Source organism: Pseudomonas sp. MF7453, assembly GCF_016405455.1.
In the GTDB taxonomy this organism is placed as follows: domain Bacteria; phylum Pseudomonadota; class Gammaproteobacteria; order Pseudomonadales; family Pseudomonadaceae; genus Aquipseudomonas; species Aquipseudomonas paralactis.
The window spans coordinates 113806-229148 of the sequence record NZ_JAEKCN010000011.1 but is presented as its reverse complement, the minus strand read 5'-3'; the positions used below and the strand labels follow the sequence as shown (position 1 = coordinate 229148).

The following is a 115343-nucleotide window of genomic DNA, read 5'->3' as shown; positions in this document are numbered from 1 at the left end:
ACCGCACCCCCGAGCGTGTTGTGCGGGCTACCCACCAGGTCAGTTTCGAGATCGACCCGGCCGACCGCTACGTATTGCTCGGCCCGTCGGGCTGCGGCAAATCCACCTTGCTCAAGTCCATCGCCGGCTTTATCAAACCCTGCGAAGGCGAGATTCGCCTTTTGGGGCAGAAGGTCGAACAGCCTGGCCCGGATCGCATCGTGGTGTTCCAGGAGTTCGACCAGTTACCGCCATGGAAAACCGTCAAACAGAACGTGATGTTCCCGCTGCTGGCCTCCAGGACCCTGAAGCGCCGCGAGGCCGAAGAACGTGCACTGCATTACCTCGATAAAGTCGGGCTGAGTGCCTTTGCCGACGCCTACCCCCACACCCTTTCCGGCGGCATGAAAGCTCGCGTGGCGATTGCCCGGGCCCTGGCCATGCAGCCGAAAATCCTGCTGATGGACGAACCCTTCGCTGCCCTCGATGCGCTTACGCGGCGCAAGATGCAAGAGGAACTGCTGCTGTTGTGGGAGGAAGTGCGTTTTACCCTGTTGTTCGTCACGCACTCCATTGAGGAGGCGTTGGTGGTGGGCAATCGCATCCTGTTGCTGTCACCCCACCCTGGGCGGGTGCGCGCCGAAATCCATAGTCATCAATACGACCTGCACAGCCTCGGCGGTGTGGAATTCCAGGCGTCGGCGCGGCGCATTCATCGCCTGCTGTTCGATGAAGCGCCCGCGGCCGAACGCGAGTTGGGCTTCGCTGATATTCGCATCGCTTATTGAAGGGGCCGACGTATGCGCCAGGAATTTGAAGTAACTCTCGAGCCATTGCTCAGCGTCCCGGTAGAGCGCGAGCTGCCGTTTCGCCAACGTCTGTGGCAACACGGCTGGCTGCGCAAGGGCCTGATCCTGATCGTGCTCGCCATCATTTGGGAAGCGGTCGCCCGCTACCAGAACAATGACCTGCTGTTGCCGAGCTTCTTGCAGACTTTCCAGGCGCTGTTCGATGGCCTGCGCAGCGGTGAATTGCTCAGCAAAGTCAGTATCTCGCTGGCGGTGCTGCTCAAGGGTTATCTGATCGGCATCGTACTGGCGTTTGCCTTGACCACGCTGGCGGTGTCGACCCAATTGGGCCGCGACCTGCTCAGTACGTTGACCTCGATGTTCAACCCGCTGCCGGCCATCGCATTGCTGCCGTTGGCGCTGCTGTGGTTCGGCCTGGGGCAGAACAGCCTGATCTTCGTGCTGGTGCATTCGGTGTTATGGGCTCTGGCGCTCAACACCTATTCGGGCTTTCTCGGCGTGTCCGAAACCCTGCGCATGGCCGGGCGCAACTACGGCCTCAAAGGTATGCGGTTTGTGCTGTTCATCCTGATCCCGGCGGCGCTGCCGTCGATCCTGGCCGGGCTCAAGATCGGTTGGGCCTTTGCCTGGCGTACGCTGATCGCCGCCGAGTTGGTGTTCGGCGCCACCAGCGGCAAGGGCGGCTTGGGTTGGTACATCTTCCAGAACCGTAATGAGCTGTACACCGACAAGGTATTTGCTGGCCTGGCTGTGGTGATCCTGATTGGCTTGCTGGTAGAAAACCTGGTGTTCAACACCTTCGAGCGGCTGACGGTGAAACGCTGGGGCATGCAACGCTGAACCGTTGATCCCTGCTACGATTGCGCCCAGTTCACTCCCCACAGATCACGAGTGCCTGGCATGCAATTACCCGACATGAACCTGTTGGTCGCCCTCGACGCGTTGCTCGACGAGGGCAGTGTGGTGGGCGCTGCCCGGCGCATGAACCTCAGCCCGGCGGCCATGAGCCGTACCCTCACGCGTATCCGTGAAGCGGTCGGTGACCCGATCCTGGTACGTGCCGGCCGCGGCCTGGTGCCGACGCCCAAAGCGCTTGAGCTGCAAGGCCAGGTGCGTAATGTGGTGGAGCAGGCGGCGTTGCTGTTCCGCTCGGCCGATCAAGTGGACTTGAGTACCTTGCGCCGCCGCTTCAGCGTGCGCGCCAATGACTTTTTTATCGGGGTGTATGGTGGGCGGCTGTTCGACACCATGGAGCGCGTAGCGCCGCTGTGCGAGCTGCGCTTTGTGCCCGAAGGCGACACCGACGACGAAGCGCTGCGCGAAGGGCGGCTGGACCTGCGCGTGAGCAACACCATGCCGGTCAGCCCCGAAGTGAAGGTGCAGAACCTGTTCTCCACCACCTTCGTCGGCCTGGCGCGACAGGATCACCCGCTGTTCGACGAAGAAATCACCGCCGCACGCTTTGCCGGCTACTCCCACATCAGCATCTCGCGCCGCGGCATCGCCCGCGGGCCGATCGATACGGCGCTAAACGAGCAGGGCCTGGAGCGTCGCGTGGCGATGATCGCGCCAGGTTTTCACGGCGCCATGTTCATGTTGCCCGAATCCGACCTGATCATGCCGGTGCCCAAGGAAGCGCTTTTGAGCGCCAAGCGCCTGAAGCTGCCACTGCGTGCATTCCCGCTGCCGATCTCGTTGCCAACACTGGTGCTGGCCCAATCCTGGCATCCACGCTTCGACAAAGACCCGGCACACAAGTGGCTGCGCGAAACCATGCGCGAGAGCTGCCACGCCACCTGGCTAGAAGCCCAACCCACCTGAACACCTCAAACCATGCACAATAAAATGTGGAGGGGGCTTGCCCCCGATTGCAGTGTGACAGTCACTTGATGTGAACCTGATATATCGCCATCGGGGGCAAGCCCCCTCCCACATTTTTGATTTTGTAGCGTTTACTGGATTGCGCCTGGCGCACTTATAACCTTCCAGCAAGTAACTTTTTGTCATGCTATAGCCTGATTAAACTGCTCAGGTATTTCTCATTCCGAGTTACCTGTTCATGACATCCCTCGCTGCCCCCTCTTTTCAGGCCGCAGCCAAACCCGTTGCCCCGGCCCCGCCGGTGTTCGGCCCGCGCATTATCATCGGCCTGGTCGGCGTACTGTTGGCAGTGCTGGTGTCCGGTCTCAACGAGATGGTCACCAAGGTCGCCCTCGCCGATATCCGCGGTGCGCTGTACATCGGTTTTGATGAAGGCACCTGGCTGGTCGCCGCCTACACCGCCACTTCCGTGGCAGCTATGGCGTTTGCGCCGTGGTGTTCGGTGACGTTTTCTCTGCGCCGTTTCACGCTGTGCGCCATCGGCTTGTTCACCGTGCTGGGCATTCTCTGCCCGTTCGCACCCAACTACGAAAGCCTGTTGCTGCTGCGTACCGTGCAAGGCTTGGCCGGTGGCGCGCTGCCGCCGATGCTGATGACCGTGGCGCTGCGTTTCTTGCCGGCCAACGTCAAGTTGTACGGGTTGGCCGGTTACGCACTGACCGCCACCTTCGGCCCGAGCCTGGGCACCCCGCTGGCGGCGTTGTGGACCGAATACGTTGGTTGGCAGTGGGCGTTCTGGCAAATCGTCGCACCGTGCCTGCTGGCGATGGTCGCCGTGGCCTATGGCATACCGCAGGACCCGCTACGCCTGGAGCGCTTCAAACAGTTCAACTGGCGCGGCCTGCTGCTGGGCTTTCCGGCGATCTGCATGTTGGTGATCGGGCTGTTGCAGGGCAATCGCCTGGACTGGTTCGAGTCAGGGCTGATCACCTTCCTGCTGTGTGGCGGCACATTGTTGCTGGTGTTGTTCATGCTCAACGAATGGTCACAACCGCTGCCATTTTTCAACTTGCAGATGCTCGGCCTGCGCAACCTGGCGTTCGCCCTGATCGTGCTGGCAGGCGTGCTGATGGTACTGACCTCGGTGATCATCATCCCGTCCAGTTTCCTGGCCCAGGTTCAGGGTTACCGGCCGCTGCAAACTGCGCCAGTGATGCTGCTGATGGCGTTGCCACAATTGATCGCCTTGCCGCTGGTGGCGGCGCTGTGCAACCTGCGCTGGGTCGATTGCCGCTGGGTGCTGGGGATTGGCCTTGGCATGTTGGTGCTGTGCTGCATCGGCAGCTCGCACCTGACCTCGGCGTGGATCCGCGATGATTTTTATGGCTGGTACCTGCTGCAGACTTTCGGCCAGCCGATGGCCGTGTTGCCGCTGCTGATGTTGTCTACCGGCAGTATTCAACCCATTGAAGGGCCTTTCGCTTCGGCCTGGTTCAATACGGTCAAGGGCCTGGCTGCGGTAATCGCCACGGCGGTGCTGGATACATTGACCACCCAGCGTGGGCACTTCCATTCAACCATGTTGGTGGACCGCCTCGGCAATTCGCCCCTGGCCGACTCTGACGCGCCGGGCCTCGCCCACCGCTTGCACGAGCAGACCGTGGTGCTGACTTCTTCGGATCTTTACGTCGTCATGGCCGGTGTCGCGGTGGCGTTGATCCTGCTGATTTTCTGGATGCCCACGCGGATCTATCCGCCTCGCGCTCCGGCCTGACCTCAAGGACTTTCCATGAAACGCAAAGACAAAATTGCCGTCTCCGTTATTGCTGTATTTGCCGTCGGCGTGCTGGTTTACCTGGTTGCGCCGGGCGTACTGGGCAGCAAGCACCAGACCACCAACGACGCCTTCGTCGCCGCCGACTTCACCCTGGTTGCGCCGCGGGTGGCGGGTTTCATCAAGGAAGTACTGGTAGAGGACAACCAGCGTGTCAAAGCCGGACAACTGCTGGCGTTGATCGACGACCGCGATTTTCGCGCCGCCGCCCAGGCCGCCGATGCCGACACCCTGGTCGCCCAGGCCCAGCTGAAAAACGCCAGCGCGACCCTGGAGCGTCAAAGCTCGGTGATCGCCCAGGCCCAGGCTACGGTGGCAGCGGATCGTGCCGAAGTGGCCTTTGCCGAACACGAACTGAACCGCTACAACCACCTCGCCGGCGTCGGTGCGGGCACCGTGCAGAACGCCCAGCAAGCCAAGACACGCATCGACCAGGCCACCGCGCGCCTGGCCAAATCCACCGCAGTGCTGGCCGCCGAACGCAAGCAGGTCGAGATCCTCACCGCACAGCGTGACGCTGCCGAAGGCGGGCTCAAGCGCGCCCAGGCAGCGCTTGAAATGGCCAGTTATCAGCTGTCCTACACACGTATTGTCGCGCCGGTCGATGGCATGGTCGGTGAGCGTGCGGTGCGGGTCGGCGCCTATGTGACGCCGGGCAGCAAGATCCTCGCGGTCGTGCCGCTGGCCGAGGCCTATGTAGTGGCCAACTTCCAGGAGACCCAACTGTCGCATATGCACGCGGGGCAAGCGGTGCAGGTGCGCGTCGACAGCCTTGACGGCGAACTGCTCAAGGGCCATCTGGAAAGCCTGGCGCCGGCCACGGGCGTGACCTTTGCCTCGGTCAAGCCGGACAACGCCACCGGCAACTTCACCAAGGTGGTGCAGCGTATTCCAGTGAAGATAGTGCTTGAGCCGAACCAGCCACTGACCGAGCGCCTGCGCGTCGGCATGTCGGTGGAAGCCAGCGTCGACACCCGCCCGGTTGCGCAACAGCGTGAGGTGGCCCAGCAATGAAACACCTCGCCTGGCTCACCTTGAGCCTGATCAGCCTGAGTGCCTGCACGGTCGGCCCGGACTTCCAGCGGCCCCAGGGCTCGCAGATCAATCAGTGGAGCGAACCCCAGGGCCGCAAGGCCGCCAGCCGCGCCGTCAGCGACCCCTTGCAGGAACGCTGGTGGGACGTGTTCCACGATGAGCAGCTCTCGGCCCTTACGCGCCGCGCCCTCAACGATAACCTCGACCTGAAGCTGGCCAGCAGCCGCCTGCAACAAAGCCGCGCCATCCGCCAGGTGACTACGGCCGAGCGCTACCCCAACGTCGATGCCGGCGGCGCCTACCAGCGCAAGCGCAACAGCGGCAAAGGCTTGAACGATCCCTCCGGCGAGAATGGTCGCTCGGCCTTCAACCAATGGGACATGGGCTTCTCGGCCTCTTGGGAGCTGGATTTTTGGGGCCGGGTCAAGCGTGAAACCGAGGCCGCCGACGCCACCCTGGAAGTCGCCGAAAACGACCGCCGCGCCGTGCTGTTGTCGGTACTGGCCGAGACCGCCCAGGACTACATCCAACTGCGCGGCGTACAAAATACCCGCGCCGTGACCGAGCAAAACCTCGACGTCGCGCGCCACAGCCTCAAGCTCTCGCAACTGCGTCTGGCCGACGGCGTCGCGACCGACCTGGACGTGGCCGAAGCCGCCGCTCAAGTCGCGGCTATCGAGGCGCGCCTGCCGGATTTACAACAGCGCCAGGACCAATTGATCAACGCCCTTAGCCTGCTGATGGGCGAGCCACCCCAGGCCCTGCACGCGCAGCTGTCCAAGGATGCACCTGTGCCGCAAACCCAGCGCCAGGTCGCGATCGGCTTGCCATCGGAGCTGGCTGAACGGCGCCCAGACATCCGTCAGGCAGAAGCTCGCTTGCACGCCGCCACTGCCAGCATCGGCGTGGCCAAGGGCGATTTCTACCCGCGCATTACCCTGTCCGGCAGCCTCGGCTCCCAAGCCCTGCAACTGTCGGACCTCGGTTCCTGGGGTTCCCGTGCCTTTGCCTTCGGCCCGCAATTGAGCCTGCCGCTGTTCAACGGCGGGCGCCTGCAAGGCATGGTGGATTTACGTGAAGCCCAGCAACAGGAAGCGGCGCTGGCCTACCAGCAAACCGTGCTACGCGCCTGGCATGAAATCGATGATCAACTGTCCCGCTACAACGCCAGCCAACTGCGTCGCGACAGCCTGGCCGAAGCAGTGCGCCAGAACCAGATCGCACTGACCACTGCGCAACATCAGTACGTCGAAGGCGTGGCGGATTTCGTCAACGTACTCACCGTGCAAAGCGCATTGCTGGCGACGCAGGAGCAGTGGGTGGAAAGCTCCACCGGCGTGTCGTTGGCCATGGTCGGCTTGTACAAGGCGCTGGGAGGCGGGTGGGAGTCGGTGTACCCGTTGCAGACCGCTGGGCGCTGAGCGAGAAAGAGTTTTTGTCAGTCGCCAAATAAGATGTAATGATAATTGCTCTCAATAACACTTCTGAGCTTTTCATGGGCATCGCGACTGACGGCCAGCAACAGCTTCACATCCTGTACCGCGACCATCATGGCTGGCTGCAAGGCTGGTTGCGCAAGCGCCTGGGCGACCGGGAACAGGCCGCCGATGTGGCGCAGGACACCTTCCTGCGCCTGCTGGTGGCCGGGCGCTTCCCGGGTGACAAAGAAAGCCGCAGCTACTTGGCGCAGATCGCCCGCAACCTGGTGATCGACCAATGGCGCCGCCTGCGCATCGAGCGTGCGTACCTGGAAAGCATCGCGCACCTGCCCGAGCCCGAGTCGCCTTCCCTGGAAACCCGCGCACTGATCCTCGAAACCCTGATGCAGATCGACGCCATGCTCGACCGCATGCCCGACAATGTACGCCGTGCGTTTTTACTTTCGCAGTTCGAAGGCTTGAGCTATGCGCAAATCGCCGAACGCCTGGGCGTCACCGTCAGCTCGGTGCAGAAGTACATGACCCGCGCCATTGTCGCCTGCTACCAGGTGGTGTACGAAGAATGAAACACGACGCGCCTATCGCCCACGCGATTGTCGAGCAAGCCAGCGAGTGGTTGATGCTGCAATGGGGCGACGAGCTCAAGGGCGAGCAGCGCCAGGCGTTTGCCCGCTGGCAGGCCGCTGACCCGGAACACCGCCGCGCCTGGCAGCGCTTGCAGCAGCTGCAACACACCCTGGGCGGCGTACCTGCCGACAGCGCTCGCGCAGTATTGCGCGACACCCCGGATACCCAACGCCGGGCCGCGCTCAAACTGCTCGGCCTGCTGTTGGTGGCCGGTGGCAGCGGCTACCTGGTGCAACGCAGTGAAACCTGGCAAGCGGCCTTTGCAGAGCTGCGTACCGCCACGGGCGAAATTCGCCATATGACCTTGAGCGACGGCACGCAACTGGACCTTAACAGTGACAGCGCCGTAGACCTGCGTTTCAGTGCTACCGAGCGGCGTATTCGGCTGATCCGAGGCGAGGTCCTGCTGACCAGCGGCCACGACGCCTCGCGCCCGTTGATCGTCGAAACGCCTGCCGGTGATGTGCAGGCGTTGGGCACGCGCTTTGCGGTGCGTGAACTGCCCGACGGCAGCCGCGTGGATTTGTACGAAGGTCGCCTGCGGGTCACGCCGTTGCAGGGTGCGCCGGTGCATATGCAGGCAGGGGACAGCCTGTGGTTCAACGCGCGTCAAAGCACCGCGTTGCCGGCAGTGAGCGCCAATGCCGGCAGTTGGACCGAGCACCGTCTGGTTGCCGAGCGCCAGCCGTTGGGTGAGTTCGTGGCGCAACTGAGCCGCTACCGCCCGGGCCTGTTGCGCTGTGATCAGGCGGTGTCAAAGCTGCTGTTGACCGGCGTGTTCCCGCTGAACGACACCGACGCGATCCTGGCGGCCTTGGAGCGTTCATTGCCCGTGCACGTGCAGGCGGTGACCCGTTACTGGGTAACGATCAAGGCGCGGGTCTGAAAATACTTTGTACAGGGCTTGTCGGTTTCTGCGGCCCGTTCGGGATACCTCTTGAAAGCCAATCAAGAAGCGTTCTCACGGGGAGTCCTGCCATGTCGCACCACCCAATCCAACCTTTGGCCCGCGCGCTGCGTCGTGGCCTGTTTGCCGGCCTGCTGGCAACGGCGCCTGTACTGCCGAGCATGGTTCAAGCCGAAGAAAGCACCGAAGCGCTGCGCAGCTATGACATTCCCGCGGGCAGCCTCGACCAGGCGTTGAACCGTTTCGCCAGTGCCTCAGGCATCTTGCTGTCGGTTGACGCATCGCTCACCGACGGCAAGCGCAGCGCCGGCTTGAAAGGGCGTTACGGCGTAGGTTCGGGGTTGCAGCGCTTGCTGGCGGGCAGCGGTTTGGCGGCGGTGCAATCCCAGGGCGGTTGGTCGTTGCAGGCCCTTTCCGGCGACGGAGCCTTGCAGTTGGGCGCGACCCAGATAAGTGGCCGGCAGGAGCAGGAAAGCGCCTGGGGCCCGGTGGACGGTATTGTCGCCAAGCGCAGCGCCTCGGGCAGCAAGACCGACTCGGCGCTGGTAGAAATTCCCCAGACGATCAACGTGATCACCGCCGCCGAGATCAAGGCACGTGGCGCCCAGAGTGTCACCCAGGCGTTGCTCTACACCCCAGGTATGAGCGCGGGTGGTTTTGCCGACCGAGTCAAATTGTTCGATGAGCCGACGTCACGCGGCTTCTCGCCCACGCCGCTGTACCTGGACGGTCTGCACCTGCCTTATGGCGGAGGCAGCACCGGGGGCGCGTTGCAGATCGAACCGTATTCCCTGGAACGCATCGAAGTGCTCAAAGGCCCGGCGTCCGTGCTTTACGGCCAGAACCAGCCGGGCGGTATCGTCAATATGGTCAGCAAGCGCCCCAGCGAAACGCCGATACACCAAGTGGTACTGGAAGCCGGCACCTACGAACACAAAAGCGCGGCCATCGACCTGAGCGGCCCGTTGGACGAGGAGGGGCAGTTTCTCTACCGCCTGACTGGCCTGGCGAATGACGCGCAAGACGAAATCAACTACGTCGAAAACAAGCGCCAGTTCATCGCCCCCAGCCTCACCTGGCGCCCCAACGACGACACCAGCCTGACCCTGTTCGCCCAGTACCAGAAAGATAAAGGCGTGCCCGAAGCCCAAGGCCTGCCGGCGTCCGGCACGCTGTGGGACAACCCCAACGGCAAGATCAAGCGCGATGTGTTTATCGGCGAGCCGGGCGTCAACCAGTACAACCGCGAGCAATACGTGCTGGGTTACGAAGTTTCCCATCGCCTCAACGACATCTGGACCCTTAAGCAAAACGCCCGTTACGCCGAGGTCGACGACCGCTACACCGCGCCCTTGCACGGCTACCGCTTTGTCGCCAACCCCAATACCGGCGTGCAGGACCAACGCTACCTGCAACGCTTCGGCGTGGACTGGTCGCAGACCAACAAAGTGTTCGGCGTGGACAGCATCGCCCAGGCTGAATTCGACACGGGCGCACTGTCCCACACCTTCATCGTTGGCCTGGACTACTACCATTCCAACTCGCAGTTCCATGGCCTGTATGACCGCAACCCGCCGATCATCGACCTGTTCAAACCGGTGTACGGCCAGCCCTTGAACTTCGGCCAACCGTACCGCTGGGACCGCACCATTACCCAGACCGGCCTGTATCTGCAGGACCAGATCAAGCTGGATAAATGGGTGCTGGTACTCGGTGGCCGCTATGACTGGGCGAATGTGGTGAACAAGGAGCCGATACAGGACACCCGCTTTGCCAGCAAAGACCAGGCATTCACCGGCCGTGCGGGCCTGGTGTACCTGTTCGATAACGGCGTATCGCCCTTCGTCAGTTATTCGGAATCCTTCCTGCCGCTGGCCGGCACTGATGCGAACCGAAAACCCTTCGAACCCTCCACCGGCAAACAGTACGAAGTCGGCGTGAAGTTCCAGCCGCCGGGCCAGAAGAGCTTCATCCAGGCCTCTGTTTATCAACTGGATCAGGAAAACGTGCTGACCACCAACCCGGTGGACACCACCTTCAGCACCCAAAGCGGCGCCCTGCGCTCGCGAGGTGTTGAACTGGAAGCCAAGGCCGTCTTGAGTGATGCCTGGGACGTGGTCGCCTCGGCTGCGCGCAATGACGTCAAATACACCAAGGACAACGATGGCCGCCAAGGTCGCCACCCGGCCGGCATCTCCCCACTCACCGCCTCGATGTGGGTCAACTACACCGTGCTCGGCGACACGCCCTTGGCGGGGCTGGGTGCAGGGCTTGGCGTGCGTTACGCCCGTCAAAGCCTGGGCGACTACTACGAAGGCGCCTTCAACGTGCCGTCCTACAGTGTCTACGATGCAAGCCTAAGCTACGACCTGGGCGCCTCGCCGCTCAAGCTCAAGGGCGTGAAGCTGGCGATGAACGTGCAGAACCTCAGCAACAAGACCTACGTCTCGCAGTGCACCAGTGATCTGGATTGCTACTACGGGGAAGGACGCACGGTGGTGTCGAGCCTGACCTACGATTGGTAACTTAGCGTTTAGGTGATATTTGCTGCGGCGCGCACCCTTCAAGGGTGCGCTCTGTTGCCGCCCTACACCAGGTCCGCTGCAAATCGTGTACACACATTGGAAAGCATGCGTACCTCGGCACCGCTGTTGCAGCTGACATAGTGCTCGCGACCAGCGGCTTCATGTCGGTCAAAACGCTCGACCATCAACACCGGTTTGCCGGCGACCTCTACCAACTTGTGCCCGGCTGCGGGTAGACCTGCTGCATCCGCCATTTGAAGGCTGGCGAATTCCGCCCGTGGCTGGTCGAACACATCGTCGCTACGGCCGAGTTTAGCAATCCATTCCTTGCCTTCATGGGTCACGGTGACCTTCGGCCTGGCGCCGCCCATGGAACTCCCAAACTCGAATAACCGTGCGATTTCCGCAGGCAGGTCGACGTCACCCTTCTCGACTCGATCAAGGCCCACCATGATTTTCTCAAGGTCTTCAAATTGCGGGGGTTGGTGCAGGGTTGGCAGCTGACTTCGTGACGCACTGAACAGCAGGCAACCCACTCCTGCTCCCCGCGAGGCAAGCAGCCATTCAACTTCGTTCTGTGGATGCTGTTTGTGGGTCGCCAGCAGAACACGCCGGCCCCAGTTGTCGGGCGTTGCATCGTCGAGCACACCAAACATGCGCGTCGAGGAATATTGGTTAGGGGTCAGTGGCAAACTCAGCGGGTCAATCGCAAATGCGTCGGGCCGTGCGAGCCAACTGTTGGCGTAGCGAAAAACGAATCCATTCCCATGCATGGCCACTTCGCCAACAGGGACCGGGTCACCGACTAAGTGAGCTGAAAAAACAAAGGCATTACCAATCGGCTTCCAGGACATCGTGTTCTCCTTCAGTGCGAATTCGCTCAGGCTCACGGGCGAGGCTCATGGTAATCCCAACCTGGTCAAGCTCTGGTGACGCGATGCTCGCCATGCTTTCTTCCAAGTCCATCGCGCTCAGCACGTTCATCAGCACACCGAGGGATACGCCGGCCTCGCCCTGTCTCAGCCGCTGATACGTCTGCCGTGTAATGCCCGCCCGGCTGCATATGGTGGAGATTTTCAACCGCCGACGAATGCGGGCTATTTCGATACCGTTGCCGATACCTCTCATCAGTTCAGCGCTTCTCTCTGAGATATACCCTTTGTGGGGGTAGGGCTTCGCTGTTTCTTGCATGATATATCACTCTTTAAAGCAGTAGAGGTAACTTATATCATCCAAGTCCCTAGGGCTACCTGCAAAAAATCGGCTCGATGCTACGGCTTTTTGTAGGAGCGAGCTTGCTCGCGAAAAACTCACAGGCGCCGCGTTCAATCAGGAAACACGCGTTGTCGTTGACGTTTTTCGCGAGCAAGCTCGCTCCTACAGGTGTTACCAAACTTCAAAGATTCTGCAAAAACACCACATACCCCCGAAACCACTCATTGCCCCGCAGATACCCCGGCTCTTGCCACTCTCCGCCCTGAATCAAGCCAATCTTGAACGGCACCCCCAGCCGATTCATCCGCGGCAAATACGCCGCGTAATCCGGGATGCTGTGACGCCCTTGATAGGTCTGCACCACCACTTCATCCACCACGCCCTTGAGCTGGGCGATGGCGGCCGGGTCGGCGTTGCTGCTCCAGTCCATCAGGCCGGTGATGCTCAACCGCAGGTCGGCAGGCAGGCGCTGGCGCAGGTCGCGCAGAAAGTCGGCGTATTCGTGCAGGTATTGGGTGCGGGCGTCGAAGTCGATCTGGATGCCGATCACCGGGTTACCCGCGTCGCGCCAGCGTTGCACCTGGCCGAGCACTTGGGTGTAGACCTGTTCCGGCCAGTGCAAGGTGTGGGCGCGATAGACCACCCAGATTTCGCCTTGGGTAATGCGGGGCACACTGATGCCCTGGGCGATCAATTGCACGCCGCGCTGGGGCGCGCGGCGGGAGGAGTTGATCTGGCCTTGCAGGATGTACAGGGTTTTTGCCTGCTTGATCACCGGCTGAGGCTCGACGCCACTCCACAGCCAGAAGGCGTCATAGTCGCGGGCGTCGACGGCACCAAAAGCCGGGCTTGCCAGCAACAGCAAGCCCAGCCACAGCGACTTCACCAGTAGTACTGCAGCGATTTGCCCCACTGGGTGTCGGCAAAACCGGTCTTGAGTTGGCGGAACCAGGCTTTGCGCACCGCTGGCGCAACGTCTTCACCACCGCAACTGTTATAGCCGGCTGGCGCGTAGCAGTTGATGGCGCGAAACAGCGCATACGCCTTGTCGGTTTTCGGCGCCTTGGTGTTGGCGATGACCTGCTTGTAGCCGTCCAGACGCGAGAAGGTTTCCCCCTTGAACTGCGAGGCGGTGCTGCCCAGGCTGCCGGCGGCGCGGGGTTGCTCCAACGGCATACCGTCCAGGCCGTTGCGCAGGATGAACTCACCGAAGCAGTTCAAGGCGTGCGGGTTTTTTGCATCTTCCTGCAAGGTTGCGGCAGTTTGCGCGATGCCTGGGCAGGCGTAGCCGGATTCGGCCTTGTCACCGTTCCACTGGAACAGTTTCAAGGTCTGGCCGCTGGTGTAGGTGTAGCCCAGGCTGGTGCCGAGTTTGTCTTCGGAGAACGAGGCTTGTTTGAGATCGTCAGCAAAAGTGGCGAACTGGCGGTGCAGCAGGTCTTTGTAGAGCAGCACAAATTGTGCGCTCTGGCGTTCGGTCGGGTCGCTGGCGTTAGCGATCTGCTGGCGCAGTAGCTCTGGGCCGGCGACATTGCGCAGCAGGATGTAGCGCACTTGCTTGGCGCTGATTGGCGAGTCGGTTGCGAACACTTTGGCCAGTTGGCCGCTGCGCTCGTAGTTCATCGCCAGGGCCAGTTCCAGTTGGTCGCGTTGCAGCGGTTGCTTGGCCAGCGGCAGCAGTTGCAGCCACAGGGTTTCGGCGCCCTTCCAGTCTTGCCTGGCCTCCAGTGCCAAGGCGCGCAGGGTCTGCTGGCTGAAGGCAAAGTAATCAAGATTCGACGGCACGTCCGCAGGCAGATGCTTGAGGGCGGCGTCGGGTTGATGCTCGACGTACAGGGCATACGCCGCTTGCAGGTAGTCGAACAACGCTGGCTCGTTGGCGAACGTGCTCTTTTGCTTGTCCAGGTCTTCGCGGCTCAACAGCGGCGGGGTGTGGGCGCGCATCGCCATCAGGTCGCTGACCACTTGCAGCATCGGGCTGTTCTGCGCCTTGTTGCCGACCATCAGCAACTTGAGGTCGGCTTCCTCCACCAACTCGTCGACGCTGACATTGCGCTGGGCGTCGGTAGCCTCGGTGAATTGCCAGGTGAAGTCTTCGGCGAGCTTGGCATCGTCGTTCGCCAGCCAATGCACGCGGCGCAGCAGGCCACGGGCGGACGCAACGTAATCGCCTTGTGGATAGTGTTTCAGATAACTGAGAAAACCTTCTTCGGCATCGCTCAAGGCAGACTTATCAACATGCTCGCGTTGCGGCATACCGTACTCATCGAAGGCTTCGGCCTGGGCCCGGTTCAACGAGGTGCGTGCGGTCATGTACAGCGCCGTCTCTTTCAGCCAAGGCACCTCGCTGGTCGCGGCGGCGGCGAAACCGCGCTCGGCGTAAACGAAGCGCCCGCCGTAGAAATCGGCGGCGGCCTGCAGGTAGGTGCGAAACAGCTGGGCGTTGGCCGAGGGTGTCAATTGCGCGTCCGCCACCTGGCCTGTGAAGTCACAGGTGGTCAGCAACTGCAAGCGCGCTTTCACCAGCACGTCGCGTTCGGCGGGCGGCATATCGGCTTTGATCACCTGGCTGATAAACGCCGTGGCGCTGTCATCGCTGTTGCTGCGGCAGCGGCTGCCTTCGCCATTCAGGAAGGCCTGGCCTGCGGTCTTGTACTCCTCCCGCTTGATACCCAGGGGCTGGAGCAAAGTGTCGAGTTCGGCTGTGCGTGAATCGTCAGCCTTGTTATCCGGCTCCTCAGTCGTAGCCGGAACCGGTACCAGACGATACACCGGAAACGGCACCGGGCCGAAACCTTGGGCCAAATCGTCTTCGCCCAAGGCATTGGGCGTCAGCGGCGTGGCTTTTTTGTCGGCCAGCAACAGGCGCAGGTTCACCCGGCTGTCGTTGCCAGGGCTGAGAAACGGCTGGTTGCTGCACGGCTCGTAGCCGTCACGCGATACCCGCCAGTCGGGGTAGCACGAGTCGTCAGAACTGGCCTGGGCCGGTAGGGAAAACCCGGCCAGCAGGGCCAGGGCCAGAGGTGACAGCAAACCGATGCGCATAACGTTTCCTTGATCCTGAGTCCTTGGAGAAGGGCCAATAATAGCCTGATCCGACGCGTGCTTCGGTGAAGGCCTACACAAATTGCTGATTTGTCCGATTCCAGCGGCGAGGCCAGGGCTTTTGGCCTAGAGTGGCGGTGTTTGCGCATGCGCAGTGTTTGTCCTGTAAGAGGGCAGTAGTAGCGGAGTCGATATGCGTCGATCTGTAGTAGAGCAACACGAAAAAGTCGGGGCATTGCCTGCCTTTCATCGTTTGAGCTGGGAAGGTGCCGGCTGGCTCAGCCGCCTGTGGTGGGTGCCGATCCTGGCGCTGGCCATGGCCCTGCGGTTTTACCACCTCACCTCGGCGGCGATCTGGGGCGACGAAGGCTCAAGCCTGTTACTGAGCGAATACGCCCTGGCCGACCTGTGGTTTCACGCAGCCCATGATGTGCACCCACCCCTGTATTTCTTGCTGCTGCGCGGTTGGATTGAGGTGTTCGGCGACAGCATCGGCTCGATTCGCAGCCTGAGTGCGATCCCCGGCGTGGCCGTCGTGGGCCTGGGTATCTGGCTGACACGGCAACTGTCCACCCGCCGCGCGGCCGTGCTGGCGGGCATCCTGCTGGCGCTGTTGCCGACGGCGGTGCGCTACAGCCAGGAAGTGCGCATGTATTCGCTGCTGGGCGTATGGCTGCTGGGCGCCACGCTGGCGCTGGTGTACTGGGTGAGGCAGCCCGAGCGCGCACGTTATTTGGCTGTGTATGTGCTGTTAATGAGCGCCGGGTTCTATACCCACTACTTCACCGCGCTGTGCGTGCTGGTGCATTGGGCGTACCTGGGGTTGCAGGCGCCAGCTCAACGCCTGATCACGCGACCTGCGTGGTGGGTCGCCAACGTAGCGATAGTGTTGTTGTATCTGCCCTGGCTGCCCAACCTGCTGGATTTGGTGCAGCACGTCGAACAGCTCAAAGTCGGCGGCGACATTGGTTGGGAAGAGCCAGTCAATCTACTGTCGCTGCCATCGATGGTCTGGCAGTTCCTGTTGCAGGATGACGGTCTCGGCCTGTGGCCGCCGCTGTTCTGGCTGTTACCCCTGCTGCTGGCCGGGGTGGTTGTATCGACGGCCTGGCGCAACCCCGCGGCGCGCCTGCCGGCACTGTTTTGCCTGCTGCCGCTGCTGCTGGTCTATGGCGTGTCCTTTATCTCGCCGGTGTTTATCGAGCGCTACCTCACGGTGTATGCGTTGGGCCTGCCGATAGTCCTGGCGCTTGCCATCGACCGTCTGCCGTCCCGTTTGTCCTGGCTGGGCGTGGCGCTGTTCGCGCTGTTTGTAGGCGTAGAAGTGCTGGGGTTGAAGAACAATTTTGAGGTGGATGAACACGACGAGTTCAACGTGCCGGTGGAGTTCGTCAATCGCAACTACCAGGAAGGCGACCGCATCGTCCTCAGCGACATGATGTGGTACCTCAGCTACGTGTATTACGACCAGACCGACGCCCAACTGCAGCTCTTCACACCGCCCAAACCCGACGGCACCGCGACCCGCCCGAATGCTTATGGCTTCGGCACGCTGGTGGACCAGGACGGTGGCCGCATCTATCTGGACCGCCTCTCAGCACTGCCTGCTCAAACGCGACGGGTATGGTTGATCAGCAGCAACGAAGCCCCGGATGAATTCGCGCCACTGCCCAACGGCTGGCGCGAACTCAGTCGCCAGGACGGCGGCGGCGCCAGGGCGCGGCTGTTCGTGCTATGCAACGCACCGGCGCCGCAACCCGAAGGCTGCCGCTAGACTCACTTCAACCTACTGATGAGGAGCCTTTCATGGAATCGCCACTGCACAGCTTGCCGGCTTTGTTCAAACAGCTTGGCCTGCCGGATGACCCGGTCAGTATCGAGCAATTTGTCGCCTCTCATTCGCCGCTCAAGCCGGATTTGAAACTGGCGGACGCGTTTTTTTGGACGGATAGCCAGAGGGCGTTTTTGCGTGAGGAAATTTTGGACGATGCGGATTGGGCGGTGGTGGTGGATGAGTTGAACTTGATGTTGCGGGGTGGGCGAGGGGTGTAAAAAAATATCCAAATAAGCGCGAGTATGTAAAAAAAAATGGTGAGCGGTAAAAAAAACTGGGCTTTAATCGCCTAAGTGAATTTTTTCTGGAAGCTCGCCATGCCAACAGTCGGATACGCTCATCTGTGTGAGGCGCTGGATCTAAAGGTTATCGCACCCTTGAGGACTGCGATGATCAAGCCGGTGACCAGGATTACCTTGATCGGCGACTGCCTGGCAGTTCCCCATTCGGTGGCGCCCGCCCAACATGCGCTGTTTGAGCATGTGTTATTTGCGCTTAAGCATGAAGGCGTGAACCTGGCGATACTTGCCCAGGTGTTTGAACAGCTCGGCCCAGAACCGTTTTTGGACGCGCTGGCCGACTCGCCTAACGGTGCGTTTATCCGAAAAGCCTGTTTTCTGTGGGAAGGCTTTACCGGGAAAATGCTGGATCACACCCTTCCTGTTCGTGGTCGCGTTGTTCCCTTGTTCGATCCCCAGCGCTATGTAACCGGCCCGAACATTCGCAACAGTCGTTGGCGAGTGGATTTCAACGGTTTGGGCTCTTTGCATTATTGCGCCACCGTAGAGCGAACGCCTGAGCTGGAAGCGTTGTTGGCGCTTGATGTATTGGCTCGCGCCAAATCCTTCATGGCCACCCTCCCTCCCGAAATGATGGACCGCGCCATCCAGTGGGCATACCTGCACGAAACCCGCGATTCATTTGCCATCGAAAAAGAACAACCCAGCGAAGAAAAATCCCGCCGCTTCGTCCAACTCCTGCGCCAGGCCCACGAAGGCCGGTTGCTCACCGAGGACTACTTGGTCGAGCTGCAAAACAGCACCATCTCCAATCCGTTTGACAAAGCCGTCGCGTTTCGCCACGAACAGAACCATCTGCACAACGGGCTACGCGGCGCAGCCGGTGTGAGCTACGTGCCGCCAGCTCCCGCGCTTTGCCAGGAATTAATGAAAGAGCTGATGGCCTTCGCCAACCAGCCCGTGCGAGACGTCGATCCTTTGGTTGCGGCCGCGGTCACCGCTTTTGGTTTCGTCTTCCTGCACCCGTTCATGGACGGTAATGGGCGCCTGTCTCGCTTCCTGATTCACCAGACGCTTTGCCACTACGGCGCACTGGAAAATGGTTTGCTGCTACCGGTCTCTGTCGCCATGAAGCACGAGGAACAAGCCTATCTGGAGGCACTCAAGACCTTCTCCCAGCCGACTCGGGAATTCTGGAACGTCACCTGGCTGGACGCCGACCACATGGCGTTCGACTTCATCGGCCACCCTTCGATCTATCGCTACTGGGATGCGACCCGCTGCGTCGAATTCACCCTGCAAATGGCCCGCCGCGCACTGGAAGTGGAACTGCGCGAAGAAACCGAATTCCTCGACCGCTACGACCGTGTGATCAAAGCGGTGAACCAACGCTACGACGTGCGCGGCAGTGATTTGTCGAAGCTGGTGATGATGTGCCTGGATAACGGTGGGAAGCTTTCCAAGCATCGGCGTAAGCAGTTTCAGTACAGCGTGGCGGAGGAGGTGTTTGGGTTTATTGAGGAGGAGAGCTTGAGGTTGATGGGCGAGTAAGAGGTCATCCAGTCACGCCAGATGAGGCGTATGAAAAAAAGGAATTCCGTATCTGAGTGATGTGATAAGCGCCTCAGATGTTTTGCGAGAGCACAGTGATGTGCAAATTGTCATGTTTATGGGGGCGTTGGTTGGTTTTACAGGCCTCAATTTTTGCATCCTGCGCCATGTTTTTTCTTCAGAAAAAATCAGTCGTGTGGCTTGTATTTTTTCAAACCCCCTTACGACTTGTGCTCGTTATCCCCTCCGTTTCGCTCCTGTTGATTGGCGCTCGAGTTTTGCCGCAGTACAACGTCCTGGCAATAGCTGGATTGATCGGTGCGTCGGAGATTTTAAAAGTCTGGAGCGTTTGGCGATGGAGCAAAAAATGCTGACGCTGGCCTAATGTGGGAACGGGCTTGCCCGCGAAAGCGGCGTGTCAGTCACTGAATATTCAACTGAACCACCGCTTTCGCAGGCAAGCCAGCTCCCACATTTTGTTTGTCGTATGGCAAATATCGCGATTTGCTGATGCCCACCCTCAAACCCGCTTTACTCAAGCCACATCCCACCACTCATCTGCGAAATTGTTTCAAAACTTGACGGCAAACCCTTCCTCCACCATATTGATAGTTAGCAAACTAACTGTATGCGAACTATCCAGTGCCTCAATCCCTCGAACAACTCCAGATGAGCCTCAGCAGCAGCATGGTGGTGGGCGCCCGAAATTGGCGCAAAATCTGCCAGACCACGCTGGTCAGTTATGGCATCTCCGAAGCCTGCGCCGTACCGTTGTTGATGATCGGTCGCTTGGGCGACGGTGTGCACCAGGTCAAAGTAGCCCAGGCCTCCGGTATGGAAAGCCCATCACTGGTGCGCCTGCTCGATCGGCTGTGCGGTGACGGCTACGTCTGCCGCACCGAAGACATCCACGACCGCCGCGCCAAGGCCCTGAGCCTTACCGAGCGTGGCCGTGAGTTGGTGCAGGCGGTGGAGGCGCAACTGGTGCGTCTGCGCAAGGATGTGTTGGCCGATATCGCCCCCGACGATCTGCAAGCGGCACTGCGTGTATTGCGCGCCTTCGAAGCGGCCGAGGCTGTGACGCCTTGAACGGATTTTTTACTGGCTTCCCGCCCGCCCGCGACTGGTTCTACGGGGTGCGTACTTTCGCCGCGTCGATGATCGCGCTGTATATCGCCATGCTCATGCAGATGCCGCGTCCGTACTGGGCGATGGCCACGGTGTATATCGTCTCCAGCCCGTTTGTCGGCCCTACCAGTTCCAAAGCCCTGTACCGCGCCATCGGCACCTTGATGGGCGCGGCGGCGGCGGTGCTGTTTGTGCCGATGTTCGTGCAGTCACCCTACATTCTGGTGGTGGTGATTGCGTTGTGGACCGGCACTTTGCTGTTCTTATCCATGCACCTGCGCACCGCGAATAACTACGCCCTGATGCTGGCCGGCTACACCTTGCCGCTGATTGCCCTGCCGGTGGTGGATAACCCTTTGGCGGTCTGGGATGTGGCGGAGGCGCGTACCGAAGAAATCTTCCTCGGCATTGCGGTCGCGGCGGTGGTGGGCGCGATGTTCTGGCCCCGGCGCCTGATGCCGGTGTTCGATGGCTCGGTGGCCAAGTGGTTCAGCGACGCCCAGGTCTATAGCCAGCGCTTCCTCACCCGTCAGGTAGACCCAGAAGAAGTCAGTAACCTGCGCGGCGGCATGGTCGCCACCTTCAACACCCTTGAGTTGATGATCGGCCAGTTGCCTCACGAAGGCGCGCGGCCACAAACGGTGCGCAACACCAAGGAACTGCGCGGGCGCATGATCCATCTGCTGCCGGTAATCGATGCGCTGGATGATGCGGTGTACGCCATCGAGCATCGCGCACCGGAGTTTCTCGACCGGCTCAAGCCGTTGCTGGAAGAGGCCAACGCCTGGCTGCAAAGCACCACCGAACAAGCGCCCCTGGAACGCTGGCGCGTGCTGCGTGACCAGATCGACGCCGCCCAACCCCAGGGCGAAGCGCTGGATGACCGCCACACGTTGCTGTTCTCCAACGCCCTGTACCGCCTTGGCGAATGGGTCGACCTGTGGCAAGACTGCCGCAGCCTGCAAGCCGCCATCCAGTGTGAAAGCCAGGACACCTGGCGCGCCGTCTACCGCCACTGGCGCCTGGGCCGGCTCACGCCGTTTCTCGACCGTGGGCTGATGTTCTACTCGGCGTTCTCCACCGTGACCGCGATCATCGTCGCCTCGGTGCTGTGGATTCTGCTGGGCTGGACCGACGGCGGCAGCGCCGTGATCCTTGCCGCCGTCGCCTGCAGCTTCTTCGCCTCGATGGACGATCCGGCACCGCAGATCTACCGGTTCTTTTTCTGGACCGCCATGTCGGTGCTGTTCGCCAGCCTGTACCTGTTTCTGGTGCTGCCCAACCTGCACGATTTCCCCATGCTGGTGCTGGCCTTCGCCGTGCCGTTTATCTGCATCGGCACCCTTACGGTTCAGCCACGCTTCTACCTGGGTATGTTGCTGACGCTGGTGAACACATCATCCTTCATCAGCATCCAGGGCGCCTATGACGCGGACTTTCTCAACTTCGCCAACGTCAACCTGGCCGGGCCCGTGGGCCTGCTGTTCGCGTTCGTGTGGACGTTGATCGCGCGACCCTTCGGCGCTGAATTGGCGGCCAAGCGCCTCACCCGTTTCAGCTGGCGCGACATCGTCAGCCTCACCGAGCCCGCGACCCTGGCCGAACACCGGCACATGGCCGCGCAAATGCTCGACCGTCTGATGCAGCACTTGCCGCGCCTGGCCCTCACCGGCCAGGACACCGGCATCGCCCTGCGCGACCTGCGCGTGGCGCTGAACCTGCTCGACCTGCTGGCCTACTCGCCACGCATCCTCGGCGTACCCCGGGTGTTGCTCAACCAGGTGGTGGAAGGCGTGGGCGGTTACTTCAAGGCGTGCTTGAAAGCGGGTGAACGCTTGCCCGCGCCCAGCGGTCTGCTGATGACCCTGGACCGCACCCGTCGTGCCCTTAACGGCCAGGGCCTGCAAGACGAAGAGGACACGCGCCTGCATCTGCTGCACGCCTTGGCCGGCCTGCGTCTGGCGCTGTTGCCTGGCGTGGAGTTCATTGGCGGTACAGAGATGCAAGCGCCGTTACCTGATGGAGCGCCTTTATGATCGGTGACCTGGATATCAGCGGGGTGTTCCTGCCCACGCTGCTGGTGCTGATGGGCATTACTTATGTGTTGTTTCTGGTGGTGCACGGGCTGTTGACGCGCATGCACTTCTATCGCCTGGTCTGGCACCGGGCATTGTTCAATGTGGGGCTCTACGCGCTGTTGCTGGGCGCGGTGGACTCACTCAGTCGATATCTGATGACATGAAAAAACCTTTTTTGACTATCGGCCGTGTTGTCCTGACGTTGTTGGTCGTGAGTTTCGCGGTCGTCGTTGTGTGGCGCATGGTCATGTACTACATGTTTGCGCCCTGGACCCGTGACGGCCACATCCGTGCCGACATCGTGCAGATTGCTCCGGACGTGTCCGGGCTGATCCAGCGCGTGGACGTGCGCGACAACCAGTTGGTGACCAAGGGCCAGGTGCTCTTCGCCGTCGACCAGGACCGCTTCAAGCTGGCCCTGCGCCAAGCCCAGGCCGCCGTGGCCGACCGCCAGGAAACCCTGGCCCAGGCCCAGCGCGAGTACAAGCGTAACCGTGGCCTTGGCAACCTGGTGCCCAGCGAGCAACTGGAAGAGAGCCAGTCCCGCGTCGCCCGCGCCCAATCGGCCCTGGCCGAAGCCCAGGTGACGGTGGACTCCGCCCAACTCAACCTCGACCGCTCGGTGATCCGCAGCCCTGTGGACGGCTACGTCAACGACCGCGCACCGCGTACCCAGGAATTCGTCACCGCCGGGCGCCCGGTGCTATCGGTGGTGGACAGCAATTCCTTCCACATCGACGGCTATTTCGAAGAGACCAAGCTCGACGGCATCCACGTCGGCATGGGCGTGGACATCCGTGTGATCGGCGACAACGCGCGCCTGCATGGCCACGTGCAGAGCATCGTCGCCGGTATCGAAGACCGCGACCGCAGCAGCGGCTCCAACCTGTTGCCCAACGTCAACCCGGCGTTCAGCTGGGTGCGCCTGGCCCAGCGGATTCCGGTACGTATCGCCTTTGACGACGTGCCGGCGGACTTTCGCATGATCGCCGGGCGCACTGCGACGGTCTCGATTATCGACGACAAGGTTAAAGACGGGGACAAACCATGAAGCGGCTTCTGGCAACCGCTTCCCTGGGGTTGTTACTGTCGGCCTGCCAAGTCGTAGGCCCGGATTACAAACTGCCGGAACAGGCCGCAGTCAACCGTGGTGACCTGCAAGGGCCGATCATGGGCGAAGGCAAGAACGTCGTGTCGGCGCCAGTGCCGGCCGATTGGTGGAAGCTGTATAACGACCCGCGCCTGGACCAACTGGTGCAGCAGGCCATGGCCTCCAACACCGACCTGCGCGTGGCCGCTGCCAACTTGCAGCGCTCGCGTTACCAGGTGCAGCAGGCCGAATCCGCCGGCGGCTGGAGTGCCGGGGCCAAGGCCGAGGCCCAGCGCTTGCAGGAATCCGGTGAAGCATTTTTGCTGCCGGACAAAGTCCCGGTGGGCAACATCGGCAGCGTCGGGATTACCACGTCCTATCAGTTCGACCTGTTCGGCACCTTGCAGCGCGGTATTGAAAGCGCCAAGGCCAGCGCCGATGCAACCCAGGCGGCCGCCGATATCGCCCGCATCACCCTGGTGGCCGATGTGGTGCGCTCCTATACCCAGGTGTGCGCGGCCAACGAAGAGCTGGCGATTGCCAACGAGTCCCTCGACCTGCAAGCCCAGAGCACCAAACTGACCCAGCGCCTGCGAGATGCCGGGCGTGGCGATGAGACTCAGGTCACTCGTTCGCAAACCCAATACAAATCCCTGCGCGCTGACATACCGCGCTATGAAGCTTCGCGTCAGGCGGCGCTGTTCCGGCTGTCGATGTTGCTGGCCAAACCGGTCGACCAACTGCCAGCCGGCACGGGCACCTGCGCCGAGCTGCCGCATATCGCTCAACTGCTGCCGGTAGGCGATGGCGCCACGCTGCTCAAGCGCCGTCCGGACGTGCGCCAGGCCGAACGCCAGTTGGCTGCCGCCACGGCGCGTATCGGCGTAGCGACCGGCGCGCTGTATCCGGATATCAGCATCGGCGCCACGGTCGGCACCGTCGGCTTGCTGGAAAACCTCGGCACACCGGCCACTAACCGCTGGGGCTTTGGCCCGATGATCAGCTGGACCGTACCGACCAACGGCGCCCGCGCCCGCGTGCATGAAGCCGAAGCCGCGACCCAGGGCGCCCTGGCCCACTTCGACGGCGTGGTGCTCAACGCCATCCGCGAAACCCAGACCGGCCTGGCCCAATACACCGCCGTGTTGCAACGCCGCGACGCCCTGGCCGACGCCGAACAGTCGGCGCGAGAAGCCGCCGGCCAGACCCATCGCTTCTTCCAGGCCGGCCGCGAATCCTTCCTGGCCGACCTGCAAGCCACGCGCACCTACACCGATATGCGTGCGCAACTGGCGGCGGCTAACACCCAGGTTGCCATGAGCCAGATCGATCTGTTCCTGGCCCTGGGCGGCGGTTGGGAAAGCGGACGAACGCAAGGGGTAAAACCCGGCAAACCGTGAGGTGATTGCTATGCTTTGTCAGGTGAGGCGCCGTGACGCTTCACCCGACAAAGCTCGCGTTTGCTCATGGGGATTCCAAGAATGAAAAACCCTTATGCTCCCGCTTTCTGGTGCGTGCTCTTCGCACTGGTTTTGTTATCGGCCGCGTATTTTTACGGCGTCATGCTCGCCCATCAACTCGACAAGGCCATGGTGTTCCTCGACAGCGCCTGCCTGGTGATCGGCACCTTGTCCATCGGCGTGGTGGCCTGGGCGTCGTATCAAAACCAGCGGGTGAAGAAAAAACTCCTCGAGCAGGGCAAGACCCGCGTGGCGATCTGGGACACCAAGGTCGCCCTGCGCCGCGTCGAAACCGTGTTCGACCGCTATTTCTGGGGCAGTTACTGGCAGCCGGGGCGCACGTTCCAGGAAGTCATGGGCGACCTCACCGGCACGCCGCTGGAAAAAAGCCTCGAAGTCCTGAAAAAACAATGCGTGCTGCTGGACCGACAGGTTGCCGACGGTAGGCATTGGCTGGATAACGCGCGGGAATTGTCCGACGTGGCCACGCAAATGGCCCGCGAGCGCTACCAACTGGATTTTTGCGACCCCAAGGCCGACACCCCCGGCAACGCCGTGATACACCGCGAGTTCGAGGTGTTGGTGTACACCTGGACCGCACGTTTGAAGAGTTTTGATCACCAATTGGATGAAGTCGAACAAGAGTACTCCTGAACTCCTGCTGAACTGATCCCTCTGAAAGGCTGGGCCGTTTACGCCCGCCAGTGCTAATCTTCCCCAGCCTTTGGCCACACGGGCCACGACTGTAGGAGCGAGCTTGCTCGCGAAAGACGCCAACGATAACCCGTGCATTCTGAAATGAACGCGGTGCCCAAGTGTTCTTCGCGAGCAAGCTCGCTCCTACAGGAACCCCTACAGGGTTCAAGGAAGACAGCCCACTTCTCACAGGATTTGATCAGGTCACTTCATGAATAAGCCAGCAGTTGTTTTCTTGGGTTTTGTTGTCGCCATCGGCGCCGTCAGTGCGGGCGGCGCCTGGTACACCGGTAAACAACTGGAGCCGGTCCTGCAAACCGCGATCCAGAATGCCAACAAAGAGTTGCAGACCTCCATGGCCGGTGTCGACGGCACTGTGGCTCTGGAGCTGGTGTCTCTGGATCGTGGCGTGTTCAGCAGCACGGCGCACTATCGCCTCAAGGGCCAGGGCAGCGTGTTCGGTGAAGACAACCCGAATCCTGAGTTGCTGTTCGTCGACCATATCGAGCACGGCCCGCTGCCGTTCTCGCGCCTGGTCACGCTCAAGTGGCTGCCGGTCATGGCCACCAGTCACTACGAACTGGAAAAGAACCCCACCACCGAAAAATGGTTCGCCGCCAGCAAAGACGTGTCGCCGCTCAAGGGCGTGGCGAATATCGGCTACAGCCGTTCGGTCAGCGGCAACATCGAATTGCTGCCGCTGGAATTCAAGGATGACACCTCCTCGGTGAGCTTCTCCGGCGCCAACCTGGAATTCGACAGCAGCGCCGAAGGCCAGAAGGTCAAGGCTGATGGCTTCATGAACAGCCTCAAGGTCGCGGCGATCGATGCCAATGGCGCACCGTTCGAAGCGGAACTGGCTGGCCTGACCGTCGCCAGTAACCTTGAAAAGTCCACCTTTGGCTTCTACACCGGCCAGAACACCGTGGAACTGACCGACACCAAGGTCACCTTTGGCCCGCAGAAAGCCGTGTTGACCCTCAAGGGCTTCGAGCAGAAAGATTCTACCCAGGCCAAGGACAACAACCTGGCCGGTCGCGTCGACTACAAAATCGACGAGATCGGTTACCAGGGCAAGGCGGTCGGCTCGGCGGCCATGGCCGTGAGCATGAAGAACGTCGACATCCCGGCGATGCTGGTGCTGACCAAGCTCTACCAGGACAAAATGCAACCGGTGCAAGCCGCTGCCGCTGCCGGCCAACCGGTACCGGAACTGCAATTGACCGAAGCCGAGCAGGCCCTGGCCGAAGCCAACGTCAACCAGGTATTGGCTGCCAAGCCGCAACTGGCGGTGGAAAACCTGTCGCTGAAAACCACCCACGGCGAAAGCAAGTTCAACCTGGTGGTCGACCTGGCCAAGCCAGCGTCCATGGAGCTGCCGCCGGTTGAGCTGGGCAAGCAGATGATTGCGCTGCTCGATGCCAACCTGACCCTGTCCAAGCCGATGATCAGCGACGTGGCCGCCCTGCAAGCCCAGGTCGGCGGCGTGACTGACCCCAAAGCCATCGAGCAGCAATCGCAGATGGCGGCCGAGATGGTCAGCGGCATGGCCGTCGGCACCCAAATGGCAACCCTGGTGGGCACCGATGTGGTTTCCAAGTTGCACTACGCCAATAACGAAGTGACTTTCAACGGCCAGAAAATGACCGTTGAGCAGTTCCTCAGCTTTGTGATGTCCAAGGCCGGTGCGGTCAGCGGCGCCCAGTAAACGCTGAAAATGCAGTAAAAAATGTGGGAGCAGGCTTGTGTGGGAGCTGGCTTGCCTGCGATAGCATCGCCCCGGTCCGGCTGAACGACCGCGGTGCCTGCATCGCGGGCAAGCCCGGCTCCCACACAAACCCGGCTCCCACATTCGTTTTGTGTGAGGGCAAAAAATCGCGCTCGCACAATTCTGAACAATTGTTCTGAATTGCACTTCCCCCTACTTCGCTAAGAGATAGTTCCTACAGGAAAGCTAGGTCGGGTCCCGAGACGCCGACACCCTGATGCGTTTTGCTCAGGACCATCTATCGTTAGGGCTTTCCGTGTGTAAGGAAGCTCACGATATGCTGCGAAACCTCCCCTACAGTGCCTCAGGCCGGTTGCGTCTGCTTATCGGGGCCGCCCTGTGCAGCCAATTGCTGGTTCCTGGCCTCGCGTTTGCCGATCCGGCCTACGACGCCCTGATCATCCAGGCTCGCAACGGTAACTTCACACCGGCACTGACCCAACTGCGCCAACTGTCCGCCGAACGCCAAACGCCAGGCCAGGTCAGCGACCACCTGGTGATTGCCGGTTGGGCGGGGCAAGACGCCGAAGTGTTGAAGGTCTACGAAGCACAAGGCAAACACCGCAACCTCACCACCCAGGCACTCGCCACGGTGGCACGCACCTATCGCAATCAAAAGCAGTGGCCCCAGGCCGAAGCGATCTATCGCCAGGCGCTGTTGCGCGAGCCGAATAATATCAACCTGCAACTAGGCCAGGCCCTGACCCAGGCCGATGGCGGCAAGGCCAACGAAGCGGTGCAGCGCTTGCGCGCGATGGTGGCGGCGCAACCCAATGATCCGGACCGCCGCATGGCCCTGGGTTATGCGCTGACACGCGCCGGCTTGAATTACGACGCCTTGTTCGAGTTCGACCAAGCCTTCATCCGCGCTGGTGACAAACCGGAAGTGGCCCGTGAATACATCGTCGCCCTGCAAAAGGCTCGCTTGCCCGAAGCCGCCCTGCGCCTGTCGGCCAAGCGCCCGGGGTTGGTGGACGCAGTCACCCAGCGCCGCCTGGAAGGCGACCTTGCCGCAGAGCGCGTTCGCATGGCCGAGTTCGCCACGCGCACCGAAAAAGAACGCTACGTCATCGCCGATCGCGCCCTGCAGGATTACGACAAGCTGATCAGCCGTTGGGCCCCGGACGCCACAGCTCACGACGACGTCGTGCGCTGGCGTATCGACCGGCTTGGGGCACTCAAGGCCCGTGCACGCACCGCAGAGGTGATTCGCGAATACGAAGTGCTCACCGCCCAAGGCGTGCAGTTGCCGACCTACGCCGTGCGCTGGGTCGCCGCATCCTACCTCGACCAGCGCCTGCCGGAAAAAGCCGCGCCGCTGTATCGCCAGGCGCTGACTGCAGCGGATGCCGACGTCGGTGATCATGTCAAAGACAGCACCGCCCTGTTCTACGCCTTGTTGGAAAACGACCAGGTGGATGAGGCGCGTGCGGTCGCCACGCAGTTGGCCAGCACCGAAAAACCTCGGGTTGAACTCAAGGGTTTGCCTATCGGCAACCCTAACGACGAATGGATGGACGCCCAACAATTGGCGGCCCAGGCCGGTACCTATGGCGCGGACCTGAATGCCAGCGAACAAGCCCTGGAAAACCTGGGGAGCAAAGCCCCCGGCAGCATCGGTGTACGTTTGGCACAGGCAGAAATGTACCGTGCCCGTGAATGGCCCAGACGCGCTGAAGACTCGCTCAAGGAGACCGAAAACCAGAGCCCCCGTGACATTGGGGTGGAAATGTCCCAAGGCTTCACCGCGTTGGACCTGCAGGAATGGCGGCAACTGGACCTGCTCACCGATGACGTCGTTGCCCGCGCCCCGGACAACCGCCAGGTACAGCGCCTCAAACGCTTGCGCGACGTTCACGACATGGCCGAAGTGCGGGTGGAAGCCTACACCGGTAAAAGCTTCGGTGGCGGTAACAACCAAGAGGCCGGTGCGGTGTCGGGTAGCCGTGACTGGGGCATAGAAAGCGTGATCTACACCCCGCCCATCGACGAGGACTGGCGCCTGTTCTCCGGTGTCGGTTATGGCACTGCCGATTTTGCCGAAGGCACCGGCCATCACCGCTGGCAGCGTGTGGGCGTGGAGCGGCGCACCCGCGACATGACCATCGAAGCCGAAGTGTCCAACCACTCCTATGGCGATGGCGCCAAACAAGGCGCGAGCGTGTCGATTGCCCGCGACATCAACGACCACTGGCAGTACGGCGCCAGCCTTGGCTACCTGCTCAACACCACACCGTTGCGGGCGTTGAATGAGGGTGTCACGGCCAACGGCGGCAGCGGTTTTATCCGCTGGCGCGCCAACGAAAGCCGCGAGTGGAAACTGGCCGTCAGCCCGTCGCATTTCAGCGATGGCAACGACCGCGTCGAAGCCTTGCTCACCGGCCGCGAAGGCATCTACAGTTCGCCCAAAGTGCAAGTAGAGCTGGGCCTGGAAGTCGGTGCCAGCCGCAACAGCAAGGAAGACACGATCTACTTCAACCCCAAGTCCGACTTCAGTGTGTTGCCCACCGTCAACGTCAACCATGTGCTTTATCACCGCTACGAAACCCAGTGGAGTCAGCAGTTCCAGCTCGGTGCGGGTACCTATAGCCAAAAGGATTACTCCACCGGCGGCGTCGGCTTGATCGGGTACGGCCAACGCTTTCGCTGGAATGACGTACTGGAAGCTGGCGCCAACCTGAGCCTGGTCAGCCGACCTTACGACGGCGAGCGCGAACGCGATTTGCGCCTGCTCCTGGACCTCACTTACCGTTTCTAGAAGAGCCTGACCATGACCCTCCTCAGTCGTTTTTTTCTGGTCCTGGGTGTAATGCTGGCCGCCGCATGCGCCCAGCAACCCGCGCCATTCGTTCCACCTGCCGAGCGGCCGACACTGGCCAGCGAAGCGCCGTGGCCGAAGAACCATTTCCTGGGCATTGCCTACCACGATGTTTCGGACAACGACCCTGACCAGGCCGTGGTGGCGGTGCGTACCGAGCGCTTGATCGAGCAATTGGCCTGGCTGCGCGAGAACGGTTACCAGGCGGTCAGCGTGGATCAAGTCCTTGCTGCGCGCCGGGGCGGGCCGACACTGCCGCCCAAGGCCGTGATGCTCAGCTTCGATGACGGCTATTCCAGCTTCTACACCCGCGTGATGCCGATCCTGCGGGCCTACAATTGGCCGGCCGTGCTGGCGCCGGTGGGCAGTTGGATCGACACGCCGCTGAACCAGCCGGTGGACTTCGCCGGTACCCCGCGCCCACGGGGCGACTTCCTGACCTGGCAGCAGATTCGTGAAGTGTCTCGATCGGGCCTGGTGGAAATCGCCGCCCATACCGATGCCAATCACAAAGGCATACTCGCCAATCCCCAGGGCAACCTCGAACCGGCGGCCACCACGCGCCGCTATGATCCGGCGACCGGTCGCTATGAAACCGAAGCGCAGTTCCAGGCGCGAATGCGTACTGACGTAGCAGCCATCTCCAATAAAATCCGTACTGTCACTGGCAAGGCTCCACGGGTATGGGTGTGGCCGTATGGCGCGGCCGATGGCACCACCCTGGCCGTGGTCGGTGAACACGGCTATGAGATGGCGCTTACGCTGGATGACGGTTTGGATGACTCCAACAAGTTGATGAACAGCCCGCGCTTTTTGGTCGCCTCCGACCCGGATGGTGAGCACTTCGCCAGCAGCATGGTTTCGGTTCAGGCCAAGGCACCGTTGCGCGTCTTGCATGTGGACCTGGATCACGTCTATGACCCCGACCCGGTTCAACAGGCGCACAACCTCGATGTGTTGGTGCAGCGCGTGGTGGACATGGGCGCCGTCACGGTGTTCCTGCAAGCCTACGCCGACCCCAAGGGTGATGGCCTGGTGCATTCGGTGTACTTCCCCAACCGCCACCTGCCGATGCGCGCCGACCTGTTCAACCGCGTTTCCTGGCAGTTGCATACCCGTGCCCACGCCAGCGTGTTTGCGTGGATGCCGGTGCTCAGTTTTGCCCTCGACGCCAAGCTGCCACGCGTGACCCGCTGGGACCCGCAGACCGGCAAGGTTGCTACCGATCCGGATCAATACAAGCGCCTGTCGCCCTTTGATCCGAAAGTGCGGCAGCTCATCGGCGAGATCTACGAAGACCTGGCGCGTACCAGCAACAGTGCTATCGACGGCGTGCTGTATCACGACGATGCGCTGCTGAGCGACTTTGAAGACGCCAGCCCCGCCGCACTCAAGGCCTATGCTGCCCAGGGCTTGCCGGACAATATCGCTGCGCTGCGTGCCGACCCTGTAGTGATGCAGCGTTGGACTCGCTTCAAGAGCCGCTACCTGACCGATTTCACCAACGAGCTGACCGTGAAGGTGCGCGCCATTCGCGGCCCGCAGATCCTCACCGCTCGCAATATCTTCGCCGAGCCGATGCTCAACCCCGACAGCGAAGCCTGGTTCGCGCAGAACCTCGATGACTTCCTCAAGACCTACGACTGGACGGCGCCCATGGCCATGCCGCTGATGGAAGGTGAGTCGTTGAAAAACTCCAATGCCTGGCTGGAAAAACTGGTGGCCACGGTCAAGGCGCGCCCCGGTGCGCTGGAAAAAACCATCTTCGAACTGCAAGCCAAAGACTGGCGCACCCAGGCCGCACCGGATATCAGCGCCGAGCAATTGGCAGAGTGGATGGGTGTGCTCAAGCGTCAGGGCGTCACCAGTTTCGGCTACTACCCGGACAACTTCCTGGAAAACTCCCCGGACTTGAAGACGATACGTCCGGCCCTTTCCAACCAGTGGAACCCTTGATCATGGTTGACAGAATCCTGGCAATATTCGTGCTGGCACTGGTACTGGGCTTGCCCCTGGGCCTGATCTTCCTGGTGACCGGGCAGTTCCTGATGGACTTCGTGTTCTTCTACCCGTTGTTCATGTCGGCGTTGTGGATCGCCGGTGGCCTGTATTTCTGGCTGCACTGGGAACGCCACTGGCCGTGGAAAGAAGACACGCCGGCGCCGACCCTGGCCGGCGAGCCGCTGATCTCGATCATCATCCCTTGCTACAACGAGGGCGATAACGTCGCTGACACCATTGGCGCGGCCCTCGGCCAGTTGTACCCGAACATCGAAGTGATTGCGGTCAACGACGGCTCCAGCGACAACACCGCCGCAGTACTCGATGCCTTGGCGTTGCAACACCCGCGCTTGCGCGTGCTGCATCTGGCACAAAATCAGGGCAAGGCTGTGGCCCTGCGCATGGGCGCGGTGGCCGCCCGCAGCGAATACCTGGTGTGCATCGACGGTGATGCCTTGCTCGACAAAAACGCGGCCGCCTACATGGTCGCGCCGATGCTCGACAACCCGCGCCTGGGTGCCGTCACCGGCAACCCACGCATTCGTACCCGCTCGACCCTGATCGGCCGGGTGCAGGTGGGCGAGTTCTCCTCGATCATCGGTTTGATCAAGCGTACCCAGCGGGTATTCGGTCGGATCTTCACGGTCTCCGGTGTGGTGGTGGCGTTTCGCAAGAAGGCCCTGGACCGCATCGACTACTGGAGCACCGACATGATCACCGAGGACATCGATGTCAGTTGGAAGCTGCAACTCGATCACTGGGCGATCTTCTACGAGCCGCGCGCGCTGTGCTGGATCCTCATGCCCGAAACCGTCGGCGGCCTGTGGAAACAGCGTCTGCGCTGGGCCCAGGGCGGCGCCGAAGTGCTGTTCAAGAATATCCGTGGCATCTGGCAATGGCGCCACCGCTACCTGTGGCCGCTGCTGTTCGAATACTGCCTGTCCACCGGTTGGGCCTTTACCTTCCTGCTGTCGGTGATCTTCTGGGCCGTGGGTAAATTCGTCACGTTGCCGGCGGCGATTACCGTGGACTCGTTGGTGCCACCTGCGTTCACCGGCCTGGTGCTGGCGATGGTGTGCCTGTTGCAGTTTGCGGTGAGCATCCTGATCGACCGGCGCTACGAAAAAGACCTGTGGAAAACCCTGTTCTGGACCGTGTGGTACCCGATGGTGTTCTGGCTGGTCAGCCTGCTCACCACGCTGGTCAGCTTTCCCAAGGTGTTGTTTAACCAGCATCAAAAACGCGCACGCTGGGTCAGCCCGGACCGCGGTATCAAACCTGCACAAGAGGAGGCGTGATCATGAAACTGGTCAGAACTCGCCAAAACACACTGATGTGGATCGTCGATGTGCTGCTGACCCTGCTGGCCTGGGGTGGGTTGATCTGGCTGCTGGCGCGAGGCATCAGCGCCATGCTTGAAACCCACGGCGGCCCACGCATCGAGGCGCCTATCTTTGCTGCGCTCAACACCTTGCAGGTTTACCTGTGGATCGCGCTGTTCAATGCGGTGATCCTGATCAGTTGGGCGCGCTATCAGCAGCATCGCGGGCGCAAATTCGCCCAGCGCCGCGCCGAGGCGAATGCACTGAGCGACCAGCACCTGAGTGAAAGTTTCAACCTGGGCGATGGCGACCTCGAACAACTGCGCCGCCCTGGCGTGCTGGTGATCCACAACGACGAAGAAGGCGGCGTCGAAGAAGTGAAATCCCACGTCTCCCGCGACGTCGAACGCCCCGGCCTGACCCTGGTGCCCGACAAAGACAAGGGCATTATGTAGGAGCGAGCTTGCTCGCGAAAAACGCCAACGATAACGCGGGCATCCTGATTAAACAGGGCGCCTGTGAGTTTTTCGCGAGCGAGCTCGCTCCTACAGAATGGCGCGAGTGCTCCCCCCTGGGTTCAACGCACGCGTCGCAATTCCGATAAATGGGATCCAATTCACAAAACCCCCGCGAACTTTTCCCCCTTCTCCGGTACTAACCTAACTCGACGAACACCTGATGGCTAAATAATGGCAGTCGGAAAGTCATTCGTCGAATCGCCATCAAAACAGTTGCCGCTTGTCGGAATAATCACCGTAAGTGCGCGACTTAAACTCTTTTGATGAAAAATTATTATTAATAATCAAGAGGTTAGAAAACTAATCAGTCGAACGGCTCCACGTCGCCCGTTTCTAGGCGGGCTGGAAGTTCGATGTTAGTTTCGCGGCCCTTGATTTTCGATGGATCGAACATGTCTTCGTTATTGCCATGGACCCGGTTATTGCTCTGCACCCTCCTGCTCACCTGCATGGGCCTGAACAGTGCATCCGCCGCCCCTACGCCTGGCGATCAGGACTTGATCCGCGACCGGCAGAACCGCCTGCTTGAAGAGCAACAGCGGCGCCTGCAGGAACTCCAGGACCTGCCCGGCAAAGCGGACAAGCCTCAAGCCCCGGCAACCCCGGCTGACACCCGTTGCTTCCCGATCAAAACCATCGAACTCAAAGGCGCCGACAGCCTGCCGGCGCCCGACCGCGAGCGTTTGCTCAAGCCCTACATCGGCCAATGCCTGGGCGTGTCCCAGCTCAACGAGCTGCTCAAGGTCATCACCGACTACTACTTGGGCAAAGGCCGCGTTACCAGCCGTGCCTACCTGCCACAGCAAGACCTCTCCACCGGCCATCTGCAAGTGCTGGTGGTGGAAGGCAAACTCGAAGCGTTGCGCAGCGCCGAAGGCAGCACGGTGACCGACCGCGAACTGGCCATGGCCTTTCCCGGCAAAGTCGGCGAAGCGCTGAACCTGCGTGAAATCGAGCAACTGGTAGACCAGCTCAACCGCCTGCCGTCCAAACAAGCGCAGATGGAACTCACCCCCGGCAAGCAAATCGGCGGCAGCGACGTGGTGGTCAAGAACACCGCACAAAAGCCCTGGCGCGCCAGCCTGTCGCGCAACAACGACGGGCAGAAAAGCACCGGCGAACAGCAATGGGGCGCTGGCCTTGAGTGGGACAGCCCGCTGGGCCTGGGTGACCAACTGATGCTGCGCGGCGGCCACGACGCCATCAGCGACCACCAGAAAACTTCGAAAAACACCATGCTCTACTACAACCTGCCATGGGGCTGGTGGAACTTCAGCTACACCTACAGCGAAAGCGACTACCGCACCTACGGCGTCACCGACGGCTTCAAATACAAGCAAGACGGCGACAACCAGAACCACCAACTGCGCGCCGAGCGGGTGATCCATCGCGACGACGTCAGCAAGACCTCGGTCAACGTCGGCCTGGCACACCTGCGTACCAACAACTACATCCTCGACGTGCGCACCGCGCCCAGCAGCAACCGCCTCAGCGAGCTGCAGATGGGCGTCAACCACGGCCGGCGCATGGGCAGTGCCTTCGTCAACCTGGACCTGGGCATGCAAAGCGGCATCGGCCTGCTCGACGCCCAGGCCCAGGACGAGCGTGACCCAGCAGGCCGTCGCCAGCCGAACGCGCGCTACCGCAAATACACCGCCACCGTCAGCTACCTGCAACCGTTCAGCCTGTGGGGCGAGTCGTTCAGCTTCAGCAGTTTGGCCACCGGCCAGCGGAGTGAAGACCCACTGTTTTCGCCGCAGCGCATGAGCCTCGGCGGCTCGGCCTCGGTGCGTGGCTTCAAGGATCAGTTGCTGACCGGCGACAGCGGCGGCTACTGGCGCAACGAAGTGCGCTGGGCGCGCCCGGTGACCCTCGACTGGATGCGCCCGGCCTTCGCCGAGTACGGCGCCAGCGTTGGCTACGACCAGGGCGTGATCCGCAACGACCGCTACAACGGCAACGTGCATGGCCGGGTGTCCAGCAACTCCCTGGAGCTGTTCGCCCGTGGCAAACACCTCAGCACCAGCGTGACCTTTGCCCATTCCTTAGAAAGACCCGGTGTGGTGACCGAGCGCGAAGCGCCGATCTACTTCCGCATGGATTTTTTCCTGTAATTCAACGCCCCGCTGCATGAGAGCCTGACAATGGATGTTCGCCAATTCGCCTTCCTGGCCCGCCAACCTTCTGCCGCCCTGAAGCGCCGGGACGCGTTCTTCGGCCTGCCCAAGCGCGGGCTGGCGTTGATCCTTGCCAACGCATTGTTCTGGCAGCCGCTGCTGGCCCAGGCCGAGGGCATTGTGGTCAGTGCGCCGGGCACCACCGTGGGCGCGGCGGGCAATGGCGTGCCGGTGGTGAACATCGCCACCCCCAATGGCGCGGGCTTGTCCCATAACCAGTTCAAGGACTACAACGTCGGCCCCAACGGCGTGATCCTCAACAACGGCAACGGCGCCATGGTCAACACCCAACTGGGCGGGATCATTGTCGGCAACCCCAACCTCAAGGGCGGCGCGGCGAACGTCATCCTCAACGAAGTCAACGGCGGCAGCCCCAGCCAGTTGCGCGGCTATACCGAAGTGGCGGGGCAGTCGGCCAAGGTCATCGTCGCCAACCCGTACGGCGTGACGTGCAGCGGTTGCGGCTTTATCAACACCCCCAACGTCACCCTCACCACCGGCAAACCGGTGCTCGACGCCAGCGGTCAATTGCAGCGCTATGAAGTGGATGGCGGCGCCGTGACCATCGACGGCCAGGGCTTGAACGCCAGCAACGTCGAACGCTTCGACATCATCACCCGCTCGGCCAAGATCAACGCACAAATCAACGCCCGCGAACTCAACGTGATCGCCGGGCGCAACGACGTCGATGCGCAAAGCCTGAAAACCACCGCCCGCGCCGATGACGGCAGCGCCAAACCCGAGCTGGCGATCGACTCGTCGGCCCTGGGCGGCATGTATGCCGGCGCGATCAAACTGGTGGGCACCGAGGCCGGTGTGGGCGTGAAGCTCGACGGCACCCTGGCCGCCAGTGGCGGCGATATTCAGCTCGACGCCAACGGGCGCCTGAGCATGGCGCAAACGGTGGCCACCGGTAACGTCAAAGTCACCGCGCAAAACGTCGACCTCACCGACAAAGTCTACGCCAACGGCAACGTGCAGGTCGCCAGCGCCCAGGCTTTGGTCAACCGCAAGAGCATCGCCGCCGGCCAGCGCATCGAGATCAACGCGGCCAGCGTGAACAACCCCGGCATCATCGAAGCCGGCGTCGCCGCCGATAACAGCCGCAACACCACCGGTGATCTGGTGGTGAACGCGCAAACCGTCACCACCAGCGGCAACCTGTTGGCCAGCCGCGCCCTGGCGATTACCGCCGCACAAGCGCTGACCAACCAGGGCGCGATCATCCAGGCCAAGAGCGTCGAGGTCAGCAGCGCCAAGCTCACCAACCAGGGCGCCACTGCGCGCCTGTTCGGTGAGCAGAGCCTGGCGATCAACTCGCCGGCCATCGTCAACCTCGGCGGCTTGATCCGCTTCGGCGAAGGCCAGGCCGCCACGCTCAACAGCGCCTCTCTGGACAACCGCCAAGGCCGTATCGAAATGGCCGGTGGCAGCCTGGTGCTCACCAGTGCCGACCTGAACAACAGCGGCGGCCAAGTCATCGCCAACGACCTGACCGTCAACGCCGGCACCCTGAACAACCAGAACGGCGTGCTGGTGGCCAAGACCGCGACCGTCACTGCCAGCAACCTCGACAACAGCCTCAAGGGTTTGATCCAGGCTGACGGCGGCGCGCTCAACCTCGCCGTGTCCAACACCTTCAATAACAATCAGGGTTTCGCCCAGGCCAGCACCGATCTGAACGTCACGGCCGGCACCCTCAGCAGCAACGCAGGCGGCGTACTGAGCGCCGACACCGGCAAGCTCACCCTCACCGCCGCACAACAACTCAACAACGCCCAGGGCCGCTTGCAGGCCGGGCAGGGCGATATCGAATTGCACGCCGCGAACCTGGATAACCAGAGCGGCACGATCGTCGGCAAGCAACTGCTGCTCGACGTGGCTGGCGGCGACATCGACAACCGCGCCGGGCGCGTGTTGGGCGACCACCTCGACGTACGCGCCTCGGGCCTCGACAACCGCAACGCCGGCCTGCTGGCCGGTGGTGCCCAGGGCGTAAGCCTGCTGCTCAAAGGCCCGGGCCAGTTGCTCAACGCCCAAGGCCGCATCCAGAGCGAGGGCCTGCTGCAACTGCAAGGCGAGCGCTTGGACAACAGCGCTGGCATCCTGCTGGGCCAGACCGTCGACGTCACCGCGCAGACCTTCAACAACAGCAACAAAGGCGCGCTGGTCAGCAATGGCGGCGACGTGGTGCTCAAGGTCAGCGACCTGCTCACCAACGTCGGCGGCCAGATCGATGCGGGCGAACGCAGCGTGCTGGTCAAGCAGCTCACCACCCTCAACAACGACGGCGGCACCCTGCGCGGCAAGCGCCTGGACATCGCCGCCCAGCACCTGAACAACGACAACGGCCAACTGCTGGCTGGCGCCGAAGGCCTGAGCTACAGCGGCCAGGATGTGAGCAACCGCAAGGGCCTGATCCTCAGCGGCGGCGCGCTCACCGAACTGAACACCACCCGCCTGGATAACCAGGGCGGTACCGTGCAGGGCGACAGCCTGACCGTCACCGCCAACAGCGTCGACAACGCCAGCGGCGGCCTGATGGCCAGCCTGGTCGGCAACCTGCAACTCACCGTAGAAGCCCTGGCCAACCGTGGCGGCAAGCTGTTCGGCAAAGAACAAGTGACCGTCAGCGGCGCCAGCCTCGACAACAGCGCGGGCGGCCAGATCAGCGGCAATCAGATCAACCTGACCTCACGCGGTACCCTCAGCAACCAGGGCGGCCTGATCGAAGCCAACCAGGGCCTGACCCTCACCGGTGGCAACCTGGATAACAGCGCCAGCGGGCAACTGCGTGCCCTGGGCGGCGCCAGCAGCAAACTCAACCTCAGCGGCGCGCTGAACAACCAGAACGGCACCCTCGAATTCGGCAGCCAGGCCTTCAGCCTTGACGTCGCCAGCCTCAACAACCAGAGCGGCATGCTGCAACACGCCGGCACCGGCCTGTTCCACCTCAACACCGCCAGCCTCGAAGGCAGCCAGGGCAATATCCAGGGCATGGGCAGCGCCGACTGGGCATTCGGTAAAGTCGATGGCCTGGGCCGCGTGCAACTCAACGACGTGCTCACCTACAAGAGCGACCAAGGGCTGGCCCTCAAGGCCGGCGACCGCATGGCCAGCGCCAAGGGCTTGATCCTCAACGTGGCCAGCCTGGACAACGGCGGCGAACTGCTCAGCGACGGTGACATCAGCATCACCACCGGCGATATCACCAACAGCGGCCGCGTCTCGGCCCTGCAAACACTCAGCGTCGTCGCCAACAACCTCAGCCAGAACGGCGGCCGCCTGGCCGCAACCAATGCGCGCCTGACCCTGGGCGGCACCCTGGACAACCTCGGCTTCCTCACCGCCCGCCAGCAACTGGACATCGCCGCCGCGCAAATCAACAACCGTGGCACCCTCGGTGCCCAGGGTGCAGTGAACCTCACCGCAGTCAACGGCATCACCAATGCCGCCAACACGCTGCTGTTCAGCGGCGGCGACATGACCTTGCGCAGCAATGGCTTCAGCAACAGCTATGGCGATGTCTACAGCAAAGGCAACCTGAGCTTCTCCGCCCGCGATGGCGGGCGTGCCGTGTTGTTCAGCAACCGCTCCGGCACCGTGGAAAGTGAAGGCTCGATCGGCATCAATGCGGGCTTTATCGAAAACGCCAAAGACGAATTCGAACTCGGGCAGACGCTGACCACCGGCAGCCTGAGTTGGATCTGTCAACAGCACTGCGACGAGAGCGACAACTGGGAACGTGGCGAGATCACCATCTACGAGACGTACCTTGAGGCGGCGACCAAGGACTCGGTCGCGGCGCGCCTGGTGGCGGGCAAAAACATGCTGCTGCAAGGCGACACGGTGCAGAACCGCTACAGCCTGATGGCCGCCAATGGCGACCTGAGCATCACCGCCGGTGACCTGCTCAACCAGGGCGCCGCCACGCGCACGGGGCAGCGCAAGATTGTCGTCAACACCCCAGGGCACGTGCCCGACGATTTGTTTGAACGCATGCGCTATGTCGACGTGCCCGCGTTCAATGCGGCCACGGCGGCTGGGCATTTCGACAAGGCGCGCTTCGAAGAACTGAAAAACCGCTCGCCCAATAGCCTGCCTTTCGTCCACTCAAGCGACGTCACTACCTGGACCAACAACGGTGGCCCCGGCTACGACGCCACCCTGCAAGCGGGCGGCACGGTCAACCTCAACGTCGCCCGCACCCTGCAAAACGGCACGCTGCACAACAACACCCTGGCGCAGTTAACCGGCACCCTCGGCGACGACCAGACCGGCATCCCCGTCGGCGGCATCAACATCAACCTGAGCAAACACGCCAACGACCCGAGCGCCCAGGCGCCCGGCAGCGTATTGCCCGTGGTAGGCGTTGCCCCTGGTGGCGGCTTCGTGCCTGTGGACTACACCGGCACCGCGTTTGCCCCGGTCGACCCCACCACCTCGCCCACCTTCCAACTGCCCAAGGGCGAATACGGCCTGTTCGTCAAAAACGCTGACCCCACCAGCCACTACCTGATCGAGACCAACCCCGAATTCACCTCGGCGTCGGGCTTCTTCAGCTCCGACTACATGCTCGGCAAACTCGGTTTCACTGCCGACAATGCCTGGCGCCGCCTCGGAGACGGCCAGTACGAAACCCGCCTGATCCGCGACGCCGTCCTCGCGCAAACCGGCCAACGCTTCCTCGCCGGCGGCCTGTACAGCGACGCCGACCAGTTCCGCTACCTGATGGACAACGGCCTCGCCAGCAAAGACGCCCTGCGCCTGAGCCTGGGCGTGGCCCTCACCGACCAGCAAGTCGGCGCCCTGACCCACGACATCGTGTGGATGGAAAACCGCGTCATCGACGGCCAGACCGTGCTCGTACCGGTGCTGTACCTGGCCCAGGCCGACTCGCGCAACGTGCGCGGCAACAGCCTGATCCAGGGCCGCGACCTCAACCTGGTCACCGGCGGCGACCTGATCAACGTCGGCACCCTGCGCGCCAGCAACAACCTCTCCGCCATCAGCAGCGGCAGCATCTACACCGGCGGCCTGGTCGAAGCCGGCAACAACCTCAACCTGCTGGCCCAAGACAGCATCCGCAACGCCATGGCCGGCGAAATCCGCGGCAAGCAAGTCAGCCTCACGGCGCTCAAAGGCGACATCACCAACGAAACCACCACCATCCAGGTGCGTGACGGCGCCGGCATGCGCACCCTCACCGACACCAGCGCCGGCACCATCGTCGCCCGCGAAAACCTCGCCATCGACGCCGGCCGCGACCTCACCAACCGAGGTGCCCTGGTAGCGGGCAACGACGCTAACTTAACCGCCGGCCGCGACCTCAACCTCATCGCCGCCAGCGACACCAGCGTCAAACACGAGAGCCGCGACGGCGGCGAGAAATCCAGCATCACCACCGACGTCAAAAACCTCGCCGCCAGCGTCACGGCAGGCGGCAACCTCAACCTGCAGGCCGGGCAAGACGTCAACATCATCGGCAGCAATGCCACCGCCGGCAAAGACCTCAACATCGCCGCCGGCCGCGACCTCAACGTCGCCTCGGTCAGCGACATGCACAACGTTGAGGGCAAGGAAAAGAACGGCAAAAAACGCATCAAGACTTCGGACGACCAGACTACTCAAGTGGCGAGCGTACTGACGGCGGGTGGGGATTTTGTCAGCCAGGCGGGGCGTGATACCACGATTGTGGCGAGCAGGATCAGTGCGGGGAATGAGGCTTATCTGTATAGCGGGGATAAGTTGAACCTGCTGGCGGCGCAGAACAGCACTTACAGCCTTTACGACATGAAGGAGAAGGGTGGCTGGGGCGCGAAGAAGACCAAGCGTGATGAGGTGACACGCGTTACGAATGTGGGGACTGAGATCAAGACTGGTGGTGATCTGGTACTCAAAAGTGGAGGCGACCAGACCTATCAACTTGCCAAGCTTCAGAGCGGCCGGGACATCACTTTGGATAGCGGTGGCGCGATTACCTTTGAGGCGGTCAAGGATCTACATCAAGAAAGCCATGAAAAAAGCAAGAACAGCCTGGTTTGGACCAGCGCCAAAGGCAAAGGAAATACTGACGAAACGTTGCGCCAGAGCCAGCTGATTGCGCAGGGACAAGTGGTTATTAAAGCCGTAGATGGCTTGAAGATTGACGTCACGCATGTTGATCAGCAAACGGTTAGTCAGGCCATTGATGCAATGGTGAAGGCAGATCCGCAGTTGGCTTGGCTGAAAGAGGCTGAGAAACGTGGGGACGTGGACTGGCGCAGGGTTCAGGAGGTTCACGATAGCTTTAAATACGATAACTCTGGCTTAGGTGGCGGCGCATCTTTAGTCATTGCAATTATTGTCACCTACTTTACGTGGGGCGCCGGTGCGGGTCTTGTCGGCGCAGCCTCCACTAGCGCAACGGGCATTGCCGCAAGCTCAGTAGTGTCCGCAGCTGCCGTAAATGCCACGACAAGCACCATCAATAATCGTGGCAATCTTGGCGCAGTGGCTAAAGATGTCACCTCCAGCGATAGCCTGAAAGGCTATGCGGTTGCCGGCATTAGCGGCGGCTTTATGCCTAGCAGCCTCGGTGCTCAGCTTGCCGTTCGATCAGCCCTGAACACGCTCACTAACGGTGGGAAGTTCAAGGATAACGTTGTGCAAGCCGCGATCAGCATGGCTGCAGACGGCCTAAGTGGCGCGATTTTCGACCGAGTGGGTGATTCACTATTGGGCAGTGGCCTTCCTAAGAAAATCGCTGTACATGCGATTGTGGGCGGGTTGATTGGCGAGGCCGCGGGGGGCGACTTCCGAACTGCGGCCTTGGCCGCCGGAGCTAACGAAGCGTTGATCAGCCTGGTCGGTGAAAAAATCTTTCCGGGTGAGGCGCACGAACGAGTTCTGGCAATGACCTCCCAGTTAGTCGGTATGACGGTTGCCGCAGCAGCAGGTGGAGATGCAAAGGCTCAGGAAAAAGCCGCATGGGTGGCTCAGCAAGCTACGGTCTATAACAATCTGAATCACGTTGAGGCTGAGAATCTACTTAAAGAAATTAAGGACTGCCGCGCAACCAAGACCTGCGGTGAAGCCAAAATAAAAGAAATATTGAATAAATATGAAAATATTTCTGCGGACAACTCCAGCCCCATCAAGGACTGCCCGACGCGAAAATGTGTCGACGATATCCTGAATAGTTCGGTTCGAATGGACAGTCCTGTTGCACAGGAACTGCTTAGCCTGCTGCGACAGACGACGTATGACACGCCTGGATTGCTTCAAGGGAACCCTAGTGATGTGGTTTCACAGTCGCCTAACCCAAGTGGATGGGGCGATATGTTTGCTGCGGATAAGCAGGTAGCTTTTGCTAAGAATCTCAAAGAAGGATGGCTGACTCCGGAAGAAACAGCGGACATTGATCGCTGGAATGAATCCACGAGGTGGGTAGATCGCGCTTACGGCTATAGATTAGAGCCCAAGGAAAAGGCCTATATACTTACAGAATTGGGTACCGCCGCTGCGATGATTTTGATTGCCGGTCGGGCAGGCAGTAGCGTCGCGAGCAAAAATACTTCAGGGAAACCGTTGGTCTCGTCGGGGGCTGAAGTAACTCCAGAAATAATTGAAAAAGCGCTGAAGGGGGACTCTGCTGCCAGCGCCCAGCGAGCGGTTTCATTACCTGCTATTCAAAGATATGTTGATCGTCTTCTAAAGGGCGATGTTGCTCCACCGATTTCAATGGATGGGAAGGTCATCGTTGAGGGTAATCATCGCTACATTGCTGCTAAAATCTTAGGCCGGACTCCGGATGTGAATCCTGGAACATTACCGCCGAATAAAGCTGGCTTAACTAAGCCAATGTCTGAAGTGAAGGTGGATCCGGTGGATTGGGGAAATAAATGATTAATATTAATTTTGAGACGGGCGAGATATTAACTTTACCTTTGGATAGTTTTGTCGGTGCAAGTTTGAAAGGGTTGCAGTTGCATCGCGCTATATTTGATGAGCTTAATATTGGAAGTGCCGACTTTTCTGGTTCGAATCTGAGAAATGCCTCATTTATTAACGCGTTTATAGATCGAGCTATATTTGATCGAGCAGCTCTGATGAATTCAAATTTTATGAATTCAGTTATGAGTAATACTTCTTTCGCAGGCGCAATGGCAGCATTTGCTGATTTTGCCGGTGCAAATCTTTCATGTGCAAGTTTTGATGGTGCTGATATTGGTGGTGCTAGCTTTATTAGATCAAATTTATGTGGCGCTGATCTTTGTGCAAATAGAATCGAAGAGGCGTTTTTTTTGGGCGCTACGTATAATGACGCTACTGTCTGGCCAAGTGGGTTTCGACCAGAAAGTTATGGTGCGATTAAAGTGCTTAAACGAGAGTAGAAAAGGGGGGGCGTTATTTATGTTAGAGTTGAAAAGCATATTAAATAAATCTGTCCCATTTTTCTGGCAGGGCCACTGTGGTGCCATCTACGAGGCGCACCGGACGCCCCATCCAGCGCCAGGATGGTGACGCGTTTTTACTCATCGTTGATCCCGTGGAGCGCAACAATGTTGAAACCATCTCTACCGGTAACCGCGCCCGTGCTTTGCAATAAGCGCCGGTGTACACGCTGCTGGGGCTTAGCCCATCGCAGCAACGTTTGATCGAAAAATCATTCACGGCCTTCTGACAAGAACGGTCGGCATTCATGGCTTGAGCCAGAAACATCGACAGTGTTTCAGTCGGCGGGAACAAGCGTTGACGATGCTTGGGCATCACTGACTCGGCACGATGCAGCAGCGCCGGATCGGCTAGCAGCTTAAAGAACGCATGGGCATTGCTGTTTCTGGCGTGCTGCTGAATGCGCTGCTGTTGATGCCTGACGATTTGACGTCTACGATTCACGCGGGCTGTCCTTGTTCCAGTGGTGTGTGTTCGCAACTATCACCGTAGACCAAGGGCGGCCTTTTTCCATTTTTTTGTAATCAGATCAGCCGGTTAGCTGTTAAGTAAGTGCCATTCAAATCTGTCCCCTTTTTTCTACTTTTTCTAATATCGGCGAACTGCAGCAAACAGTGAATTTGATAGGCGATAAATTGGGAGCGCCTAAGTCTATGCTGTTGGTCAGAGTGAGCTCACCCGAGGATGGAACTCCTCACGTGGAGTTCAAAGGTGGTGGTTTTGAATATGTTTTTTCAGAAAGGAGTTATGAGATTTTCAGAAAATACACGCGTTCGCTGGATAAACTTCTCTTTTGGATAATCCAGAAAAGGGGACAGATTTATTTGAATTAGCGAGAAAAAGGGACAGATTTATTTAAATTGGCGTTGAAGAGCGTATTAAATAAATCTGTCCCTTTTTATTTTAATCTGTCCCTTTTTATTTTTTCCATTTGCGGAAAGCTGGAGGGACTTTATTATCTTTCGGATGATCAGGTTTGCTGCGTGAAATGACGAAAAAAGTGGACCGGTTTTTTGGTTGGATTGCTCACGCACAAAGCGGGCGACACAAAGGTCGCCCGATTTTTCACTCAGGACGGATCGGCATTCAGCCTGCGACTGATGACATCCAGCAAATCACACCCATCGCGCAGCGGAATGGCCAGCAAGTGGGCGAAGTCTGAAAGCACGACGGCATCGCTGCTGAGTTGTTCGCGGAAGGCCAGGTTTTCCAGCAGTTGGGTGACGGCCCGAATGCGGTGCACGGCGGCGTCGTGAAGGACGTCGAGAGGTGCCTGGGTGTCGATGATCAGGGCTGGGACGGTGCAGTCGTGGCCGGTTAGGGGCATGTATCTATTCATGGGTACAACCTCGGTCAGTAAGTGAGGCTGTCACTTGTCGTCGCCAAACGAATGGGTGACAGCTGTACGCAGGTTGGCGAACCGGGACCGAGTTCCGGCAGACCCGAAGGTCTCCCGCGCACAGCTGCCATAAAGCAGCAATGCGGGTACGGAAGCCCCTGCAAGCAAGCAGAAAGCTTTCGCATACGGTCAACGGATCGCCAAATCCGATCGCCCTGTTGGGCGACGGCCGGACTATAAGCCCCTCACCCAAAACCGCGCAAGGCATCACAGCAATGGCACAATGCTTCGGGCCATGCCATAAAAATGAGATCTCGCCATCATCGGCACTCTCAAAACCGCTCCACCGTTACCCACAAGGAAGAAATACATGATCAAGCTGTTTTGCAAAGCCGCTGTCGTTCTGTCCCTGGCCACGCTGTTTGGCTGTTCCTCGACGCCGTCGGTGGAGAAGATGCAGGCTGACGTGGCGAACTATTCGCTGCCCAAGGCTGCCGTGGCCGATAAAGGTTTGGTGTACGTCGTGCGCCCTAGCAATGTCGGGATGATGGTGCGGTTCAATGTGTTCCTGGATGACAAGGAAGCCGACTCGGAGATGGGTTACAACCGTGGTAACCAGTACATCTATTTTTTCGTGACGCCGGGCAAACACGTGATCAGCTCCAAGGCTGAAAACTGGGCGGACATGCCGATTGATGTCAAAGCGGGTGAGGTGGTTTACCTCAAGCAGGAAGTCGAAATGGGCTTCGCCGTGGCGCGTAACAGCCTCAAAGCGCTGAGCGAAGTTGAAGGCCGTTATCTGGTCAAGGATGCGTCCTTGGGCACCATTGCCAAAGAAAGCAAATGAGTTGAGCCAGTGTGTCGGCAGGGTCCAGGCCTTGCCGACTTCTCGTATTCACTGCAAGCATTAAAGGATTGATGTGAAAAACCTCCTCCTCATTCTCCTCACCACCCTCATCCTCGGCGGCTGCGTCAGCCACCCCCTCACTCCCGAAAACCGCGCGCAGATCAAGACCGTCAAAGTCCTGCCCGTGAAGTGGGAAAAGAACATGGTGTACTTCGGCCGCGAACAGGCCTGGGGCGCGGCCCTGGGTGCCGGGGTTGGCGCGGGTGTTGGCATGGCCAGCGGGGCGTCCAAGCTGGGTACTGCGGCGTTGAGTGGCGCCGGGTTTGCCGGCGGCATGAAGCTTGGGCAGTTGGCCGAGATGCCGACGCCGGTGGCTATTCTGACGGTGATGGAGGCGGAAAAACTCGATGTAGGCGTGTTGCTCAAGCAGGGCTTTGTCGATGAGTTGGGTAAGACGTCGACGCTCAAGGTGGTCGGCGACGATGAGCCGGCTGATGCGCAGATTCAGCTGACCGTGTCCGAGTGGGGCTTTCGCCTGACCCAGGGTTTCAGCAGTGTGATTTATCCGACCCTTAACGTGTTAGCGCAGATGGATCGCGGCGATGAGATGATCTGGCGCACCTTTGAAGCGGTCACGCCGTTTAATGGTCAGAACGTTTATGGCTATACACCGTTAACCTACCGCACGGACCCTGAAGCCTTGCGCCGGGCGTTGACCGGGATTACGCAGATTTCTGCGCAGTACCTGGTGAAGGAGCTCAAGTAGGGCTGTGCGAAGGCTGGCTGTTGTTGGTGGGTAGGCTTGGCCTAATACCAGTCAGGGTTAAGCGCAGTTCCCCTGTGGGAGCGGGCTTGCCCGCGAAGGCGGTGTGTCAGTCGCTGCACCTGTTGCTGCACTACCGCTTTCGCAGGCAAGCCAGCTCCCACATTGGATCTTCGTTGCTTTGGGCATTGCGTTCGTTTAATTGATCGGCATTGGGCTTGCCCGCGAAGGCGGTGTGTCAATCGCTGCATCTGTTGCTGCACTATCGCTTTCGCAGGCAAGCCAGCTCCCACATTTGATCTTTGTTGCTTTGAGTATTGCGGTCGGCAGTAGGGTAAGCCCCCCATCTCTGGCCGAAACAACTTGAGAACCGCTCTCAACCCCGTAAAATGCCGCAGCCGTTGCATCACCGTCTTTCAGGGAAGAATTCAGGCCAGTGCGTTTTCAGGCTGCCTTTCTCCTTGGAAAACCCGGCAACGCTGATTTCCTCACCCAAGGAGCACCCTGTGAAGACACTGTCCAAAATCCTGCTGTCGGGCCTCACCGCCGTGGCGCTGTTGACCGTGGCCGGTTGCGCCACCGAGAGCAACCGCGCGATGCCGGTGGAGCAAGTCGCCAGCGCCCACGTGGCCTATTCCGGCGTGCGTGTGCCGATTGCCGTGGGCAAGTTCGATAACCGCTCCAGCTACATGCGCGGCATCTTCTCCGATGGCGTTGACCGTCTCGGCGGCCAGGCCAAGACCATCCTGATCACCCACTTGCAGCAGACCAACCGCTTCAGCGTGCTGGACCGCGACAACATGGGCGAAATCTCCCAGGAAGCCAAAATCAAAGGCACCGTGCAGAAGCTCAAGGGCGCTGACTATGTGGTGACTGGCGATGTGACCGAATTCGGCCGCAAAGAAACCGGCGACCGCCAGTTGTTCGGCATTCTCGGCCGTGGCAAGACCCAAGTGGCCTACGCCAAAGTCGCGTTGAATATCGTCAACATCAATACCTCCGAAGTAGTGTATTCCACCCAGGGTGCCGGTGAGTACGCGCTGTCCAACCGTGAAGTGATCGGCTTCGGCGGCACCGCCAGCTATGACTCCACCCTCAATGGCAAGGTGCTGGACCTGGCCATGCGCGAAGCGATCAACCGCCTGGTCGACGGCATCAACGCCGGCGCCTGGAACCCGCGTAACTGATCAGCCACACCACAAGGAGCAGTACACGGATGAGCAAGGCAGTGAAATTGGCGCTGACGCTGGCAGCAGTCGCAACGGTAACCGGGTGCCAGACGGCGCCCCAGCCCCTGTATCAATGGGAGAGCTACCAGCCGCAGGTTTACGAGTACTTCAAAGGCGAGCCCAAGGAAGCGCAGGTGGAAGCACTGGAGCGCGATCTGCAGAAGATCAACGCCAGTGGCCGCAAGGCGCCGCCGGGTTACCACGCGCACCTGGGCATGCTGTACATGAACATGGGCAAGGATGACCAGATGGTGCAGGAGTTTCGCACCGAGAAGGCCCTGTTCCCTGAGTCTGCTGCGTACATGGACTTTCTGTTGAAAAACGCCAAAGCCGGAGTCGCCACTAAATGAGCCTGTTAAAACTCACCGGCGCCTTGCTGGCCCTGGCGTTGCTCGGCGGTTGCGCCGCGCCCAAGACGGTTGATTATTCGGCGTACAAACAGGCGCGGCCCAAGTCGATCCTGGTACTGCCGCCGATCAACGAATCGCCGGAAGTGCAGGCGTCCTACAGCCTGGTGTCGCAAGTCACCTACCCGCTGGCCGAAGCTGGCTACTACGTGTTGCCGATTGCCCTGGTGGACGAAACCTTCCGCCAGAACGGCCTCACCACCGCCAATGATATCCAGGCCGTACAACCGGCCAAGCTGCATGACATCTTTGGTGCGGACGCGGCGCTGTACATCACCATCAGCGAGTACGGCACCCAGTACATGCTGATCTCCAGCGACACCTCGGTGACGGCCTCGGCCAAACTGGTAGACCTGCGCACCGGCACCACCCTGTGGACCGGTTCGGCGCGGGCGTCGAGCGAGGAGGGCAACAACAACGGTGGCGGCCTGGTGGGCATGTTGATCACGGCGGCGGTCAAGCAGGTGATCAACAGCTCTACCGATGCGGCGCACCCGATTGCCGGTATCACCAGTGCGCGGTTGCTGTCGGCAGGGCAGCGCACCGGTATCCTGTATGGCCCGCGTAATCCGAAGTACGGCACGGACTGAGCCGCGTCACCTCTGACGACGGTGCTGTTGGATCAAGTCGATGCGGGTGGCCGTGCCCATGGAGGCGCGGTGCCCGTACACGTTGGCGCCGATGGAACCGTTGTGCAAGGCAACGATTTCGCCGGTGTCGATACTGATCAGCGGTGAGCCGGAAGTGCCGGGTTTCTTGAAGGCATCATGGTAGACCGTGGCCTGATAAGGGCTGCCCTGGTCGTATCCCTTGAGCGTGGTGGGCTGGCCCCTGGCATTTAAAAACGAAATGCCGAGGGCCTCTTGCCCGTGGTTGGGCATGAACACCTTTTGGCCAAGCGATGCCTGGGGGCCGGCGGCCAGCTTCAAGGGCGGGAACTGCTCGGCCAAGGCTTTTTTCTGTTCACCAGGCAAATCAACGCGCAGCTCGGCATAGTCCAGCCGTGCGTCGCCACTGAGCGGCGTGGGGTCCAGCGGCACCTTGCGCTCTACCTTCATCCGCCCGGTACTGTCTTGTTCATACCCCAGCCATAGTTCGAGCTTGCTGCCTTTGGCCAGTGCGTCGCGCACATGCTGGTTGGTCAGCACGCTGTTGCCATCGTTGATCAGCGAGCCGGTCCCCAGCGAACGTGTATGCACGCGTTCGTAGCCCCATGAGTCGCGTGTAACGCTCACTTCGCGAATACTGCCCACGGCCCTGGCGGCTGTATGCATCGGTGTGCCTTTGAGGGTTGCGTTGGCGTGGTTCTGCAAGGAGAACGGCGCTTGTTGCGGTACGGCCATTGGCTCGTGGCGGGGCTCGTACGGTGCTGTCTTCGCTGGCGTCGGCGGTTGCGGCGTAACCTGGAAGGGCGGGGTTGGCGCTGTGCTTGCGTGTGACGCCTGGCTGATTACATCGCCCGGCTTGATGGGCCCCTGGCTGTTGATAAACAGGTCGGCCTGGCCGGCGCCGTTCAGGTCAATGGCCAGGCTGTGGTGGCCTGAGCGCGGATCATAGCCAAGCAACGCCTCACCCGGGCGGCCGCTGAAACTGCGGACAAAGTGCAAGTCCTTGAGACCGGCTGCCCGCAGCGCGGCGGACACGTCGATCCTGTCCTCGCCGCTGGTGAAGTCGGTGATCAGGTCCGGGCGTTGTTCGGTCGACTCGCTGGCGTTGTTATACACAAACGTATCCTTGCCCGGCCCACCGGTAAGGATGTCCTGGCCCAGGCCGCCGGTCAGGCGATTATCGGCATGGTTGCCGATGAGTTGATCAGCACCCGTGCCGCCTATGGCATTTTCCAGTGTCACCCCTTTGGCAATGGAGACGTTGCCTTTCATGCCGCCGACATCGGAGAAGTGTTCAGCCTTCAGGTTGATGGTCTGGGCCTGATGAAACCCTGAAAAATCCAGGGTGTCGTTGCCGCCCCCGTCCCACACGCTGAACACGGGCGCGTCGTCTGGTGAGTTGAGGCTGAGAAAGTCACGCCCGGTATTGGAGTTGAAGCCGTAGACCGTGTCGGTGTCGCGGGTTTTGTAATTGGCACCGTACAGCTTCTGAATGGGGGTGATGTCGTCCATCAGTGGTGCGCTGGCGTAGTGGGTTTGGCCGTTCTTGTTGTGGTCGTGGCCCAGGTGGCAAGCCCACCAGTAACTCATCAGGCTGTAGGCGCGATTGTCCTCGGCGTAGCGGGCGTTTTCAGCGTAGCTGCCGCCATTGTTGTACTTGCCGGGGTGCATGAGCCCCAGGGTATGGCCGATCTCATGGGCCAGCAGATACCGGCTGAAACTACCCTGAGCGAAGGGGCGATTCACGCCATCGGATGCGAACCAGGCTTGTGTGCCATCGCTGTAGATGCCTGGATAAGACGCATGGCCCGATTGGCCTGTCTGGTTCGGGTCATTACCCAGCAACAATTGCCCTTTGGCGTTGGGTGCATTCTCGGTGAAGGTGATATTGGCGACATCCGCCCAAGACTGCAGGGTGCGCCTGGCCTGTTCTTTTTGATGCTGAGAAAACTCGTTGGCGCCGGCGGGGGTGTTGTAGGTGGCTTGCGAGGGTGTGAAAAACCGATAGGAGATGGGTGTGCTGCCGTCCGCGTTTCGCTCTTTCCAACGATAGCCCGTTCGGGTGATTTGCTCTGCCGCTTGCTCGGTGGTGTAGGACGGCTTGTCTGAAGCGGCCCCGGCATAGCGGGGTCGTTCAGCGTATGAGGAAGGCCCATAGCGGTGTGTGAGGTTATTTTTTACGGAGCTCATCGTGATTTCTCTGGTGTAAAAAACCTCCAAGACGTCAAGAAACAGGCTGGTCTGACAGGGAGGCGAACTCACGATATGTGGTTTGTGGGGATGGCACGTTCAGTCGCTTGTGTTTCGAAGTGTGCCGCAACCATTGGGGGCAGGTTTAACCCGTATCGGTGCTGCGTTACGTCTGAGCTATTGAACGGATCATTCACTCACGAGGTTCAGCCCATGTCCCGCTCCGTGCTCTTGCTGCGTCCTGCCGCCCAAGGCTTTGCCGTTACCCTGCTGGTGGCGCTGGCTGGGTGTGGGCTGTCATCGTCCCCCGAAGTTTCCAAACCGGTTGAACCGGCGCCTCTCGCCGAGCTGCACAGCGCGCCGATCCAGAATGCAGTGGTCAAGCGGATGGCCATGCCGACACCGATGGCGGTGCGAGAAATGGCGAAGATGGACTACCGCAGCGAACCCCGCGAGCAATACGCCAACCTGCCGGATAACCCGGTGCATCGCGTCGCCGAAGCTCCGGTCTCCACCTTCAGCATCGACGTCGATACCGGCAGCTACGCGAATGTAAGACGCTTGCTCAACCAAGGTCGTCTGCCACCCGAAGGCGCGGTGCGATTGGAGGAAATGGTCAACTACTTCCCCTACCACTACGCACTGCCCACCGATGGCTCCCCCTTTGGCGTGACCACCGAGCTGGCCGCTACGCCGTGGAACCCGCGCACAAAACTGCTGCGCATCGGCATCAAGGCCTCCGATAAAGCCGTGGCAGAACTGGCGCCCGCCAACCTGGTTTTCCTGGTGGACGTGTCAGGCTCCATGGACCGCCGCGAAGGCTTGCCGCTGGTCAAAAGCACGCTGAAGTTACTGGTGGATCAACTGCGTGATCAGGACCGCGTGTCACTGGTGGTCTACGCCGGTGAATCCCGGGTGGTGCTCAAGCCCACCTCGGGCAGTGAAAAAGCCAAGATCCGCAACGCCATCGAGCAACTCACCGCCGGTGGCTCTACCGCAGGCGCGTCCGGCATCGAACTGGCCTACCAGATGGCCCGCGAAGGCTTTATCGACCAGGGCATCAACCGCATCCTGCTGACCACCGACGGCGACTTCAACGTGGGCGTCAGCGATTTCGACAGCCTCAAGCAAATGGCGGTGGCCCAGCGCAAAAGCGGCGTATCCCTGACTACCCTCGGTTTTGGTGTGGATAACTATAACGAGCATCTGATGGAACAACTGGCCGACGCGGGCGACGGTAACTACGCCTACATCGACAACCTGCGCGAAGCGCGCAAAGTGCTGGTGGAGCAACTCAGTTCGACCCTGGCCGTGGTGGCGCGGGATGTGAAACTGCAGGTGGAATTCAACCCGGCGCAGGTCAGCGAGTACCGCCTGCTGGGCTATGAAAACCGCGCCCTGAAGCGTGAGGATTTCAACAACGACAAAGTCGATGCCGGTGAGATTGGCGCAGGGCACACAGTGACGGCGTTGTATGAAATCGTGCCCAAGGGCGAGAAGGGCTGGTTGGAGCCTTTGCGCTATGCCGCTGCGCCTGCGACCGCGGGCCAATCCGCAGAGCTTGCGATGCTACGGGTGCGCTACAAGCCCGCTGCGGGCGGCAATAGCCAATTGATCGAACGCCCCATCGCCAACCAAACCACCCCGGCCAGCGATGATCTGCGCTTCGCGTCTGCCGTGGCCGCCTTCGCCCAACAGCTCAAGGGCGATGGCCGCTACACTGGCACCATGAGTGTGCAAGACACCGCCAAACTGGCACGCTCGGCCCGCGGCGATGACCCGTTCGGGCTGCGCAACGAATTCGTGCAACTGGTGGAATTGGCCCAAAGCCTCAAACCCGAATCTCGAACACAACAATGAACCAATGTGGGAGCTGGCTTGCCTGCGATGCAGACAACTCGGTCCATCAGGCACACCGAGTGGATGCCATCGCAGCGGTGCGACGATTCGACAAGCCAGCTCCCACACTAATCCTGCTTCGGCTGACCAAAAGGAGTTCGCCCATTACATGGCCGTTCCAGATGACTCACCCAGCGACGAATCGCTGCTGGCCCGCTACCGAACCGGTGACGCTGGCGCCTTCGAAGCCTTGTACAGCCGCCACCGCCAGGGCCTGTACCGCTTCCTCGTGTCCCTGTGCAACAAAGCCGAACTGGCCGAAGAAATCTACCAGGACACCTGGCTCAGCCTGATCCGCAGCACCACCCAGCCACAAGGCCGGGCGAGTTTTCGCACCTGGTTGTTCCAGATCGCCCGCAACCGCCTGATCGACCACTGGCGCAAGCACGGCATCCACAACCCCCTGCATGACAGCTACGATGAACAGCTGCACGCCCAGGCCGACGACAGCGACGGCCCCGAGCAGCAACTGACCCTCAGCCGCGACCAGGCGCGCCTCGATGCTGCCCTGCAAGCGTTGCCCGAAGACCAGCGCGAAGTGTTTCTGCTGCGCCTGCACGGCGAGCTCGAAGTACCGCAAATCGCCACCCTCACCGGCGCCCCGCTGGAAACCGTAAAAAGCCGCCTGCGCTACGCCCTGCAAAAATTGCGGCGCCTGCTGGCCGAGGAGGTACCTGTATGACTGACCCCCGACACACCCCGGACGACGCGCTGCTCCAGCACTACCGTCAACACAGCATGGGCGAACCGCCCGCGTCCCTCGACGCCTTCATCCTCAGCGCCGCCCGTCGCGAAGCCCCGCAGCCGCAACCCAGCCTGTGGCAACGCTGGCTGCAAGCCTGCCAACGCCCGCGCTGGCAAATGGCATTCGCCACCGTCGCCGGGTTGGCACTGATGATCGGCGTGGTCATGCGCTCCCCCGTGCCGCAACCTGAAATCTCCACCGCGACATTCTCTGCGCTGCACCACGAAGAAGCCGCTCAGCCAGCGCCACAGGCATTTTCCGCACCTGCACCCATGGCCCGGATGGCGATAGCGCCCCGAGTTGAAAGTGCGCCAGCTCAAGCCGAAAGCGCAGTGGCGGATCAGCCAGCGCTGAAACTCAGCAAACGGGCGCTGCCGACGTTGGAAGAGGGTCTGCAGGAAATTGTGAACTTGCGTCGAGCGGGTGAAACCAGGGCCGCGGATGAAAAACTGCTGGCGCTGTACCAACGCTTTCCCGAGGAGGACTTGCCGGCGCGGTTGGAGACTCTACAGAGGCATTGAGTTGCCTTTACTCCCTTAACAGCCCTATACCTGAATCGGGTATGGGGCTTGTACTAATATTTACAAGTAACTATCTTTTTTTGCGCTTGGATCGTTAGGTTTAATTAGTTGGGAGTAGGCGAAGAAGCTGTCAAGTAGCTAGAAGTAGGGTTGATAGCCCCAAGTGAGGGCTGTGGTTTGAGATAAGGGGATTTCGTTATAAGTTAAAAAGCGTAAATTCTTTTTAAGATATAGCAGTTAATAGTTTTAGCTTTAGCTCTTCTGAAAATTCGACTTCATATATCATGGAGACTATTAATTCGTGAAGAAGATCTCTATTGACAATGTTGTCGGCAACCCAAACTGCAATGTTTTCCATTTCTGAGACAAAATCAGAAACTGCATAGTGGTAGCCGTTTAGCTTTAGAAAATAAGCTCCTAGTGCGATGGAAGATCGCTTGTTACCATCGTTAAAAGCGTGGTTCTTGTTTATCGAATAAACCAAAAAAGTAAGCTTGTCTTCTATTTTAGGGTAGTAGTCATCATTTTTGACGTGCTCTAACGGGCTGTCAATATTTCCAATGTTAAAAATGCCTGCTCTGCCTCCTGAATTGTTAATGATCCAATCATGAATGCTGACAGCGTGGGAGGTGTCGAAATAAAAAAACATGATGCCGCTACCGGTCTTTTAGTCTTTTGAATACAGCAAGCAATTCCGGGTCGGCCAGACGTTCTTCCAGTGATTTGCTAGTCTCCCCTAAGAAACGCTCGAAATCTGCTTCCGGCACGGTTTGAATATAACCTTCTAGTTTTTCATGCAGGGCTTCTCTGAAGCAGAGGTCTCTACTCGCCATTTTTACTCGGGCTTCATTTAAAACAGGCCTTAAATATGGATTGTTTTCTGCTCTTTTGATTAGTTGGTCGAGTTCAACAGGTTTTAATTTTCTGTTATGGGTTTCGTGGAAAAGTTTCATTTCGCTAGCTAAGCCGCTTTCAAAACTCGCTATAGCACGAATCACTTCCGCGTACAGAGTCTCTCGCATACTTTCTTTTTCTGCGAGGTTCAATATTTTCTTATATTCTGTTGCGTTTTCATGAAAGATTGCTTGGTATATTTTATTGGTGTACATGCCAAACTTCATAGGGCCCATTTCCAAGTAAGCGCTAAGTGCATTTGTGAACTCTGCACGATGGCTATGCTCTTGAAAAGCAGCAGGTAGGTAGTCTTGGTCTCGTTGATTAATAAACTTGGTATGTCCGCCAGATCGCTCAGCCATAACGTCTATGACAATATCAAGTAAGCGTGAGCGAATGATTTTTGCTTGCTCGCTCTCGGTGAGCAGCATTGCTAAATTAAGTAGGGAGCGAAACGAAAACAATCCTAGAATGCTGGTTTTGGTACCCTCGCTGACGAGGGTACCATGAGCTAACTCCTTGAAATCTCTGAGGTTTTTACCTTTTATCAGGCGATAGCCATTTGCCTTTAGCTCGTCAGCGTGGCCCGTTATGTAACGCTCAATAGTCGCTTCACTAATATCAAAAAGCTCGATTAACTGCTGTTTAGTGAATACCGTTTCACCATCGTAAGTGATCCCTCCTAGGGCGAGATGCTGCTCAGCATGAGCGAGTGCAAATTTATTGTTCAGCACGTTCTGCCTTTCTTTTGCTGAGGTAGTAAAGTCAGTAGCCATAAAAACCCTTAAAAATCATTAAATTAGGAGTTTCTTTAGATGCCTTTCAGCGGATTGTACGTATTGAATGAGTTTATTGGATATTTGCCTGCGTTGGGGAGTATTCGCACTGCGAATTCTACCTGATAAGGCCGATTATTCTGCGGAGGGCTGCATGTGCTTAGAAACAAAAAAGCCCCAGATCTCTCAACCTGAGGCTTTTCCATTCCACATCTGGTGCACCCGGCGGGATTCGAACCCACGACCCCTGCCTTCGGAGGGCAGTACTCTATCCAGCTGAGCTACGGATGCTTGTGCGGGCGACATCATACCCATGTCGACCTGATGCGTCCATTCCGGCATTTCCCCCGCCCCCTGTCGTCCATTTCCGACAAAAAATGGCTAATTGCCACCCTCATTCACAACTCCCCGCGCCGCACGTCCCTTTGTTTGCTTTGCTCTTGTGGCTTTAACCCGCTTCCACGCCGCAATTCCTCAGGTGAACGCATGCATTCCAAAGGAACCGTGATGCTCGATCTCCCGCTCAGACAAACCCTGCTGGCTCGCTCCGATTTGTTTCGAGGTATGCCGGAGCATCTCTTGCGCTACGTCGCCACCCATATGGTGGAGCGCACGCTGGATGATCGTGAGCTGTTGTATTTCAAGGATGACACCCTCGAATTCATTGCGCTGGTGGTGGAGGGCCGGATTTATTCGGTGGTGCATGGGCCGGATGGGCGCGAGCAGATTATCGGCAGTACCGGGGCTGGGCAGGTGGTGGGGGAGACGGCGTTGATCAAGGATCATGGGCGCGAGTCTTCTACCTTTGCCAGCGGGCCCACGCGGTTGTTGCAGTTGGGGAGCCGGCATTTTGCTGTGTTGTTTGAGGAGCCGGTGTTTCTGCGGCGCCTGTTGATGCTGATGATGCTGCGTTTGTTGCAGGCCATCGAGTTGCTGGAGTTGGTGTGTCTGCATCGGCTGGAGTCGCGGTTGGCGCGGTTTTTGTTGGCCAACCTGGGTGAGATCGACCTGGCGTTGGCTTTGCCCAGTGTGTCGTTGCCCGCGAGCCAAGGGGTGTTGGCGTCGATGCTGAATACCAGTCGCCCCAAGTTGAATGTGCAGCTGCAAGTGTGGCGGCGCAGTGGGGTGATCAGCGGCGATCTGGAGCGCATGGTGATCAATGATGTTGAGCATTTGAGGCGCAAGGCTTTTGCGCTGAATTAGTTGTGGTGGTGTTCCCCAGGTAACAGCGTACCCCCGTCGAGCCCTCGCAGACTGGCCCTTCATCAAGGATGCACAGGAGTGCTGGCGATGGGGATGACAGTTCAGTTCAAGGATCAATGGGCCGCCGATGACCGTTTGTTCGAAGCGAGTTGGCGTGCTGTGCACGGCGAGCTCAGGCGCCGGGCGTTGCGGCGGGCCAAGGGCAATCTGGATCAGGGCCAGGAGTGGTTGTCGGCGACGGCGATCAAGGCCCTGCTTTTTTTTCGGCGTTCGCCGGAGCGCATTCGTGACCCCGAGGGGTTTCTGTTTCTGGTCCTCGACCATGTGTTTCTCGACAGCTTGCGGCGCAGCAAGCGCGAGGGGCGGTTGTTCGATGATTCGGTGGATCTTGAACACGATCACCTGGCCGCGCTCGCCGCGCCCTGCGCCTCGGTGCTGGAGCGGGTGGAATGTTATGAGCGCCTGGAGCAGATCGAGGCGCACGTCGCACGGTTACCGCTGTTGCAGCAGCGCTTGTTCGAGATGCGTTTCGTCGACGACCTGCCTTACCCGCAAATTGCCGCCGAGCTGCACGTGAAGCTGCCGCTGGTGCGCAAGCGTGTGCAACTGCTGCGCAGTGCTTTGCGCTGAAGGTGATTCACACATGTTGGCGTGGGGCGTTCTAGTGGTATGAGCGCAGCACGCCGCCGCTATCCACACCCAAACCTGGGTGAATGCCATCAAGGAGAGATGTATGACAGAGGTCAACAGCCAGATCACCGACGCGGTCACGCAAACCAACGTCAAGGTGGTGGCCGAGGCGCCGGCCCAGGCCATCGCGTCGCTGTACCAGGTGGCCAGCAGCGCGGCGGGCCTGTCGTTGCAGAACGCGGTCAACAGCCAGCAGGCGATGAACCAGATTTCCAACGCGGTGATCTCCAAGGCCGTGGCGCTGATCATGCAGATTGGCGAGAAGGGCTGAGCCCTCGGGAGATTGATTATGTCGTGGTTCAGCAGAAAGAAACCCGCCGCCTCCCAAGCAACGCCCGCCGCCGATCCACCTGCGCCGGCGCCTACCGCACCGGCCTCGCGCTCGATCATGGCGCGCATGAACGAGCACTTGCTCAATCAGGTGAGCGCGCCGTCATCCGACAGCACGGCGGCGCTCAATAGCCAGATTGTGCAGGCGGTGCAGTTCACCAATTCGCAGAACTTTGCCTATGCGCCGGCGCAGATCGCGGTGCCGGCCGACATGATGATCAGCCAGGCGGCCGGGCTGGTGGCGCAAGCGGCGGCGGGGTACTTCGACGGGGTCAGCAAGATCGCTCTGGCGGCCCAGGCCGTGCTGCTCCAGCAAATGACCGAGAACATCGTCAAGGACAACCTGCCGGCCGCTGCCGAAGACGCCCTGGGCGCCTTGGCCACCGACCTGCTGGTAGGCGCCGCTGCCGCCGTGGCTGCCGCTGCCGGTGCGATGGAGGCCGAAGCCGCCAGCGTGGCGATCGACAAGATCGACCAGAGCATCGCCAAGTACGCCGACACCCTGGCCAACCGGGCCGCGCCAGCGGCCTGAACCGAGCACAGCGCTCCAGCGTTCTGCTGGGGCGGTGCAACAGCAACTTGAAAGCAACTTTTCTTGAGTGAGGAGCGACATCATGCAGCCTGGAGATATTATTTTTTCCGTCAAACAAGATGACGACAGCGCAACGCGGGCGTTTATCAAAGCCGGTCAACTGGTCAAGGCCAAGGTGTTCTCGCAGGACACGACCTACCTGAATGTGGTTCACCCGGCGATCGCAGTGAGCGACACGATGGTGATCGAAAGTGTCGGCAGTGGCCTGGCCCTGACCGACCTGAGCCTGGAAAAACCGCCGCGCTCGGCAATGGTGTTTTCCTGCGTGGATACCGAGTTGGGCGAGGCGGCGACGGTGGCTGCCAAGCAGTTCTACTTCGACAAGATCGGCGGTGATATTCGGGGCCGCTACAGTGTGTGGAACGCGATGATTTCGGCTTTCCGGCGCTGGACTTCCGATACCAGCCTGGTGACGCGGATCAACGAGTCCATCGACATTGGCAGCGGGTCCTTTTGTTCGCAGTTTGCGGCCAACTGCTATGAAGTCGGCAACCTCTACAACGAGGCCAATCTGCTGCCGCCTCCGCCGGCCATTTTCCCCAACCAGCCCAGCGCCATAACGCCTGCGGAGTTGGCGACCTTCTGTGATTCGTCGCCGCATTTTTATTTTGCCGGTTTCTGGCAGGACAACGTTGAGGTGCGGCTTTAGCGGGCGGGTCGTGGCCAAGGCATCTCCCAAGGAGGTCGATGTGCAACCCTCGGTTCTGTCCACCGATGACCGCCAGCGGCTCGAAGCGATGCTGCGCAACCCGCAGATTTTCGCCGGAACGCCCCAGGCCATCGTCGACGAAACCCTCAAACGCGCTACCGAAGTGCTTGCGCAATCGAAGGCCAACGAACAAGCGCTTAAGACGGCTGCCCAGCAGCGCGAGGCGGCGCTACGCCAAATGCTGAACGGCGCGGCCTCGGACCAGGACGCGCAACGCAAGGAAGTGCAGGCATTGATCCAAGGGTTGATCGCCCAGATTGAAGCGGCGCTGGGCCCCACTGCAAAACCTTGACCCTGCGTTTCACAGCGCCTGTTTCGCAACGTTCATTGATGAACACGGAATGCACCGTGTACTAAATAAGGAAATTGATCATGCCATTAGTCAACGAGCAAATTACCGACGCGGTCACCCAGACCAACGTCAAAGTGGTGGCCGAATCGCCAGCGATGGCGATGAGCACTATTTATCAATCCATGGCGCAGGCCACGGCGATTCTGTTCCAGAACGCGGTGTCGGCCCAGCAGCAGCAAAACACCCTGGCCCAGGCGGCCACCAACCAGGGCGTGATGCAGATCTACAGCGTCGATACCACCGCAGGTGCGGCGGCCACCGAGAAAGTCGCCCAGGGCGGCGTGTCGGATAACCTCACCAGTCTGTTGACCGTGCTCAAGTCGTTCCAGCCTTAAGCACTGAGCAATAACGGATGTTGTTCTTTCTCAACCCAGGAGTTTCAACCATGAGTACAGTCAGCCCGCAAATCACCGATGCCGTCACCCAGACCAACGTCAAGGTGGTTGCCGAATCACCCGCGATGGCCATGAGCACCATCTATCAATCCATGGGCCAGGCCACGGCGATCCTGTTCCAGAACTCGGTCTCGGCCCAACAGCAACAAAACACCCTGGCTCAGGCGGCCACCAACCAGGGCGTGATGCAGATCTACAGTGTCGACACCACCGCTGGCGCCGCCGCCACCGAAAAAGTCGCCCAGGGCGGCGTGGCCGACAACTTGACTAGCCTGCTGGCCGTGCTCAAGTCGTTCCAACCTTAAGCTGCAAGGTCCCCAACAGCCCCGGCGCCCACCTGGCTCCGGGGCTGTTGTCGTGTGGGCACTTGATCCGAAAGATGAGCCGGATGCGCCATATTCGTTCTTTTTTTCGAACATCCTATTGCCCTGTACCCCCATTGATCCTAGGATTCGTTTGAGATTTCAAACGCTCTGTCTCCCGTGCGCTTTTCACCTATCCTGGCGTGCTGGACTGATTTCCCTGACGGCAGCCCCTGGCCGATGCCGTGTAGGAGCGAGCTTGCTCGCGAAAATCGTTAATGATGACGTCGCGTTTCTGGTTTTACGCGGCGCCTTTGAATTTTTCGCGAGCAAGCTCGCTCCTACAAAGACATCGCCCACAAGGCGCCTTTCAACAACTCTAATTCGCTCCGCGTGCGCGCGGTGCTGTTAAGGAAAGCCGACATGCAGCTCAAAGATACCCAGTTGTTCCGCCAGCAAGCCTTTATCGATGGCGCTTGGGTCGATGCGGACAATGGTCAAACCATCAAGGTCAACAACCCGGCCACGGGCGAGATTCTCGGCACCGTGCCGAAGATGGGCGCCGCGGAAACCCGCCGCGCCATCGAAGCCGCCGACAAGGCCCTGCCAGCCTGGCGTGCACTCACCGCCAAGGAGCGCGCCAACAAGCTGCGCCGCTGGTTCGAGCTGCTGATCGAAAACCAGGACGACCTCGGCCGCCTGATGACCCTTGAACAAGGCAAGCCGCTGGCCGAAGCCAAGGGCGAAATCGTCTACGCCGCCTCCTTTATCGAGTGGTTCGCTGAAGAAGCCAAGCGCATTTACGGTGACGTGATCCCCGGCCACCAGCCCGACAAGCGCCTGATCGTGATCAAGCAGCCTATCGGCGTGACCGCCGCCATCACCCCGTGGAACTTCCCTGCGGCGATGATCACCCGCAAAGCCGGCCCGGCCCTGGCCGCCGGTTGCACCATGGTGATCAAGCCTGCCTCGCAAACCCCGTTCTCGGCCCTGGCCCTGGTTGAGCTGGCGCACCGCGCCGGTATCCCCAAAGGCGTGCTCAGCGTAGTCACCGGCAGCGCCGGCGACATCGGCGGCGAGCTGACCAGCAACCCGATCGTGCGTAAATTGTCCTTCACCGGCTCGACCGAAATTGGTCGCCAGCTGATGGCCGAATGCGCCAAGGACATCAAGAAAGTCTCCCTGGAGCTGGGCGGTAACGCACCGTTCATCGTGTTCGACGACGCCGACCTGGATAAGGCCGTCGAAGGCGCGATCATCTCCAAGTACCGCAACAACGGCCAGACCTGCGTCTGCGCCAACCGCCTGTACATCCAGGATTCGGTGTACGACGCCTTCGCTGAAAAGCTCAAGGTGGCGGTGACCAAATTGAAGATCGGTAACGGTCTGGAAGACGGCACCACCACCGGCCCGCTGATCGACGAAAAAGCCGTGGCCAAGGTGCAGGAACATATCGCTGATGCCCTGAGCAAAGGCGCCAAGCTGTTGGCCGGTGGCAAGGTGATGGAAGGCAACTTCTTCGAACCGACCATCCTGGTCGACGTGCCGAAAAACGCCGCCGTGGCCAAGGAAGAAACCTTCGGCCCGCTGGCGCCACTGTTCCGCTTCAAAGACGAAGCCGAAGTGATCGCCATGTCCAACGACACCGAGTTCGGCCTGGCCTCCTACTTCTACGCCCGCGACCTGGGCCGGGTGTTCCGTGTGGCCGAGGCCCTGGAATACGGTATGGTCGGCGTCAACACCGGGTTGATCTCCAACGAAGTGGCGCCGTTCGGCGGCATCAAGGCCTCGGGCCTGGGCCGTGAAGGCTCCAAGTACGGGATCGAGGACTACCTGGAAATCAAATACCTCTGCCTGGGTATCTAAGGCACGGGATTGCAGTAAACGCAGAGGGCACGAGAGCGCTGCCCCTTTGCGTGTTTCACATGGTTATTCGCAGTGGCCGGGAAAGCTGTGGCAGTCGATCATCGCATGCTGCCGTAGTTGCCTCCCCGCCACCTATCCTTGAGCCACGCCGCCCGATGAGCGGCGAATGAGGACTTTATGAGCAAGACCAACGCATCCCTGATGAAACGCCGCGAAGCCGCTGTACCGCGCGGTGTTGGCCAGATTCACCCGATCTTCGCCGACTCTGCGAAGAACGCCACCGTGACCGACGTTGAAGGTCGCGAGTTCATCGACTTCGCCGGCGGTATCGCCGTGCTGAACACCGGCCACGTGCACCCGAAAATCATCGCGGCCGTGACCGAGCAACTCAACAAGCTGACCCACACCTGCTTCCAGGTATTGGCCTACGAGCCCTACGTGGAAGTGTGCGAAAAAGTCGCCGCCAAGGTGCCGGGTGATTTCGCCAAGAAAACCCTGCTGGTCACCACCGGTTCCGAAGCGGTGGAAAACGCCGTGAAGATCGCCCGCGCCGCTACAGGCCGTGCCGGTGTGATCGCCTTCACCGGCGCTTACCACGGCCGCACCATGATGACCCTGGGCCTCACCGGTAAGGTCGTGCCTTACTCGGCCGGCATGGGCTTGATGCCGGGCGGCGTGTTCCGTGCGCTGTACCCGAACGAACTGCACGGTGTGAGCGTCGACGACTCCATCGCCAGCATCGAGCGCATCTTCAAGAACGATGCCGAGCCGCGTGATATCGCTGCAATCATCATCGAGCCGGTGCAGGGCGAAGGCGGCTTCTACGTCGCGCCAAAAGCCTTCATGAAGCGCCTGCGCGAACTGTGCGACAAGCACGGCATCCTGCTGATCGCCGACGAAGTGCAAACCGGTGCCGGCCGTACCGGTACCTTCTTCGCCATGGAACAGATGGGCGTTGCCGCCGACCTGACCACCTTCGCCAAATCCATCGCAGGCGGCTTCCCGCTGGCCGGTGTGTGCGGCAAGGCCGAGTACATGGACGCCATCGCCCCAGGCGGCCTGGGCGGCACCTATGCCGGTAGCCCGATTGCCTGCGCCGCGGCCCTGGCGGTGATGGAAGTGTTCGAAGAAGAGCACCTGCTGGACCGCTGCAAGGCTGTGGGCGAGCGCCTGGTGACCGGCCTCAAGGCTATCCAGGCCAAGTACCCGGTGATCGGCGAAGTGCGTGCCTTGGGCGCGATGATCGCGGTCGAGCTGTTCGAAGACGGCGACACTCACAAGCCAAACGCTGCTGCCGTTGCCTCCGTGGTAGCCAAGGCACGTGACAAGGGCCTGATCCTGCTGTCCTGCGGTACCTACGGCAACGTATTGCGCGTACTGGTGCCGCTGACCTCGCCGGACGAGCAGTTGGACAAGGGCCTGGCGATCATCGAAGAGTGCTTCTCCGAACTCTGACACGCCCCCCTGTAGGAGCGAGCTTGCTCGCGAAAAACCCCCAGGCACCGCGTTTCAAAGGCCGCCCAGGTTTTCGTTGACGACCTTCGCGAGCAAGCTCGCTCCTACAAAAAGAAAAAGCAAAAAACCGCTTCGGCGGTTTTTTTGTGTCTGCTTCATTGTACGCAGGCGCCTGCATTGTCTAAGGTGCAAGCATTGCCGATGGAGCGTGCTGGATGACTGCTGTTGATTTACCCGCTGTACCCCGAGTGTTAATCGCTGAAGCAGACCCTTGGTCGCGGGATCTGCTCAAGCAAGTGCTGTTGAATGTGCGCTGTGACGCACGGCTGGATGTGTGCGCCGATGGGCAGCACGCCGCCACGCTGTTGGGCGAAAAAACCTATGATCTGATCCTGGCAGATTGGGAGCTGCCGGGCGTCGATGGCCTGAGCCTGCTGCGCAGCGTGCGCCAGAAGCGCCGTTCGCTGCCGTTTATCTTGCTGAGCAGTCGCAGCGACAGCGCCAGCGTACGCGAAGCCTTGCCCCTGGCGCCCACGGCGTACCTGACCCGCCCGTTGAACATGGAGAGCCTGACCCAGCGCCTGCAAGATCTGCTGCTTAACGAAGGCGAAAGTGTGTATTGCCAGATCCCGGCGCTGGCACCGGGAATGACCTTGCCGGCATTTCTGGAGCGGCGCCGCGAGGTTTGCGATGGCGCGCCGTTGCGGGTGGACGTGAAAGCCGCCGTGCAAAGCAGCCTGGGCCCCGAAGGCGTGGACCTGCAGCAGCTCGAAGACCTGGTGCGCATGGACCCGCAAATCACCGCCGTGCTGATCGCCGCCGCCAACAGCGCCGGGTATCACGGCACGCCGGTGCAGACCCTGCACGCAGCCCTGAACAAGCTGGTTCCCGGGCAAAGCATGAACCTCATCCTGGGCCTTGCCCTCAAGCACAACGTGGTGCTGGGTGACCCAGGGCTGGTGGCCTACGCCGAGCGGCACTGGCAGTTGTCCGAGGACAGCGCCGAGTACGCCCGGCGTCTGGCGCGGATGTTGGAACTGGATCATCAGCGCTGCTACAGCGCCTGCATCCTGCATCGGTTGGGCGATCTGGCCTTGTTGCGCAGCCTGGAAGACTGGCGCCAGGGCGGCGGCGCCCTGGATGACGAAGCCATCGGCGAATCCCTCGACGCGTTTGGCGCCGCCTATGGTTCGGCGTTACGCATCCGTTGGCGCTTGCCGTTGGAGTTGCGGCAGTTGATCGCCGGGATCTATTCGCTTGAAGGCGGGGTGTATTCCCGCGAAGCCCTGGTGGTGAACCTGGCGGTGCAAATGGCGCGGCTGACCGAGCACGAAGGGCTCGAAGAACTAGCCGCCAGCAAGACCGCGCGGCTGCTCAAGGTCGGCTTGTCGGAACTGACCCGAGTGCGCAAAACCTGAAACCCACACCGATCAATTGTGGGAGCTGGCTTGCCTGCGATAGCGGTGGGGCAGCCAAGACGCCATCGCAGGCAAGCCAGCTCCCACAGTTGATCAGTATTAACCGGCTATAACGCGGTTCTTGCCCTGGCGTTTTGCTTCGTACATTGCCGCATCCGCCCGGGCGAACAGGCTGTCGAGGGTGGAATCATCTTCACGCAGGCTGGCCAGGCCCTGGCTGACGGTCACATTGAATTCATGCCCCTCATAGCTGAACACCAGCGCCTGGATTTCCTTGCCCAACCGCTCGGCGACCTGCAAGGCCATCTCCGGTGGGCAACCCGGCAACACGGCGGCGAATTCTTCGCCGCCAATGCGCCCGAACAGGTCGCCACGACGCAATACCCCGCGACCACTCTCGGCGATGCGCCGCAGCACCTGATCGCCCTCCAGATGGCCGTAGGTGTCGTTGACGTCCTTGAAGTCATCGATGTCCAGCAGCAGAAACGCCAGCGGCGTACCCTGAACGCAGGCGTTGTCGAACGCCTGGTTGGCGCATTCGAAAAAGTACCGGCGGTTGCTGCTTTGGGTCAGCACGTCGGTGGTGGCCAGACGGTGCAGTTCCAGCTCCAGCAGCTTCTTTTCGGTGATGTCCTCGGCCATGCCCACCACGATCAGCGGTTCGCCCGGCACCACCTGCTGGTTGATATAGCACTTGTCACTTAGCCAGCGGATTTGCCCGTCGGCGGTGATGATGCGGTACTCGCGATCTTCCACGGCGCCTTGTTCCAGCACGCGGGCCAGGCTGTGTTCGGCGTAATCGAGGTCTTCGGGGTGCACGCTGTTGCGCCATTCGCGGTGGTCAGCCAACAGCAAACCGGCCGAACGGCCAAAAATGCGCTCGTAGGCCGGGCTCACATACAGCACGCGCCGGCTTTCCCAATCGATGGCCCAGAGCACGGCGTTCACGCTGACCAACAGCGAGCTGAGCAATTGCTCGCGCTCACTCAGCCGCTCTACTTCGCCCTGGGCATGCATCAGCGCCAACAGGGTGGCCGCCGCGGCTGGACGCGGCGGCTCGGCAGTGGGCACATCGGGCAGGCAGGGCTTTTCGTGAACCATCGGTACAACTCTCTCTGGGCGCGCCGCAGGATGGAGCAGCGGTCACTACAAGGGGTCACCATGATGGCGAAGTGTTCTTTTAGAGAGGGGATTTGCGGTGAAGTTCCGTGATCGGCGTGGATTGACGGTGCCCGGAAAATGGCGCCAAAAAGCCAGTGTCCGGGAGGGCGAGCCCTCCCAAACTACCGTCAGGCCGCTGCAGGGCGCAGCGAGTAGGTCTTCAACTGGTGGGCGAAGTCGCGCAGGGATTGAATGCCACTGGCCTCGGCTTCGTGCACCCATTCCTTGATCGCGGCCAGCATGTCGTGACCATTGGTGCTGGTCTTGAGCCAGATCTGCTGCAGCGCCAGGCGCTTTTCATAGATCACGGTCAGCGCATGGCTGTGTTCCAGCATACTTTGGATGCGCAGGTGGTGACGGTCATCCAGCAGGCTGGTTTCCCGTGACAACAGGCGCTTGGCACGGTGGAACTGGTGGCGCACCGAATGATCGACCTTCTCCAGCTCCTGCTTGACCAGTGGGCCAATCACCAACTTGCGGTATTGGGCCATGATCTGGAAGCGGTTGTTGAGGATCGCCATGGCGGTGTCCATGTCCAGGCTGCCCTTGCCTTCGACGCGGTGGGCGATGGGGGCCACACGTTGCACCTTGGCCAGGCGCAGGAAACTGAACACCTTGATCCAGGCCCAGCCCAGGTCGAACTCCCACTTCTTCACCGACAGCTTGGCCGAGTTGGGGTAGGTGTGGTGGTTGTTGTGCAGCTCTTCGCCGCCGACGATGATGCCCCACGGCACCAGGTTGGTGGCGGCGTCACGGCATTCGAAGTTGCGATAGCCCACGGCGTGGCCCAGGCCGTTGATGACGCCGGCGGCCCAGAATGGAATCCACATCATCTGGATCGCCCAGATGGTGATACCGATGGTGCCGAACAGCAGCAGGTCGATCACACCCATGAGCGCCACGCCCAACAGCGGGTAGCGCGTGTAGAGCTTGCGTTCGATCCAGTCGTCCGGGCAGTTCTTGCCGTAGATGCGCAGGGTCTCGGGGTTTTCCGCCTCGGCACGGTACAGCTCGGCGCCTTTGCGCAGCACCGTGGACAGGCCTTTGATCACCGGGCTGTGCGGGTCATCGACGGTTTCGCATTTGGCGTGGTGCTTGCGGTGGATGGCAGTCCACTCGCGAGTGTTCTGCGCTGTGGTCAACCACAGCCAGAAGCGGAAGAAGTGTTTCAGGCCGGCATTGAGCTCAAGCGAGCGATGGGCCGAATAACGGTGCAGATAGACAGTGACCCCAATAATGGTCACGTGGGTCATCAACAGCGTGACTGCCACCAGTTGCCAGGCTGACAGGTCAAGAAAACCGTTGTACCACATAGGCTGTATGGCCCTCAGATAAAGAAAAGAACAGCTCACGCATTATCACTAAGCCTACAGAGAAAACCAGCCGCTCTTTCAGATAGGAGTGACTGGATGTTTCTTATTCTATAATCCCCAGCCTTCGTAGGGCGATTCTGTTTTTTTGGTAAGGATTACTGACCATATGCTGTTTTCATACCGAGGAGCCCTACGTGCGGGGCTGGTATACCTGCTGATTTCCGTTGTATGGCTCAGGCTCAGCCACCAATTATTGATCAACTTTATCGATGAACCGCAGGCGCTGGCGCACTGGCTGCAACTTCGCGGCTACGTTTGGGTGGCCCTGAGTGCACTGGCTATCTACTTCATGGGCAGACGTTTTGCCCGTGCCCATCAACTGCAGCTGCCCCTGAAAGAAAACCGCGAACGCCTGCAACAGGCCGCCGCCGTGTTCGATTGCACCCGCGAGGGCGTGTTGGTCACCGATGCCCAGGGCCTGATCGTTCACGTCAACCGGGCATTCATGGAGATCACGGGTTACAGCCGTGACGACGTCATGGGCCAGCCGCCCAGCCTGTTCAAGTCCGGGCGCCATTCGTCGGCTTTCTACCAGCAGATGTTCCAGACCCTGGATCGCGAGGGCGAATGGAGCGGCGAGATCTGGAACCGCCGCAAAAGCGGCGAGGTGTACCCACAATGGCAAACCATCCGCGTCATTCGCGATGACCAGAGCCACATCAGCCATTACGTCGCGGTATTCTCGGACATCAGCGCCATCAAGGACTCCGAACACGAACTGGCGCACCTGGCCCATCACGACCCGCTCACCGACCTGCCCAACCGTCTGCTGTTTACCGACCGTGCCGAGCAGGCCCTGGCCTCGGCGCAAGTGCACAAGCGTGGCTGTGCCTTGTTGTTGATGGACCTGGACCACTTCAAGATCATCAATGACAGCCTTGGCCACAATGTTGGCGACCAGTTGCTCAAGTTGGTGGCTGACCGTCTCAAGGGCCTGTTCGGGCCCGGGGTGACACTCGCGCGCCTGGGCGGCGACGAATTCGCCGTGCTGGCGGAAAGTTGCCCACAGGTGATCCAGGCCGCTGCCTTGGCGCAGCGTATGCTCAATGCCATGAAGGACCCGTTTGTTTTTGACGGTAATCAGCTGTTTATCAGCGCCAGTATTGGTATCAGCCTCTTTCCCAGCGATGCCTTGAGCGCCGAACAACTGCTGCGCAACGCCGACTCTGCGTTGTTCAAGGCCAAGAGTGCCGGTCGCGAAGGTTATGCCCTGTACACCGAAGAGCTGACCGCTCACGCGCAGAATCGCGTGGAAATCGCCAGCGAACTGCGCCGCGCCCTCGATCAGCAGGAGCTGCGTGTCCACTACCAGCCGGTGCATAACCTGCGCGAAAGCCGTTTGGTGGGCGTTGAAGCGCTGGTGCGCTGGCAGCATCCGGAGCGCGGCCTGGTGCCTCCTGGCGAATTTATCCCGATCGCCGAGCGTACCGGGTTGATCGCCGATATCGACGCGTGGGTGATGGATCAGGCGTGCCGGCAGATGTGCCAATGGCTGGCGGACGGCGCGCCGTTGGGCTTTATCGCGGTCAACGTCTCCAGCCGCCTGTTTGCCCGGCGTGAACTCTACGAACAAGTGGCGCAAGTACTGCACGACACGGGCCTGGACCCGGCGTTTCTTGAGCTGGAAGTCACCGAAAGCGCCGTGATGGACGACCCCGAAGTGGCCCTGGAGCAACTGCACCGCCTGCGTGAACTGGGTTTGCGCCTGGCCATCGACGACTTCGGCACCGGCTACTCCTCGCTGCTGCGCCTCAAACGCCTGCCGGTGCAGAAGCTGAAGATTGACCAAGGCTTCGTCGCCGGTCTGCCCTGGGATGAAGACGACGCTGCGATCGTGCGCGTGGTCATCGCCCTGGCCAAAAGCATGGGTATGCAGGTGCACGCCGAAGGGATCGAACAGGTCGAACAGGCGCGGTTCCTGCTGGATCAGGAGTGCGACATGGGCCAGGGGTACTGGTTTGGACGACCGATGCCGGCCGACGCTATCGACTGGACCCGAGCACCTCTGATCCGCCAGGACTGACGCGGTCAATGTGGGAGCCGGGCTTGCCCGCGAAGGCGGTGTGTCAGTCGCTGCATGTGTTACTGCACCGCCGCTTTCGCAGGCAAGCCAGCTCCCACAGGGTTCTGCGGCGCCTGTGCATGAGCGTTTTTTTTGTGGAAACCCTTGCAACCCCATGCCCTATCAGAAAATTCTTTCTGGTTATATAAACATTCTTAAATAGTATTTTTAAGAATATCCACGCTTATCTACTATCGCCCTCACGCCGCAAGCAGTGCCGCCACTGCCAGGCACTATTCATTTCAGGAGCGAGACCATGAGCGCATCTCTACGTAGCGTCGACGGCCAGGACGAAGCAGCCATTTTGCGTGAGATCCAGAGCGCCTTGCGCGATCTGCGTTTTGGCGCGGTGGAAATTACTGTGCATAACGCCCAAGTGGTACAGATCGAACGCAAGGAAAAATTCCGTCTGCAGAACCCCGGTAACAAACCCGCCTAAGAATAAGTCACCAGTAGGAGCGAGCTTGCTCGCGAAAAACGCCAACGATAACGCAGCGCATCAGGTTTAACGCGGTGCTTCTGGGTTTTTCGCGAGCAAGCTCGCTCCTACAGGGTTGCGCCAACATACAAGAATTTCAGGAGCTTCTATGTCGTCGATTCGCCGTTATGCCTTGGCCGCGCTGGCCAGTGCCGTGTTTGCCGGTTCCGCTGTTGCCAAAGACTATGAGCTGCTCAACGTCTCGTACGACCCGACCCGTGAGCTGTATCAGGACTACAACGCAGAGTTCACCCACTTCTGGAAGCAGTCCCATCCCGGCGACAACGTCAAGATCCAACAGTCCCACGGTGGCTCCGGCAAGCAAGCACGCGCAGTGATTGACGGCCTGCGCGCCGACGTAGTGACCCTGGCCCTGGCCGGTGACATCGATGAAGTCGCCAAGCTGGGCAAGACCCTGCCGGAAAACTGGCAAACCCGCCTGCCGGACGCCAGCACCCCATACACCTCGACCATCGTGTTCCTGGTGCGCAAGGGCAACCCCAAGGGCATCAAGGATTGGGGCGACCTGATCAAGAAAGACGTGTCGGTGATCACGCCCAACCCGAAAACCTCCGGTGGTGCGCGCTGGAACTTCCTCGCCGCCTGGGCCTATGGCCTCAAGGCCGGTGGCAGCGAAGCCAAGGCTCAGGAATACGTAAAGGAGCTGTTCAAGCACGTTCCGGTACTGGACACCGGCGCCCGGGGTTCTACCATTACTTTCGTCAACAACGGTCAAGGTGACGTGTTGCTGGCCTGGGAAAACGAGGCGTTCCTGGCCCTGAAAGAAGACGGCGGCGCCGACAAGTTCGACATCGTCGTGCCGTCCCTGTCGATCCTGGCGGAACCGCCGGTGGCTGTGGTCGACAAGAACGCCGAAAAAAAGGGCAATACCGAGATCGCCACCGAATACCTCAAACACCTGTACAGCCCGGCTGGCCAGGAGATTGCGGCGAAAAACTTCTACCGCCCACGCGATGCAAAAGTAGCCGCCAAATACGTGCAGCAGTTCCCGAAACTGGACCTGGTGACTATCGACAAAGACTTCGGCGGCTGGAAAACTGCCCAACCGAAATTCTTTAACGACGGTGGCGTGTTCGACCAGATCTATACGGCGCAGTAAGCCAAAGTAACTGTAGGGGCCTGACTTTCTGTAGGAACTGGGCTTGTGTGGGAGCTGGCTTGCCTGCGATAGCATCACCGTGGTGTGGCTGATACACCGAGGTGCCTGCATCGCGGGCAAGCCCGGCTCCCACAGAAAAGCCAGCTGCCACAGAAAGCGCGCTCCTACAGTGGTTTCTACCCTTTAACCAAGGACTCTTATGTCGCGTCGTATCTCCCCCGTCATACCCGGCTTCGGGCTGACGCTGGGCTACACCGTCGTGTACCTCAGCCTGATCGTGCTCATCCCGCTGGCGGCGATGTTTGTACACGCCGCTCAACTCACCTGGGACCAGTTCTGGAACATCATCTCCGCGCCTCGCGTGCTGGCGGCGTTGAAGCTGAGCTTCAGCACCGCGTTGTACGCCGCGCTGATCAATGGCGTGATCGGTACGCTGCTGGCCTGGGTACTGGTGCGCTACACCTTCCCCGGCCGCAAGATCATCGATGCGATGATCGACCTGCCGTTCGCCTTGCCTACAGCCGTCGCCGGTATTGCCTTGACCGCGCTGTATGCGCCTAACGGCCTGGTTGGCCAGTTCGCCACAGACCTGGGCTTCAAGATCGCCTATACCCCCCTGGGCATCACCCTGGCGCTGACCTTCGTGACCTTGCCCTTCGTGGTGCGCACCGTGCAGCCGGTACTTGCCGATATCCCCCGGGAAGTCGAAGAGGCCGCTGCCTGTCTGGGCGCCAAGCCGCTGCAGGTGTTCCGCCATATCCTCGTGCCGGCGTTATTGCCTGCCTGGCTGACCGGGTTCGCGCTGGCCTTCGCCCGTGGTGTGGGTGAGTACGGTTCGGTGATCTTCATCGCCGGCAACATGCCGATGAAAACCGAAATCCTGCCGTTGCTGATCATGGTCAAGCTGGACCAATACGACTACCGCGGCGCCACCTCCATTGGTGTGTTGATGCTGGTGGTTTCCTTTGTCTTGCTGCTGCTGATCAACTTGTTGCAGCGGCGCATCGAACGTCCATAAGGAGGCGCGGAACATGTCCCAATCGTCTATTTCCGCCGCGTCCTCGGCCAACGCAGCCCGCCGTGGCAGCGCGACGTCGCGACGTATCCTGATCGGCCTTGGCTGGCTGGTGTTTGCCCTGTTCCTGCTGTTGCCGCTGGTGATCGTGGTGTCCCAGGGCCTGAAGAATGGCCTCGGCTCGTTCTTCACCGCGATTCTTGAGCCGGACGCGCTGTCGGCGCTGAAACTCACGGTGATCGCCGTGGCGATTTCGGTGCCGCTCAACCTGGTGTTTGGCGTCAGCGCGGCCTGGTGTGTGAGCAAGTATTCGTTCCGTGGCAAAAGCATCCTGGTCACGTTGATCGACCTGCCGTTCTCGGTTTCACCGGTGATTGCGGGCCTGGTCTACGTGTTGATGTTCGGCGCCCAGGGCTTCTTCGGGCCGTGGTTGCAAGACCATGACATCCAGATCGTGTTCGCCCTGCCGGGCATCGTGCTGGCGACCATCTTCGTCACCGTGCCATTCGTGGCCCGGGAGCTGATCCCGCTGATGCAGGAGCAGGGCACCCAGGAAGAAGAGGCCGCGCGCCTGCTGGGCGCCAATGGCTGGCAGATGTTCTGGCATGTCACCGTGCCGAACATCAAATGGGGCCTGATCTACGGCGTGGTGCTGTGTACGGCGCGGGCCATGGGTGAGTTCGGCGCAGTGTCGGTGGTGTCCGGCCACATTCGCGGCGTGACCAACACGCTGCCACTGCATGTCGAGATTCTTTACAACGAATACAACCACGTTGCCGCGTTTGCGGTGGCCAGCCTGTTGCTGATCCTGGCGCTCTTCATCCTGCTGCTCAAGCAGTGGAGCGAGAACCGAATCAACCGCCTGCGCAACAGCGCCGGTGAGGAATAAGTCATGTCGATCGAAGTCCGTAATGTCAGCAAGAACTTCAACGCCTTCAAGGCCCTGGACAGCATCAACCTGGATATCCAGAGTGGCGAGCTGGTGGCGTTGCTCGGCCCGTCCGGCTGTGGCAAGACCACCTTGCTGCGCATCATCGCCGGCCTGGAAACCCCGGACGCCGGCAGCATCGTGTTCCACGGCGAAGACGTCTCCGGCCACGATGTACGTGATCGCAACGTCGGCTTTGTGTTCCAGCACTACGCGCTGTTCCGCCACATGACCGTGTTCGACAACGTCGCTTTCGGCCTGCGCATGAAGCCGAAAAACCAACGCCCCACCGAAAGCCAGATCGCCTCCAAGGTTCATGAACTGCTGAACATGGTGCAGCTTGATTGGCTGTCAGATCGTTACCCGGAACAACTCTCCGGTGGTCAGCGCCAACGTATCGCCCTGGCCCGCGCCCTGGCGGTTGAGCCCAAGGTGCTGTTGCTGGACGAACCCTTCGGCGCCCTCGATGCCAAGGTACGTAAGGAGCTGCGCCGTTGGCTGGCGCGCCTGCACGAAGATATCAACCTGACCTCGGTCTTCGTGACCCACGACCAGGAAGAGGCCATGGAAGTCGCCGACCGTATCGTGGTGATGAACAAGGGCGTGATCGAGCAGATCGGTTCACCGGGAGACGTTTACGAAAACCCGGCCAGCGATTTTGTTTATCACTTCCTGGGTGACTCCAACCGCCTGCATTTGGGCGAAGACAAGCACCTGCTGTTCCGCCCCCACGAAGTGTCGTTGTCACGCCATGAACTGGAAGACCACCATGCGGCGCAAGTGCGGGATATTCGTCCGTTGGGCGCGACTACTCGCGTGACCCTGCAGGTTGAAGGCCAAAGCGAGCTGATTGAGGCCGAAGTGGTGAAAGACCATGACAGCCTTACCGGGTTGGCCCGTGGCGAGACCCTGTTCTTCAAACCCAAGGTCTGGCAAAAAGCCTAATAACACTGCAAAACCCTTGTGGGAGCCGGGCAAGCCCGGCTCCCACATTGGATCTTCATTACCTGTTAGACCGTGGCGTTTTTCCCGCGTACCGCCACCGGCCCCGAACGCTCTTCAATCTGGCGCTTGAGGTCCTGGCGCAAGCCCAGCAGAAACGCTAACTCCGCCACCACAAACAACGGCCCCACAATCAGCCCCGACACATCATCGACAAACGCCGGTTTCCTGCCTTCGTAATAGTGCCCGACAAACTGAATCACCCACCCCACTACAAACATACCCACGCCACTGCTCAGCCACACCATCGTGCTCTGCGCCGCCAAGACATGCCCGGCCCACACCGACAACCCCATCAGCACTGTCATCAGCACGCCCAGGGCCAGTTCCAGGCGCAGGTAGAACCACGTCGAAAACAACGCCAGCACGACCGCAGGTGAAACCCACAGGCCGCCCAGCGCCCACTGCGGACGCGACAGCAGCACCGCCACCGCGACCACGATCAGCGGGATCCCGATAAAGTGGCTGAAGATATTGCGCGGGTCGCGGTGGTAAGCGGCGTATTGACTGAGGTGGTCGACGAGGCTTTTCATTGTTGTTCCTCCTGTAGGATGTTTGATCATGCCCTGTCAGTCGGTGCCTAACTGTCAACTGGGCGACAATCTTCGGAGTTCCCATGGACACAGGCAAATGGCAGGCGCGATTGGCGCGCGGTCAGTGGTTCAGGCACTTGCCGCCAGACTTGCAGCGTAGCCTGCTGGGGGCGGCGCGGTTGCGCGTACTGACAGCGGGGCAGTTTCTGTTCAAGCGCGGCGACCCGCCGTGTGGCCTGTATGCGGTGCTGGAAGGGGCGGTGCGCATCAGTGCCGTCAATGCTCAGGGCAAGGAAGCGGTGTTGAGCCTGGTGGAAACCCCACACTGGTTCGGCGAGATCTGCCTGTTCGATAACCTGCCACGCACCCACGATGCCCTCGCCACGGGAGCCTGCACGCTGGTGCAGGTACCACAAGCGGCGATCCTCGCCATTCTCGAACAGCATCCGGTGTTCTGGCGGGACATGGCGCTGCTGATGAGCCAGAAACTGCGTCTGTCATTGATCAACATCGAACAGACAAGCCTGATGCCCGCCTCCAGGCGGCTGGCCCATCGGTTGCTGATGATCGCGCAAGGCTACGGCGAAGTAGAGCAGGCGCGCCGCGTGCTGCAGCTGCCTCAGGAGGATCTGGCGGCGATGCTGGGCCTGTCGCGCCAGACCATCAACAGTCTGCTCAAGGCGCTGGAGCAACAGGGCATTATTGGTTTGAGCTACGGCGCCATCGAGATACTGGACCTCAATGGGCTGCGCCTGGCCGCGGGCCTATGAACCGCGATAGGTAGAGAAACCGTAAGGGCTGAGCAACAGCGGGATGTGGTAATGCTGGTCGGCCTGCTTGACCTGAAAGATCACCGGCACCTCGGGGAAGAACGTCTCGCGGTTGGCCTTCTTGTAATAATCGCCGGTCTTGAACACCACACGGTACTCGCCCGGCTTCATGCTCTGGTCGGCAGGGAACAGTTCGGCGATGCGTCCCTGTTGATTGGTCACGCCCTGGGACAGTGATTGCCACTGATAGCCCACATGTTGTTCCAGGGTGACGCTGACGCCGGCCGACGGCAGGCCGTTTTCCAGGTTGAGCACATGCACGCTCAGCGGGTTGCCGGCGGCCAGGGCCAGGTTGCACAGGCCGCTCAGGCTGAGGGCGGCGAGGGTCATGCTAAGGGTTTTCATTGAGAAGTCCTTTTGACTTAGGTGGAATCAAGGGGTGATTTTCAAGCCCAGTTGCTCGGCGGCCTGCACCGCACAGGCTTCATCCTGCGCGGCGCCACCGGCACCGGCGATGCCCAGCGCGCCGACCAGTTCGGCCTCGGCAAACAGCGGCACGCCGTCGCCGAGCAACAGTAATTCGGGCAAGCTGTTAAGGTTGGCGGCCTCGGGATTATTACGCGCCCGTTCGGCAAACAGCCGGGTGGGGGTTTTGGTCGACAGCGCGGTGTACGCCTTGCGTTGGCTGGCGAGGCTGTTGTGCGGGCCTACGCCATCCGCCCGCAGGGCCACCAGCAAGTTACCGCCACGGTCCAGTACCGTCAGCGCGGCCGTGCAGTGGGCCAGGCTGGCGTCGGCCAGTTGGCGCGCAGTGTGCAAATCCAGCTCGGCATGGTGTGGCAGTTGTGGGGCGGCCTGGGCAGCGGTGGTCACAGCGAGGCTCAAGAACAAAGCGGTGCGATACATGGTTGTGGCTCCAGAAGGCAGGTGCTCACGGTAGCCAGTGGACGCGGACAAAAGCCGCACAATTGGATGACAGGTTTGTAATCAAACCCAGAGGTAAGGCATGCAAGTGTTGTTAGTGGAAGACCAGCCGCAACTGGCGCAGCTTATGGCCCAGGGCCTGAGCGAGGCCGGCTTTTCGGTGGAAGTCGCGGCCAACGGCATGGCGGCGCAGCGCTTTGTGGAAAGCACTGTGTACGACCTGGTGATTTTGGATGTGATGCTGCCGGGCCTGAATGCCTGGAAGCTGCAGCAGGCGCTTCGGCAAAGGGGAGAGACGCCAGTGCTGTTCTTGACCACGCCCAATGGCATTGAAGATCGCCTGCGTGGGCTGGAATTGCATGAGGATGATTACTTGCTAAAGCCGTTTGACGCCAAGGCGTTGGTGACGCGGGTAAAGAAGGTGTTACGGCGTCGTGGCGCTAACCTCTAAACAGGCTCGTACCTGTCAAGTTTGACAGTAGATTGGGTGTTTAAAGGGAGGCAGACTTTGATTGTCAATTGGCATTCAAGGAGTGAACACGCATGTCTACCAAATCCCAACCACCCACTTACAAAGATTTAGAACAGATTTCAGAAAAAACTGGAATAGAGGCGCCTGTTGTCAATACTCCGAAGAGCGCTGAAACGTACTCATCACCTGTGAAGTTTTCAGGTCAGGGCATTCCCGGTTGGTGGGTCTATTTCGTTCATAAGCCGATCGACGGCACTTCTTTTGGCTTTGCTTTAGTGGATGAGAACGGGGAGTGGGAGTTTGACTGTGTTTTCGACCCCCGTGTTTATAAAGTATTCGGCATTCAAACATATAACGGAGTTCGCTCGCCCTGGACGGACGATATTGAGTTTAAAGTGACAGCTTGACCCCGTGCTCCCGCTTATTGAAAAGTTTCGGGAGGTCAATGCGGCTATTGCCCCCCCTCCCGAAACTGCCCCGGCGTCATCCCCGTCCAACGCTTGAACGCACGGTTGAAACTGCTGGTATCGGCAAACCCCAACAAATGGCTGATTTCGGCCAATGAACACTGCGGGTCACGCAGGTGCAACAACGCCAGGTTCTGCCGGCATTCATTGAGCAGCGCGTCGAACCGACAACCCTCATCGGCCAGATGCCGCTGCAAGCTGCGTAAACTCAAATGCAAGGCCTGGGCGATCCGCTCCGCGCCGGGTTCGCCGTCCGGCAATTGCGCCTCGATGGCGGCGCGCACCTTGCGCTCCCAGGTCAGCGGTTGCAATTGGGCCAGGGTGCGTTTGAGCACGGTTTCATTGTGTTCGGCCAGTTCCGGGTTGGCATCGTCCAGGTGGCTGTCGAAGTCATGAGCGGCGAACTCCAGGCGGTCTTCCTCGGCGCCAAAGAACACTTGGGAACGGAACACCGTTTGCCATGGCGAACGGTCGTCCGGCTCCGGGCGCCGCAGGTACACCGCTAACGGTGCATAGTCGCGCCCCAGTCGATTACGGCAGGTACGCACATAGATCGCGGCAAACGCATCGATGGCTTCCACTGCCGGTGCCGGGCTGCCCTCGAGTTGAAGCAGGCGGAAGTAGTAGCGATCACCGTGACGGCTGAGCTCCAGGTTCAGCGCATCGCTGACCACTTGGTGATAACGCACGATGCGCTCGAACACCTCGCGCAAACTGCCGCTGGCCACCAACGCGTAGCCCAGCGCATGGAAGGTGGTGGGGCTGACAAACCGCGACACCCGCAGCCCGATCGCTGGGTCACCGCTGGCCTGCACCGCCAGTGCCCATAAACGCGTGGTGGCCGACAGTGGGTAGCGCGCATTGGGATCGTCCATCAACAACGGGTCGAGCCCGGCCTCCAGGCACAGCGCGGCACTGTCCAGGCCCAGGGCGTCGAGTTGCTTGCGCAGGGCGCGGGTCCAGCTGGCGAGGGAGGTGGGTTCGGTCATGTCGATTGGCGCTTGCGGTCAACAGGTTGGCGTCCGGGGCTAGCGCCCTGCACGCTGGTTGGGTGCAGGATGCAGGCATCACTCCACAAGAGAATGGAAGCATGGACGGTACTTCTGCAAGCCCCCAGCAGATGAACGCACAACAGCGCTCGGCGCATATCCGTGAGGTGGTGCTGGCCGAGGGTGTGCGCCTGCGCCGGCGGCATCCCTGGCTGTTGCATCAGGACGCACTGGGTGCGGGCATCCTGGCCTTTGCGTTGGCCGGTATGCTGGGCTCGGCAGCGCTCTACATAACGGGCCATATGGCGTGGTGGGTATGCCTGTTGCTCAATGCCTTCTTCGCCTCGCTCACCCACGAGTTGGAACACGACCTGATCCACAGCATGTACTTTCGCAAGCAACGCGTGCCCCACAACCTGATGATGGGGCTGGTGTGGCTGGCGCGGCCGAGCACCATCAACCCATGGATACGCCGGCACCTGCACCTTAACCATCACAAGGTTTCCGGCACCGAGGCCGATATGGAAGAGCGCGCGATCACCAACGGTGAGCCTTGGGGCATCGCACGGTTGCTGATGGTGGGCGACAACATGATGTCGGCCTTGATCCGCCTGTTGCGCGCCAAGACCTGGCCGCACAGGTTCAGCATCTTCAAGCGCGTGCTGCTGGTGTACGCTCCGCTGGCGCTGTTGCATTGGGGCGCGTGGTACATCTTCCTGGGCTTTCATACCGCCAATGGCGTCGCCAGCCTGGTGGGCACGCCTATCGAGTGGTCGGCCGGCACCTTGCAGATGATGCGGTTAATCGACATAGCCGCCGTGGTGATCATTGGTCCGAATGTACTGCGCACGTTTTGCCTGCATTTTGTCAGCTCCAACATGCACTACTACGGCGATGTTGAACCGGGCAACGTGATCCAGCAGACCCAGGTGCTCAACCCGTGGTGGATGTGGCCGTTGCAGGCCTTCTGCTTCAATTTCGGCAGCACCCACGGCATCCATCATTTTGTGGTGAAGGAGCCGTTCTACATCCGCCAGATGACCGCCAAGGTGGCGCACAAGGTCATGGCCGAGATGGGGGTGCGCTTCAATGATTTGGGCACGTTTGCGCGAGCCAATCGCCTGGAACCCCAGGAACACTCGCGCACTGAGCTCTCTTTCAGCAAGCAATGAACGCCAATGGCAGGTCACGGATCTGTTCGCGCACCGGCGGTTGGTAATGGTCGTCGCTGGTTAATTCGTGCAACAGCTCTTCGCGCAACTGGTGGAATTCAAAACTGCTGCGCTGGCGCGGATGGGGCAGAGCGATGTCCACCACTTGCTTGATGCGCCCGGGTCGAGGCTCCATCACCACCACGCGGTCGGCGAGGAAAATCGCCTCTTCCACATCGTGGGTCACCAGTACCGTGGTGATCCTGGCACGGGCGCGAATCGCCAGCAGTTCGTCCTGCATCTGCTGGCGAGTCAGTGCATCCAGGGCGCCGAAGGGTTCGTCCAGCAACAGGATGCGCGGGCTTGCCACCAGGCCGCGAGCAATCGCCACCCGTTGCGCCATGCCGCCGGAGAGTTGATGGGGATAGGCGCGAGTGAAGTCGGTGAGGCCCACCAGCTCGATAAAGTCGCTGATGCGCCGGTTGCGCTCGGCCTCGCTCAGGGGTTCGTTGACCAGGCCCAGGCCGATGTTTTGCGCCACGGTCAGCCAGGGAAACAGGCGATGCTCCTGGAACACGATGCCGCGCTCGCCACCGATACCGCTGACGGCTTTGCCATCGACCTGGATCTCGCCGCGAAACTGCGTATCCAAGCCCACCAGCAAGCGCAGCAGTGTGGATTTCCCGCAACCGCTGGAACCCACAATCGCAACAAATTCCCCCTCGGCAATCTGCAGGTTGAATTCGCGGATGGCTTCCAGTTCGAAGCCGTCGACGTCGAAGCTTTTGCCCACATGGTTGAAGCTGACAATCGGTGCGTTCATGCGTGTCTCCAGCGGGTGGCACGGGTTTCGATGCGTTGGCCGATCAGGTTGAGAGCGGCGCCGGTGAGGCCGACCAGCAGCATGCCGCTCATGATCAAATCCATGCGCAGCAACTGTTGGGCGCCGATCATCAGGCTGCCGATGCCGCCATCTGAGGGCATGAAATATTCGGCGCCGATGGTGCCCATCCAGGCGTAGATCAGGCTCAGGCGCAGGCCGGCGAAAATCCCCGACGCGGCGCCCGGCAGCACCAGGCGGCGCAAGCGTTGCCAGAGGTTCAGGCGCAGCACCTGCGCGGCTTCGCGCAGCTGGGGCGACAGGTTGAGCACGCTGCGCTGGGTGGCGATGAATAACGGGAAGAACGCGGCGAGGGCGATAAACACCCACTTGGCCAGTTCACCCAGGCCGAACCAGGCGGTGAGCAGCGGCACCCAGGCGAAAATCGCGATCTGGCGCAGCGCGGACAAAGTGGGGCCAAGTAGCCGCTCACTGCGCCGCGACAGCCCCAGCCACAGGCCCATGGCAAAGCCCAGGCTACCGCCCAGCAGCAACCCGCCCAGGGCCCGGCCAAGGCTTTTGCCCAGCGCCGTGGTCAGGCTGCCATCCAGCACGCCCGCCACGCTGGTTTGCAGCACCGCCCAGGGGCTGACCAGAATGTTTGGGTCGACCCAATCCTGCTGCGTCGCTACTTGCCATAACGCCACTAGCAGCAGCGGCAACAGCCAGGGTTGCAAGCGCTGCCAGCCTTCGTAGCGTGGTCCGCGTCGAATCTGCGCAGTGGCCGGATGGGGCCAGTGCACCCACTTGCGGTCCAGCCAGCCGATGCCGCGGTCCATCACCACGCCCAGCACGCCGATGACCACGATGCACACAAAGACAATATCGAGCATGAATAACTGCCGCGCCCACACCATCAGGTAGCCGATGCCTTCGCTGGAGGCCAGCAACTCCACGGCCAGCAATGACGTCCAGCCCGCCGCCAGGGCCAGGCGTACCCCGGCCATGAACGCCGGTAGCGCGGCGGGCAGAATCAGTCGGCGAATCAGCACATGGCTGGGCAAGCGCAACACGCGGGCGGCTTCGCGCAGGTTGGGTTGGGCATCGCGCACACCCACCAGGGTATGCAGGGTGACGGGCACCACGATGGCCTTGACCAGCACCACCAGTTTCAAGGTTTCGCCAATGCCGAAAAACACCATGAACAGCGGGATCCATGCCAGGGTCGGCACCTGCGACAGCGCGCTGAACGTCGGGAATACCAAACGCTCGGCGCGGGCGCTGAAACCCAGGCTCGCGCCGAGTATCGCGCCTGCCGCGATACCCGCCAGCAGGCCGCAGAACAAGCGCTGCAAGCTGATCACCAGATGGCTCCACAACTCGCCACCGGCCAACTCCACTGCGCTGCTCCACACCAGGGCCGGGGCGGGCAGAATCTGCTCGCTCATCCAGTGATTGCGGCTGGCCAACCACCACAGGGCAAACAACGTGAGCGGCAGCAGCCAGGGCAACAAGCGCTGGCCCAGCTGCGGCCAACGAGGCACGGCATCCTTGGACGGGGCCGCCAGCGGCAGGCTCAAAAATGAAATTCGGGCCATGTAAGACCTCCGTTGTCGCCAAATTCGTTATGTGATTTTGATCTTACAAAAACGTAATCAAGATGATTGCGAGCTAAGAGAAATCATTTAAAGCCTCAGTGCCGCGCGCATCCAATGCATTCGGAGAATATTTTCAATGCTGTTCATGCATAACGCTCTGGAGCCTGTGTATTCGCTTGCATAGTCCAAAAAGCTATTAAATTGTGAATTTATAGTATTTAAAGTTTTGTAAGAGCTGTGCCTATTTTTTGTTCCCCAGGCGACCGTCGCCCAACAGGAGCTGCGCTTATGAAACTGCCCTTCAAACGTTTGATCAGCCTGTTTGCCAGTACCGCCCTGGCCGGGTTGGTGCACGCTGCGGACCTCAAGGAAATTCGCATCGCCGTGCCCGACCTCAGTGCCGGCAGCCAGCACAGCGGCGGCGGCATCACCGACGTGCTGCGTGAGCAGCAAATCTATGAAAAAGCCTTTGCCGACCAAGGCATCAAGATCCAGTGGAATTACTTCAAGGGCGCGGGTCCGGTGATCAATGAAGCCTTTGCCAATGGCCAGGTGGACCTTGCCTATCTGGGTGACCTGGCGGCAATCATCGGCCGCTCCAATGGCCTGGATACTCGCCTGCTCAGCGCCACCGCGCGTGGCGTGAAGCATTACCTCGGCGTGGTGCCGGGCTCTGGCATCAAGACCCTTCAAGACCTCAAGGGCAAACGTGTCGCAGTGTTCCGTGGCACGGCCAGCCAGTTGTCGTTCGACAGTGCACTGGCCAGCCAGGGCTTGAGCGAGAAGGACCTTAAGGTGATCAATCTGGACTTCAACGCGGCCGCTGCCGCCCTGGCCGCCAAGCAGATTGACGCGACCTGGGGCGGCTCCACCCTCACGGCGTTGCAGGCCAAGGGCTTGGCAGAAATACCGCTGACCACCAAAGACCTGGGCGATGCCGGCAGCATCCAGGCCGTGCTGGTGGGCAGCGCCAAGTTTGTCGATGAACACCCCGATGCGGTGGCCAAGCTGCTCAAGGCTCAGCAGCAAGCGGTGCAGTGGTTGACCGATGACAACAACAAACAGGCGTATATCGAGCTGGTATCAGGGCTGGCCAGTTACCCGCCGGTGATCCTGACCAATGATTTGAAAGACCAGAAACTCAGCGAGATTTTCCCCTCGACCCTGGACCCGGTGTTCCTGGGCAAATTGCAGGATGCAGTGGATTTGGCTTCGAAGGAGAAGTTGATTCGTCGGCCGTTTCAGGTAAGTGACTGGGTGGCGCCTGGGTTGGTGGCGGCAGGGCTCTGAGCTTGTCGGTGCCTGGGCTATCGCTATCGCAGGCAAGCCAGCTCCCACACTTGAACGTGTTCACCGCTCAAAGTGGGAGCTGGCTTGCCTGCGATGACGCCCTTCAAACCGCCACACTTACCTGCTGACTATCCACCTCCACCAACGTCTCGATCATCGCCTTCGCCGCCGGCGACAACCGCGACCCCGTGCGGCTGACGATCCCGCAGCGTGCGCTCAGGGTATCCATGTGCTGCGGCAAGTTGCGCCAGTGCAGCAGCACCAGCGCCCCCCTGGCAATGTCCTCGGCAAAGGCTTCTTCAGTGCCGACGCCGATGGCATTGGTTTGCAGCACGATGCTCACCAGTGCCGGGAAGTGCTCGGTCTGGATACTCGGGGAAAAATCCATGCGCCCACTCAGGTTCGCCAGCAGTTTGCGAATGCCTTGGGAGATCAACGGCGCCGCCAGCGGGTAGTCGAACATATCGTTGGTCGACAGGCTGTCCTTGGCCAGCAAGGGGTGGCCGGGGCGGCAGAAAAACACCCCGCGTTTGGGGGTGAGCGCACGGGTCTGGAAATTCGGGTCGGCCTCGAACTGGCGGATGTCGGCGATAAAGAATTCAATCTCTTCACGGCTGAGGCTGCGGCTGAGGGTCTCCCAGTTATCCACCTGGAAGCTTGTGCGGATTTTCGGGTGGGCATTGATAAACCGCGCCACTGCATCCGGCACCAGTTTCACGGCGGGCGCCGGGCCGCAGCCGAAGCGCAGGTCGCCGGCGTCGAGCTTGGTCATGCGCGTCACTTCACTGCTCAGCAGCGCTGCACCATGCACCAGGCTCAGGGCATGTTGCAGCACCACCTGGCCTTCGGGTGTGGGGCGCAGGTCCTTGTGGCCACGGTCTACCAGCACGCAACCAAACTCCTGTTCCAGCCCCTGAATGCTGCGGCTGAACGCCGGTTGAGTAATGCCCATGGCGTCGGCGGCACGCACGAAACTGCGGTGTTCGTTGAGGGCGATGAAGTAACGCAGTTGGCGAAGATCCATATGCTTTCCCGGCATTTTAAAAATAGGTCGAAGGCATTTGCGACCAAGCAAGCTGAGGTTTTAAATGCAAGCTATTATTCCGTCAACGAAGCACTAGTTAATCTGCTAGATCTAAAAGGCATATGAATAGAGCGTTGCCGGAACGCATCTCCACCATCTGCAGGCACATGAGGGTCATCACAATGAGCAACGCCGCATTAGCCGTTCAACCCATCGCCCAATCACTCGATATTCACCCGGTAGCCGGCCGTATCGGCGCCGAGATCCGAGGTATCAAACTGTCCGGCGAGCTGGATGCCGCCACCGTCGAAGCCATCCAGCAGGCGCTGGTGCAGTACAAGGTGATCTTCTTCCGCGAACAGACCCACCTCGATGACCAGAGCCAGGAAGCGTTCGCCCACCTGCTTGGCGAGCCGATTGCCCACCCCACGGTGCCGGTGCGCGATGGCACGCGGTTCCTGATGGAATTGGATGGCACTCGCGGCCAACGCGCCAATTCCTGGCACACCGACGTGACGTTCGTTGATGCCTATCCTAAGGCTTCGATCCTGCGTTCGGTGCTGGCGCCTGCTTCCGGCGGCGACACCGTATGGGCCAACACAGCCGCTGCCTACAACGACCTCAGCGTGGAGCTGCGCGCACTGGCTGATCACCTGTGGGCGGTGCACAGCAACGAATACGACTACGCCGCCCGCAAGCCGGATGTGGCGGTGGAGAAGCTGGAGGAATACCGCAAAGTGTTCACTTCCACGGTGTATGAAACCGAACACCCGGTGGTGCGCGTGCATCCGGTCAGCGGCGAGAAAACCCTGTTGCTGGGGCATTTCGTCAAACGCCTGAAAGGCTACTCACAGGCAGAGTCGGCGCAGTTGTTCAACCTGCTGCAAGGCCACGTCACCCGCCTGGAAAACACCGTGCGCTGGCGCTGGAATACCGGCGACGTGGCGATCTGGGACAACCGCGCTACCCAGCATTACGCGGTGGACGACTACGGCACCCAGGAGCGCATCGTGCGCCGGGTTACGCTCAAGGGCGATGTGCCGGTGGGTGTGCAAGGGCAGCGCAGCCAGACCACCAAAGGTCTCTAAGCCAGGTTGGAGATCAAAATGTGGGAGGGGGCTTGCTCCCGATAACAGAGTGTCAGTCACAGCATCTTTGACTGACCCAATGCTATCGGGAGCAAGCCCCCTCCCACATTTAGACCGGTGCCGTTCTACCAAACGCCAATCTGCACCACTTTCTCTGCCTCTGGTTCCCCATAGCGAAACCATTGCCCGCGCACCTCAACCTCCGTGTGGCTGATGGTGGTACGCCGCTTCAACCCGCGCAGCCAGTCGAACAGATAACCCAGGTGCGTCTCGCGAACCTCGGCATAGGCGGGATCGCTGCCCAGGTCGTGCAGTTCTTGCGGGTCATTTTCCAGGTCGAACAGTTGCGGGCGAAAGCCGTCGTAGGCCAGGTACTTCCAGCGCTCGCTGCGCACCATGGTCATGCGGCAACGGTCGATGGGTTGCTCCAGGCGCTCACGAGCGGGGGCCTGGAAGGCGTAGTCGTATTCGGCAATGGCATAGCTGCGCCAGGTGGGTTGTGCGCCCTGCAGCAATGGAATCAATGAGCGGCCTTCCAGGCGATGGTCGGCGGCGGGCAAGCCCAACGCATCGAGAAACGTCGGCAGGGCGTCGATGGTTTCCACCAGGCGTTCATCCACGCTGCCACGGGTGATATCGGCACTGGCCCGTGGGTCACGCACTATCAGTGGCACACCCACCGCTGGCTCCAGCAGAAACTCTTTTTCACCGAGGAAATGGTCACCGAGGAAGTCGCCATGATCGCTGGTGAACACGATCAGCGTGTCGTCCCAGCGGCCGTTGCTTTGCAGAAAATCAAACAGCCGCCCGAGTTGATCGTCGATCTGTTTGATCAGGCCCATGTAGGTGGGAATGACCGTCAGACGTACTTCATCGCGGGAGAAATTCAGGCTCTCCTGATGTTGGCGAAACGCTTGGTACACCGGGTGATCGCTGGTGTGCTCAGGTTGGATCGGCGCCTGCACATGCTCGGCGCCGTACAGCGCGTGATACGGCGCGGGCGCGATGTAGGGCCAGTGCGGCTTGATATACGACAGGTGCAGGCACCAGGGCTGTTCACCTTGTTCGCCGATAAAGTCGATGGCGCGGTCGGTGGTGTAGACGGTCTCCGAATGTTCTTCGGCCACCCGTGCGGGTTTGCCGGCGTTGCGCATATGCCAGCCGCTGAGCACTTCGCCGTTCTCACCTTCGGCGGCGTTGGCCCATTCATGCCACGGGTTGCTGCCGTTGTAGCCGTGATCACGCAAGTATTGGGTGTAGGGCGCGGACTCGCGCTTATCCTCGAACAGCGGGCTGTCGGGATAGATGCCGTCGTGACGCAGGTACGCGTCGAAACCGACCTCGTTGAGTGGCTCGGCCTGGGCACTATCGGGGTCTATCTGCAGGCGCTGCAAGGCCTCAAGGTTCGGCGTGGCGTGGGTCTTGCCCACCAGGGCGGTGCGGATGCCGTGGGGGCGCAGGTAGTCGCCGATCGTCAGCTCTTCGAGCGGCAGCGGCACTGCATTCCACGCCACCTGATGGCTGCTGACATAGCGCCCGGTGTAGGCCGACATACGCGACGGGCCGCAGATGGTGCCTTGTGTATAGGCCCGACTGAAACGCACACCGGCGGCGGCCAGGCGGTCGATATTCGGCGTATGCAGATGGGCATGGCCGTAGCAGGACAGGTAGTCGCGGCGCAGTTGGTCGCACATGATGTAGAGCACGTTGCGCACGGGTTTGGGGTCAGACATAGGAATTTACCGAACGGAGGACAGGAGCGTTTTTTCGCTGTTCGAGGGGCGCTCTGGCAAGTGCATTTGGGGACTGAGTTCTATGCATTGAGTGCATGGGTTTGGCTACTTACGTCATCGCAGGCAAGCCAGCTCCCACAGTTGAAATGCATTCCCCTGTGGGAGCTGGCTTGCCTGCGATGACGGCCTGACAGCAGATACATATCTACCTGGTACCCCGCGATCAAATGGTGGGAGCAGGCTTACCCGGCGAAGGACCTGATGTGAGCGGCCAGTCCTGCCAGCGCTTTATCATCTGCCCTGGCAGCGTCATGGGAGGAGACATAGCCTTCATAACGCTCAAAATATTTGTCTTGGGTCGAACTGATTTTTTTGAAGGCGCTATCTTCCCCGGTCCCGTGCATCGGGAATAATTTGGCGTGCAGATGATCGACGCCATAACCCTCCAGAATCATGCCCGTTCTAGCCACACCTTTTAGCGCTTTGTCCAAAAGCTTCGCCGTCTTCTTGGCTGCGATGACCAAGTCACACAGCACGGTGTCCGGTTCGGCAAACGCATAGCTGCCGTGATGGGTTTTGGGGATAACCACACTGAACCCCGGGGTGTTGGGAAATATGGAGAGAAAGGCCATGTGGGTCTGGTCTTCCCACAGAAGGTGGGAGGGTGCAGTACCGCGGGCAATGCTGCAAAAGATACAGTCCATCAAACGCGCTTCCTCGTGCGGGTCAAAAGGTAGACCCTCTTGTAGGTGATCTTTGTTATCTAATGATGACTTCACTGACGTTGCGGGCCGCTGTTCACCGCTTAGTCAGACCGCAATATTTTCCAACGCATAAGCATCCTCGTCTCTCTCATCAATCTCCTTGATCTGCTCAATCATCGCCTGCGCCAGCGGCGACAACCGGTACCCAGCGCGGCTGACGATTCCGTAGCGGGTGTAGCGCTCCTCCAGGTTTTCGTCCAATCCTTCAATCTGCAAACACACCAGTTCGCCGCGCGCCATGTGCAGCACATCGCTGTTGGCGCTGACGATGCCGATGGCGTCCGAGCGCAGTACCACGCCCATCAGGCTGTAACCGTTTTCGCACTCCACATTGGGTTGGTAATCGGGCCGGCCGCTGAGGTCGACGATGACTTTGCGCAGGTTCGGCGGGCGGATGGTTACTGCCAGCGGGTAGCTCATCAGCTCGGCGGCGCTGACGCTGTTGCGTGCGGCCAAGGGGTGGCCGGCGCGGCAGCAGAAGTACCAGCGACGTGGGCGCAGGCGGTGGGTGTGGTAGTCGGGGTTGGCTTCGAAGTGGCGGGTGTCGGCGACGAAAAATTCGAACTCTTCGCTAAGCAGGCGTTTGCCCAGGCTTTGCCAGTCATCCACCTGGAACTGCACGCGGGCCTTGGGGTAGCGCCCGATAAAACTGCCGATGGCACGTGGGACTAACCCCGCTGCCGGCGCGGGGCCGCAACCGAAACGCAGTTCACCGGCTTCCAGGCCGTTGAACTGGCTGATTTCGTTGGCCAGTTGTTGTGCGCCGCTGACCAGGCGCCGGGCATGTTCGAGGAGCACCTGGCCTTGCTTGGTGGGCGCCAGGTCCTTGCGGCCGCGGTCCACCAGTTGGCAGCCGGCGCTGTGTTCCAGGGCCTGGATGCTGCGACTGAACGCCGACTGCGACAGGTTCACGGCCAAGGCTGCCGCGACAAAACTGCGTTGTTCAGCAAGGGCGATGAAGTGGCGAAGCTGGCGCAAGTCGATATGCATTTTTCACATCAAAAATATCCGGGAAATGCATTGGCTATGCATTAGGTCGACTCCTTATAAAGGCTATCTCTTATGCAGTAAATGTTCGTAAAAACATAAATAAATAACCTTTAGGAATATCTGGCGACGGATATCTCCGGGTTCTGGAGCCGCTTATGAGTCTGTTCAAGTCCTTGCCCCTGGCTGTGTTAGTGGCTGGTAGCAGCAGTTGGTCACCGTCCCAGGCCGCTGAAACACCCGCGCCTGCCGGCAAGGGCGAAAGCGCCAGTGGCCAACTTGAAACTGTCACGGTGACTGCCCGGCGGCGTACCGAAAGTGCCCAGGCCGTGCCGACGCCCATGAGCGTGCTCGGTGGCCAGGCCCTGGAAACCCAGCGGGTGTACCGCATCCAGGATTTGCAGCAACTGGTGCCCAGCGTCAACGTCGCCTATATGCATGCGCGCCAGTCCAGCGTGTCGATCCGCGGCCTGGGCAACAACCCGGCCAGCGATGGCCTGGAAGGCAGCGTGGGGCTGTATATTGACAACGTCTACCTCGGGCGCCCGGGCATGGCGGTGTTCGACCTGATGGACATTGAGCAGCTTGAAGTTTTGCGCGGCCCCCAGGGCACGTTGTTCGGCAAGAACACCACCGCTGGTGTGATCAATATCAGTACGCGCGCGCCGAGTTTTACTCCCGAGCGCAGCATCGAAACCTCCTTGGGCGAGGACGGTTATTTCCAGACCAAGGGCACGATTTCCGGCCCCCTGACCGATGACCTGGCGGGGCGTTTCTCGGCCTATCGCACCCGCAGCGACGGCGACATCAAGAATGAACACGACGGCCATGATCTGAACGGCGGTTCGCGTCAGGGCTTTCGCGGGCAACTGCTATACAAGCCCAACGAAGCGTTCAACCTGCGCTGGATCGGTGACTACAACGAAGAGGATTCCAGCGCCGGCACCCGCGTGCTGTACAGCACCGGCCCGACCATCAATGGCACCAACCTGTATCAAGCCCGGGCCAATGCAGCAGGGGCGACCCTGGTGGATGGCACCCATCGCAAGGTCAACCTCGACAACGACCAGCACGTCACGGTGTTCCAGGGCGGTACCTCGCTGGAAGCCAACTGGACGCTGCCCAGCGACTTCACCCTGACCTCGGTGAGTGCTTACCGCTGGTGGAACTTCACCCCGCGCAACGATGATGGCCTCAACGTACCGGCGTCGTATAACGCCGGGGTTTCGGTGGAAGATAAGCAGTGGTCCCAGGAATTGCGCCTGGCGTCGCCCAGCGGTGGTTTCTTCGATTACGTGCTGGGCGCCTACTACTTCGGCTCCAAACTGGATAATAAATCCTTTGCTTATTACGGTCCCAAGGCCGATATCTGGAATGGCACGCCGACCGGCGCTTTGAACAATGTGAGCAGCGTCGGCAACGGGCATATCCGCACTGACAGTTTTGCGCTGTTCGCCCAAGGCACCTGGCACCTGACCGAACGCCTGGACTTCACCGCCGGCCTGCGTGGCACCTACGAAGAAAAAAGCGCCTGGGTCACGCGCAATGCGCCGCTGGGTGGCGCTGCGGTGAGCGGTGCGGCGGCCACTGCACGGCGTGGGCGTACCGGGGCCTATGACTCGGGCGACCTGTCGCAATACAGCGCCACGCCGTCGGGGCTGCTCAACCTCAGTTATCACTTCAATGACAACCTGCTGGGCTACGCGACGCTGTCCCATGGCGAAAAATCGGGTGGGGTCAACCTGGCGGTAGGTTCTGCGCCCACGGCCGGGGCCGACTCGTTGCTGATCGGCACCGAGCGCGCCAATAACGCCGAGCTGGGTTTCAAAAGCACGCTGTGGGACCGCCGCCTTCAACTCAATGCCAACCTGTTCTGGACCCAGGTCAACGGCTACCAGACCAACGCCTACGACCAGGACAACCGCGTGCAGTACCTGACCAACGCCGGTTCCGTGCGCTCGCGGGGCGTGGAAGTGGAAAGCACCCTGGTGCCGATCAAGGGCCTGACCCTGAACATCAACGGCTCCTTCAATGACGTGAGTTACCTGTCTTACAAGGATGCACCGTGCCCGCCGGAAACCAGCCTGCGCCCCGGTGCACCGGCGTCCTGCGACCTGACCGGCCACCAAGTGGTGGGCGCCTCGAAGTGGATCGCCAACGCCAACGGCGAGTACAAGTGGAACCTGGCGAACGGCTTCGAACCCTACGTCACCGCCAGCTACGCGTTCCGTTCCAAAGCCGTGGGCACCGTGGAAGATTCCGACTACGGGCAGATCCCGGCGTATGCGGTGGTCAACCTGTCGACCGGCGTGCGCGGCAACTATGACCAAGGGCAGTGGGATGTGTCGCTGTGGCTGAAAAACGCCTTCGACAAAACCTACTACACCACCCTGTGGACCGGTGGTAACGGCGGCTATGAGGGCCTGCTGGGCACGCCGCGCACCCTAGGCGTGACTGGGCGCTACGACTTCTAGGTCGGTGCGATAGGTGGCCGGGCTGAACACCCGCGTCACCATCAGCATCGCCACCACCGTTACCGTCAGCACCACCCAGGCACTGACGAAATTGCCGGTAAGCTCGCGCAGCCAGCCGGTCAGCCACGGCGAAATCGCATTGATCAGAAAGCCCACACCCTGCACGAACGCCGCCAGTTGCCCGGCTTGGCGTGGGTCGCGATGGTGGTCGAGGGTCAGCAGCAGGCTCAGGGCAAAGCACGCCCCTAACCCGAAGCCGCACAAGGCCACCCACAGGTGGGGATATTCCTGCGGCGCAATGATCAGGCCGAGGTAGCCGATGGTTTGCGCCAGCAGGCTGATGCTGAGCAATGGGCGGCGGTCGATACCGCGTTGCGCCAGCACCGGCATCAGCAGGGCGGCCGCCACCTGAAAAATTGTCATGAATGCCAGCAATGAACCGCTGGGCAGCACGCCCCAGCCCAGTTGCTGATAGTAGGCGGGCAGCCACGCGACCATGCTCATGTAGCCGCAGTTGACCAAACCGAAATACAGCGCCAGCAGCCAGGCGCGCCGGTTACGCAACCCTTTGAACGCAGGCGCCTGCAGTGGATTACGCGCGGCGCCCAGCGGTAGCCAGGCCCACAGCAGCAATGCCCCCAGCGCCGGCAAAAGCCACACACCCAGGCCTGCCTGCCATTGCTGGAAATGCGTGGCTATCACCGGGCTGAGCAGCGCCGCCAGCCCACCGCCGGCCATCAGCGACGCCGAGTACACCCCCATCGCCACCGGCACGCGGTGATGAAATTCGCGCTTGATCATCGCCGGCACCAGCGCCTGGATCAGCGCCACGCCCGCACCGCCGAGCAGCGCGGTAACCAGCAGTGCAGAAGCCTGGCCCATCAGCCAGCGCGCCAGGCACGCCAGCAGAATCATCAACAAGCCCAGGGCGATGCCGCGACGCTCGCCCAAGCGAGCCTCCACGCGCACGCCGACCAGTGCCACCAGCCCCATGCAGATCACCGGCAGGCTGGTGAGCAGGGCGCTGCTCTGAAAGCTCAGGCCGGTGGCCTGGCGAATCTCGCCGAGCAGTGGGCTGATGGAACTGAGGATCGGGCGCAGGTTCAGGCCGAGCACCACCAGCAGGCCCCAGCCGGCGAGGGATTTATTCAGGGTCATGCAGGGTTTTCCACTGGTGATACAGCGCAGTCATTGCGGCATCGGGCAGGTGCTGAATGGGCAGGCGTTGCGCGCCGATAGGCAGGCCGACCTGTTGGCTGATGGCTGCGGTCGACAGGCCGTACGGCTCGGCCATTTCGTTGCTGGCGGCAAACACTACGCGTTCTACACCGCACAGGTACATGGCGCTCAAGCACATTGGGCAAGGCTGTCCGCTGGCATAGATCACGCACCCTTCCAGGCGTGCACCCAGCTGCCGGCTCGCTGCGCGAATTGCCAGCAGCTCGGCGTGGGCGGTGGGGTCCTGGGTCAGGTGGATCTCATTCACGGCTTCCACCAGCACTTCACCGTTGCGCGTCAGCACCGCACCGAAGGGGCGGCCACCTTGGGCGACGTTGGCGCGGGCCAAGGCGATAGCGCGTTGCAGGTGTGGTTGATCGTCGGTCATACAAGGCCCCCGGGCGCGATGAAAGGTGAAGTATGGTCAGCCACCGGGGTATGCTGAAATTAAATATAAACATGCCAATCAGTGGCAAACGCAATGGTGATGACGTTGTTCGATCCCGTGTTGTTGCGCAGCTTTGTCGCCGTGGTGGACTGCGGCAATTTTACCCGCGCCGCCGAGCGCCTGCATTTGACTCAATCCACCGTCAGCCAGCAGATCCGCCGTCTGGAAGACGCAGTGGCCTGTCAGTTATTGGATCGCGATCAGCGCCGGGTAGTGGCCACCGCCGAGGGTGAGCGTCTGCTCGCGTATGCGCGCCGTATTCTCGCGTTGCACGAAGAGGCCGCCGACGTGCTGATCAACCAGCAAAGCGACGGCGTGTTGCGCCTCGGCGTGCCGGAGGATTTCGCCGCCGAGCGCCTGATGCCGCTGCTATCGGCGTTTGTGGTGGCCTATCCACGGGTGCGACTGGAGGTCACCAGCGGGCTGGGCCCTGAATTGCAGCGCCAGTACCGGGGCGGTGAGTTCGATGTGTTGCTGGTCAAGCAGATGGGCGACAGCGACGACTGTGTGGCGTCGTGGCCGGAGCCCTTGTATTGGGTCGACAGCCTGAGCACGCCGGCGCTGGGCCGTGACCCGCTGCCGCTGGTGGCTTTCCCGGTGGGCGGCCTGTACCGCAACGACATGCTGCACCATCTTGAGCGTGCCGGTTGGCGTTGGCGCATCGGCTACTCCAGCGCCAGCCTGGCCAGCGTGTGTTCGGCGGTGGCGGCAGGCTTGGGCATCAGTTTATTGCCAGAACGGGTGTTGCAACCGGGCCATCGCATACTCGGCCCAGAAAGTGGCTTGCCAGCTGTTCATGGCGTGCGATTGGCCTTGTATGGTCGCAGTGGCCTGGGCGCAGCGGGCCAGAGTTTGTTGGATGAGTTGCTGGCGTTGTGTAGTGGAAACCCGCACTGAGCCATACCTTTGCTGAATATTTTGTATGCCTTTGAAGCATTGAAAAACAACGGTTTGGCGCCAGGCCGCGAACGGCGTGGCTTTAACCATGCCGGCTGGTTTGCTTATGCTGTTTTGTTCTATTTATAACTTTAAAGATTACTTTAAGAGATAAGTGTCTGGCCCCGATGATTCAGCCCTCGACGGGCCTTCACGCTGGCCCGTCGGTTTTTCAAAACCGTAGGGAGTGAATCAATGGGCAATGTCCAGACCGCCGCCAGTGCACCCGAGGCGCAGTGGCGCCAGGCACCGAGTGGTGAGTTGGTCGACCTTGGCCGGCCGCATCGCGCGCCGTTGGGGCAATTGCGCCTGCAGAAGACCCCGAAGCGCTTTTCCAGCCGCCGCGAAGGGATTTTGCTCGGGTTGCTGGTGTTGGTGCTGCACGGTGCAGTGATCTATTGGGTGAGCCAGAAACCCACACCGGTGCTGCCGATTGTGCCGCCGGAAATTCCGCCGATGACCATCGAATTTTCCCAGCCGGCGCCGCCGGTGGTTGAACCGCCACCGCCTGTACCGCCACCACCGCCTCCGCCAGTGGTCGAGCCACCGCCGCCAGTAGTGGATGAGTTGGCGGCCAAGCCGGCGGCGCCCAAATCCATTGCGAAACCCAAACCCAAGCCCGCGCCTAAACCTGCGCCCAAGCCGGTTCCCAAAGTTGTCGAGCAGCCGCCTGCGCCACCGACGCCTGCACCACCCGCTGCGCCCGCACCTGTGGCGCCAGCACCGGTGACGCCGGCTTCGGCCAACGCCGCCTACCTGAAAAACCCGGCGCCGGAGTACCCGTCACTGGCTCAGCGTCGTGGTTGGGAAGGCACGGTGCTGTTGCGGGTACAGGTGCTGGCCAGCGGCAAGCCGGGAGAGATTCAGGTGCAGAAAAGCAGCGGTCGTCAGCAACTCGATGACGCCGCATTGGCCGCCGTGAAGCGCTGGAGCTTTGTACCGGCCAAGCAGGGTGATGTGGCCCAGGATGGCTGGGTCAGCGTACCGATCGATTTCAAGATTCATTAATTATTCGGCCGCGGTGTGCACACGCTGCGACCTGCACAAGAGGAAAAACATCATGGCATTAGCGTCTCCACTTGAATCCATTGAAAGCGCGGTGATCTGGCTGCTGGTGGTCTTTTCGGTCGCCACCTGGGGCCTGGCCCTGCTCAAGGGCGTGCAGTTCGGTCGCCTCAAGGCCCAGGATCGCAAGTTCCACAAGCAGTTCTGGGCGGCATCGAGCCTCGACTCGGCCGCCGAACTCGCCGAAACCCAGCCCGGTGCCGCTGCGCGAGTGGCCCAGGCCGGTTATGCGGCGATCCAGGTGGGTGATACCCCTCACGCTGCGGATCTGAGCCAGGCGATCAATCACCAGGACCGCCTCGAACGCGCCCTGCGCCAGCAAATCGTGCGCGAGCGCCGCTCCCTGGAAACTGGCCTGGCGGTGGTCGCCAGTATCGGCAGCACCTCGCCGTTTATCGGCCTGTTCGGCACCGTGTGGGGGATCATGGAAGCGCTGAAGGGGATCAGCGCTGCCGGGTCCGCCAGCCTGGAAACCGTGGCGGGGCCCATTGGCGCGGCGCTTGTGGCGACCGGTGTGGGGATCGCCGTCGCGGTGCCTGCGGTGCTGGTCTACAACTATTTCCTGCGCCGCCTGAAGCTGACAGCGGCAGACCTGGATGACTTTGCCCACGACTTCTACAGCCTGGCGCAGAAAAACGCGTTCCGCGTGCTGCTGCACCCGGTCCTGACCAAGGCCGGCGCCGGCAGCCCGCAGAAAGTGAAGGAGGCGTCCTGACATGGCCTTCTCCACGCAAGACAGTGATGAGGTGCTGAGCGAGATCAACGTCACGCCGCTGGTGGACGTGATGCTGGTATTGCTGGTGGTGTTTATCGTCACCGCGCCGCTGCTGACCAACTCGATCCCGATCAACCTGCCCAAGACCCAGGCCGTGGCGCCGGTTGAGCAGAAAGACCCGCTGGTGGTGAGCATCGATGGCGCCGGCAAATTGTTTATCAACAAGGACGAAATCCAGCCGGATCTGCTGGAATTCAACCTGCAGTCGGCCAAGGCCAAGGACCCCGATGTGCGGGTGCAACTGCAGGCTGACGATGGAGTGAACTACGGCGAAGTGGCACGAGCCATGGCGTCGATTGAGCGCGCGGGCATCACCAAGTTGTCGGTGATCACCGCACGTTAATTTCAAAAAGTCTCGACAGTTTTTGGGCCGCTTTCCTTGGCAGGGTGCGGCCCTTTTTTTGTTTAAGCATTGCCTGTTTACAGATGTTGCACAGGAAAAGAATTTACATGTTTCCGAGCGTGCAATTCTCGGTCGCATGATTATGCTGGTCGGCGCATAGAGTGATTTAATTAATGGAGTAATTGCATGTCTATACGCGTTCCTGTCCACGTCGTGAATACGTTCGTCAATCCCCATTTAAAGGTTGAAAAGCCTGAAGAAAAGCCCGCGGTAATGGCAACTTCGAATGATCGTATGCCCGGCCTGAGACATCCATCAGCCTGTCTCTTGCCCACGCTGGCTGACTATAAGAGAAAACAGAGTTTACTGCAGAGTGCTGAAGCAAGCCCTAAGCCAGGAGGCGGGAGCAACGCGGCATTGAAGAAAAACACTCGTTTAGAATCTTATATCAGTAAGCAAACCGCCGATTTTGTAACGCCAGAAAAAGAAATTTCCACTATTTTATCTGCCAGGATAAAGCAGCAATGGGATGTGGATATTGATCCGGATAAAACCTATCTGGTGACATTTAAAAATAACGGTGAGGATGAAAAAGAGGTGGTGGAAAAAATCACCTTGACACAAGCGGCATTGAAAAACAGGCAAGATGTAACAATTGAGCAAGATGAAAGCTGGTTTGTGAAGATTGGCAAGTACTTTTCGCCGGCGGTATATATTTACAACCAGATTGACGGTTGGGTGCAGGAAGCAAACACTCGACAAGGTATTTACCGGGAGCCCAGTGCGCCGGGCGATGCTCTCTATAACGCCGACACCCGCGTTTCCATACCGGTGGATGACTTCAAGGCATTAGTCTGGGATACAGACCGGACCCAAATGTATAAGAAAACCCTGGATGGGTTTTGGGACAAACACAGTGATTCTTATACGGCACTGAGTAAAATCTCCTTCGTCAAAGCCATCAATCTGCAGCGCCTGGAAGGGAGCCTTGGCCCTGCCGAGACGGCACTCGCCCAGCGCGCGTTGGGGCCTGTTGCGCAAAAGGATTGGTCCGAGCTGACGGTTCAGGACTTTGAAGGGCCTGCCGTGAAGGACCCGGATCTGGACATCGGCCTGCTGAGCATCAATGGGTTTCAGTCCACTGACTTGATGTGTGTGACTGATCGGAAAACTCAGTTGACGTTGCTTTACATCCCTGGCAACTCCTCGCCAATACATCGCTTCGATAATCCGCAGCAAATGACAAGGTGGCTGGCCAGGCAAGCCTCGGATCCCGTAAAGCGCGCATCCTTGTTGACCCACTTTTCCCTCAAGGATCAAGCTGACAGATCGTTTTCAGACGGGGTGCGTCAGACCCTGCAAGGGATGGGAAACTGGTCCGATGCGCAGGCCTCAGGCAATGCTTTCCTTTCGAGCCTCAATGGTTGGGTGCCGGATCGTTTCATCGCCGTTGAGCAGTTGCACGGCGATCCTTTCGAAGCGGTCAAGGTTCGGCAAAAGGCGCGGTCCTATTCGGACGCCGACAATGCGATTGTCAGTGACGGGGATTACACCAAGAACAAGGTGCTGCATGTCGTGGAAGAGGCTACCAAGGTCGCCATGTTCATGACGCCCCTGGCGCTGGTCATGCCCGAAGTCGCTATAGGCCTGGATGTTTTCTTCCTGGCCGCCGGGGCTGCCCAGACCGGTATCGGTATTGATGATGCCGTCCAGGGAAAAGCAACGGCTTCCGACCGCATTGTGTTCGGCGTGTTGAACGCCGTACCGCCGTTGGCCACTCACGCGGGGGCACCACTGGCGAAAGCGCTGACAGAGAGGGTGTCCGGCGGTGGCGTTTCAGCAGGGGTTGATGCTGCAACCGGCACACCCACCCAAGTGACTGAACAAGCGCGCCCATTTTTCAGGCCACCACAACGTGTCAATGGGCATATCGGATACCCGATGGGGCCCGTCTCGCCTCCAGTGATCCTTGAGGAGGTCAGGGTTCCCATGGATGACGTGAGGCGCATGATCGGGAAGGATTACATGGTTTATGTCGGTCAATACGGTACCAAAGTTACGTATGACGTCGAAGCGGGTCTTTGGCGCGGGCTCCAGGCCAATGGTCAGGTGAACGACATCTTTTATTGGCGCAAAGGTCAAGGACGGTGGCTGAGTGGCACTCAAGCCGAAGCGATTGAAGGCAGTAAAAATGCGCCGGCTTCGATGACAACCACGGTACTGAAACTACCGAGGATGCCGGTACTGCCGTCCGGTGCTACAGAGGTGCCGAAAGTGATCCACTATTTTTGGGCCGGCAATGAAATGCCGGAAAATCTGCTCAATAATATTATGGAAAATTCCCGGAAAAGCCCCGGGTATAAATCGATTGTTCACGTCGATGCCAATGACGCCGATACTTTTCAGAAAATACATTCAGCATTGGATCATAAAGTGGGCGGGCTTGAAGTTCATGATGTAAAGACCGATGAAAGTTTTCAGGCTCTGAATGCAGGTCAATATGGCGAGATGTATCAGTTTTTCCGTTCAGGACGCGGGCAGAATTTAGCGGCGTCATCGGACGTCATGCGCGCGGTGCTAATGAAAAAGTACGGCGGTATCTATCTGGATACGGATGATGCACTGACCTTTAATGTGGGCGAGGTCACATTGAAAGCCACGCCCAATGATATCTTGATGAACGTGCCGGTTACTTACGAACCTACGGACTTCAATGGGTTTAACACCAGTAATTTTGCCAGCCATCCAGACAACCCTGTATTTGACGAGATTCTGGAGACGGCGTATGAGCGATACAAGGCAAACGAAGAATGGCTGAACGCTAATCGTCCCTTTCTGAAGGAAAACTCGACAGCCGCAGAGCGGCAAATGTATAACGAGTATGAAAAGAAAATTTTCGAGATCACTGGGCCGAGAATGTTTGGTGATGTATTGGCGCAAAAAGAATATGGATTTTTTTCAGAAGTTGAAGAACTGACGGATCTGATGAATGCGCGTATTTTACTTCCGCAAGCGTATGCAGAAAAACTTACACAAGTGCGGGATTATTATATGGCGATGAACCATAAGTTCGGAGTTGTTATCGGCTCGGAACACTCTATGTATCATTCTCGCTGAGGTGGGCTCGGTCATTGCGCCGCCGGTGCCGGGGCGCAATGGCCGGTTTTAATGAAGGGGCGGTTACAAGCAATTTCTGAAAGATATGCAAATTCTATTTGGTTATTAATAAATTCTTTTTTATTCCTTATTGGCGTGTGAACCTCACCCTATACTGACCAGCAACGTTAAACGCTGCAGGAGGGCACACCCATGCACAGCGAGTCGATTCGTTATTTGATCGTGCCGGGCTGGCAAGGATCGCCAGAAGATCATTGGCAAACCCATTGGCAGAACAGCCTACCCAACAGCGCACGGGTGGAACAGGCCGATTGGTTGACGCCGCGCCGTGAAGATTGGGTGGCGGCGCTGGCAGAAGCGATTGCCGCTGACAGCACGCCGGTCATCCTGATCGCCCATAGCCTGGGATGCATCACTGTTGCCCACTGGGCCGCCACCGCGCCCGTGCATTTCTTGCGGCAGGTACGCGGCGCGTTGCTGGTCGCCCCGGCGGATGTCGAACGTCCGGCCTGTGCACCCGCCCTGCGTAACTTTGCGCCGATTCCCACCGACCTGCTGCCGTTTCCCAGCCAGGTAGTCAGCTCCGACAACGACAGTGCCGTCAGTGCCCCCCGGGCTCTGGAACTGGCGCGTTTGTGGGGCGCCGAGGCCGGTATTTTGTCGGGTGCGGGGCATATCAATGTGAAGTCCGGCCATCGACGCTGGGAGCAGGGTTTCGCCTTTCTCTATCGCCTGCAAAATCGCCTGGAGCATCACGCCCGGCGCAGCGCCTAATATTTTTTCAACGCCCCGTCCCTGAGCGGATTGGGGGCGGGAGTCTGTCATGAGTCATGAAACTTTCGGCCAGCCACTGCTGACCTTCCCGGACGCGGACAAAAGCCCGTTGAGCATCCGCGCCAAAGCGCTGGTGTTCGTCGATCCGCGCTCACGCCAATTGCGCGAAGAGCTGGAAAGCCTCGCACCGCGCACCCTGCCTGTGTTGATCCGCGGCGAGACCGGCAGTGGCAAGGAACTGCTGGCACGGCACATACACCGTGGCAGTGATCGCACCGGCTTGTTTGTGTCGGTCAACTGCGGCGCGATCAGCCCCACCTATGCCGACGCCGAATTGTTCGGCTATGCCGCCGGCACCCACAGTGGCGCAGCCAGCAGCCGCGCAGGTTGGTTCGGCTCGGCCAATGGCGGCACCTTGTACCTGGATGAAATCGGCGACTTGCCGCTGCCGATCCAGGTGAAATTGCTCGCGGCGCTGGAAAACCACGAGGTCACCCGTGTCGGTGCCCAACAGCCGAGCCCGGTGGATGTGCGCCTGGTGGCCGCCACCAGTATCGACCTGGCCCAGGCCGTGGCCGTCGGCAAGTTTCACGAGCGTCTGTTTCATTATTTGAGCGAAGGCCGGCTGGACCTGCCGGCGTTGCGCGAGCGAGTGGGGGATATTTTATCCCTGGCCGAATACTTCCTCGGCATTTACAGCCAGCGCCTGGACCTGCCCGTGCCGTTGATCAGCGATGCTGCCCAACAGGTGCTTGAGCGTCACAGCTGGCCGGGTAATACCCGCGAACTGGAAAATGTCATTCACTTTGCCTTGCTGGTGAGCAGCGGCGATGAAATCTTGCCCGAGCATTTGAACCTGCCGGTGGCAGGCTCACCACTGGAGCAAGTGCGAAGAATTTTCGCCAGCGCCAGCGCAACCGAGCGCGAATCGTTGCGTGCCTTCCTGTATGAGCAAAATGGAATATCAACGTGAATAAAAGATATTGTTCGGGAATAAAAAATATAGGTATTGTCCTTTCCACGCCGCGATAGCACTTCGCTGGCACCTCACATAAAAACGGTCGTTAGAAGGACATTGCATGAAAAAGGTTCTGTTGTTTACCGCTCTGGCGGCTGCCCTGACTGCCGGCTTTGCCCAGGCCAACGAAAAGCTGGTGGTAGCGGCCACGCCGATTCCGCACGCCGAAATCCTTGAGCTGATCAAACCGACCCTGGCCAAGGAAGGCGTGGACCTGGAAATCAAGGTCTTCACCGACTACGTGCAGCCAAACGTGCAAGTCGCCGAGAAACGCCTGGACGCCAACTACTTCCAGACCCTGCCGTACCTGGAAAACTTCAACAAGGGCAAGGGCACCAACCTGGTCACCGTGGTCGGCGTGCACGTCGAACCCTTTGGCGGTTACTCGAAAAAAATCAAGAAAATTGAAGATCTGAAAGATGGCGCCACCGTGGCCATCCCGAACGAAGGCTCTAACAGCGGCCGCGCGTTGTTGCTGCTGCAGAAAGCTGGCGTGATCACCTTGAAAGACCCGACCAACGCCCTGGCCACGCCGAAAGACATCGCCAGCAACCCGAAGAACCTGAAGTTCAAGGAGCTGGAGTCGGCTCTGCTGCCACGCGTACTGGACCAGGTTGACCTGGACCTGATCAACACCAACTACGCCCTGGAAGCGGGCCTGAACCCGGCCAAGGACGCGTTGATCATCGAAGACGCCAAATCACCTTACGTAAACTTCCTGGTGGCCCGCCCGGACAACAAGGACAGCGACGCTATCCAGAAACTGTCCAAGGCCCTGACCAGTCCGGAAGTCAAAGCGTTCATCGAGAAGAAGTACAACGGCGCGGTAGTGCCGGCGTTCTGATGTAAGTCAAAACCCCCTTCAAGGTTTCAACGCCGACGGCTACTACAGCTTCGGCGTTTTTTTATCTGAAATACATTCAAAACTGTGGGAGCTGGCTCCCGTGACGGCCTGACAGCCGACGCTTATCTACCTGACGCGCCTCAGTACAAATGTGGGAGCTGGCTTGCCTGCGAAGACGGCCTAACGGTTAACACAGTTGGACCGTGTACATATCCATTGCTGCGGTCACGGCCACTTAGGGTTCCGCTCTGACAGCGGGTCACTTTTGGAAGGACCGGAATGCCGGCCCAGCCAAAAGTAACCAAAAGGTCCTCGCTCCACCACTCGGCACCTCGCCTAGGCTCGGTGTGCCCGTAATCCGCCAGTGATTTGGGGGGCCGCCGCCACGCGCCATCCATGGCGCGGGGCGGCTAAACCGGCATCCCTGCCGGTTTACCCCCCAAATCCCTGTCGAATTCCGGCCAGCGTGGTTTAACGGGGCGCCTAAGATCAAAAGCAGATCAAGATCAAGATCAAGAGCGGCTCGCTTCGCATCGTGGTTACCGTTGAGCGCTACAGGGTTGTGTAGATACCTATGCTGCGATGGTGGTGTGTCAGTCAACTCATCCAGTCCTGATACACCGATATCGCAGGCAAGCCAGCTCCCACAGAGGTCAGTTTTTTGGTGATATGAATATGCTATCTAGGTATTTAAAATTTGATTTTTATACCTTTAAAGTTCGCGCTAGCTGACGTTATCCACGTCAGCACGGACTGCGCTCGCGGCATTACCCATGCGGCGATATGGACTGCACATGACCTTCGATTTCGCTTTTATCCTCAGCACCTTGCCGGCGTTCCTGCAAGCCGTGGGCGTGACCCTGCAAGTGGGCTTGATCGCCATCGGCACCTCCTTGTTGGTGGCGCTGATCAACGCAGCCTTGTTGGTGTTTCGCACGCCCTACCTGTCACGCCTGGTGGCGTTGTATGTGGAGCTGGCGCGTAATACGCCGCTGTTGATTCAACTGTTTTTCGTCTACTTCGCACTGCCGGCCCTGGGTTTGAATATTTCCGGGTTCTGGGCGGCAATCATCACCATGACCTTTCTCGGCGGCGCTTACCTCACCGAAGTGTTGCGCGCCGGTGTGGAAGCAGTGCCGCTGGCGCAGATCGAGTCGGGCAAATCCATCGGCCTGTCCGACTGGCAGCTGCTGCGCCATGTGATCCTGCCCCAGGCCGGTATCCTCAGCCTGCCGGCGCTGTTCGCCAATTTCATTTTCCTACTCAAGGAAACTACCGTGGTGTCGGCGGTGGCGGTGCCGGAAATTCTCTACACCACCAAGAGCTACATCGCCCTCTACTACAAAACCTACGAAATGCTCGCTGTGCTGACGCTGATTTGCGTGCTGCTGTTTTTGCCGTTATCGCTGCTGCTCAGCCGCCTGGAAAGGAGGCTCCAGCATGGCCAGTTCGGGTCTTGAGTTGCTGTGGGTGTCGTTGCCGCAACTGGGCAAGGGCGCTGCGCAAACCCTGTCGATTTCGTTTTTGAGCATCGCCTTCAGTACGGTCGGCGGCGTGCTGTATGGCGTGCTGCGCACCTTGAACAACAAGGTCATCAACGGCGTGTTGCGGGTCTACCTGGAACTGTTCCGCGCCATTCCGGTGCTGGTGTGGTTGTACCTGCTGTTTTTCGGTTTGCCGATCTTCTTTGGCGTGAGCCTGCCCAGTTTCTGGTGCGCGGTGCTGGTGTTGTCGCTATGGGGCGCCAGCGAAGTCGGTGAGGTGGTGCGCGGTGCGTTGCATTCGCTGCCGCGTGGCCAGCGCGAAGCAGGCTTGTCGATTGGCCTGTCCGGCCCGCAGTTATACGGCTATGTGCTGCTGCCCCAGGCTCTTAAACGCATGACGCCGCCGACCATCAATGTCTACACGCGCATTATCAAAACCAGTTCCCTTGCGGTACTGATCGGCGTGGTGGATGTGATCAAGGTCGGCCAGCAAATCATCGAGCGCACCTACGAGTCGGTATTGATCTACGGCGCGCTGTTCCTGTTTTTCTTCTTTATCTGCTACCCGTTGTCAGCCGCCTCCAAGCTGCTGGAACGGCGCTGGGCCCAAGCATGAGCGCATTGATCGAGTTTCAGGGTTTCAACAAATTCTTCGGTGAGGCGCAGGTGCTCAAGGGCATCGACCTGAGCGTGCAACGCGGCGAAGTGGTGGTGATCTTAGGCCCCAGCGGCTGTGGCAAAAGCACCTTGCTGCGCTGCCTCAATGGGCTGGAAGTGGCACACAGCGGACACTTGCGCTTTGCAGGCATTGAGCTGCTGGATAAAACTACCGACTGGCGCCAGGTGCGCCAGGACATCGGCATGGTGTTCCAGAGCTACCACCTGTTCCCGCACATGAGCGTGCTCGACAACATCCTGCTCGGCCCGCTCAAAGTACAAAAGCGTGACCCCCGCGAGGCCCGTGAGCAGGCGCAAAAACTGCTGGAGCGCGTGGGCCTGGCCGACAAGCGCGACGCCTTCCCACGCCAGCTTTCCGGCGGCCAGCAGCAACGCATCGCCATCGTGCGCTCGTTGTGCATGAACCCCCAGGTCATGCTTTTCGACGAAGTCACCGCCGCCCTCGACCCGGAGATGGTCAAGGAAGTGCTGGAAGTGATTCAGGGCCTGGCCCGCGATGGCATGACCTTGCTGATCGTCACCCACGAAATGGCCTTCGCCCGTGCGGTTGCCGACCGCGTGGTGTTCATGGAGGCCGGTCGCATCCTCGAACACAACACCCCCGAGGCATTCTTTACGAACCCGCAGACCGCACGCGCGCAGCAGTTCCTGGAGAAGTTCTCCTTCGTTTCAACACTGCCCAAAAAGATCAAGGAACTGGAGCTGATATGAAAAAGTTACTGCTGCCACTGTTTGCCGTCGCCTTGCTGGCCGGCTGCGATAAAAAGGCCGAAGAGCCGGTAAAACCCGCGGCTGTCAGCTATATCGATAAAATAAAAGCGCGGGACAAGCTGATCGTTGGCGTCTTCACTGACAAGCCACCGTTTGGCTTTGTCGACGAGGCCGGCCGCTACGTCGGCTTCGATACCGACATTGGCCGTCAATTCGCCAAGGACCTGCTGGGCGACGAAAGCAAGGTGGAATTTGTCGCCGTGGAACCGGCCAGCCGCATTCCGTTCCTGCAAAGCGACAAGGTCGACCTGATCCTTGCCAACATGACTGTGACACCCGAGCGCAAGGAAGCGGTGGACTTCACCAATCCCAATCTGAAAGTCGCGGTACAGGCCCTGGTACCGAATGACAGCACGGTAAAAAACCTGGATGACCTGTCGACGCGCACCACCATCGTCACCACCGGCACCACGGCCGACATCTGGCTGACCAAGAACCACCCAGAGTGGAAACTGCTCAAGTTCGAGAAGAACTCCGAGTCGCTGCAAGCATTGTCGGCCGGCCGTGGGGATGCCTATGCGCAAGACAACCTGGTGCTGTTCAGTTGGGCCAAGCAGAACCCTGGCTACCGCGTACTGGAAGAGAAACTGGGTGCTGAAGCCCCGATTGCCCCGGCGGTGAAGAAGGGCAATACCGAGCTGCGTGACTGGGTGAATGCCGAGCTGGCGAAGCTGGGTGAGGAGAAGTTTTTGCTCAAGCTCTATGACCAATATGTGCGAAAAGAACTGAGCGATGACACCAAGCCTGAGAGTGTGATTGTTGAAGGCGGGAAGTGGCAGGGCTGAGTTGTGCTTGGGTCGAGGGCTTCCCTCGACCTGGCTACTGAACGGTCGGTCACGCGGCCCTACCGGCACGGCTTAGTTGGAGACATCACGGGCCTTCATAAAAGAAGTGAGCTACCGTTCCCAACCAAAGCCAGACAACTTTCTCTCCGCCAACCCAAGGCATCTGGTGTCCATCGTAAAACAGTTGCAGAGTGCTGGGTTTGTACTCGCAAACCCACAACCCGTGATAAGGACAAGGTTCGCCACTGCGTGCGCGCAGACCGTGCACGGCCCAGAGCCAGCGAACGACCTGCCCTTGATGGAGGGGGAGGCGCTCGTTCAACTTGACTTCACAATCTACGCAACGATCGAGTTCCATTTCCCAGCGTCCGGCGCGAGGTGCGGGCTCCTGGCTGTTGGCGAAACCGGATGGCGTTTGATCAAAGTCGCGTTGCCAGAACACCGCTTCGTCGCCTGACTCGCTGGCGAGGGTGGGCAGGGTATCGCCCTGCGTGAAGGCGCGTCGGGAGTACGCCTGACCAGGGACGAGCCACCAGCCGCTTTGAGTGCACGCCATGCCTGAAACGATGCTAAGCGCAATCACTTTGTTGGAGACCTGGGCAGGGGAGATATCCGGCGGCCTTCTAAAGCGTGTTGCCGGTGTGGGCCAGTCGCTGTCCGCGTCGAAACGGGCCATCCAGCGGAGACTGTCTGCATCGGTGAAACGCTCGTTGGGATCGCCGTCCCATTGGCCGAAGCCGAGCAATCCCAAGTCGTCATAGCGGATAGGTTTGAGGAGTTTGTTCAGGAGCATGGGCAGTTCAGGGACGCCTAGCTCGACGGGGTACAGCTCGGGCTGTTCGCCCAGCTCAATCCACTGGCCGCTGTGTAACTCGGTGATACTGATGCGCGGGTGGGCGAGTGCCGCGCGTACTTGCTCGCGGGTGAGGTCAAGTTTTTCGCGCCAGTGGTCGGCGAGCAGGAAGGCCCAGGTGGGCGGGCGGATGCCGTTGCGCAGTGCGCTCTGCATGCCAAAAGGGAAGTCAATATCCAGGCCATAGAAGCTGGGAGCCAGCGACCGCTCCCAAGTAGTGATGGCGGACCGTGTGCCGAACTGAAGTGGGTTGGCCATGGCAAAGCCGCTGTAGACCTGATGTGCCTTGAGCAGGTCAATGGTCTTGAGTACAAAGCGGCGCCACGCTTCGCGGTTGTCTTGCCACCATTGCCAACGGTAGTAAAACATGATGGAGGAGTAGGCGGTTCTCCTCTCTTCGTCTCTTATAAACCACGTGCGCCAGAAGTACCCCGCCGTGGTAGGTGAGGAGGCGTGGTTTTTTTCATCGGTGAATTTGAAAACAAAGTGCTCGGAGCGGGAGGCTTTCCTGGCCTGCTCGCGTAGATCCGGTAAACGTGATGAGCCGTAAGGATGTGGACGTTCTGAAATCGGGTGGGTGCCAATGGTGTAGGGCTTCCCAAGTAGTTGCTCAAAGTCTTCGTGAATATCCACCATCAACAGTGCTATTTCTTGGTGGTTATCCGGCCCTGGTGGGAAATAGAAGCTGATGAAAGGGCTGACGCCATGCGAGGACTCTTCAGTGCCTGACTCTGAGTTAGGCCACTCCTTCAACAACTCGACAAAAAGGTCTCGCTCTTCGGCGGTAAACATCTGATGAGTAGTACTCATAATTAGTTTTTCTTCCTTGCTTGTTGGTTTTGCGGCGATTTTTTGTCATCTACTTCAAAGCCGATGCAATCCTCCGGCACCCGCAGCAGCGCTACTTTTTCTGTGCCGATTTTCTCTCGATTAACGCCTGTTTTCGGCGTCATCAGCTCTACGTAACTCATCATTTGCTTATCTTTTACCCAGTCCCCCGGAAACTTTATTTCAATCGCCGCAAACACATTGTCCGTTTCAAACGCCTCCTGCCGGTACTCGACCACCACCAAGTCCGGAGCCAGGCTCTCCCACGGGCGCGGCCAGAACGGAAACACCTTGCCAAACCGCTTGGGCCGAGTTTCGGGCTCGCCCAGCAAGGCTTTTGCGCTGTTACGGTTGTAGTTGGGCTCAGCCTTGAGCGGGCTGCGCCACTCCAACACTTCGTCGATCGCCTCAAACAGCAACGAAGCGGTGGTTTGCTTGAGCGCGACCTCAATGGTAGTCGTCACACTGTCGCCCGCGACGGTCTTGCGCAGGCGGCGCGGCACCTTGATAGGCATCTGCAACGCGACGTTGCACACCTGGCTGATGGCCGGGCGGAACGGCACCTTGCGTTCGATGTATTCCTTGAAGGTCACGTTTTCATTGCCGCGCCGCGAAACGGTGCTATTGCCACCTCGGTCCACCACGGCAAAGGTTGAACTCTTGATCTCGATTTCACGGGTCAGCGCCTCAATGGCCTGCTGCAAGACGTGCTTGATACTGCTCTTGCGCTCAGCGATTTCACTGGCGAGCCGCGCAAGATCGGCGGCGCTCATGGCGGCTTCGTGAGCCTGATACACACGATACGCGCGGTATGCGCCTGCAAGGATCGCAGCGGCGGCTGGGGCTGGCATCAGTCGAGGTCTCCCAGTTCCAGGTATTGATCAAGAAAGTCATCTGGAAAAAGCCCCGCGTCATCGTGAGCCACGGCTTGTTCTTCAATGAGTGCAACGCTGGGTCGCCAGGTCTCGGTGACGCGCTGATCCTCACGTACGATTGCTTTATGGGCTTGTACGGCGTGGGTCGTCGGCGTCATTGCCCAGTCTGTTTCACCCGATGAGTGAGTCAGGCCCTCGGCGAGGACGGCAGCACCGTCGGTGATGCTATACCGATAGCCAGCGAAGGCGCGTTGATCGCTCTTGAGCAGCGTATAGCGCCCCAGGAAGTCGCCGGGTGGAGGGGCCGACGAGCGCTGCTGGCTTGTGAATGGATTGCCGGTGCCCAGCGTATCGGCGGTCACGGGACCTTTGAGTTTGATGGTCAGCCCATCAAGGGTAATACCGTCGCTGTCAATCGTGAGGCTGCCTCCGGGGGCCTTCAAGACAATTCGTTGGCCCGCTGCGACTTCAAACACTGTGGTTTTCTGCGCAATGCCTTCTCCGGCAGCCAGCCGATAGTGACTCTTTACACAATGCTCAGCATTCCCGCCGATACGGATGTCATGGTCGGCGGCGACTTTGTCGTATCGGTTGTTGCCTACCTCCTCCGTACGATCCCTGCCAATGTGGGTCCGATGGTCGCGGCCCAGCGTCTGAATGCGGTCCTGCACCACCTCAATTCGCTCATCGTTACCCACCCTTTCGCTGCGGTCGTGGCCAATTTCAATATGCTCGTCGTGCCCAACGTTCTCGCGGCGGTCGTTGCCGACAAAGATGCCGTTGTTGTGTTTGATATGGACGTTCTTGTCTTTCTCGGCATGGATGTACACCTCCTGCTGGCCCAACTCATCTTCAAAACGCAGCTCATTGAAACCTGCGCCCTTATGGGTCCGGCTCTTGATGGTCATCCGCGTCTTGTGTTTGGGTAGCTCGTAGGGCGGCCGGTTGGTCTCGCGGTAGGCGCGACCCGTGGCAATCGGCTGGTCAGGATCACCGGCTAAAAAGCTGATCACCAGTTCCTGACCCACACGTGGGATGGCCATGGAGCCCCAGGTAGCACCGGCCCAGCCTTGCGTGACGCGAATCCAGCACGAACGCTGATCGTTGTTTTTATCCGAGCGGTCCCACGGAAACTGCACTTTGACCCGGCCCCATTCGTCGCAATAAATCTCTTCGCCCGGGGGGCCTACCACCGTGGCAATCTGCGGGCCGTCGATGCACGGCTTTTCGCACAGCGGCGCTTTCCAGTCGGACATCCAGTGGATCGCGCTGGCCTTCATTTCGTAGAACGTGCCGCTGTCGCTGCCGAACGCTTCCTCCTCCAGACTGCTGTGCTGTTTGCCTTCATGCTTGACGGCAATTGTGCGCCAGCGATCATTGAAATTTTCGCGAGGATGCTCGTTGAGGTCGAACGCCAGGCCAGGTTGCAAGCGCGCATCGTCGCCGGCCACGTGTGCCAGCTTGGCGTCGTTGCGCAGGGCGGTGAGGCGCGTTTTGGTGAAGGGTTTACCCGCAATATCGCGCTTGTAGCGTCCGGGATAGTCGTAGCGTTCGTAGTCCTTGTGCTGGTTGTTCAGATCCTGGTCACCGGTGGCGGTGTGTTGCTGGTTGTAGCTCGGGTGGGTGAAGGTGTAGTCGCGATGCACCTGTACGGCGGTGCGCACTTGCTCGGTGTAGTGGAAGCGATGCAAGGCCGGTTCCAAGGCGTCTCCACCGCCCATCGGTTGATAGATCACGGGGCAATGTTCGTGGGTGCCGATGGTGCCCAGGCCGCCAACTCGGTCGGTGAGCCACAGGGTGTGGCCGTCGGTGCGGTGTTCGAAGGTGTAGAGCAGCCCTTCTTCGGCGGCGAGGCGGGCGAGGAAGTCGAGGTCGGTTTCGCCCGCCTGCACGCAGTATTCGCGGGGTTGATGGTCGAAGCAGAGATACGTTTTGACGTCCGTCAGGCGTTGCTCCTTGAGCACTTCAACGATGATGTCGGGCACGTTCTTGCCTTGGAATATGCGCCAGTTGGAACGCAGTTCGAAACGCTTCAGCGTCGGTTCCAGCACGACGCTGTAACGGGTACGTCGAAAACCGGTATCGCCTTGGGTGAACAGGCTGACCAGGCCGTGGACGTAGCGCACCGGTGATTCACCGCGCCAAATGGTGAACAGCCCCGCCAGATCCAGCACGCGATTGAAATCGATGGCGGCGTTGTGGCTGGCCAGCTCCAGCTCTAGTTTGAACGGCTGGGACAGGCCTTCTTCGAGCTTGAACGACACCACATCGAAGGCATCCCTCTTCAAGGGGTCGAAGGTGTAGCGCAGGTCGCTTTGGCGGGGCATTGGGACTCCTTGTCGATCTGTGGTTTGCAGTCGATCGGGCAGTTGGCGTCTTGGGGTTTACGGTCGCAGCGTCTGCGTTATGCTTTGCAGCTTGTTGAGGGCGCCACTCTATGCTGGCGAAATTTGACGCCTCAATAGGGTGGCGACAATCAAGAGGCATCCGACATTTCGGACTGTGATGAGCTGTCGGAAATATCCCATCAGTTGCACGCGGGCTGACGGCACCTTATAGTTCGCCCCGTCGTCGACCTCGGTCAGCGACAGGGTTTCGCAGCCCTGAAAATTATTACCAATACCGTCGAACATCGTGCAGCCGATTCACAGCTGCCTCTCGTTTTATGGCGGTTGTGCGTGGGAGATCTTCGGGTCTGCCGGGTTCTGGTAATAATCCCCGGTCTGCGAACCCGCGCACAGCTGCCACCTCATTTGTTTCGCAGCAAAACGGTGGCGATTTTTCTTTCTTAAGGATTATTACCATGACTACTCAACACCCGCCCCGCCGCTTCACCCCCATGTCCCAAACCGCAACCGAATACCCCGTGCTGCTGATCGACAGCGATGCCCCACTCAGTGAGTTGCACGCTTGTGCAAGCGAACGTCTAAACGCGGCACTCGCTTACCTGCATCTGATGGCCTGTTCCAACGTGTCCGACTATGCCGAGCACGACATCAATACCGTCGCCAATACCGCTCGGATCATGGTCCAGGATGTGGCGGATGTGTTTACGGTGATTGAACGGCGCGGGTTTGATTCGTCTGCGGTTGGATGACGTGATTTGAGCAGTGAGAAAACCCGCTTCGGTGGGTTTTCTAGGTTTGCCGGTGGCATGGTGGGCTTAATGTTGTCTCGTGCCGCCGCCATCACTGCGGCCAATGCCAGGCCGGCGCATCCAGAATCCCTTGCCCCACAATCCGCGTCTCCCCCAACACCTTCTCCAGCACAATCGAATTACACTCCTCATCCTGCTGCAAGGCCGCGATCAAGCGGCTGGCGTGGGACACCACCCACACCTGGCACTGTTTCGACGCCTCGATGATCAAGCGCGCCAAGGCGGGCAACAGGTCCGGATGCAAGCTGGTTTCCGGTTCGTTCAGCACCATCATGGTCGGCGGGCGTGGCGTCAGCAGCGCTGCGATCAGCAACAGGTAACGCAAGGTGCCGTCCGACAGCTCCGCCGCCGACAACGGCCGCAGCAAACCTTCCTGATAGAACTCGATGGCAAAGCGTCCGCCCTGCAACGGTTCAATGTGCAGACGCGCGCCCGGGAATGCATCGCTCACGGCGCGTTGCAGCGCCTCGGGATCGCCAATCTCGCGGATGGTCTGCAACGCGGCCGCCAGATCGCGGCCATCGTGGTGCAACACCGGCGTGCGCGTGCCCAACTGTGGCTGGCGCACTGGCGCGTCCACGTCGCTGCGAAAGTGATCGTAAAAGCGCCAGCCACGAATGCTTTCGCGCAACAGCAGCACTTCCGGCGAGCCACGCAGGCTGCCGACCTGATCGAACAGGCTGTGGTAGTTCGGCGTGTGCTGCGCCAGCACATCCCAGGCACGGCCTTCGCGGGCACGCACCATCGGCCCTGAGCGCTGCACCAGCAGGCTGGCCGGACGGTAGACGTGGCCGGCCCAGATGCATTCCTTTTTTACTTCGGGGTCCAGTTTGAAGGCCGAGAGGGTTTTTTCGGGTAAGCCCAAAGAGATCGCGTAGCTGAAATCCTCGGCGGCAAACCCCAGGCGCAGGCGCTTGACGCCCTGGCGCACATTGGATTCGACCGGCACTTCGCCGCTGCGCATGCGCCGGGTGATGGTTTCCGGCCCCGCCCAGAAGGTCGAATCCAGCCCGCCTTCGCGGGCCAGCGCATTGATCACCCCGCCCTGGGCGGTTTCGGCCAACAGGCGCAGGGCGCGATACAGGTTGGACTTGCCGCTGCCATTGGGGCCAGTGACCAGGTTCAGCCGGTCCAGGGGCACCACCAATTTGTTGATCGAGCGGTAATTGGCCACCGCGAGGGTTTTAAGCATGTGTATTTAGTCAGCATGGGAACCATTGGAGTATGGGATCCTCCATGCAGATAAGGAACCCTGATCTAAGCTCACAGTCGCATACACACTTGAACGTCGGCATCACGCAAAAGGAGCCTGCATGGGCGGTCGCACCTCGACATTTATTTTCAGCCTTGGCCTCCTGGCGCTGCTCAGCGGCTGTGGCCAGGACAAAGCCGAGCCCAAGCAGCATTCACGGGTGTTCGTGCAAACCGTGCAGTCGGCGGATTTTGCCGCGGCAGTGACGCTGACGGGTGATATCCAGGCGCGGGTACAAACCGATCTGTCCTTTCGCGTGGGCGGCAAGATCATCCAGCGCATGGTCGACGTGGGCGACCGCGTCACGGCCAGGCAAGTCCTGGCCAGGCTCGACCCCAAGGACCTGCAAACCAACGTCGATTCGGCCCAGGCTCAGGTCGTGGCCGAGCAGGCGCGGGTCAAGCAGACCGCTGCCGCCTTCGTACGCCAGGAAAAACTCTTGCCCAAGGGCTACACCAGCCGCAGCGAATATGACGCCGCCCAGGCCGCGTTGCGCAGCAGTCAAAGCGCTTTGGCCGCCGCCCAGGCGCAATTGGCCAATGCCCGTGAGCAACTCGGTTACACGGCGCTGGTCGCCGATGCACCGGGGATCATCACGGCGCGCCAGGCCGAGGTCGGCCAGGTGGTACAAGCCACCGTACCGATCTTCAGCCTGGCCCGTGATGGCGAGCGTGACGCGGTATTCAACGTGTACGAATCCCTGCTGGTGGAGCCGCCGCCCGATGCGCCGATTACCGTCAGCCTGCTCGACAACCCGAGCATCAAGGCCGTGGGCAAGGTGCGTGAAGTGACGCCGGCAGTGGCGGCCAATACCGGCACGGTACAAGTGAAGATCGCCCTGCAAAGCCTGCCCAAAGGCATGGAGCTGGGCTCGGTGGTGAGCGCCACCGCCAACGGCCCGGCCAAGGCCAGCATCGAATTGCCCTGGGCGGCCTTGACCAAAGACCTCAGCGAACCCGCCGTATGGCTGGTGGATGCCGACGGCAAGGCGCAACTGCACAAGGTCACGGTGGCCCGTTACCTCACCGGCAAAGTGATTATTGGCGAGGGCCTTAAAGGCGGCGAAAAAGTCGTAGTGGCCGGTGGGCAATTGCTGAACCCCGGCATGGTGGTCGAGATCGCCCAGCAAGGAGCCCAGCCATGAAGCAGTTGACGGTTATCGTCGCCGCCAGCCTGGTGCTGATGGCTTGCTCCAGGGAAGAGGCGCCGCCGGAGCCTGTGCGCCCGGTGTTGTCCATGGAAGTGAAGGCGCAAGACCAGGAAAACCTCGGCCGTTTCGCCGGCACTATCCAGGCCCGCTATGAAAGCAACCTGGGTTTCCGAGTGCCGGGCCGTATTGCCCGTCGCGCCGTCGACGTGGGCGCCGAGGTAGAGAAGGGCGCCTTGCTTGCCGTGCTCGACCCCACCGACCAGCAGAACCAATTGCGTGCCGCCCAGGGCGACCTTGCTCGCGTGCAGGCACAGTTCATCAATGCCCAGGCCAATGCCCGTCGTCAGCAAGAGCTGTTCAATCGCGGCGTCGGCGCCCAGGCTCAGTTGGATGTGGCGCAGACCGATCTGAAAACCACCCAGGCCACCCTTGATCAGGCCCGTGCCTCGGTCAACCAGGCCAGGGACCAGCTCAACTACGCCGAACTGCGCACCGACCACGCTGGCATCGTCACCGCCTGGAATGCCGAGGCTGGTCAGGTCGTCAGCGCCGGGCAGCAGGTGGTGACCCTGGCTCGCCCCGACATCAAGGAAGCGGTGATCGATCTGCCCGCGGGCCTGGCCGAGCGCCTGCCGGCGGATGTGGTGTTTCTGGTCGCCGGTCAACTGGACCCCAGCGTGCAGACCACCGCCATCGTGCGCGAGATCGAGCCCCAGGCTCAAAGCGCCACGCGCACCCGCCGCGCACGCCTGAGCCTGACCGATACCCCCGCCGCGTTCCGCCTGGGCACCGCTATCAGCGTGACCTTGAGCAGCGCCATTACGCCGCGTATCGAATTGCCCCTGAGCGCCTTGCAGGAAGTCGACG

Annotated in this window: 100 protein-coding genes, 1 tRNA gene and 1 pseudogene (2 of these 102 only partly in view); 74 read left to right on the top strand and 28 right to left on the bottom strand. The window is 60.1% G+C overall.

What is annotated here, in order from left to right:
* The 9 genes from JFT63_RS18790 to JFT63_RS18750 form a co-directional block, all read left to right on the top strand.
* A protein-coding gene (locus JFT63_RS18790; protein ID WP_057702306.1) for an ABC transporter ATP-binding protein crosses the window boundary here: on the top strand, positions 1–767 show its 3' portion. The gene continues 85 nt to the left of window position 1, outside the view; 767 of the gene's 852 nt are visible here — the last part of the coding sequence; its start codon lies off the left edge, out of view; the stop codon is at positions 765–767.
* A 12-nt stretch (positions 768–779) separates the two neighbouring features.
* The gene (locus tag JFT63_RS18785; protein WP_057702307.1) at positions 780–1628 is read left to right on the top strand and encodes an ABC transporter permease; all 849 of its coding nucleotides are present in this window, start codon (positions 780–782) and stop codon (positions 1626–1628) included.
* A 60-nt stretch (positions 1629–1688) separates the two neighbouring features.
* Positions 1689–2609 (top strand): LysR family transcriptional regulator, encoded by a 921-nt coding sequence (locus JFT63_RS18780; protein ID WP_057702308.1) that lies wholly within the window; start codon positions 1689–1691, stop codon positions 2607–2609.
* Between the two features lie 238 nt (positions 2610–2847).
* On the top strand, positions 2848–4383 hold the full coding sequence (locus JFT63_RS18775) for an MFS transporter (protein WP_198844505.1): 1536 nt from the start codon (positions 2848–2850) through the stop codon (positions 4381–4383).
* Positions 4384–4398: 15 nt separating this feature from the next.
* The gene (locus JFT63_RS18770) at positions 4399–5457 is read left to right on the top strand and encodes an HlyD family secretion protein (RefSeq protein ID WP_198844504.1); all 1059 of its coding nucleotides are present in this window, start codon (positions 4399–4401) and stop codon (positions 5455–5457) included.
* Positions 5454–6899 (top strand): efflux transporter outer membrane subunit, encoded by a 1446-nt coding sequence (locus tag JFT63_RS18765; RefSeq protein ID WP_198844503.1) that lies wholly within the window; start codon positions 5454–5456, stop codon positions 6897–6899. The genes JFT63_RS18770 and JFT63_RS18765 overlap by 4 nt, the downstream gene beginning before the upstream one ends.
* Positions 6900–6973: 74 nt before the next feature.
* Positions 6974–7483 carry a sigma-70 family RNA polymerase sigma factor gene (locus JFT63_RS18760; protein WP_019819531.1) on the top strand — a complete coding sequence of 170 codons (510 nt, stop codon included), beginning with the start codon at positions 6974–6976 and terminating at the stop codon, positions 7481–7483.
* Positions 7480–8430, top strand: coding sequence for a FecR domain-containing protein (locus tag JFT63_RS18755; protein ID WP_186562574.1), 951 nt, complete (start codon positions 7480–7482; stop codon positions 8428–8430). Before JFT63_RS18760 ends, JFT63_RS18755 begins: the two co-directional genes overlap by 4 nt.
* Before the next feature lie 92 nt (positions 8431–8522).
* Positions 8523–10976 carry a TonB-dependent siderophore receptor gene (locus JFT63_RS18750; protein ID WP_054922436.1) on the top strand — a complete coding sequence of 818 codons (2454 nt, stop codon included), beginning with the start codon at positions 8523–8525 and terminating at the stop codon, positions 10974–10976.
* 62 nt (positions 10977–11038) lie between these two features.
* Here JFT63_RS18750 and JFT63_RS18745 read toward each other — a convergent pair whose 3' ends face one another.
* From JFT63_RS18745 to JFT63_RS18730, 4 genes are all read right to left on the bottom strand, one after another.
* Positions 11039–11866, bottom strand: coding sequence for a type II toxin-antitoxin system HipA family toxin (locus tag JFT63_RS18745; protein ID WP_332875259.1), 828 nt, complete (start codon positions 11864–11866; stop codon positions 11039–11041).
* Positions 11808–12167 carry a helix-turn-helix domain-containing protein gene (locus JFT63_RS18740; RefSeq protein WP_047712283.1) on the bottom strand — a complete coding sequence of 120 codons (360 nt, stop codon included), beginning with the start codon at positions 12165–12167 and terminating at the stop codon, positions 11808–11810. The genes JFT63_RS18745 and JFT63_RS18740 overlap by 59 nt, the downstream gene beginning before the upstream one ends.
* Before the next feature lie 205 nt (positions 12168–12372).
* Complete coding sequence (locus JFT63_RS18735; protein WP_198708603.1) at positions 12373–13077, bottom strand: DUF3142 domain-containing protein; 705 nt, start codon at positions 13075–13077, stop codon at positions 12373–12375.
* Positions 13074–15236, bottom strand: a complete 2163-nt coding sequence (locus JFT63_RS18730; protein WP_198844502.1) for an outer membrane assembly lipoprotein YfiO — start codon at positions 15234–15236, stop codon at positions 13074–13076. The genes JFT63_RS18735 and JFT63_RS18730 overlap by 4 nt, the downstream gene beginning before the upstream one ends.
* A gap of 193 nt (positions 15237–15429) precedes the next feature.
* Here JFT63_RS18730 and JFT63_RS18725 point away from each other — a divergent pair, with 193 nt between their 5' ends.
* The 18 genes from JFT63_RS18725 (at position 15430) to JFT63_RS18640 (ending at position 44291) form a co-directional block, all read left to right on the top strand.
* On the top strand, positions 15430–17010 hold the full coding sequence (locus JFT63_RS18725; RefSeq protein ID WP_198844501.1) for a glycosyltransferase family 39 protein: 1581 nt from the start codon (positions 15430–15432) through the stop codon (positions 17008–17010).
* A 32-nt stretch (positions 17011–17042) separates the two neighbouring features.
* Complete coding sequence (locus JFT63_RS18720; RefSeq protein ID WP_198844500.1) at positions 17043–17288, top strand: DUF2789 domain-containing protein; 246 nt, start codon at positions 17043–17045, stop codon at positions 17286–17288.
* Positions 17289–17387: 99 nt separating this feature from the next.
* The gene (locus tag JFT63_RS18715) at positions 17388–18860 is read left to right on the top strand and encodes a Fic family protein (RefSeq protein ID WP_198844499.1); all 1473 of its coding nucleotides are present in this window, start codon (positions 17388–17390) and stop codon (positions 18858–18860) included.
* Positions 18861–18960: 100 nt separating this feature from the next.
* Entirely contained in the window at positions 18961–19245 is a 285-nt protein-coding gene (locus JFT63_RS18710) for a hypothetical protein (protein ID WP_198844498.1), read from the top strand.
* Between the two features lie 284 nt (positions 19246–19529).
* Positions 19530–19949, top strand: a complete 420-nt coding sequence (locus JFT63_RS18705; protein ID WP_198708608.1) for a MarR family winged helix-turn-helix transcriptional regulator — start codon at positions 19530–19532, stop codon at positions 19947–19949.
* Positions 19946–22024, top strand: coding sequence for an FUSC family protein (locus JFT63_RS18700; RefSeq protein ID WP_057702319.1), 2079 nt, complete (start codon positions 19946–19948; stop codon positions 22022–22024). The genes JFT63_RS18705 and JFT63_RS18700 overlap by 4 nt, the downstream gene beginning before the upstream one ends.
* The gene (locus JFT63_RS18695; RefSeq protein ID WP_003187469.1) at positions 22021–22230 is read left to right on the top strand and encodes a DUF1656 domain-containing protein; all 210 of its coding nucleotides are present in this window, start codon (positions 22021–22023) and stop codon (positions 22228–22230) included. The genes JFT63_RS18700 and JFT63_RS18695 overlap by 4 nt, the downstream gene beginning before the upstream one ends.
* Positions 22227–23117 carry an efflux RND transporter periplasmic adaptor subunit gene (locus JFT63_RS18690; protein ID WP_032894228.1) on the top strand — a complete coding sequence of 297 codons (891 nt, stop codon included), beginning with the start codon at positions 22227–22229 and terminating at the stop codon, positions 23115–23117. The genes JFT63_RS18695 and JFT63_RS18690 overlap by 4 nt, the downstream gene beginning before the upstream one ends.
* Positions 23114–24556, top strand: coding sequence for an efflux transporter outer membrane subunit (locus JFT63_RS18685; protein ID WP_186562560.1), 1443 nt, complete (start codon positions 23114–23116; stop codon positions 24554–24556). Before JFT63_RS18690 ends, JFT63_RS18685 begins: the two co-directional genes overlap by 4 nt.
* Positions 24557–24637: 81 nt before the next feature.
* On the top strand, positions 24638–25270 hold the full coding sequence (locus tag JFT63_RS18680) for a hypothetical protein (RefSeq protein ID WP_019819550.1): 633 nt from the start codon (positions 24638–24640) through the stop codon (positions 25268–25270).
* Between the two features lie 253 nt (positions 25271–25523).
* Positions 25524–27020 carry a YdgA family protein gene (locus JFT63_RS18675; protein WP_198708611.1) on the top strand — a complete coding sequence of 499 codons (1497 nt, stop codon included), beginning with the start codon at positions 25524–25526 and terminating at the stop codon, positions 27018–27020.
* Positions 27021–27357: 337 nt separating this feature from the next.
* Entirely contained in the window at positions 27358–29838 is a 2481-nt protein-coding gene (pgaA, locus tag JFT63_RS18670; RefSeq protein ID WP_198844497.1) for a poly-beta-1,6 N-acetyl-D-glucosamine export porin PgaA, read from the top strand.
* 12 nt (positions 29839–29850) lie between these two features.
* Entirely contained in the window at positions 29851–31854 is a 2004-nt protein-coding gene (gene pgaB / locus JFT63_RS18665) for a poly-beta-1,6-N-acetyl-D-glucosamine N-deacetylase PgaB (protein WP_057702324.1), read from the top strand.
* Positions 31855–31856: 2 nt separating this feature from the next.
* The gene (pgaC, locus tag JFT63_RS18660; protein ID WP_198844496.1) at positions 31857–33197 is read left to right on the top strand and encodes a poly-beta-1,6-N-acetyl-D-glucosamine synthase; all 1341 of its coding nucleotides are present in this window, start codon (positions 31857–31859) and stop codon (positions 33195–33197) included.
* 2 nt (positions 33198–33199) lie between these two features.
* On the top strand, positions 33200–33676 hold the full coding sequence (gene pgaD / locus JFT63_RS18655; protein WP_034125431.1) for a poly-beta-1,6-N-acetyl-D-glucosamine biosynthesis protein PgaD: 477 nt from the start codon (positions 33200–33202) through the stop codon (positions 33674–33676).
* Positions 33677–34131: 455 nt separating this feature from the next.
* Entirely contained in the window at positions 34132–35853 is a 1722-nt protein-coding gene (locus tag JFT63_RS18650; RefSeq protein ID WP_198844495.1) for a ShlB/FhaC/HecB family hemolysin secretion/activation protein, read from the top strand.
* A gap of 30 nt (positions 35854–35883) precedes the next feature.
* On the top strand, positions 35884–43803 hold the full coding sequence (locus tag JFT63_RS18645) for a two-partner secretion domain-containing protein (RefSeq protein WP_233102339.1): 7920 nt from the start codon (positions 35884–35886) through the stop codon (positions 43801–43803).
* Positions 43800–44291 (top strand): pentapeptide repeat-containing protein, encoded by a 492-nt coding sequence (locus tag JFT63_RS18640; RefSeq protein WP_082239679.1) that lies wholly within the window; start codon positions 43800–43802, stop codon positions 44289–44291. Before JFT63_RS18645 ends, JFT63_RS18640 begins: the two co-directional genes overlap by 4 nt.
* A 61-nt stretch (positions 44292–44352) precedes the next feature.
* Here JFT63_RS18640 and JFT63_RS18635 read toward each other — a convergent pair.
* Positions 44353–44796, bottom strand: a pseudogene (locus JFT63_RS18635) (IS4 family transposase); the annotation flags it as partial.
* 625 nt (positions 44797–45421) lie between these two features.
* Entirely contained in the window at positions 45422–45679 is a 258-nt protein-coding gene (locus JFT63_RS18630) for a hypothetical protein (protein WP_005783616.1), read from the bottom strand.
* Between the two features lie 466 nt (positions 45680–46145).
* Here JFT63_RS18630 and JFT63_RS18625 point away from each other — a divergent pair, with 466 nt between their 5' ends.
* The 5 genes from JFT63_RS18625 to JFT63_RS18605 all read left to right on the top strand — a co-directional run bounded on the left by JFT63_RS18625 (position 46146) and on the right by JFT63_RS18605 (position 49527).
* Positions 46146–46538, top strand: a complete 393-nt coding sequence (locus JFT63_RS18625; RefSeq protein WP_171905465.1) for a DUF2846 domain-containing protein — start codon at positions 46146–46148, stop codon at positions 46536–46538.
* Positions 46539–46611: 73 nt separating this feature from the next.
* On the top strand, positions 46612–47304 hold the full coding sequence (locus JFT63_RS18620) for a hypothetical protein (protein ID WP_003187502.1): 693 nt from the start codon (positions 46612–46614) through the stop codon (positions 47302–47304).
* Between the two features lie 503 nt (positions 47305–47807).
* Positions 47808–48488 (top strand): CsgG/HfaB family protein, encoded by a 681-nt coding sequence (locus JFT63_RS18615; RefSeq protein ID WP_057702330.1) that lies wholly within the window; start codon positions 47808–47810, stop codon positions 48486–48488.
* Between the two features lie 29 nt (positions 48489–48517).
* Positions 48518–48880 carry a DUF4810 domain-containing protein gene (locus JFT63_RS18610; protein ID WP_032901737.1) on the top strand — a complete coding sequence of 121 codons (363 nt, stop codon included), beginning with the start codon at positions 48518–48520 and terminating at the stop codon, positions 48878–48880.
* Entirely contained in the window at positions 48877–49527 is a 651-nt protein-coding gene (locus JFT63_RS18605; RefSeq protein ID WP_005783625.1) for a DUF799 domain-containing protein, read from the top strand. The genes JFT63_RS18610 and JFT63_RS18605 overlap by 4 nt, the downstream gene beginning before the upstream one ends.
* 6 nt (positions 49528–49533) lie before the next feature.
* Here JFT63_RS18605 and JFT63_RS18600 read toward each other — a convergent pair whose 3' ends face one another.
* The gene (locus tag JFT63_RS18600; RefSeq protein ID WP_198844494.1) at positions 49534–51735 is read right to left on the bottom strand and encodes a M10 family metallopeptidase C-terminal domain-containing protein; all 2202 of its coding nucleotides are present in this window, start codon (positions 51733–51735) and stop codon (positions 49534–49536) included.
* Between the two features lie 213 nt (positions 51736–51948).
* Between JFT63_RS18600 and JFT63_RS18595 the strand changes: the two genes are divergently transcribed.
* The 3 genes from JFT63_RS18595 to JFT63_RS18585 all read left to right on the top strand — a co-directional run bounded on the left by JFT63_RS18595 (position 51949) and on the right by JFT63_RS18585 (position 54900).
* A complete protein-coding gene (locus tag JFT63_RS18595) occupies positions 51949–53595 on the top strand; it encodes a vWA domain-containing protein (RefSeq protein WP_198844493.1) in 1647 nt (548 codons plus the stop codon).
* Between the two features lie 148 nt (positions 53596–53743).
* Positions 53744–54316: an RNA polymerase sigma factor gene (locus JFT63_RS18590; protein WP_198844492.1), complete on the top strand. Its 573-nt coding sequence runs from the start codon at positions 53744–53746 to the stop codon at positions 54314–54316.
* Complete coding sequence (locus JFT63_RS18585) at positions 54313–54900, top strand: hypothetical protein (protein WP_198844491.1); 588 nt, start codon at positions 54313–54315, stop codon at positions 54898–54900. Before JFT63_RS18590 ends, JFT63_RS18585 begins: the two co-directional genes overlap by 4 nt.
* Positions 54901–55123: 223 nt before the next feature.
* Here the strand turns inward: JFT63_RS18585 and JFT63_RS18580 are convergent, their stop codons facing one another.
* From JFT63_RS18580 to JFT63_RS18570, 3 genes are all read right to left on the bottom strand, one after another.
* Positions 55124–55549 carry a type II toxin-antitoxin system death-on-curing family toxin gene (locus tag JFT63_RS18580; protein WP_198844490.1) on the bottom strand — a complete coding sequence of 142 codons (426 nt, stop codon included), beginning with the start codon at positions 55547–55549 and terminating at the stop codon, positions 55124–55126.
* Positions 55550–55556: 7 nt separating this feature from the next.
* Positions 55557–56570 (bottom strand): DNA-binding protein, encoded by a 1014-nt coding sequence (locus tag JFT63_RS18575; RefSeq protein ID WP_198844489.1) that lies wholly within the window; start codon positions 56568–56570, stop codon positions 55557–55559.
* Between the two features lie 214 nt (positions 56571–56784).
* Positions 56785–56861: transfer RNA gene (locus JFT63_RS18570), tRNA-Arg, on the bottom strand.
* Positions 56862–57077: 216 nt separating this feature from the next.
* On the opposite strand from JFT63_RS18570, the gene JFT63_RS18565 reads away from it, so the two are divergent.
* The 11 genes from JFT63_RS18565 to JFT63_RS18515 all read left to right on the top strand — a co-directional run bounded on the left by JFT63_RS18565 (position 57078) and on the right by JFT63_RS18515 (position 65882).
* Complete coding sequence (locus JFT63_RS18565) at positions 57078–57773, top strand: Crp/Fnr family transcriptional regulator (protein ID WP_198844488.1); 696 nt, start codon at positions 57078–57080, stop codon at positions 57771–57773.
* 87 nt (positions 57774–57860) lie between these two features.
* A complete protein-coding gene (locus JFT63_RS18560; RefSeq protein WP_198844487.1) occupies positions 57861–58403 on the top strand; it encodes an RNA polymerase sigma factor in 543 nt (180 codons plus the stop codon).
* Positions 58404–58506: 103 nt separating this feature from the next.
* On the top strand, positions 58507–58734 hold the full coding sequence (locus tag JFT63_RS18555) for a RebB family R body protein (RefSeq protein WP_003187543.1): 228 nt from the start codon (positions 58507–58509) through the stop codon (positions 58732–58734).
* An 18-nt stretch (positions 58735–58752) separates the two neighbouring features.
* Positions 58753–59325, top strand: coding sequence for a hypothetical protein (locus tag JFT63_RS18550; RefSeq protein WP_198844486.1), 573 nt, complete (start codon positions 58753–58755; stop codon positions 59323–59325).
* An 82-nt stretch (positions 59326–59407) separates the two neighbouring features.
* Positions 59408–60034: a hypothetical protein gene (locus tag JFT63_RS18545; RefSeq protein ID WP_003187547.1), complete on the top strand. Its 627-nt coding sequence runs from the start codon at positions 59408–59410 to the stop codon at positions 60032–60034.
* Positions 60035–60074: 40 nt separating this feature from the next.
* Positions 60075–60386: a hypothetical protein gene (locus JFT63_RS18540; protein WP_198844485.1), complete on the top strand. Its 312-nt coding sequence runs from the start codon at positions 60075–60077 to the stop codon at positions 60384–60386.
* Between the two features lie 80 nt (positions 60387–60466).
* Positions 60467–60781, top strand: coding sequence for a RebB family R body protein (locus JFT63_RS18535; protein WP_003187550.1), 315 nt, complete (start codon positions 60467–60469; stop codon positions 60779–60781).
* A 50-nt stretch (positions 60782–60831) separates the two neighbouring features.
* Entirely contained in the window at positions 60832–61146 is a 315-nt protein-coding gene (locus JFT63_RS18530; RefSeq protein ID WP_003187551.1) for a RebB family R body protein, read from the top strand.
* Positions 61147–61566: 420 nt separating this feature from the next.
* Positions 61567–63009 (top strand): NADP-dependent succinate-semialdehyde dehydrogenase, encoded by a 1443-nt coding sequence (gene gabD / locus JFT63_RS18525; RefSeq protein WP_003187552.1) that lies wholly within the window; start codon positions 61567–61569, stop codon positions 63007–63009.
* Positions 63010–63186: 177 nt separating this feature from the next.
* Positions 63187–64464 carry a 4-aminobutyrate--2-oxoglutarate transaminase gene (gabT, locus tag JFT63_RS18520; protein WP_014716416.1) on the top strand — a complete coding sequence of 426 codons (1278 nt, stop codon included), beginning with the start codon at positions 63187–63189 and terminating at the stop codon, positions 64462–64464.
* Positions 64465–64679: 215 nt separating this feature from the next.
* Positions 64680–65882, top strand: coding sequence for an HDOD domain-containing protein (locus tag JFT63_RS18515; RefSeq protein WP_198844484.1), 1203 nt, complete (start codon positions 64680–64682; stop codon positions 65880–65882).
* Positions 65883–65981: 99 nt separating this feature from the next.
* Here the strand turns inward: JFT63_RS18515 and JFT63_RS18510 are convergent, their stop codons facing one another.
* Together JFT63_RS18510 and desA are read right to left on the bottom strand one after the other, a co-directional pair.
* A complete protein-coding gene (locus JFT63_RS18510) occupies positions 65982–66983 on the bottom strand; it encodes a sensor domain-containing diguanylate cyclase (RefSeq protein ID WP_057702339.1) in 1002 nt (333 codons plus the stop codon).
* A 188-nt stretch (positions 66984–67171) separates the two neighbouring features.
* Positions 67172–68356 (bottom strand): delta-9 fatty acid desaturase DesA, encoded by a 1185-nt coding sequence (desA, locus tag JFT63_RS18505; protein ID WP_057702340.1) that lies wholly within the window; start codon positions 68354–68356, stop codon positions 67172–67174.
* A 166-nt stretch (positions 68357–68522) separates the two neighbouring features.
* Here desA and dibA point away from each other — a divergent pair, with 166 nt between their 5' ends.
* The 6 genes from dibA (at position 68523) to JFT63_RS18475 (ending at position 74964) form a co-directional block, all read left to right on the top strand.
* Positions 68523–70439: a phosphodiesterase DibA gene (dibA, locus tag JFT63_RS18500; protein WP_198844483.1), complete on the top strand. Its 1917-nt coding sequence runs from the start codon at positions 68523–68525 to the stop codon at positions 70437–70439.
* A 295-nt stretch (positions 70440–70734) separates the two neighbouring features.
* Positions 70735–70917, top strand: a complete 183-nt coding sequence (oscA, locus tag JFT63_RS18495; RefSeq protein WP_010565387.1) for a sulfur starvation response protein OscA — start codon at positions 70735–70737, stop codon at positions 70915–70917.
* Positions 70918–71065: 148 nt separating this feature from the next.
* A complete protein-coding gene (locus tag JFT63_RS18490) occupies positions 71066–72076 on the top strand; it encodes a sulfate ABC transporter substrate-binding protein (RefSeq protein WP_198844482.1) in 1011 nt (336 codons plus the stop codon).
* A 199-nt stretch (positions 72077–72275) separates the two neighbouring features.
* Positions 72276–73094 carry a sulfate ABC transporter permease subunit CysT gene (gene cysT, locus JFT63_RS18485; protein ID WP_005783708.1) on the top strand — a complete coding sequence of 273 codons (819 nt, stop codon included), beginning with the start codon at positions 72276–72278 and terminating at the stop codon, positions 73092–73094.
* A 13-nt stretch (positions 73095–73107) separates the two neighbouring features.
* Positions 73108–73980 carry a sulfate ABC transporter permease subunit CysW gene (gene cysW / locus JFT63_RS18480; RefSeq protein ID WP_057702343.1) on the top strand — a complete coding sequence of 291 codons (873 nt, stop codon included), beginning with the start codon at positions 73108–73110 and terminating at the stop codon, positions 73978–73980.
* Between the two features lie 3 nt (positions 73981–73983).
* Positions 73984–74964: a sulfate/molybdate ABC transporter ATP-binding protein gene (locus tag JFT63_RS18475; protein ID WP_057702344.1), complete on the top strand. Its 981-nt coding sequence runs from the start codon at positions 73984–73986 to the stop codon at positions 74962–74964.
* Positions 74965–75029: 65 nt separating this feature from the next.
* Here the strand turns inward: JFT63_RS18475 and JFT63_RS18470 are convergent, their stop codons facing one another.
* Positions 75030–75554 carry an Mpo1 family 2-hydroxy fatty acid dioxygenase gene (locus JFT63_RS18470; RefSeq protein ID WP_198844481.1) on the bottom strand — a complete coding sequence of 175 codons (525 nt, stop codon included), beginning with the start codon at positions 75552–75554 and terminating at the stop codon, positions 75030–75032.
* An 83-nt stretch (positions 75555–75637) separates the two neighbouring features.
* On the opposite strand from JFT63_RS18470, the gene JFT63_RS18465 reads away from it, so the two are divergent.
* Entirely contained in the window at positions 75638–76324 is a 687-nt protein-coding gene (locus JFT63_RS18465) for a Crp/Fnr family transcriptional regulator (RefSeq protein ID WP_057702346.1), read from the top strand.
* Here the strand turns inward: JFT63_RS18465 and uraH are convergent.
* Positions 76319–76729 (bottom strand): hydroxyisourate hydrolase, encoded by a 411-nt coding sequence (uraH, locus tag JFT63_RS18460; RefSeq protein WP_057702347.1) that lies wholly within the window; start codon positions 76727–76729, stop codon positions 76319–76321. The genes JFT63_RS18465 and uraH overlap by 6 nt on opposite strands.
* 27 nt (positions 76730–76756) lie before the next feature.
* Positions 76757–77230 carry a GlcG/HbpS family heme-binding protein gene (locus JFT63_RS18455; protein WP_198844480.1) on the bottom strand — a complete coding sequence of 158 codons (474 nt, stop codon included), beginning with the start codon at positions 77228–77230 and terminating at the stop codon, positions 76757–76759.
* Positions 77231–77330: 100 nt separating this feature from the next.
* Between JFT63_RS18455 and JFT63_RS18450 the strand changes: the two genes are divergently transcribed.
* Both JFT63_RS18450 and JFT63_RS18445 read left to right on the top strand, forming a co-directional pair.
* On the top strand, positions 77331–77699 hold the full coding sequence (locus JFT63_RS18450) for a response regulator (RefSeq protein WP_057702349.1): 369 nt from the start codon (positions 77331–77333) through the stop codon (positions 77697–77699).
* A gap of 92 nt (positions 77700–77791) precedes the next feature.
* Complete coding sequence (locus JFT63_RS18445) at positions 77792–78127, top strand: hypothetical protein (protein WP_057702350.1); 336 nt, start codon at positions 77792–77794, stop codon at positions 78125–78127.
* Between the two features lie 44 nt (positions 78128–78171).
* On the opposite strand, the gene JFT63_RS18440 is transcribed toward JFT63_RS18445, so the two are convergent.
* Positions 78172–79176 (bottom strand): AraC family transcriptional regulator, encoded by a 1005-nt coding sequence (locus tag JFT63_RS18440; protein ID WP_057702351.1) that lies wholly within the window; start codon positions 79174–79176, stop codon positions 78172–78174.
* Positions 79177–79277: 101 nt separating this feature from the next.
* On the opposite strand from JFT63_RS18440, the gene JFT63_RS18435 reads away from it, so the two are divergent.
* Positions 79278–80348 (top strand): fatty acid desaturase, encoded by a 1071-nt coding sequence (locus JFT63_RS18435; protein WP_057702352.1) that lies wholly within the window; start codon positions 79278–79280, stop codon positions 80346–80348.
* Here JFT63_RS18435 and JFT63_RS18430 read toward each other — a convergent pair.
* Together JFT63_RS18430 and JFT63_RS18425 are read right to left on the bottom strand one after the other, a co-directional pair.
* A complete protein-coding gene (locus JFT63_RS18430; RefSeq protein ID WP_057702353.1) occupies positions 80335–81150 on the bottom strand; it encodes an ABC transporter ATP-binding protein in 816 nt (271 codons plus the stop codon). The two genes, JFT63_RS18435 and JFT63_RS18430, sit on opposite strands and share 14 nt — an antisense overlap.
* Complete coding sequence (locus JFT63_RS18425) at positions 81147–82745, bottom strand: ABC transporter permease (RefSeq protein WP_198844479.1); 1599 nt, start codon at positions 82743–82745, stop codon at positions 81147–81149. The genes JFT63_RS18430 and JFT63_RS18425 overlap by 4 nt, the downstream gene beginning before the upstream one ends.
* Before the next feature lie 288 nt (positions 82746–83033).
* Here JFT63_RS18425 and JFT63_RS18420 point away from each other — a divergent pair, with 288 nt between their 5' ends.
* On the top strand, positions 83034–84035 hold the full coding sequence (locus JFT63_RS18420) for an ABC transporter substrate-binding protein (protein WP_198844478.1): 1002 nt from the start codon (positions 83034–83036) through the stop codon (positions 84033–84035).
* A gap of 103 nt (positions 84036–84138) precedes the next feature.
* Here the strand turns inward: JFT63_RS18420 and JFT63_RS18415 are convergent, their stop codons facing one another.
* Positions 84139–85059, bottom strand: coding sequence for a LysR family transcriptional regulator (locus JFT63_RS18415; protein ID WP_186562498.1), 921 nt, complete (start codon positions 85057–85059; stop codon positions 84139–84141).
* 182 nt (positions 85060–85241) lie between these two features.
* Here JFT63_RS18415 and JFT63_RS18410 point away from each other — a divergent pair, with 182 nt between their 5' ends.
* Positions 85242–86147, top strand: coding sequence for a TauD/TfdA dioxygenase family protein (locus tag JFT63_RS18410; protein ID WP_198844477.1), 906 nt, complete (start codon positions 85242–85244; stop codon positions 86145–86147).
* Between the two features lie 125 nt (positions 86148–86272).
* Here JFT63_RS18410 and JFT63_RS18405 read toward each other — a convergent pair whose 3' ends face one another.
* The 3 genes from JFT63_RS18405 to JFT63_RS18395 form a co-directional block, all read right to left on the bottom strand.
* On the bottom strand, positions 86273–87880 hold the full coding sequence (locus JFT63_RS18405) for an alkaline phosphatase family protein (protein ID WP_198844476.1): 1608 nt from the start codon (positions 87878–87880) through the stop codon (positions 86273–86275).
* Between the two features lie 242 nt (positions 87881–88122).
* Positions 88123–88584 (bottom strand): HIT family protein, encoded by a 462-nt coding sequence (locus JFT63_RS18400; RefSeq protein WP_057709524.1) that lies wholly within the window; start codon positions 88582–88584, stop codon positions 88123–88125.
* Between the two features lie 105 nt (positions 88585–88689).
* Entirely contained in the window at positions 88690–89634 is a 945-nt protein-coding gene (locus JFT63_RS18395; protein ID WP_198844475.1) for a LysR family transcriptional regulator, read from the bottom strand.
* Between the two features lie 155 nt (positions 89635–89789).
* Between JFT63_RS18395 and JFT63_RS18390 the strand changes: the two genes are divergently transcribed.
* Positions 89790–92105, top strand: a complete 2316-nt coding sequence (locus tag JFT63_RS18390) for a TonB-dependent receptor (RefSeq protein WP_198844474.1) — start codon at positions 89790–89792, stop codon at positions 92103–92105.
* Here the strand turns inward: JFT63_RS18390 and JFT63_RS18385 are convergent.
* Both JFT63_RS18385 and JFT63_RS18380 read right to left on the bottom strand, forming a co-directional pair.
* Positions 92076–93263 (bottom strand): CynX/NimT family MFS transporter, encoded by a 1188-nt coding sequence (locus JFT63_RS18385; RefSeq protein ID WP_198844473.1) that lies wholly within the window; start codon positions 93261–93263, stop codon positions 92076–92078. The two genes, JFT63_RS18390 and JFT63_RS18385, sit on opposite strands and share 30 nt — an antisense overlap.
* The gene (locus JFT63_RS18380; RefSeq protein WP_198844472.1) at positions 93250–93711 is read right to left on the bottom strand and encodes a nucleoside deaminase; all 462 of its coding nucleotides are present in this window, start codon (positions 93709–93711) and stop codon (positions 93250–93252) included. The genes JFT63_RS18385 and JFT63_RS18380 overlap by 14 nt, the downstream gene beginning before the upstream one ends.
* A 105-nt stretch (positions 93712–93816) precedes the next feature.
* On the opposite strand from JFT63_RS18380, the gene JFT63_RS18375 reads away from it, so the two are divergent.
* The 12 genes from JFT63_RS18375 (at position 93817) to JFT63_RS18320 (ending at position 106361) form a co-directional block, all read left to right on the top strand.
* Positions 93817–94668 (top strand): LysR family transcriptional regulator, encoded by an 852-nt coding sequence (locus tag JFT63_RS18375; RefSeq protein ID WP_057702704.1) that lies wholly within the window; start codon positions 93817–93819, stop codon positions 94666–94668.
* A gap of 234 nt (positions 94669–94902) precedes the next feature.
* The gene (locus tag JFT63_RS18370) at positions 94903–95715 is read left to right on the top strand and encodes an energy transducer TonB (RefSeq protein ID WP_186562484.1); all 813 of its coding nucleotides are present in this window, start codon (positions 94903–94905) and stop codon (positions 95713–95715) included.
* Between the two features lie 49 nt (positions 95716–95764).
* Positions 95765–96487, top strand: a complete 723-nt coding sequence (locus JFT63_RS18365; protein WP_087149501.1) for a MotA/TolQ/ExbB proton channel family protein — start codon at positions 95765–95767, stop codon at positions 96485–96487.
* A 1-nt stretch (position 96488) separates the two neighbouring features.
* Positions 96489–96890 carry an ExbD/TolR family protein gene (locus tag JFT63_RS18360; protein WP_005783751.1) on the top strand — a complete coding sequence of 134 codons (402 nt, stop codon included), beginning with the start codon at positions 96489–96491 and terminating at the stop codon, positions 96888–96890.
* A 186-nt stretch (positions 96891–97076) separates the two neighbouring features.
* The gene (locus tag JFT63_RS18355; protein ID WP_198844471.1) at positions 97077–100007 is read left to right on the top strand and encodes a glycosyltransferase family 32 protein; all 2931 of its coding nucleotides are present in this window, start codon (positions 97077–97079) and stop codon (positions 100005–100007) included.
* Between the two features lie 192 nt (positions 100008–100199).
* Positions 100200–100781 (top strand): alpha/beta hydrolase, encoded by a 582-nt coding sequence (locus JFT63_RS18350; protein ID WP_198844470.1) that lies wholly within the window; start codon positions 100200–100202, stop codon positions 100779–100781.
* Positions 100782–100830: 49 nt separating this feature from the next.
* Entirely contained in the window at positions 100831–101754 is a 924-nt protein-coding gene (locus tag JFT63_RS18345) for a sigma 54-interacting transcriptional regulator (RefSeq protein WP_198706581.1), read from the top strand.
* 106 nt (positions 101755–101860) lie between these two features.
* Positions 101861–102643 (top strand): MetQ/NlpA family ABC transporter substrate-binding protein, encoded by a 783-nt coding sequence (locus tag JFT63_RS18340; RefSeq protein WP_186562476.1) that lies wholly within the window; start codon positions 101861–101863, stop codon positions 102641–102643.
* 794 nt (positions 102644–103437) lie between these two features.
* Positions 103438–104103: an amino acid ABC transporter permease gene (locus tag JFT63_RS18335; RefSeq protein WP_005783759.1), complete on the top strand. Its 666-nt coding sequence runs from the start codon at positions 103438–103440 to the stop codon at positions 104101–104103.
* On the top strand, positions 104084–104743 hold the full coding sequence (locus JFT63_RS18330; protein WP_186561341.1) for an amino acid ABC transporter permease: 660 nt from the start codon (positions 104084–104086) through the stop codon (positions 104741–104743). The genes JFT63_RS18335 and JFT63_RS18330 overlap by 20 nt, the downstream gene beginning before the upstream one ends.
* Positions 104740–105516 (top strand): amino acid ABC transporter ATP-binding protein, encoded by a 777-nt coding sequence (locus JFT63_RS18325; RefSeq protein WP_198706579.1) that lies wholly within the window; start codon positions 104740–104742, stop codon positions 105514–105516. Before JFT63_RS18330 ends, JFT63_RS18325 begins: the two co-directional genes overlap by 4 nt.
* On the top strand, positions 105513–106361 hold the full coding sequence (locus JFT63_RS18320) for a transporter substrate-binding domain-containing protein (protein WP_057702370.1): 849 nt from the start codon (positions 105513–105515) through the stop codon (positions 106359–106361). Before JFT63_RS18325 ends, JFT63_RS18320 begins: the two co-directional genes overlap by 4 nt.
* An 85-nt stretch (positions 106362–106446) precedes the next feature.
* On the opposite strand, the gene JFT63_RS18315 is transcribed toward JFT63_RS18320, so the two are convergent.
* From JFT63_RS18315 to JFT63_RS18305, 3 genes are read right to left on the bottom strand one after another with little or no spacing between them, the layout of a single operon-like run.
* Positions 106447–108024, bottom strand: a complete 1578-nt coding sequence (locus JFT63_RS18315; protein ID WP_057702371.1) for a type VI immunity family protein — start codon at positions 108022–108024, stop codon at positions 106447–106449.
* 2 nt (positions 108025–108026) lie between these two features.
* A complete protein-coding gene (locus JFT63_RS18310) occupies positions 108027–108893 on the bottom strand; it encodes a hypothetical protein (RefSeq protein ID WP_057702372.1) in 867 nt (288 codons plus the stop codon).
* Positions 108893–111244: a type VI secretion system Vgr family protein gene (locus tag JFT63_RS18305; RefSeq protein WP_057702373.1), complete on the bottom strand. Its 2352-nt coding sequence runs from the start codon at positions 111242–111244 to the stop codon at positions 108893–108895. Before JFT63_RS18305 ends, JFT63_RS18310 begins: the two co-directional genes overlap by 1 nt.
* 476 nt (positions 111245–111720) lie before the next feature.
* Between JFT63_RS18305 and JFT63_RS18300 the strand changes: the two genes are divergently transcribed.
* Positions 111721–112014, top strand: a complete 294-nt coding sequence (locus JFT63_RS18300) for a hypothetical protein (RefSeq protein ID WP_057702375.1) — start codon at positions 111721–111723, stop codon at positions 112012–112014.
* A 91-nt stretch (positions 112015–112105) separates the two neighbouring features.
* On the opposite strand, the gene JFT63_RS18295 is transcribed toward JFT63_RS18300, so the two are convergent.
* On the bottom strand, positions 112106–113266 hold the full coding sequence (locus JFT63_RS18295; RefSeq protein WP_057702376.1) for an AAA family ATPase: 1161 nt from the start codon (positions 113264–113266) through the stop codon (positions 112106–112108).
* 121 nt (positions 113267–113387) lie between these two features.
* On the opposite strand from JFT63_RS18295, the gene JFT63_RS18290 reads away from it, so the two are divergent.
* Together JFT63_RS18290 and JFT63_RS18285 are read left to right on the top strand one after the other, a co-directional pair.
* On the top strand, positions 113388–114470 hold the full coding sequence (locus JFT63_RS18290) for an efflux RND transporter periplasmic adaptor subunit (protein ID WP_198844469.1): 1083 nt from the start codon (positions 113388–113390) through the stop codon (positions 114468–114470).
* On the top strand, positions 114467–115343 hold the 5' portion of the coding sequence (locus JFT63_RS18285; protein ID WP_198844468.1) for an efflux RND transporter periplasmic adaptor subunit. The gene runs 194 nt beyond the window's last position; 877 of the gene's 1071 nt are visible here — the first part of the coding sequence; it begins with the start codon at positions 114467–114469; its stop codon lies off the right edge, out of view. Before JFT63_RS18290 ends, JFT63_RS18285 begins: the two co-directional genes overlap by 4 nt.

Bases quoted from the DNA above. Each gene is read 5' to 3' on its own strand.
- JFT63_RS18555 (WP_003187543.1), top strand. From the start codon at position 58,507: ATGACAGAGGTCAACAGCCAGATCACCGACGCGGTCACGCAAACCAAC.
- JFT63_RS18725 (WP_198844501.1), top strand. From the start codon at position 15,430: ATGCGTCGATCTGTAGTAGAGCAACACGAAAAAGTCGGGGCATTGCCT.
- JFT63_RS18585 (WP_198844491.1), top strand. From the start codon at position 54,313: ATGACTGACCCCCGACACACCCCGGACGACGCGCTGCTCCAGCACTAC.
- JFT63_RS18395 (WP_198844475.1), bottom strand. From the start codon at position 89,634: ATGCATATCGACTTGCGCCAGCTTCGCCACTTCATCGCCCTTGCTGAA.
- JFT63_RS18770 (WP_198844504.1), top strand. From the start codon at position 4,399: ATGAAACGCAAAGACAAAATTGCCGTCTCCGTTATTGCTGTATTTGCC.
- JFT63_RS18330 (WP_186561341.1), top strand. From the start codon at position 104,084: ATGGCCAGTTCGGGTCTTGAGTTGCTGTGGGTGTCGTTGCCGCAACTG.
- cysW (WP_057702343.1), top strand. From the start codon at position 73,108: ATGTCCCAATCGTCTATTTCCGCCGCGTCCTCGGCCAACGCAGCCCGC.
- JFT63_RS18715 (WP_198844499.1), top strand. From the start codon at position 17,388: ATGCCAACAGTCGGATACGCTCATCTGTGTGAGGCGCTGGATCTAAAG.
- JFT63_RS18490 (WP_198844482.1), top strand. From the start codon at position 71,066: ATGTCGTCGATTCGCCGTTATGCCTTGGCCGCGCTGGCCAGTGCCGTG.
- JFT63_RS18605 (WP_005783625.1), top strand. From the start codon at position 48,877: ATGAGCCTGTTAAAACTCACCGGCGCCTTGCTGGCCCTGGCGTTGCTC.
- JFT63_RS18465 (WP_057702346.1), top strand. From the start codon at position 75,638: ATGGACACAGGCAAATGGCAGGCGCGATTGGCGCGCGGTCAGTGGTTC.
- gabD (WP_003187552.1), top strand. From the start codon at position 61,567: ATGCAGCTCAAAGATACCCAGTTGTTCCGCCAGCAAGCCTTTATCGAT.
- JFT63_RS18565 (WP_198844488.1), top strand. From the start codon at position 57,078: ATGCTCGATCTCCCGCTCAGACAAACCCTGCTGGCTCGCTCCGATTTG.
- JFT63_RS18430 (WP_057702353.1), bottom strand. From the start codon at position 81,150: ATGAACGCACCGATTGTCAGCTTCAACCATGTGGGCAAAAGCTTCGAC.
- JFT63_RS18335 (WP_005783759.1), top strand. From the start codon at position 103,438: ATGACCTTCGATTTCGCTTTTATCCTCAGCACCTTGCCGGCGTTCCTG.
- JFT63_RS18695 (WP_003187469.1), top strand. From the start codon at position 22,021: ATGATCGGTGACCTGGATATCAGCGGGGTGTTCCTGCCCACGCTGCTG.
- pgaD (WP_034125431.1), top strand. From the start codon at position 33,200: ATGAAACTGGTCAGAACTCGCCAAAACACACTGATGTGGATCGTCGAT.
- JFT63_RS18755 (WP_186562574.1), top strand. From the start codon at position 7,480: ATGAAACACGACGCGCCTATCGCCCACGCGATTGTCGAGCAAGCCAGC.
- JFT63_RS18760 (WP_019819531.1), top strand. From the start codon at position 6,974: ATGGGCATCGCGACTGACGGCCAGCAACAGCTTCACATCCTGTACCGC.
- JFT63_RS18295 (WP_057702376.1), bottom strand. From the start codon at position 113,266: ATGCTTAAAACCCTCGCGGTGGCCAATTACCGCTCGATCAACAAATTG.
- JFT63_RS18610 (WP_032901737.1), top strand. From the start codon at position 48,518: ATGAGCAAGGCAGTGAAATTGGCGCTGACGCTGGCAGCAGTCGCAACG.
- JFT63_RS18580 (WP_198844490.1), bottom strand. From the start codon at position 55,549: ATGTTTTTTTATTTCGACACCTCCCACGCTGTCAGCATTCATGATTGG.
- JFT63_RS18290 (WP_198844469.1), top strand. From the start codon at position 113,388: ATGGGCGGTCGCACCTCGACATTTATTTTCAGCCTTGGCCTCCTGGCG.
- gabT (WP_014716416.1), top strand. From the start codon at position 63,187: ATGAGCAAGACCAACGCATCCCTGATGAAACGCCGCGAAGCCGCTGTA.
- JFT63_RS18435 (WP_057702352.1), top strand. From the start codon at position 79,278: ATGGACGGTACTTCTGCAAGCCCCCAGCAGATGAACGCACAACAGCGC.
- JFT63_RS18350 (WP_198844470.1), top strand. From the start codon at position 100,200: ATGCACAGCGAGTCGATTCGTTATTTGATCGTGCCGGGCTGGCAAGGA.
- JFT63_RS18320 (WP_057702370.1), top strand. From the start codon at position 105,513: ATGAAAAAGTTACTGCTGCCACTGTTTGCCGTCGCCTTGCTGGCCGGC.
- JFT63_RS18450 (WP_057702349.1), top strand. From the start codon at position 77,331: ATGCAAGTGTTGTTAGTGGAAGACCAGCCGCAACTGGCGCAGCTTATG.
- JFT63_RS18595 (WP_198844493.1), top strand. From the start codon at position 51,949: ATGTCCCGCTCCGTGCTCTTGCTGCGTCCTGCCGCCCAAGGCTTTGCC.
- JFT63_RS18345 (WP_198706581.1), top strand. From the start codon at position 100,831: ATGAGTCATGAAACTTTCGGCCAGCCACTGCTGACCTTCCCGGACGCG.
- dibA (WP_198844483.1), top strand. From the start codon at position 68,523: ATGCTGTTTTCATACCGAGGAGCCCTACGTGCGGGGCTGGTATACCTG.
- JFT63_RS18380 (WP_198844472.1), bottom strand. From the start codon at position 93,711: ATGACCGACGATCAACCACACCTGCAACGCGCTATCGCCTTGGCCCGC.
- oscA (WP_010565387.1), top strand. From the start codon at position 70,735: ATGAGCGCATCTCTACGTAGCGTCGACGGCCAGGACGAAGCAGCCATT.
- JFT63_RS18360 (WP_005783751.1), top strand. From the start codon at position 96,489: ATGGCCTTCTCCACGCAAGACAGTGATGAGGTGCTGAGCGAGATCAAC.
- JFT63_RS18305 (WP_057702373.1), bottom strand. From the start codon at position 111,244: ATGCCCCGCCAAAGCGACCTGCGCTACACCTTCGACCCCTTGAAGAGG.
- JFT63_RS18400 (WP_057709524.1), bottom strand. From the start codon at position 88,584: ATGGACTGTATCTTTTGCAGCATTGCCCGCGGTACTGCACCCTCCCAC.
- JFT63_RS18590 (WP_198844492.1), top strand. From the start codon at position 53,744: ATGGCCGTTCCAGATGACTCACCCAGCGACGAATCGCTGCTGGCCCGC.
- JFT63_RS18600 (WP_198844494.1), bottom strand. From the start codon at position 51,735: ATGAGCTCCGTAAAAAATAACCTCACACACCGCTATGGGCCTTCCTCA.
- JFT63_RS18680 (WP_019819550.1), top strand. From the start codon at position 24,638: ATGAAAAACCCTTATGCTCCCGCTTTCTGGTGCGTGCTCTTCGCACTG.
- JFT63_RS18530 (WP_003187551.1), top strand. From the start codon at position 60,832: ATGAGTACAGTCAGCCCGCAAATCACCGATGCCGTCACCCAGACCAAC.
- JFT63_RS18625 (WP_171905465.1), top strand. From the start codon at position 46,146: ATGCAGGCTGACGTGGCGAACTATTCGCTGCCCAAGGCTGCCGTGGCC.
- pgaB (WP_057702324.1), top strand. From the start codon at position 29,851: ATGACCCTCCTCAGTCGTTTTTTTCTGGTCCTGGGTGTAATGCTGGCC.
- JFT63_RS18405 (WP_198844476.1), bottom strand. From the start codon at position 87,880: ATGTCTGACCCCAAACCCGTGCGCAACGTGCTCTACATCATGTGCGAC.
- JFT63_RS18475 (WP_057702344.1), top strand. From the start codon at position 73,984: ATGTCGATCGAAGTCCGTAATGTCAGCAAGAACTTCAACGCCTTCAAG.
- JFT63_RS18720 (WP_198844500.1), top strand. From the start codon at position 17,043: ATGGAATCGCCACTGCACAGCTTGCCGGCTTTGTTCAAACAGCTTGGC.
- JFT63_RS18765 (WP_198844503.1), top strand. From the start codon at position 5,454: ATGAAACACCTCGCCTGGCTCACCTTGAGCCTGATCAGCCTGAGTGCC.
- JFT63_RS18675 (WP_198708611.1), top strand. From the start codon at position 25,524: ATGAATAAGCCAGCAGTTGTTTTCTTGGGTTTTGTTGTCGCCATCGGC.
- JFT63_RS18325 (WP_198706579.1), top strand. From the start codon at position 104,740: ATGAGCGCATTGATCGAGTTTCAGGGTTTCAACAAATTCTTCGGTGAG.
- JFT63_RS18415 (WP_186562498.1), bottom strand. From the start codon at position 85,059: ATGGATCTTCGCCAACTGCGTTACTTCATCGCCCTCAACGAACACCGC.
- JFT63_RS18550 (WP_198844486.1), top strand. From the start codon at position 58,753: ATGTCGTGGTTCAGCAGAAAGAAACCCGCCGCCTCCCAAGCAACGCCC.
- JFT63_RS18705 (WP_198708608.1), top strand. From the start codon at position 19,530: ATGAGCCTCAGCAGCAGCATGGTGGTGGGCGCCCGAAATTGGCGCAAA.
- JFT63_RS18385 (WP_198844473.1), bottom strand. From the start codon at position 93,263: ATGACCCTGAATAAATCCCTCGCCGGCTGGGGCCTGCTGGTGGTGCTC.
- JFT63_RS18730 (WP_198844502.1), bottom strand. From the start codon at position 15,236: ATGCGCATCGGTTTGCTGTCACCTCTGGCCCTGGCCCTGCTGGCCGGG.
- JFT63_RS18420 (WP_198844478.1), top strand. From the start codon at position 83,034: ATGAAACTGCCCTTCAAACGTTTGATCAGCCTGTTTGCCAGTACCGCC.
- JFT63_RS18545 (WP_003187547.1), top strand. From the start codon at position 59,408: ATGCAGCCTGGAGATATTATTTTTTCCGTCAAACAAGATGACGACAGC.
- JFT63_RS18775 (WP_198844505.1), top strand. From the start codon at position 2,848: ATGACATCCCTCGCTGCCCCCTCTTTTCAGGCCGCAGCCAAACCCGTT.
- JFT63_RS18370 (WP_186562484.1), top strand. From the start codon at position 94,903: ATGGGCAATGTCCAGACCGCCGCCAGTGCACCCGAGGCGCAGTGGCGC.
- cysT (WP_005783708.1), top strand. From the start codon at position 72,276: ATGTCGCGTCGTATCTCCCCCGTCATACCCGGCTTCGGGCTGACGCTG.
- JFT63_RS18640 (WP_082239679.1), top strand. From the start codon at position 43,800: ATGATTAATATTAATTTTGAGACGGGCGAGATATTAACTTTACCTTTG.
- JFT63_RS18445 (WP_057702350.1), top strand. From the start codon at position 77,792: ATGTCTACCAAATCCCAACCACCCACTTACAAAGATTTAGAACAGATT.
- JFT63_RS18630 (WP_005783616.1), bottom strand. From the start codon at position 45,679: ATGCCCCTAACCGGCCACGACTGCACCGTCCCAGCCCTGATCATCGAC.
- JFT63_RS18300 (WP_057702375.1), top strand. From the start codon at position 111,721: ATGACTACTCAACACCCGCCCCGCCGCTTCACCCCCATGTCCCAAACC.
- JFT63_RS18740 (WP_047712283.1), bottom strand. From the start codon at position 12,167: ATGCAAGAAACAGCGAAGCCCTACCCCCACAAAGGGTATATCTCAGAG.
- JFT63_RS18515 (WP_198844484.1), top strand. From the start codon at position 64,680: ATGACTGCTGTTGATTTACCCGCTGTACCCCGAGTGTTAATCGCTGAA.
- JFT63_RS18645 (WP_233102339.1), top strand. From the start codon at position 35,884: ATGGATGTTCGCCAATTCGCCTTCCTGGCCCGCCAACCTTCTGCCGCC.
- JFT63_RS18510 (WP_057702339.1), bottom strand. From the start codon at position 66,983: ATGGTTCACGAAAAGCCCTGCCTGCCCGATGTGCCCACTGCCGAGCCG.
- pgaA (WP_198844497.1), top strand. From the start codon at position 27,358: ATGCTGCGAAACCTCCCCTACAGTGCCTCAGGCCGGTTGCGTCTGCTT.
- JFT63_RS18355 (WP_198844471.1), top strand. From the start codon at position 97,077: ATGTCTATACGCGTTCCTGTCCACGTCGTGAATACGTTCGTCAATCCC.
- JFT63_RS18340 (WP_186562476.1), top strand. From the start codon at position 101,861: ATGAAAAAGGTTCTGTTGTTTACCGCTCTGGCGGCTGCCCTGACTGCC.
- JFT63_RS18470 (WP_198844481.1), bottom strand. From the start codon at position 75,554: ATGAAAAGCCTCGTCGACCACCTCAGTCAATACGCCGCTTACCACCGC.
- JFT63_RS18390 (WP_198844474.1), top strand. From the start codon at position 89,790: ATGAGTCTGTTCAAGTCCTTGCCCCTGGCTGTGTTAGTGGCTGGTAGC.
- uraH (WP_057702347.1), bottom strand. From the start codon at position 76,729: ATGAAAACCCTTAGCATGACCCTCGCCGCCCTCAGCCTGAGCGGCCTG.
- JFT63_RS18685 (WP_186562560.1), top strand. From the start codon at position 23,114: ATGAAGCGGCTTCTGGCAACCGCTTCCCTGGGGTTGTTACTGTCGGCC.
- JFT63_RS18535 (WP_003187550.1), top strand. From the start codon at position 60,467: ATGCCATTAGTCAACGAGCAAATTACCGACGCGGTCACCCAGACCAAC.
- JFT63_RS18650 (WP_198844495.1), top strand. From the start codon at position 34,132: ATGTCTTCGTTATTGCCATGGACCCGGTTATTGCTCTGCACCCTCCTG.
- JFT63_RS18315 (WP_057702371.1), bottom strand. From the start codon at position 108,024: ATGAGTACTACTCATCAGATGTTTACCGCCGAAGAGCGAGACCTTTTT.
- JFT63_RS18690 (WP_032894228.1), top strand. From the start codon at position 22,227: ATGAAAAAACCTTTTTTGACTATCGGCCGTGTTGTCCTGACGTTGTTG.
- JFT63_RS18785 (WP_057702307.1), top strand. From the start codon at position 780: ATGCGCCAGGAATTTGAAGTAACTCTCGAGCCATTGCTCAGCGTCCCG.
- JFT63_RS18310 (WP_057702372.1), bottom strand. From the start codon at position 108,893: ATGCCAGCCCCAGCCGCCGCTGCGATCCTTGCAGGCGCATACCGCGCG.
- JFT63_RS18575 (WP_198844489.1), bottom strand. From the start codon at position 56,570: ATGGCTACTGACTTTACTACCTCAGCAAAAGAAAGGCAGAACGTGCTG.
- JFT63_RS18440 (WP_057702351.1), bottom strand. From the start codon at position 79,176: ATGACCGAACCCACCTCCCTCGCCAGCTGGACCCGCGCCCTGCGCAAG.
- JFT63_RS18410 (WP_198844477.1), top strand. From the start codon at position 85,242: ATGAGCAACGCCGCATTAGCCGTTCAACCCATCGCCCAATCACTCGAT.
- JFT63_RS18455 (WP_198844480.1), bottom strand. From the start codon at position 77,230: ATGTATCGCACCGCTTTGTTCTTGAGCCTCGCTGTGACCACCGCTGCC.
- JFT63_RS18560 (WP_198844487.1), top strand. From the start codon at position 57,861: ATGGGGATGACAGTTCAGTTCAAGGATCAATGGGCCGCCGATGACCGT.
- JFT63_RS18425 (WP_198844479.1), bottom strand. From the start codon at position 82,745: ATGGCCCGAATTTCATTTTTGAGCCTGCCGCTGGCGGCCCCGTCCAAG.
- JFT63_RS18750 (WP_054922436.1), top strand. From the start codon at position 8,523: ATGTCGCACCACCCAATCCAACCTTTGGCCCGCGCGCTGCGTCGTGGC.
- pgaC (WP_198844496.1), top strand. From the start codon at position 31,857: ATGGTTGACAGAATCCTGGCAATATTCGTGCTGGCACTGGTACTGGGC.
- desA (WP_057702340.1), bottom strand. From the start codon at position 68,356: ATGTGGTACAACGGTTTTCTTGACCTGTCAGCCTGGCAACTGGTGGCA.
- JFT63_RS18780 (WP_057702308.1), top strand. From the start codon at position 1,689: ATGCAATTACCCGACATGAACCTGTTGGTCGCCCTCGACGCGTTGCTC.